This window comes from Streptomyces sp. NPDC001594 (genome assembly GCF_042893675.1).
Lineage (GTDB): Bacteria > Actinomycetota > Actinomycetes > Streptomycetales > Streptomycetaceae > Streptomyces.
This window is the reverse complement of record NZ_JBIAVB010000010.1, coordinates 1-114452: the sequence shown is the minus strand read 5'-3', so window position 1 is coordinate 114452 and position 114452 is coordinate 1. Positions and strand designations below refer to the sequence as shown.

General features: G+C 72.4%; 98 protein-coding genes, 1 tRNA gene, 1 pseudogene and 1 riboswitch. Of the genes and pseudogenes, 59 read left to right on the top strand and 41 right to left on the bottom strand.

Going from position 1 to position 114452, the window contains the following annotated elements:
• Positions 1–178: 178 nt before the first annotated feature.
• A complete protein-coding gene (gene mfd, locus ACFY0O_RS20850; protein WP_388948446.1) occupies positions 179–3715 on the top strand; it encodes a transcription-repair coupling factor in 3537 nt (1178 codons plus the stop codon).
• 73 nt (positions 3716–3788) lie between these two features.
• Positions 3789–4355, top strand: coding sequence for a GNAT family N-acetyltransferase (locus ACFY0O_RS20845; RefSeq protein WP_388948443.1), 567 nt, complete (start codon positions 3789–3791; stop codon positions 4353–4355).
• A 172-nt stretch (positions 4356–4527) separates the two neighbouring features.
• Here ACFY0O_RS20845 and ACFY0O_RS20840 read toward each other — a convergent pair whose 3' ends face one another.
• Positions 4528–4911 carry a hypothetical protein gene (locus tag ACFY0O_RS20840; protein ID WP_388948441.1) on the bottom strand — a complete coding sequence of 128 codons (384 nt, stop codon included), beginning with the start codon at positions 4909–4911 and terminating at the stop codon, positions 4528–4530.
• Between the two features lie 82 nt (positions 4912–4993).
• On the bottom strand, positions 4994–5155 hold the full coding sequence (locus tag ACFY0O_RS20835; RefSeq protein WP_388948439.1) for a hypothetical protein: 162 nt from the start codon (positions 5153–5155) through the stop codon (positions 4994–4996).
• 351 nt (positions 5156–5506) lie between these two features.
• Between ACFY0O_RS20835 and ACFY0O_RS20830 the strand changes: the two genes are divergently transcribed.
• Both ACFY0O_RS20830 and ACFY0O_RS20825 read left to right on the top strand, forming a co-directional pair.
• A complete protein-coding gene (locus ACFY0O_RS20830) occupies positions 5507–6487 on the top strand; it encodes an XRE family transcriptional regulator (RefSeq protein WP_388948436.1) in 981 nt (326 codons plus the stop codon).
• A 16-nt stretch (positions 6488–6503) separates the two neighbouring features.
• Positions 6504–7082 carry an HD family hydrolase gene (locus tag ACFY0O_RS20825; protein WP_388948433.1) on the top strand — a complete coding sequence of 193 codons (579 nt, stop codon included), beginning with the start codon at positions 6504–6506 and terminating at the stop codon, positions 7080–7082.
• Positions 7083–7103: 21 nt separating this feature from the next.
• Here the strand turns inward: ACFY0O_RS20825 and ACFY0O_RS20820 are convergent, their stop codons facing one another.
• Both ACFY0O_RS20820 and ACFY0O_RS20815 read right to left on the bottom strand, forming a co-directional pair.
• Positions 7104–7904, bottom strand: a complete 801-nt coding sequence (locus ACFY0O_RS20820; RefSeq protein ID WP_388948430.1) for a hypothetical protein — start codon at positions 7902–7904, stop codon at positions 7104–7106.
• Positions 7905–7974: 70 nt separating this feature from the next.
• Positions 7975–8679, bottom strand: coding sequence for a hypothetical protein (locus tag ACFY0O_RS20815; protein WP_388948427.1), 705 nt, complete (start codon positions 8677–8679; stop codon positions 7975–7977).
• Between the two features lie 214 nt (positions 8680–8893).
• Between ACFY0O_RS20815 and ACFY0O_RS20810 the strand changes: the two genes are divergently transcribed.
• Both ACFY0O_RS20810 and ACFY0O_RS20805 read left to right on the top strand, forming a co-directional pair.
• Positions 8894–9562 (top strand): hypothetical protein, encoded by a 669-nt coding sequence (locus tag ACFY0O_RS20810; RefSeq protein ID WP_388948425.1) that lies wholly within the window; start codon positions 8894–8896, stop codon positions 9560–9562.
• The gene (locus ACFY0O_RS20805) at positions 9559–11076 is read left to right on the top strand and encodes a serine/threonine-protein kinase (protein WP_388948422.1); all 1518 of its coding nucleotides are present in this window, start codon (positions 9559–9561) and stop codon (positions 11074–11076) included. The genes ACFY0O_RS20810 and ACFY0O_RS20805 overlap by 4 nt, the downstream gene beginning before the upstream one ends.
• A gap of 16 nt (positions 11077–11092) precedes the next feature.
• Here ACFY0O_RS20805 and ACFY0O_RS20800 read toward each other — a convergent pair whose 3' ends face one another.
• A complete protein-coding gene (locus ACFY0O_RS20800) occupies positions 11093–13519 on the bottom strand; it encodes a YfhO family protein (RefSeq protein WP_388948419.1) in 2427 nt (808 codons plus the stop codon).
• A 177-nt stretch (positions 13520–13696) separates the two neighbouring features.
• On the opposite strand from ACFY0O_RS20800, the gene ACFY0O_RS20795 reads away from it, so the two are divergent.
• Together ACFY0O_RS20795 and ACFY0O_RS20790 are read left to right on the top strand one after the other, a co-directional pair.
• The gene (locus ACFY0O_RS20795; protein ID WP_388948416.1) at positions 13697–14323 is read left to right on the top strand and encodes a SurA N-terminal domain-containing protein; all 627 of its coding nucleotides are present in this window, start codon (positions 13697–13699) and stop codon (positions 14321–14323) included.
• 28 nt (positions 14324–14351) lie between these two features.
• The gene (locus tag ACFY0O_RS20790) at positions 14352–15377 is read left to right on the top strand and encodes a nucleoside triphosphate pyrophosphohydrolase (protein ID WP_388948413.1); all 1026 of its coding nucleotides are present in this window, start codon (positions 14352–14354) and stop codon (positions 15375–15377) included.
• A 67-nt stretch (positions 15378–15444) separates the two neighbouring features.
• Here the strand turns inward: ACFY0O_RS20790 and ACFY0O_RS20785 are convergent, their stop codons facing one another.
• Positions 15445–16635, bottom strand: coding sequence for a globin domain-containing protein (locus ACFY0O_RS20785; RefSeq protein ID WP_388948411.1), 1191 nt, complete (start codon positions 16633–16635; stop codon positions 15445–15447).
• A gap of 121 nt (positions 16636–16756) precedes the next feature.
• On the opposite strand from ACFY0O_RS20785, the gene ACFY0O_RS20780 reads away from it, so the two are divergent.
• The 9 genes from ACFY0O_RS20780 to ACFY0O_RS20740 all read left to right on the top strand — a co-directional run bounded on the left by ACFY0O_RS20780 (position 16757) and on the right by ACFY0O_RS20740 (position 27730).
• Positions 16757–18049: a cytochrome P450 gene (locus ACFY0O_RS20780; protein ID WP_388948408.1), complete on the top strand. Its 1293-nt coding sequence runs from the start codon at positions 16757–16759 to the stop codon at positions 18047–18049.
• Positions 18050–18199: 150 nt separating this feature from the next.
• A complete protein-coding gene (locus tag ACFY0O_RS20775; RefSeq protein ID WP_388948405.1) occupies positions 18200–19282 on the top strand; it encodes a transglycosylase family protein in 1083 nt (360 codons plus the stop codon).
• Between the two features lie 274 nt (positions 19283–19556).
• A riboswitch (cyclic di-AMP (ydaO/yuaA leader) is annotated at positions 19557–19725 on the top strand.
• Between the two features lie 2 nt (positions 19726–19727).
• Positions 19728–20465, top strand: a complete 738-nt coding sequence (locus ACFY0O_RS20770; RefSeq protein ID WP_388948402.1) for a transglycosylase family protein — start codon at positions 19728–19730, stop codon at positions 20463–20465.
• Between the two features lie 305 nt (positions 20466–20770).
• A complete protein-coding gene (gene eno, locus ACFY0O_RS20765) occupies positions 20771–22057 on the top strand; it encodes a phosphopyruvate hydratase (protein ID WP_358894546.1) in 1287 nt (428 codons plus the stop codon).
• A 90-nt stretch (positions 22058–22147) separates the two neighbouring features.
• Positions 22148–22636: a septum formation initiator family protein gene (locus tag ACFY0O_RS20760; RefSeq protein ID WP_358894545.1), complete on the top strand. Its 489-nt coding sequence runs from the start codon at positions 22148–22150 to the stop codon at positions 22634–22636.
• Between the two features lie 91 nt (positions 22637–22727).
• On the top strand, positions 22728–23273 hold the full coding sequence (locus ACFY0O_RS20755) for a DUF501 domain-containing protein (RefSeq protein ID WP_388948400.1): 546 nt from the start codon (positions 22728–22730) through the stop codon (positions 23271–23273).
• Entirely contained in the window at positions 23270–24211 is a 942-nt protein-coding gene (locus ACFY0O_RS20750; protein WP_388948397.1) for an exopolyphosphatase, read from the top strand. Before ACFY0O_RS20755 ends, ACFY0O_RS20750 begins: the two co-directional genes overlap by 4 nt.
• A 572-nt stretch (positions 24212–24783) precedes the next feature.
• Positions 24784–26160, top strand: coding sequence for an NAD(P)/FAD-dependent oxidoreductase (locus ACFY0O_RS20745; protein ID WP_358894542.1), 1377 nt, complete (start codon positions 24784–24786; stop codon positions 26158–26160).
• Positions 26161–26347: 187 nt separating this feature from the next.
• Entirely contained in the window at positions 26348–27730 is a 1383-nt protein-coding gene (locus ACFY0O_RS20740) for a class I SAM-dependent methyltransferase (protein WP_388948395.1), read from the top strand.
• An 80-nt stretch (positions 27731–27810) separates the two neighbouring features.
• Here ACFY0O_RS20740 and ACFY0O_RS20735 read toward each other — a convergent pair whose 3' ends face one another.
• Both ACFY0O_RS20735 and ACFY0O_RS20730 read right to left on the bottom strand, forming a co-directional pair.
• Positions 27811–30360, bottom strand: coding sequence for an ABC transporter permease (locus ACFY0O_RS20735; RefSeq protein WP_388948392.1), 2550 nt, complete (start codon positions 30358–30360; stop codon positions 27811–27813).
• Between the two features lie 56 nt (positions 30361–30416).
• The gene (locus tag ACFY0O_RS20730) at positions 30417–31184 is read right to left on the bottom strand and encodes an ABC transporter ATP-binding protein (protein ID WP_358894625.1); all 768 of its coding nucleotides are present in this window, start codon (positions 31182–31184) and stop codon (positions 30417–30419) included.
• 409 nt (positions 31185–31593) lie between these two features.
• On the opposite strand from ACFY0O_RS20730, the gene ACFY0O_RS20725 reads away from it, so the two are divergent.
• Both ACFY0O_RS20725 and ACFY0O_RS20720 read left to right on the top strand, forming a co-directional pair.
• A tRNA-Leu gene (locus tag ACFY0O_RS20725) sits at positions 31594–31675 on the top strand.
• 168 nt (positions 31676–31843) lie between these two features.
• Positions 31844–32698 carry a Bax inhibitor-1/YccA family protein gene (locus ACFY0O_RS20720; RefSeq protein ID WP_358894539.1) on the top strand — a complete coding sequence of 285 codons (855 nt, stop codon included), beginning with the start codon at positions 31844–31846 and terminating at the stop codon, positions 32696–32698.
• 116 nt (positions 32699–32814) lie between these two features.
• Here ACFY0O_RS20720 and ACFY0O_RS20715 read toward each other — a convergent pair whose 3' ends face one another.
• On the bottom strand, positions 32815–33045 hold the full coding sequence (locus ACFY0O_RS20715) for a DUF4287 domain-containing protein (protein WP_365146204.1): 231 nt from the start codon (positions 33043–33045) through the stop codon (positions 32815–32817).
• A 111-nt stretch (positions 33046–33156) separates the two neighbouring features.
• Between ACFY0O_RS20715 and ACFY0O_RS20710 the strand changes: the two genes are divergently transcribed.
• Complete coding sequence (locus tag ACFY0O_RS20710; RefSeq protein WP_388948389.1) at positions 33157–33507, top strand: hypothetical protein; 351 nt, start codon at positions 33157–33159, stop codon at positions 33505–33507.
• On the opposite strand, the gene ACFY0O_RS20705 is transcribed toward ACFY0O_RS20710, so the two are convergent.
• The 3 genes from ACFY0O_RS20705 to ACFY0O_RS20695 form a co-directional block, all read right to left on the bottom strand.
• Positions 33491–34330: a hypothetical protein gene (locus ACFY0O_RS20705; RefSeq protein ID WP_358894624.1), complete on the bottom strand. Its 840-nt coding sequence runs from the start codon at positions 34328–34330 to the stop codon at positions 33491–33493. The genes ACFY0O_RS20710 and ACFY0O_RS20705 overlap by 17 nt on opposite strands.
• Positions 34331–34658: 328 nt before the next feature.
• On the bottom strand, positions 34659–35879 hold the full coding sequence (locus ACFY0O_RS20700; RefSeq protein ID WP_388948386.1) for an acetyl-CoA C-acetyltransferase: 1221 nt from the start codon (positions 35877–35879) through the stop codon (positions 34659–34661).
• Between the two features lie 1156 nt (positions 35880–37035).
• Positions 37036–38043, bottom strand: a complete 1008-nt coding sequence (locus ACFY0O_RS20695) for an SGNH/GDSL hydrolase family protein (RefSeq protein WP_388948383.1) — start codon at positions 38041–38043, stop codon at positions 37036–37038.
• Between the two features lie 125 nt (positions 38044–38168).
• Here ACFY0O_RS20695 and ACFY0O_RS20690 point away from each other — a divergent pair, with 125 nt between their 5' ends.
• Both ACFY0O_RS20690 and ACFY0O_RS20685 read left to right on the top strand, forming a co-directional pair.
• Positions 38169–39554, top strand: coding sequence for a cystathionine beta-synthase (locus ACFY0O_RS20690; RefSeq protein ID WP_358896581.1), 1386 nt, complete (start codon positions 38169–38171; stop codon positions 39552–39554).
• A gap of 746 nt (positions 39555–40300) precedes the next feature.
• Positions 40301–41143 (top strand): MurR/RpiR family transcriptional regulator, encoded by an 843-nt coding sequence (locus ACFY0O_RS20685; protein WP_079427568.1) that lies wholly within the window; start codon positions 40301–40303, stop codon positions 41141–41143.
• Between the two features lie 23 nt (positions 41144–41166).
• Here the strand turns inward: ACFY0O_RS20685 and ACFY0O_RS20680 are convergent, their stop codons facing one another.
• Positions 41167–42519 (bottom strand): diaminopimelate decarboxylase, encoded by a 1353-nt coding sequence (locus tag ACFY0O_RS20680; protein ID WP_388948381.1) that lies wholly within the window; start codon positions 42517–42519, stop codon positions 41167–41169.
• Between the two features lie 105 nt (positions 42520–42624).
• On the opposite strand from ACFY0O_RS20680, the gene hutU reads away from it, so the two are divergent.
• From hutU to ACFY0O_RS20635, 9 genes are all read left to right on the top strand, one after another.
• Positions 42625–44289, top strand: a complete 1665-nt coding sequence (hutU, locus tag ACFY0O_RS20675) for a urocanate hydratase (protein ID WP_388948379.1) — start codon at positions 42625–42627, stop codon at positions 44287–44289.
• Between the two features lie 119 nt (positions 44290–44408).
• The gene (locus ACFY0O_RS20670; RefSeq protein WP_388948875.1) at positions 44409–45623 is read left to right on the top strand and encodes an allantoate amidohydrolase; all 1215 of its coding nucleotides are present in this window, start codon (positions 44409–44411) and stop codon (positions 45621–45623) included.
• Entirely contained in the window at positions 45614–46963 is a 1350-nt protein-coding gene (locus ACFY0O_RS20665) for a formimidoylglutamate deiminase (protein ID WP_388948376.1), read from the top strand. Before ACFY0O_RS20670 ends, ACFY0O_RS20665 begins: the two co-directional genes overlap by 10 nt.
• 30 nt (positions 46964–46993) lie before the next feature.
• Positions 46994–48172 carry an imidazolonepropionase gene (gene hutI, locus ACFY0O_RS20660; protein WP_388948374.1) on the top strand — a complete coding sequence of 393 codons (1179 nt, stop codon included), beginning with the start codon at positions 46994–46996 and terminating at the stop codon, positions 48170–48172.
• A 167-nt stretch (positions 48173–48339) separates the two neighbouring features.
• Positions 48340–49020 carry an LPXTG cell wall anchor domain-containing protein gene (locus ACFY0O_RS20655; protein WP_388948372.1) on the top strand — a complete coding sequence of 227 codons (681 nt, stop codon included), beginning with the start codon at positions 48340–48342 and terminating at the stop codon, positions 49018–49020.
• Positions 49021–49035: 15 nt separating this feature from the next.
• Positions 49036–50037: a hypothetical protein gene (locus ACFY0O_RS20650; RefSeq protein ID WP_388948369.1), complete on the top strand. Its 1002-nt coding sequence runs from the start codon at positions 49036–49038 to the stop codon at positions 50035–50037.
• On the top strand, positions 50034–51113 hold the full coding sequence (locus tag ACFY0O_RS20645) for a hypothetical protein (protein ID WP_388948367.1): 1080 nt from the start codon (positions 50034–50036) through the stop codon (positions 51111–51113). The genes ACFY0O_RS20650 and ACFY0O_RS20645 overlap by 4 nt, the downstream gene beginning before the upstream one ends.
• On the top strand, positions 51110–52486 hold the full coding sequence (locus ACFY0O_RS20640) for a hypothetical protein (RefSeq protein WP_388948364.1): 1377 nt from the start codon (positions 51110–51112) through the stop codon (positions 52484–52486). Before ACFY0O_RS20645 ends, ACFY0O_RS20640 begins: the two co-directional genes overlap by 4 nt.
• Positions 52487–52560: 74 nt before the next feature.
• Positions 52561–52872 (top strand): hypothetical protein, encoded by a 312-nt coding sequence (locus ACFY0O_RS20635; protein WP_388948361.1) that lies wholly within the window; start codon positions 52561–52563, stop codon positions 52870–52872.
• Between the two features lie 62 nt (positions 52873–52934).
• On the opposite strand, the gene ACFY0O_RS20630 is transcribed toward ACFY0O_RS20635, so the two are convergent.
• Positions 52935–54461: a peptide MFS transporter gene (locus ACFY0O_RS20630; protein WP_388948358.1), complete on the bottom strand. Its 1527-nt coding sequence runs from the start codon at positions 54459–54461 to the stop codon at positions 52935–52937.
• A gap of 470 nt (positions 54462–54931) precedes the next feature.
• On the opposite strand from ACFY0O_RS20630, the gene ACFY0O_RS20625 reads away from it, so the two are divergent.
• Positions 54932–55609 (top strand): response regulator transcription factor, encoded by a 678-nt coding sequence (locus ACFY0O_RS20625; RefSeq protein ID WP_042812873.1) that lies wholly within the window; start codon positions 54932–54934, stop codon positions 55607–55609.
• A 54-nt stretch (positions 55610–55663) separates the two neighbouring features.
• Entirely contained in the window at positions 55664–56935 is a 1272-nt protein-coding gene (locus tag ACFY0O_RS20620; RefSeq protein ID WP_388948355.1) for an ATP-binding protein, read from the top strand.
• A 16-nt stretch (positions 56936–56951) separates the two neighbouring features.
• Here the strand turns inward: ACFY0O_RS20620 and ACFY0O_RS20615 are convergent, their stop codons facing one another.
• Complete coding sequence (locus ACFY0O_RS20615; protein WP_358896524.1) at positions 56952–57488, bottom strand: GtrA family protein; 537 nt, start codon at positions 57486–57488, stop codon at positions 56952–56954.
• Positions 57489–57743: 255 nt separating this feature from the next.
• On the opposite strand from ACFY0O_RS20615, the gene ACFY0O_RS20610 reads away from it, so the two are divergent.
• The 4 genes from ACFY0O_RS20610 (at position 57744) to ACFY0O_RS20595 (ending at position 61829) form a co-directional block, all read left to right on the top strand.
• A complete protein-coding gene (locus tag ACFY0O_RS20610; RefSeq protein WP_388948352.1) occupies positions 57744–58883 on the top strand; it encodes a 5-(carboxyamino)imidazole ribonucleotide synthase in 1140 nt (379 codons plus the stop codon).
• Positions 58880–59407 carry a 5-(carboxyamino)imidazole ribonucleotide mutase gene (gene purE / locus ACFY0O_RS20605; RefSeq protein ID WP_358896526.1) on the top strand — a complete coding sequence of 176 codons (528 nt, stop codon included), beginning with the start codon at positions 58880–58882 and terminating at the stop codon, positions 59405–59407. Before ACFY0O_RS20610 ends, purE begins: the two co-directional genes overlap by 4 nt.
• On the top strand, positions 59404–60582 hold the full coding sequence (locus ACFY0O_RS20600; protein WP_388948348.1) for a dipeptidase: 1179 nt from the start codon (positions 59404–59406) through the stop codon (positions 60580–60582). The genes purE and ACFY0O_RS20600 overlap by 4 nt, the downstream gene beginning before the upstream one ends.
• 170 nt (positions 60583–60752) lie before the next feature.
• Positions 60753–61829, top strand: a complete 1077-nt coding sequence (locus ACFY0O_RS20595) for a membrane dipeptidase (protein WP_388948345.1) — start codon at positions 60753–60755, stop codon at positions 61827–61829.
• Here ACFY0O_RS20595 and ACFY0O_RS20590 read toward each other — a convergent pair.
• Positions 61826–63127 (bottom strand): glycosyltransferase 87 family protein, encoded by a 1302-nt coding sequence (locus ACFY0O_RS20590; RefSeq protein ID WP_388948342.1) that lies wholly within the window; start codon positions 63125–63127, stop codon positions 61826–61828. The genes ACFY0O_RS20595 and ACFY0O_RS20590 overlap by 4 nt on opposite strands.
• 59 nt (positions 63128–63186) lie before the next feature.
• Positions 63187–64530, bottom strand: coding sequence for a UDP-glucose dehydrogenase family protein (locus ACFY0O_RS20585; protein ID WP_388948339.1), 1344 nt, complete (start codon positions 64528–64530; stop codon positions 63187–63189).
• A 240-nt stretch (positions 64531–64770) separates the two neighbouring features.
• Here ACFY0O_RS20585 and ACFY0O_RS20580 point away from each other — a divergent pair, with 240 nt between their 5' ends.
• Positions 64771–65928 (top strand): acyl-CoA dehydrogenase family protein, encoded by a 1158-nt coding sequence (locus ACFY0O_RS20580; protein ID WP_042812866.1) that lies wholly within the window; start codon positions 64771–64773, stop codon positions 65926–65928.
• Between the two features lie 15 nt (positions 65929–65943).
• Here the strand turns inward: ACFY0O_RS20580 and ACFY0O_RS20575 are convergent, their stop codons facing one another.
• From ACFY0O_RS20575 to ACFY0O_RS20540, 8 genes are all read right to left on the bottom strand, one after another.
• The gene (locus ACFY0O_RS20575) at positions 65944–66588 is read right to left on the bottom strand and encodes a tyrosine-type recombinase/integrase (RefSeq protein WP_388948336.1); all 645 of its coding nucleotides are present in this window, start codon (positions 66586–66588) and stop codon (positions 65944–65946) included.
• The gene (locus tag ACFY0O_RS20570; protein WP_388948333.1) at positions 66548–66673 is read right to left on the bottom strand and encodes a hypothetical protein; all 126 of its coding nucleotides are present in this window, start codon (positions 66671–66673) and stop codon (positions 66548–66550) included. Before ACFY0O_RS20570 ends, ACFY0O_RS20575 begins: the two co-directional genes overlap by 41 nt.
• 70 nt (positions 66674–66743) lie before the next feature.
• Positions 66744–67175, bottom strand: coding sequence for a hypothetical protein (locus ACFY0O_RS20565; RefSeq protein WP_388948873.1), 432 nt, complete (start codon positions 67173–67175; stop codon positions 66744–66746).
• Positions 67176–67340: 165 nt separating this feature from the next.
• The gene (locus ACFY0O_RS20560) at positions 67341–67562 is read right to left on the bottom strand and encodes a hypothetical protein (RefSeq protein WP_388948330.1); all 222 of its coding nucleotides are present in this window, start codon (positions 67560–67562) and stop codon (positions 67341–67343) included.
• Positions 67562–67762 carry a hypothetical protein gene (locus tag ACFY0O_RS20555; RefSeq protein WP_388948328.1) on the bottom strand — a complete coding sequence of 67 codons (201 nt, stop codon included), beginning with the start codon at positions 67760–67762 and terminating at the stop codon, positions 67562–67564. The genes ACFY0O_RS20560 and ACFY0O_RS20555 overlap by 1 nt, the downstream gene beginning before the upstream one ends.
• Positions 67763–67859: 97 nt before the next feature.
• Complete coding sequence (locus tag ACFY0O_RS20550; RefSeq protein ID WP_388948326.1) at positions 67860–68708, bottom strand: helix-turn-helix domain-containing protein; 849 nt, start codon at positions 68706–68708, stop codon at positions 67860–67862.
• 22 nt (positions 68709–68730) lie between these two features.
• On the bottom strand, positions 68731–69252 hold the full coding sequence (locus ACFY0O_RS20545) for a DUF6879 family protein (RefSeq protein WP_388948324.1): 522 nt from the start codon (positions 69250–69252) through the stop codon (positions 68731–68733).
• Positions 69218–69403: a hypothetical protein gene (locus ACFY0O_RS20540; RefSeq protein ID WP_388948321.1), complete on the bottom strand. Its 186-nt coding sequence runs from the start codon at positions 69401–69403 to the stop codon at positions 69218–69220. The genes ACFY0O_RS20545 and ACFY0O_RS20540 overlap by 35 nt, the downstream gene beginning before the upstream one ends.
• Positions 69404–69868: 465 nt before the next feature.
• Between ACFY0O_RS20540 and ACFY0O_RS20535 the strand changes: the two genes are divergently transcribed.
• Positions 69869–70951, top strand: a complete 1083-nt coding sequence (locus ACFY0O_RS20535; RefSeq protein ID WP_358896533.1) for an NDP-sugar synthase — start codon at positions 69869–69871, stop codon at positions 70949–70951.
• A gap of 23 nt (positions 70952–70974) precedes the next feature.
• The gene (locus ACFY0O_RS20530; RefSeq protein WP_358896535.1) at positions 70975–71781 is read left to right on the top strand and encodes a polyprenol monophosphomannose synthase; all 807 of its coding nucleotides are present in this window, start codon (positions 70975–70977) and stop codon (positions 71779–71781) included.
• Between the two features lie 70 nt (positions 71782–71851).
• Here ACFY0O_RS20530 and ACFY0O_RS20525 read toward each other — a convergent pair whose 3' ends face one another.
• Together ACFY0O_RS20525 and ACFY0O_RS20520 are read right to left on the bottom strand one after the other, a co-directional pair.
• Positions 71852–72997: an acyltransferase family protein gene (locus tag ACFY0O_RS20525; RefSeq protein ID WP_388948319.1), complete on the bottom strand. Its 1146-nt coding sequence runs from the start codon at positions 72995–72997 to the stop codon at positions 71852–71854.
• A gap of 115 nt (positions 72998–73112) precedes the next feature.
• The gene (locus ACFY0O_RS20520) at positions 73113–74522 is read right to left on the bottom strand and encodes an LCP family protein (RefSeq protein WP_388948316.1); all 1410 of its coding nucleotides are present in this window, start codon (positions 74520–74522) and stop codon (positions 73113–73115) included.
• A gap of 106 nt (positions 74523–74628) precedes the next feature.
• On the opposite strand from ACFY0O_RS20520, the gene ACFY0O_RS20515 reads away from it, so the two are divergent.
• Both ACFY0O_RS20515 and ACFY0O_RS20510 read left to right on the top strand, forming a co-directional pair.
• Positions 74629–75168 (top strand): acyl-CoA thioesterase, encoded by a 540-nt coding sequence (locus ACFY0O_RS20515; RefSeq protein WP_388948314.1) that lies wholly within the window; start codon positions 74629–74631, stop codon positions 75166–75168.
• Positions 75169–75321: 153 nt separating this feature from the next.
• Positions 75322–76818, top strand: coding sequence for a glycosyltransferase family 39 protein (locus ACFY0O_RS20510; RefSeq protein ID WP_388948312.1), 1497 nt, complete (start codon positions 75322–75324; stop codon positions 76816–76818).
• Positions 76819–76839: 21 nt separating this feature from the next.
• Here ACFY0O_RS20510 and ACFY0O_RS20505 read toward each other — a convergent pair whose 3' ends face one another.
• The 5 genes from ACFY0O_RS20505 to ACFY0O_RS20485 form a co-directional block, all read right to left on the bottom strand.
• Positions 76840–78258: an LCP family protein gene (locus ACFY0O_RS20505; protein ID WP_388948870.1), complete on the bottom strand. Its 1419-nt coding sequence runs from the start codon at positions 78256–78258 to the stop codon at positions 76840–76842.
• A 393-nt stretch (positions 78259–78651) separates the two neighbouring features.
• The gene (locus tag ACFY0O_RS20500; protein WP_388948867.1) at positions 78652–80364 is read right to left on the bottom strand and encodes an LCP family protein; all 1713 of its coding nucleotides are present in this window, start codon (positions 80362–80364) and stop codon (positions 78652–78654) included.
• Positions 80365–80521: 157 nt separating this feature from the next.
• On the bottom strand, positions 80522–82258 hold the full coding sequence (locus tag ACFY0O_RS20495; RefSeq protein ID WP_388948309.1) for an LCP family protein: 1737 nt from the start codon (positions 82256–82258) through the stop codon (positions 80522–80524).
• 222 nt (positions 82259–82480) lie between these two features.
• Complete coding sequence (locus ACFY0O_RS20490) at positions 82481–83800, bottom strand: LCP family protein (protein ID WP_388948307.1); 1320 nt, start codon at positions 83798–83800, stop codon at positions 82481–82483.
• A 257-nt stretch (positions 83801–84057) separates the two neighbouring features.
• The gene (locus ACFY0O_RS20485; RefSeq protein ID WP_388948305.1) at positions 84058–84807 is read right to left on the bottom strand and encodes a TIGR03089 family protein; all 750 of its coding nucleotides are present in this window, start codon (positions 84805–84807) and stop codon (positions 84058–84060) included.
• A gap of 140 nt (positions 84808–84947) precedes the next feature.
• On the opposite strand from ACFY0O_RS20485, the gene ACFY0O_RS20480 reads away from it, so the two are divergent.
• Positions 84948–86378 (top strand): peptidoglycan recognition protein, encoded by a 1431-nt coding sequence (locus ACFY0O_RS20480; RefSeq protein WP_388948302.1) that lies wholly within the window; start codon positions 84948–84950, stop codon positions 86376–86378.
• Between the two features lie 684 nt (positions 86379–87062).
• Here ACFY0O_RS20480 and ACFY0O_RS20475 read toward each other — a convergent pair.
• Positions 87063–87311 (bottom strand): hypothetical protein, encoded by a 249-nt coding sequence (locus tag ACFY0O_RS20475; protein ID WP_388948300.1) that lies wholly within the window; start codon positions 87309–87311, stop codon positions 87063–87065.
• A 293-nt stretch (positions 87312–87604) separates the two neighbouring features.
• Between ACFY0O_RS20475 and ACFY0O_RS20470 the strand changes: the two genes are divergently transcribed.
• The 4 genes and pseudogenes from ACFY0O_RS20470 to ACFY0O_RS20455 all read left to right on the top strand — a co-directional run bounded on the left by ACFY0O_RS20470 (position 87605) and on the right by ACFY0O_RS20455 (position 90952).
• Positions 87605–88450 (top strand): helix-turn-helix domain-containing protein, encoded by an 846-nt coding sequence (locus ACFY0O_RS20470; protein WP_388948297.1) that lies wholly within the window; start codon positions 87605–87607, stop codon positions 88448–88450.
• Between the two features lie 14 nt (positions 88451–88464).
• Positions 88465–89037 (top strand): class IV adenylate cyclase, encoded by a 573-nt coding sequence (gene cyaB / locus ACFY0O_RS20465; protein ID WP_388948294.1) that lies wholly within the window; start codon positions 88465–88467, stop codon positions 89035–89037.
• A pseudogene (locus tag ACFY0O_RS20460) lies at positions 89034–89406 on the top strand (NUDIX domain-containing protein). The gene cyaB and the pseudogene ACFY0O_RS20460 overlap by 4 nt, the downstream one beginning before the upstream one ends.
• A 547-nt stretch (positions 89407–89953) precedes the next feature.
• Entirely contained in the window at positions 89954–90952 is a 999-nt protein-coding gene (locus ACFY0O_RS20455; RefSeq protein ID WP_388948291.1) for a DNA-3-methyladenine glycosylase family protein, read from the top strand.
• Between the two features lie 24 nt (positions 90953–90976).
• Here ACFY0O_RS20455 and ACFY0O_RS20450 read toward each other — a convergent pair whose 3' ends face one another.
• From ACFY0O_RS20450 to ACFY0O_RS20440, 3 genes are read right to left on the bottom strand one after another with little or no spacing between them, the layout of a single operon-like run.
• The gene (locus ACFY0O_RS20450) at positions 90977–92272 is read right to left on the bottom strand and encodes a coenzyme F420-0:L-glutamate ligase (protein ID WP_388948290.1); all 1296 of its coding nucleotides are present in this window, start codon (positions 92270–92272) and stop codon (positions 90977–90979) included.
• Positions 92269–93228, bottom strand: a complete 960-nt coding sequence (cofD, locus tag ACFY0O_RS20445; RefSeq protein WP_388948288.1) for a 2-phospho-L-lactate transferase — start codon at positions 93226–93228, stop codon at positions 92269–92271. Before cofD ends, ACFY0O_RS20450 begins: the two co-directional genes overlap by 4 nt.
• Positions 93229–93241: 13 nt before the next feature.
• Entirely contained in the window at positions 93242–93859 is a 618-nt protein-coding gene (locus tag ACFY0O_RS20440; protein WP_388948285.1) for a cysteine dioxygenase, read from the bottom strand.
• A gap of 647 nt (positions 93860–94506) precedes the next feature.
• Here ACFY0O_RS20440 and ACFY0O_RS20435 point away from each other — a divergent pair.
• The 3 genes from ACFY0O_RS20435 (at position 94507) to ACFY0O_RS20425 (ending at position 100191) form a co-directional block, all read left to right on the top strand.
• Positions 94507–94770 (top strand): WhiB family transcriptional regulator, encoded by a 264-nt coding sequence (locus tag ACFY0O_RS20435; RefSeq protein WP_003983763.1) that lies wholly within the window; start codon positions 94507–94509, stop codon positions 94768–94770.
• Between the two features lie 241 nt (positions 94771–95011).
• On the top strand, positions 95012–98704 hold the full coding sequence (locus tag ACFY0O_RS20430) for a glycosyltransferase (protein WP_388948282.1): 3693 nt from the start codon (positions 95012–95014) through the stop codon (positions 98702–98704).
• Positions 98701–100191 carry a DUF5719 family protein gene (locus tag ACFY0O_RS20425; protein WP_388948281.1) on the top strand — a complete coding sequence of 497 codons (1491 nt, stop codon included), beginning with the start codon at positions 98701–98703 and terminating at the stop codon, positions 100189–100191. The genes ACFY0O_RS20430 and ACFY0O_RS20425 overlap by 4 nt, the downstream gene beginning before the upstream one ends.
• Positions 100192–100229: 38 nt before the next feature.
• Here ACFY0O_RS20425 and ACFY0O_RS20420 read toward each other — a convergent pair whose 3' ends face one another.
• Positions 100230–100706 (bottom strand): metallopeptidase family protein, encoded by a 477-nt coding sequence (locus ACFY0O_RS20420; RefSeq protein ID WP_388948278.1) that lies wholly within the window; start codon positions 100704–100706, stop codon positions 100230–100232.
• 217 nt (positions 100707–100923) lie between these two features.
• Between ACFY0O_RS20420 and ACFY0O_RS20415 the strand changes: the two genes are divergently transcribed.
• From ACFY0O_RS20415 to ACFY0O_RS20390, 6 genes are all read left to right on the top strand, one after another.
• Positions 100924–101298 (top strand): DUF3499 domain-containing protein, encoded by a 375-nt coding sequence (locus ACFY0O_RS20415; protein WP_358896570.1) that lies wholly within the window; start codon positions 100924–100926, stop codon positions 101296–101298.
• Between the two features lie 78 nt (positions 101299–101376).
• Positions 101377–102747 carry a phosphomannomutase/phosphoglucomutase gene (locus ACFY0O_RS20410; RefSeq protein ID WP_388948275.1) on the top strand — a complete coding sequence of 457 codons (1371 nt, stop codon included), beginning with the start codon at positions 101377–101379 and terminating at the stop codon, positions 102745–102747.
• Positions 102748–102953: 206 nt separating this feature from the next.
• Positions 102954–103139, top strand: coding sequence for a Trm112 family protein (locus tag ACFY0O_RS20405; protein WP_388948273.1), 186 nt, complete (start codon positions 102954–102956; stop codon positions 103137–103139).
• Between the two features lie 71 nt (positions 103140–103210).
• Positions 103211–104344, top strand: coding sequence for an SIS domain-containing protein (locus ACFY0O_RS20400; RefSeq protein WP_388948270.1), 1134 nt, complete (start codon positions 103211–103213; stop codon positions 104342–104344).
• Positions 104345–104392: 48 nt separating this feature from the next.
• Positions 104393–105565, top strand: coding sequence for a mannose-6-phosphate isomerase, class I (gene manA, locus ACFY0O_RS20395; protein ID WP_388948267.1), 1173 nt, complete (start codon positions 104393–104395; stop codon positions 105563–105565).
• 75 nt (positions 105566–105640) lie between these two features.
• On the top strand, positions 105641–106576 hold the full coding sequence (locus ACFY0O_RS20390; RefSeq protein ID WP_388948264.1) for a cation diffusion facilitator family transporter: 936 nt from the start codon (positions 105641–105643) through the stop codon (positions 106574–106576).
• 85 nt (positions 106577–106661) lie between these two features.
• Here the strand turns inward: ACFY0O_RS20390 and lepB are convergent, their stop codons facing one another.
• Positions 106662–107381 carry a signal peptidase I gene (lepB, locus tag ACFY0O_RS20385; protein WP_388948261.1) on the bottom strand — a complete coding sequence of 240 codons (720 nt, stop codon included), beginning with the start codon at positions 107379–107381 and terminating at the stop codon, positions 106662–106664.
• Positions 107382–107556: 175 nt separating this feature from the next.
• Positions 107557–109509, bottom strand: a complete 1953-nt coding sequence (locus tag ACFY0O_RS20380; RefSeq protein ID WP_388948259.1) for a fructose-specific PTS transporter subunit EIIC — start codon at positions 109507–109509, stop codon at positions 107557–107559.
• Between the two features lie 321 nt (positions 109510–109830).
• On the opposite strand from ACFY0O_RS20380, the gene ahcY reads away from it, so the two are divergent.
• Entirely contained in the window at positions 109831–111267 is a 1437-nt protein-coding gene (gene ahcY, locus ACFY0O_RS20375; RefSeq protein WP_388948256.1) for an adenosylhomocysteinase, read from the top strand.
• 118 nt (positions 111268–111385) lie between these two features.
• A complete protein-coding gene (locus ACFY0O_RS20370) occupies positions 111386–112030 on the top strand; it encodes a hypothetical protein (RefSeq protein WP_388948253.1) in 645 nt (214 codons plus the stop codon).
• Here ACFY0O_RS20370 and ACFY0O_RS20365 read toward each other — a convergent pair.
• On the bottom strand, positions 112027–112929 hold the full coding sequence (locus tag ACFY0O_RS20365; protein WP_388948251.1) for an RDD family protein: 903 nt from the start codon (positions 112927–112929) through the stop codon (positions 112027–112029). The two genes, ACFY0O_RS20370 and ACFY0O_RS20365, sit on opposite strands and share 4 nt — an antisense overlap.
• 112 nt (positions 112930–113041) lie before the next feature.
• On the opposite strand from ACFY0O_RS20365, the gene ACFY0O_RS20360 reads away from it, so the two are divergent.
• Positions 113042–114049 (top strand): stage II sporulation protein M, encoded by a 1008-nt coding sequence (locus ACFY0O_RS20360; RefSeq protein WP_388948248.1) that lies wholly within the window; start codon positions 113042–113044, stop codon positions 114047–114049.
• 189 nt (positions 114050–114238) lie between these two features.
• On the opposite strand, the gene ACFY0O_RS20355 is transcribed toward ACFY0O_RS20360, so the two are convergent.
• On the bottom strand, positions 114239–114452 hold a 214-nt coding region (locus ACFY0O_RS20355), incomplete at its 5' end, for a hypothetical protein (RefSeq protein WP_388948245.1).

Sequence of the window (114452 nt, the reverse complement as noted above, 5' to 3'; positions counted from 1 at the left end):
TACCGCAGCCGTACGCAGCGGTACCCGACCGCTACCGCGTCCGCCCGAACCCGTACGCGCCCCGAATCCCGCGCGCGGCCGTCACACCCGCGGCATAGGGTGGAACCCCCGGCCCGTTCACGTGTCGGGTGCTTCGCGTTGCCCCGCCCGCCCCTCCACCGGATGGAAAGCCGCCTTCATGAGCCTGCACGGACTGCTCGACGCCGTCACCCGGGACCCCGCCCTGGCCGAGGCGGTCACCGCGGCCGGGGACGGCAACCGCATGCACGTGGACCTCGTCGGCCCGCCCGCCGCCCGGCCCTTCGCGATCGCCGCACTGGCCCGCCGCACCGGGCGGACCGTGCTCGCCGTCACCGCCACCGGACGGGAGGCCGAGGACCTCGCCGCCGCGCTGCGCTCCCTTCTGCCCCCCGACGAGGTCGTGGACTACCCGTCCTGGGAGACCCTTCCGCACGAGCGCCTCAGCCCGCGCAGCGACACCGTCGGCCGCCGCATCGCCGTGCTGCGCCGCTTGGCCCACCCCCGCGCGGACGACCCGGCCGCCGGACCCGTCTCGGTGGTCGTCGCCCCGATCCGCTCCGTGCTCCAGCCGCAGGTCAAGGGGCTGGGCGACCTGGTGCCGGTGAGCCTGCGCCAGGGCGAGAGCGCCGACCTCGGCGCGGTCACCGAAGCCCTGGCGGCCGCCGCGTACGCGCGCGTCGAGCTGGTGGAGAAGCGCGGGGAGTTCGCCGTGCGCGGCGGCATCCTCGACGTGTTCCCGCCCACCGACGAACACCCGCTGCGCGTGGAGTTCTGGGGCGACGAGGTCGAGGAGATCCGTTACTTCAAGGTCGCCGACCAGCGCTCCCTGGAGATCGCCGAGCACGGCCTGTGGGCCCCGCCCTGCCGGGAGCTGCTGCTGACCGACCAGGTGCGCGAGCGCGCCGCCGCCCTCGCCGAGGCCCACCCCGAGCTCGGCGAACTCCTGAACAAGATCGCCGAGGGGATCGCCGTCGAGGGCATGGAATCCCTCGCCCCGGTCCTCGTGGACGACATGGAGCTGCTCCTCGACGTCCTGCCGGCCGGTGCCATGGCCGTGGTCTGCGACCCCGAGCGGGTCCGCACCCGGGCCGCCGACCTGGTGGCGACCAGCCAGGAGTTCCTGATGGCCTCCTGGGCGGCCACCGCCGGCGGCGGCCAGGCCCCCATCGACGTCGGCGCGGCCTCGCTGCGCGGGATCGCCGACGTCCGCGACCACGCCCGCGAACTCGGCATGATGTGGTGGTCGGTCTCCCCCTTCGCGGCCGATGACCCGGCGGCCCTGGGCTCCGACACCCTCAAGCTCGGCATGCACGCCCCCGAGGCCTACCGCGGCGACACCGCCCGCGCGCTCGCCGACACCAAGGGCTGGATCGCCGACGGCTGGCACACCGTCTACCTCACCGAGGGCCACGGCCCGGCCGCCCGTACCGTCGAGGTCCTCGGCGGCGAGGGCATCGCGGCCCGCCTGGAGGCCGACCTCGGGGCCCTGGAGCCCTCGATCGTCCACGTCTCCTGCGGCTCGATCGACAACGGCTTCGTCGACCCGGTCCTCAAACTGGCCGTCCTCACCGAGACCGACCTGACCGGCCAGCGCACCGCCACCAAGGACCTCGGCCGGATGCCCACCCGCCGCCGCAAGTCCATCGACCCCCTCACCCTGGAGGTCGGCGACTACATCGTGCACGAGCAGCACGGCGTGGGCCGCTACATCGAGATGGTGCAGCGCACCGTCCAGGGCGCCACCCGCGAGTACCTCCTCGTCGAGTACGCCCCCGCCAAGCGCGGCCAGCCCGGCGACCGCCTCTACATCCCCACCGACCAGCTGGAGCAGGTCACCAAGTACGTCGGCGGCGAGGCCCCCACCCTGCACCGGCTCGGCGGCGCCGACTGGACGAAGACCAAGGCGCGGGCGAAGAAGGCCGTCAAGGAGATCGCGGCCGACCTGATCAAGCTGTACAGCGCGCGCATGGCGGCCCCCGGCCACACCTTCGGCCCCGACACCCCCTGGCAGCGCGAGCTGGAGGACGCCTTCCCGTACGCGGAGACCCCCGACCAGCTCACCACCATCGCCGAGGTCAAGGAGGACATGGAGAAGTCCGTCCCCATGGACCGCCTGATCTGCGGCGACGTCGGCTACGGCAAGACCGAGATCGCGGTGCGGGCGGCCTTCAAGGCGGTGCAGGACGGCAAGCAGGTCGCGGTCCTCGTCCCCACCACCCTGCTGGTCCAGCAGCACTTCGGGACCTTCTCCGAGCGCTACAGCCAGTTCCCCGTCAATGTGAAGGCGCTCTCGCGCTTCCAGTCCGACACCGAGTCCAAGGCCACCCTGGAGGGCCTCAAGGAGGGCTCGGTGGACGTGGTCATCGGCACCCACCGCCTCTTCTCGCAGGAGACGAAGTTCAAGGACCTCGGCCTGGTCATCGTCGACGAGGAGCAGCGGTTCGGCGTCGAGCACAAGGAGCAGCTGAAGAAGCTCCGCGCCAACGTCGACGTCCTCACGATGTCCGCGACGCCCATCCCCCGCACCCTGGAGATGGCGGTCACCGGCATCCGCGAGATGTCGACGATCACCACTCCGCCGGAGGAGCGCCACCCGGTCCTCACCTTCGTCGGCCCGTACGAGGAGAAGCAGATCGGCGCCGCCATCCGGCGCGAGCTGCTGCGCGAGGGCCAGTGCTTCTACATCCACAACCGGGTCGAGTCGATCGACCGGGCGGCCGCGAAGCTCCGTGAGATCGTGCCCGAGGCGCGGATCGCGACGGCCCACGGCCAGATGTCCGAACAGGCCCTGGAGCAGGTCGTGGTCGACTTCTGGGAGAAGAAGTTCGACGTCCTGGTCTCCACGACGATCGTCGAGTCGGGCATCGACATCTCCAACGCCAACACCCTGATCGTGGAGCGCGGCGACAACTTCGGCCTCTCCCAGCTGCACCAGCTGCGCGGCCGCGTCGGCCGCGGCCGCGAGCGCGGCTACGCGTACTTCCTGTACCCGCCGGAGAAGCCGCTGACGGAAACCGCGCACGAGCGCCTGGCCACCATCGCCCAGCACACCGAGATGGGCGCCGGCATGTACGTGGCGATGAAGGACCTGGAGATCCGCGGCGCGGGCAACCTGCTCGGCGGCGAGCAGTCCGGCCACATCGCGGGCGTCGGCTTCGACCTCTACATCCGCATGGTCGGCGAGGCGGTCGCGGACTACCGGGCCGCCGTCGAGGGCGGGGCAGCGGAGGAGCCGCCGCTGGAGGTGAAGATCGAGCTGCCGGTCGACGCGCACGTCCCGCACGACTACGCGCCGGGCGAGCGGCTGCGCCTGCAGGCCTACCGGGCGATCGCCTCGGCCACCTCGGAGGCCGACATCAAGGCGGTCCGCGAGGAACTCACCGACCGCTACGGCAAGCTGCCGGAGCCGGTGGAGAACCTGCTGCTGGTGGCGGGCCTGCGGATGCTGGCCCGGGCCTGCGGGGTCGGGGACATCACCCTGCAGGGCCCCAACATCCGCTTCGGACCGGTGGAGCTGCGCGAGTCCCAGGAGCTGCGCCTCAAGCGCCTCTACCCCGGCACGGTCCTCAAGCCGGCCACCAGCCAGGTCCTGGTCCCCCGCCCGAAGACGGCCCGCGTCGGCGGCAAGCCGCTGGTCGGCCGCGAACTGCTGGCCTGGACGGGCGAGTTCCTCACCACGATCCTCGGCTCCTGACCCCCGCCCCGCGCCCGCCCGCCACCCGCACCCGCCCGCGGGCGGCGGCCGGGCGCGGACGTACCATCGCCCGATGACCCCTCCCGTCACCCTCCGCGCCGCCCCGGCGGCGGGCCTGCCCGCCCTGGTCCTGCGGCCCTGGCGGGAGGAGGACGTCCCCGCGCTGGTGGAGGCGTGCGCGGATCCCGCCATGCGGCAGTGGATCCACCACCGCGCCGACGACGAGGCCGAGGGCCTGCGCTGGCTCGCGGAGCAGCGGCGGGGCTGGGCCTCGGGCGTGCGCTTCGCCTTCGCGGTCCTGGAGGAGGACGCCCCCGCCCCGCGCCGCCTCCTGGGCAACGCCGTCCTCAAACTGCCGCGCCCGGGCGCCCCTTCGGGGGAGGTCGGCTACTGGACCGCCGCCCACGCCCGCGGCCGGGGAACGGCCGGCCGCGCCCTGGACACCCTCACGGCCTGGGCCGCCGAGACCTTCGCCCCCACGGGCCTGCGCCGCCTCGACCTCTTCCACCAGCTGGACAACGAAGCCTCCTGCCGCGTGGCCCGGAAGGCCGGCTACCCCACCCACACCACCCTCCCCGCCACCCCACCGACCCACCCCCTCCCGGGCCACCTCCACACCCGCCACCTCCACCACCCCTGACCCCCGACCGAGCGGCAGCCCGCCTCCTGCCGGTACCGGCTGGGGAACTACGTTCCGCCGAGGGCGGCCAGTTCCCCACCGTAGGCCTTTTCGGGGGCCCTCACCGATCGGGGAGCGAGGATACGCAGCGCCCCCGCCCACGAGGGCGAGGGCTCGTTGTGCGTGCTGCTGGTCACTCCGTGATCTCGGACGGCCGGCCGGTGAACTCGGGCCCGCAGTTCCACGAGGCCGTCACGGTGGCGGTCTCGCGGTAGACGGCCAGCATGGCCGTGTCCAGGCGGCCGTCGGCGTCGGTGAACCAGATCTCCGGCAGGGGGCCGTATGCCGCCTCGTACACGGAGATCCAGGTGATGGGGCCGTGGCCACCGGTCTCGGAGTGGCCGACGAGCTCGCCGGCCGTCCGGGCGCAGAGGGCCGGGTAGCCCTCGCCTTCCAGGGCGCTGTGCCAGGCGGCGTCCACGGCACCGGAGAACATCTGCGGTGCGGTCTCGCCCGCGCGGTGACGCAGGCCGGCGAGGGTGAGGAAGCGGCCGAGCTCAATCGTTGCGGTGGTCATGGTGGTGCTCCTCTCGATGGGGTGGTGCACTGCTGCGCTGTCCGGTCCGCCCGTTCGTTCCGGGCCGGTACCGGGGGGCGGGTCAGCCCCGTTCGAGGCTGGACGGGTCCTTGACGACCCACTCACGTCCGCCGCCCGCAGGCCGGACGAAAACGGCGTTCGTCATCAGGACGTGAGTGGAGGGGTCCGTCCATTCGCCGATGAACTGCACGATTCCGTTCCGCTGCTCCAGAGGGTCGTTCACCTTGACCCCCTCGGACACCCAACCGGGAACCGCCTGGCGCTGGCGTGGGCCGGTACATCGTGGGGACGACATGGGTCTCTCCTTCGTGCCGTGGGTGCGCGGCCTCGCGTCCACGGATCGCCCTTTCGGGTTCTGTCCGTTCACGCGTCATGAACGTACGGTCGTCGCGGACGCGGTAGGACTGACCGGCAGTACGTGTTGGCGGACGGCGACGCTCTCGGGGAGCTGGATATGGCGGCCACACCGCCCGCACGTGGACGTGCGGCCACAGGGGCAGTCACGGGGTTCGTGCTGCGGCTGGCGCGAGAGAGCATCCCGCGCACACAGGCGTCCACGGCTGAGACCTTGGGTGTGGACCTGGGTACGTTGCAGGGCTGGGAATCCGGTCGTAGGCCGCTGGGGAACATGAAGGCGGCGGCCTTGTTGCACCTGCGGCGCCGACTGGGGGCGATGGGGGCGGATCCCTTGACACTCGGCTTGCTCGACCCGGCCTTGGACGCCGACCAGATCATCGGAGCCGCCCTGGACCCGCCCGATGCGGCCGTCCTGCACCCACTCGCGGCATGGGTCCACAACCGCGAGACCGCCCACATGTTGGCGTGGGCACTGACAGGGGTGGCACCCCCTGCCCTGGCCGGACGGGTTCCCGCGCCGCGTCGGGGGCCGTCGCCCTCGGCGCCCCTGCTGGGGGCGGAGGACCGGGCCCAGTTGTTCGACCACCTCCGGGAAACGGCAGAGGCGGCTCGGCGCCCGGGTGGTGACGCCTTGCTGCACCGGCAGGCCCTCTACCTCGCCTCGTATGACCGCAGCTCCGAGGCGGCGTCCTGGACGGCACACGCGCTGCACGCCGGACGGGGGTACCTCGCACGCCGGGGCTGGTCAGAGCACTGGGCGCAGGCACGCTCCACCGCGACGGCACTGGCCAGGCTGGGAGACCCCCAACCCCTACTCGACTTCATCGAGCGATCGTTGGCGGATGATGACGCAGCCGAGGCGGCGAACCTCAACTACTGGGCCTACTGGCTCGGCGGTGTCCGTCTGCCGCAGTCCGACGACGGCTTCATGCGGGACCGCGAACTCACCGCCTGGGATCCGGTCACACTGCTGCGCGGGCTGACGTACGGGCTGCACGAGGCACCTGGCTATGTCGATCTGTACGCCCACACCCTGTGGTCTCTGCTGACGGCCAGGCCGTGGCTGCCGCAGGCTTCGGGGCAGCTGGTGCGGGACCTCTCGGAACGTACCCGGGCGCTCCTTGGTGGCGGAGGGATCTCGGAAAGGTCCCGCCGCGAGCTCTCCGCCGTGCATTACGTTCTTCTTGATCGGACTTGAGACCGGAGGTCAGCAGATGGCAGACGAGACGGTGAACGCGCAGGGCACGGCCGGATTCATCTTCGAGATGGGCGTCCTCAAGAACGCCAAGCGCACCGGGTGGTGGTTCACCGGCAACAACAACCCCGAGTCGATCGCCGAACACAGCTTCCGAGTCGGGGTCATCGGCGCCGTTCTGGCGATGATGGAGGGAGTGGACCCCGCGAAGGTCGCCTTGATGTGTCTCTTCCACGACACGCAGGAGACCCGGATCGGGGACATCCCCCACATCGGCCGCCGCTACATCGACGCCGCTGCCAACCAGGCCGTCACCGCCGACCAGGTCTCGGCCGCGCATCCGGCCGTGAAGGCCGGTGTGCAGCGTGTGGTGGAAGAGTACGAGGCCAACGACACCCCCGAGGCGATCGTCGCCAAGGACGCCGACAAGCTGGAGTGCCTCGTTCAGGCCGTCGAGTACAGGGCCCAGGGCAACACCCTCGTGCAGGACTGGATCGACTCCTCTCTGAACAGCCTGAAGACGGCATCCGCCCAGGCCCTCGCCGAGGCCGCGCTGACCATGTCGCCGCTGGAGTGGCGCAAGACCTTCCTCGGCTGAGTCGGTCCGGAGGGCGGGAGGTCAGATGGATTCGCCGGCCGGGCCGCCCAGTTTGGAGAGGTCCAGGACGTCGGTGTCCTTGGGGGCGGCCGTGTCCACCGGGGTGTCGAAGGCCGAGAAGAGGGCCTCGCCCGGTGAGTCGCCCATGAGCGTCGACTTCAGGACGTACGGCTTGCCCTGGGTGGCCACGTAGTCGGTCTGGGTGCCCTGCTTCGCCGGGGAGGTCACCGCTACGGTCGGCTTGCCGTCGACCGTGGCGGTCTCGCCCCTGCGGGCCAGGGGGCTGGGGTGGTCGAAGCCGCCGGTCAGCTTGGACAGGTCGCAGGTGCCCGTCATCGGGGCGGCGCGGGGGTCCGAGGCGGGTACGCGGACCCAGCGCTTGGCGAGCATGGCGACGATCTGATCCGTCTGCTTCTGCGGGGAGTGCTTCAGCTTCGCGACGGCCCGCCAGTAGGTCTCGTCGCCCCGGAAGTGGACGGACTCCGGGGACTTGATGACGTCGAGCCGGCCCATGCCGTCCATCCGGATCTCGCCCCTGCAGTTGCCCTTGCGGTCGAGGGAGAGGTCCACCTTCATCGGCTTGCCGTCCTGCTGGACGGTGGCCACCGCCCGCATCGACTCGGCCTTGCGGGTGGTCTCGTAGGCCTCGGTGAGGACCTCCTGGCCGGAACGGGCGGGGGAGGCGGAGGGGGTGGGGGAGGCCGTGGGGGAGGAGGGGGGCGCGGTGCGCGTCGCGGCCGGGCCGCAGGCCGTCGGGCCGGCCAGCAGGGCCGCGGCGGCTGCGACGGCCGCCGCCGCCCTGGACTTCGTACGGCTGCGCATTTCGGTGACCCCCGTGGTGACGACGTGCTCGTGGCTTCCTCGTCGAGGGTAGGGCGCCGCACCGACAGCGCTACCCGGTGGGGCCGGGAAGGGCCTGGTACTCGACGTGCCGGCCGTCGGGGCCGCTCTCCTCGTGCTTGAGGAGGTACGGCGCGGGGTCCAGGGAGACGTGGTCGGTGATCTCGACGCCGCCGGGACCCCGGGAGACCAGCACCGCGGCCGGCCTGCCGTTCAGGCGGGTGTCCGGGCCCCGGCGCAGGCCCGTGCGTTCGGCCGGGAAGGTGCGGGCGGGGGAGCCGTCCGCGCACAGGGCGACGAGGTGGGCGACGGCGGGGTCGGCCGGCCGCAGGTCGATCCAGCCGTCCTCCGTGTCGGGGGAGGTGGCGGACCGGTTCCTGAACGGGTCCTGGACGAAGCCGGCGTCGCCGCGCAGGGAGACCTTGGCGTCGTCCACGAGGATCTCGCCCGTTCCCGAGTGCTCGATGGTCACCTGCCCCCAGCAGCCTTCGTCGTCGCCGAAGTTCAGCTTCGCCGTGATCCCGCGCTCGCCGATCCGCCGCGAGACGACCGCGGCCTTCGTGGCCGCCCGCTCCGTCCGCTCGTACGCGGCACGCAGCACGGCCGCCGGATCCCGGCCCGCGAACGGATCGTGCGCCGCGGCGTCCGTGGGCGAGGGATCCGGTCCCGCGCCGGCGGACGCCGGGCCGCAGGCGGCCGCCGTCGCCGTCAGCAGCGCCGCGCAGGTGAGCGCGGCCACGGTCGTGGTTCTGGGCATGCGGGTGCGCACGACGGGTCCCCCCCCCCGGGATCGATCAGGAAGGGCGAGGCTAGCCGAAGGGGCAGGAGAGGCGGTGGAGGCGGACGGGGCCCGGGCCCGGGCGGGCGTGCTGCGACCCTGCAACGGTTGCGGCCATCCCCTCACCGGCGGCCGGAAACGCTGTATACGCTTCCAGCCGTCACCCTTTCCGCACGGCCCGTCAGGAGCAGCGATGCACGGCCCCGGCATCCCGCCGCAGCAAGGCCCCCACGGCCACCGGCCCCTGTCCGGGGCGGCGATGACGCTGCGCGTGCTGTTCACCGCGCTGCCCATCCTGAGCTGCGGGTTCTTCGCCTGGGGAGCGCTGCTGCGGATCGCCCTGCTGACCCGCAAGACCCGCGACTGGGTGCTGCTGGTGCTGGGCGGGGTGCTCTCGGTCGTCTGGATCACCTTCATCGAGCTCGACCCGACGGAGGAGACCAACGGCTGGCAGGGCAACCTCGGCGCCGGTGGCTCGATCTTCACCGGTTTCGCCATCTGCGTGTACTACCTCGTCGCCGACATCAAGCACCACGAGGCGAAGGCGGCCGCCGCCCCGGCGGTGGGGGCCGCGCCCTGGTACCCGGCGCGGCAGGCCCAGTCCCCGTACACCCCGCCGCAGCACCAGCCGCAGCCCCCGCAGCAGACCCGGCCCTCCTACGGCTACCCGCCCGTCCCGCCGCAGCGGCAGCAGACCCCGGCCCCCGTCCAGCCCCCGCGCATCGGCCAGGTCCGCGCCGAACTCGACGAGCTGAGCGAACTCCTGCGCAAGCAGACCCCGCACACCCCGCCCCGCCCCCCGCAGCCCGGCGGCCCCTACCAGGACCCGAACAGCACGGCGGTCCAGGACCCGCAGCCGTGACCGGCGGCGAACGGCTCATCGGCGAGCGCTACGAGCTCGCCACCATCCTCGGCCAGGGCGGCATGGGCCAGGTGTGGACGGCGTACGACAAGCGCCTCGACCGCCGCGTCGCCGTCAAACTGCTGCGCCCCGACAAGGTGGCCGGCCCCGGCACCGTCGCCGAGGAGCTGCGCCTCCGCTTCGTGCGCGAGTGCCGGGTCACCGCGCAGGTCGACCACCCCGGCCTGGTCACGGTGCACGACGCGGGCAGCGACGGCGACGAGCTGTACCTCGTCATGGGCTACGTCGAGGGCTCCGACCTCGCCGACCACCTCGCCGCGCACGACCCCTACCCCTGGCCGTGGGCGGTGGCGGTGGCCGCGCAGCTGTGCGGGGTGCTGTCCGCCGTGCACGCCGTGCCGATCGTCCACCGGGACCTCAAGCCCCGCAATGTGATGATCCGCCCGGACGGGACGGTCCTCGTCCTGGACCTCGGTGTCGCCTCCGTGATGGACACCGACACCACCCGCCTCACCAGCACCGGCACCCCCATCGGCAGTCCCGCCTACATGGCGCCCGAGCAGGCCATGAGCGGCGCGGTCGGCCCGTACACCGACCTGTACGCCCTCGGCGTGCTGCTGTACGAACTCCTCAGCGGCAACGTCCCCTTCGCCGGCTCCACCGCCCTCGGCGTGCTGCACCGGCACCTGTACGAGCCGCCCGCCCCCGTACGCGACCGCCGCCCCGAGATCCCCCAGGAGTTGGAGGCGCTGCTGATGCGCCTCCTCGCCAAGGACCCGCAGGACCGGCCCGGTTCGGCGCAGGAGGTCTACCAGGCCCTCGCGCCGCTGCTCCCGGCCCCCGGCAGCCGCGCCGTGGCCGGCCCCCTGGACCCGACCCGGCCCTTCCTGCGCCCGCACGCCCCCTGGCCCGACCGGGCCGCCGCCGGCATCCCGCCGATGCCCACCGTCGCCCCGGCCCCACCCCGGCCGGACATCCCCGGCGCGGTGGACGAGGCCCGCAAGCTGCTGGACGAGGGGCGGCTCACCCAGGCCGTGGACATCCTCGGCGGGATCCTCCCGGCGGCCGAGGCCGAGCACGGCGAGCACTCGCCCGTGGTGCGCAGCCTGCGCAAGCAGTACGCCGCCACGCTGATGGACGACGGCCAGTACCGGCGCGCCCTGCCCGAACTGCGCCGCCTCGCGGACGAGTTCCCGGCCGGGGATCCACAGGCGCTGCGCTTCCGCTACGAGGCCGCCCAGTGCCTGGAACAGCTCGGCGCGGCCGGGGCGGCCCTCGCCGAATACCGGTCGCTGCTCCCGCTGTTCGAGAACCACTACGCCAACCCGGACCCCGGCCTGCCGCTGGAGGTGCGCCGCCGCATAGCGCACCTGCTGCTCTCCCTCGGCGACCGCGCCGCCGCGCACGACACCCTGGTCCGGCTCCTGTACGACGCGGACCGGGTGCACGGGCCGGCGCATCCCCTCCCTGTGGAGATCCGCCGGACCCTGCAGTGGCTGGGCCAGGTGTACTGAACGGTGTACTGAACCCTCAGGCGCCGCCGCGCCCGCCCCGCGGCCCCGCCGACAGGCCCGAGCGGCGCCTGAGTACCGCCAGTGCGGCCACGGCCAGCGCCGAAGCCCCCGCCAGCCCCGCGCCCGGGAGCAGCCCCGGCGGGGTGAAGGAGCAGTGCACGGTGGTGGTGCGGCCGTCCAGGGGCACCGCCAGCAGCCCCAGCCGGGACCCGGCCGGGCGGCCCTCGCAGCTCCAGCCGGCGATCGCCGGTACCGCGACGACCGCCGTGCCCGTGCTGCCGGGCGGCAGGGTGGCGGTCAGGCCGGAGTCGCCGACCCGGACCGAGGTGGCGGCCGCACCGCGCAGCGCCGCCACCGCCGCGGTCAGCTTCGAGCGGTCCAGGCAGGCCAGCGCCCACTGCTCCGGGGCCGGCCGGTCGAAGGCCAGCACCGAGGAGGCACCGCGCGAGCGCCCCAGCGGCTGGAGCATCGCCCGGTTCTTCGGCGGGGTGCCGTTCAGCCGGGCCGGGCGCCCGTCCGCGAGGCGGGCCGTTCCGCTGTACTGCGGGGCCCACAGGAAGGCGTCCGTGCCCGCCCGGCAGGTCCCGGGCGCGACCGGGTCCTCGTACACCTTCGCCCCCAGCAGCAGCTCCTGGTTGGCGAACGGCGACTCGCCGAACTCCGGGACGGGCCCCGCGGGCCGGACGGTGACCAGCGGCAGCGCCTCCGCCCGGACGGCCTGCCCGTCCGTCTTGAGCCGGGCGCCGACCGAGAACAGGGCGTCCGTCACCGGGTTGTCCAGGCTCTGGACGCTGCGCCCGCGCGAGGTCCAGCCCGCGCCGAGCGCCGCCATGGTGCGGGTGAACACGTCCGGGGTGTGGCTGCTGTAGTACGAGCCGCCCTCGCCGCCCAGCAGCAGCGGGTCGTTGTTCGACAGTGCGGGCCGGCCCGCGTCGGTGCGGTACGCCGGCCAGCCGTCGGCCCGGGCCAGGGCCCGTTCGCGGACGGTGTTGGTCCGCCCCCAGGAGGGGTAGTCGTCCAGCCCGCCCAGCTTGCCCTTGTGCCCGTACGCCGTCGTCGCGGCCGCCTGCGCGACCAGGGCCGCCGCCAGCACGGCGGCGGCCGGCAGCAGCAGCCGCCGGTGGCGCAGGCCCCACCAGGCCCCCGCCGTCAGCGCCAGCCCGCCGCAGAACAGGGCGTACCCCCAGCCCGTGGCGAGCGCGCTGCCCGCCGCCCACGCGGCGGCCGCCGCCAGGACGCCGGCCCCGGCGGCCAGCGCCCGTACGCCGGGCAGCCCGGCCGCGAGCCCGGTCCAGGCGGCGATGACCACGATCCCGGCCAGCACGAACGTCTGCCGGTACGGGCTGCCGTTCGGGGTGGCGAAGACGTGCCAGGCCAGATGGGTCGGGGTCCACTGCAGGGACAGCAGCACGGCCGCCACCAGCCCCGCCCACCACAGCCGGGTGCGCAGCGGCACCGCCCGGTGGAAGGGCAGCGCCGTCACCAGCAGCAGGGTCCCGGTGCCGACGAACAGGGCGGGGGAGCCGAAGGAGTAGGTGGCCGGCATCAGCCGGGCGAACAGGTCGGACCAGGGGACCGGGGCGAACTCCTTGGACCACCCCGGGTAGGCCTGCTTCGAACTGAGGAAGACCGGCACCAGCAGCGGCGCCGTCAGCGCCATCCCCAGCACGGTCGTCACCGCCGCCCGCCCGACCACCCGGGCCCGCTCGCGGACCCCCTCGCGGGTCAGCACCACCCGCACCACCAGCACCAGGGCCGCGCCGATCGTGGCCATGTAGGCGGTGTAGAAGTTCGCCGCCCAGCAGACGGCCACCACCAGCACCCCCAGCAGCGGCCGCCGCCCGCGCAGCGCCCACTCACCGGTCAGACACAGCAGCGGGAAGGCGATCAGCCCGTCCAGCCACATCGGGTTGTACGAGGCCTCGATCACCGACCAGCCGCACAGCGCGTACGAGGCCCCCAGCAGCCCCGCCGCCCACCACGGCCCGGGCCGCTGGGTGCGCAGCAGCCAGGCCATCGCGGCGGCCGCGGCGGTCATCTTCAGGACGGTCACCACGTACACCGCGAGGTCGATGTCGTGCCGCGGGAACAGCCCGACCAGCAGGGCGAAGGGGCTCGTCAGGTACGTGCCGAGGTCGGGCAGGAAGCTGGTGCCGTACCCGGACTGCCAGTTGAACAGCAGCCCGCCGTGCGCCCGGCCGTGCAGCAGGTCCCACAGGTGGGCGTGGAAGGGCACGAACTGGTTGCCGAGGTCGTTGACGTTGCGGTGCCGGTGCCCGTACGGAAAGACCTGTGCGACGGCGTCTCCGGAACACACGGCGACGGCCGTGACCAGGGCGGCGAACGCCGACCCGAACAGTGCGGGCCGACGTCCGGAGGGGCGTACGGGGGCCGGAGCGGGGCGCTCCGGGGTGGGGTGCGGAGCGAGCTGCGAAGTCGACATGGTGAGCCGACCTTCGCAGGAACGTCCGGCTCCGCGGTAGCCGGGGGGTTAATTCGCACCTTCGACACCCTGGGAATCGTTGGTCGAACAGGTGGCTCGGGCCACTCCGACTGCATACCATCGATCACCGCACGGCCTTGTGCACCGACGCACAATCACCCGGCCCTGGAGGCTCCTTTGCACCGTCGCACAGCGCTCTCCGTATCTGCCGCCCTGCTCGCGGCGGCCCCCTTGCTGGCCGCCTGCTCGGGCGGGACCCGTCCCGGTACCGCGGCCGTCGTCGGCGGCGAGCGCATCACCACCTCGGCGCTCCAGGCACAGGTCAACGACGTGCGCACCGCGCAGAACCGCACCGATCAGGGGGCGCGGCTGATCGGTGCCACCGCCGGGCTGGAGCGGCTCAAGCTCAACAAGATGATCCAGACGGCGGTCCTGGAACGGGCGGCGGACGACGCCGGGCTGAGCGTGAGCCCCAAGGAGATCGAGGACGTCCGCAAGGCGCAGCTCCAGCAGGTCGGCGGGGAGAAGGCGCTGGCCGCGGCCGCCCTGGAGCAGGCGCAGCTGGCCCCGGACCAGATCGACGCCGACACCCGGTTCAAGCTGCTGCGCGACAAGCTGTTCGCGCACTACGGCAGCCAGGACAAGGCGCTGGTGAAGCTCGGGGAGGCGGCGAAGGAGCTGCACATCGAGGTCAACCCGCGGTACGGGCGCTGGGACGAGAAGCAGATCCTCCTCGGTGACCAGCAGACCCCGTGGATCACGCAGAAGACGATGCCCGAGCAGGCGGCCCCCGCCGGAGCCTGACACCGGGGGACGGAGGTAGGTTCGGAGGGTGACCGACCACACCGCCGAACCCGCCCCCGCCGCCGCCTCTTCCGATGAGTCCGCCGACTCCGGGCGGATCGTCCTGCTGACCGCCAGCCACCGGGTGGCCCCCGGGCTGCTGTCCTGGCCGGCCTGGCAGGCCCTGCACGCCGCGGACCGGGTGCTGTGCGCGGACCCGGGCCACCCGCAGCTCCCGTACCTGCGGGAAGCCGGGGTGGTCGTGGCGCACGAGGCCCCCGACGCACACGCTCTCGTCGATGCCTGCGCCGGGGGCCGCACCATCGTGGTGATCCCGTCCGGCGAGGGCGACCAGCGGCTGACGGACGGGCTGGCGCGGCTGGCCGGCTCGGGGCGGGTGGCCATGCCGGACCTGGAGCTGCTGCCGGGGTCGTACGACCTGCCGGGCGCGCGGCTGCTGGATCTCGTGCAGGTGATGGACCGGGTGCGCCGGGCGTGCCCGTGGACCTCGCGGCAGACCCATGAGGGGCTGGTGAAGTACGCCATCGAGGAGGCGTACGAGCTGGTCGAGGCGATCGAGGAGGGCGACCGGGAGGCGCTGCGCGAGGAACTCGGCGACGTGCTGCTCCAGGTGGTCTTCCACGCGCGCATCGCCGAGGAGGGCACGGGTGACGCGGAGGAGGGGGAGGCGTTCTCCATCGACGACGTCGCCGGTGATCTGGTCGACAAGCTGATCCGCCGCCACCCCCATGTCTTCGGGGACGCCACGGCCGAGTCCCCGGAGGACGTCAGCGCCCACTGGCAGGCCACCAAGGCGCTGGAGAAGCAGCGGGAGTCGGTCACCGACGGGATTCCGCTGGCCCAGCCCGGGCTCGCACTCGCGGCGAAGCTGGCCGGCCGGGCCCGCGCGGGCGGGGTCGCCGTGGAGCTGCCCCGGGGTGAGGGCATCGGCTACGAGCTGCTGGAGCTGGCGGCCCGCGCCGAAGCGGCGGGCACCGACCCCGAAACGGCCCTCCGCGCGGCGGCCCGCACCTACCGCGACGCGATCCGCGCGGCGGAGGGCGTCGGCGAGTAGCCCCCGGCCGCCGGGCCCGCTTCACCAGGCATGCCCCGCGCCGGAGCACCCGTAGTGCGCCGAAGCATCAGTCGCGCGGGGCTCGGGCCGACGGGTCGTGCCAGTGCGGGGGCGGGCGGTGCAGGAACCACTCGCCGAAGCCCAGGGGACGGCCGCCGGGGACGGGGACGGTGTCGTGGAAGAGGCGGTCCGGGCGGGCTCCGAGTTCCTCCAGGACGAGGGCGGTCTCCTCCATGAACACCGGCGGCCCGCTCAGGTAGACGTCCTGCTCGGGCCACAGGGCCCGGTTGCCGAGGGCGGTCGCCAGCCGGGCGGTGGCCTGGTCGCGGTGCTGCCCGGGGGCGGGGGTGATGTAGGTGACGGCGAGCCGGCGGCGGGCGGCGGCGTACGCGTCGATCCAGGGCCGGTCATAGAGGTGCGCGGCGTCCCGTGCGGCCAGGAAGAGCCGCACGTCCTGATCGGGAGGGTGCTGCGCGAGTTCTTCCAGCATGGCCCGGACGGGGGCCCAGCCGGTTCCGGCGGCGATGAGGGTGACGGGCCGGTCCGCGCGGCGCAGGGTGAGCCGCCCGCCCGGGGCGCTGAGCCGCAGCCGCTCGCCGGGCCCGGTCTCGCGGACCAGGGCGGTGCTGAGCCGGCCGCCCTCGATCCGGCTGACGTGCAGGTCGACGGTGTGGTCGGCGCGGGGGGCGTTGCCGAGGGAGTAGGTGCGCCACACGGACGGGACCCGCGCGCTGCTGACGCTGACGTACTGGCCGGGGAGGTACGGCAGCGGGGCGTGCGGCGCCAGGGTCAGGACGGCGACGTCCGGCCCGTAGCCGAGGTGGCGCACCACCTCGGCGTCCCACCAGGGCGGGTCCTCGCTCGCGGCGGCGCCGGCCGTCATCGCGTCGGCCATCAGCTGGTAGGCCTCGCTCCAGGCCTTCTCGGCGTCGGGGGTCCAGGCCGCGCCGGAGGTCGCGGCGAGGGCGGCGAGCAGGCTGGAGCCGACGGCGGCGTAGTGCTCGGGTCCGACCAGGAACTTGCGGTGGTCGCGGCCGAGGTCGTGGAGATAGGGGAGGAGGCCGTCGTCCTCCAGGCGGGAGACGATGTGGGTGAGGGCGGCGAACAGCCGGTCGCGCTGGCGCTCCAGGTCTTCGGCGGAGTCCGGGAACAGCCGGCGGATCCCGGGGTTGTGCCAGAAGAGGTGGGAGTAGAAGAACTTGACCGCGTGTTCGGCCCGTCTCTCCACCACCGCGAAACTGCTCTTCAAGATCCTCACGTCCACAGGACCGAAGTAGGAATGTCCGACAAGCCGCCGTCAAGGGAAGGGCGATCCACGGACAGCCGCGACGAACCGCCCATAACGGATGGCCGGTAGCGAGCCGGGATACCGTCGACGGGTGCACGAGCAGACCCCCGACACCCCGCCAGCCCCTTCCGTCCCCGAGGCGCCGACCCTCTTCGACTGGGAGTTCGCCACCGACCCCTACCCCGCCTACGCCTGGCTGCGCGAGCACGCGCCCGTGCACCGCGCCACGCTCCCCAGCGGGGTCGAGGCCTGGCTCGTGACCCGGTACGCGGACGCCCGCCAGGCCCTCGCCGACCAGCGGCTGAGCAAGAACCCGGCGCACCACGCCGAGCCGGCCCACGCCAAGGGCAAGACCGGGATCCCCGGTGAGCGCAAGGCGGAGCTGATGACCCACCTGCTCAACATCGACCCGCCGGACCACACCCGGCTGCGCCGGCTGGTGTCGAAGGCGTTCACCCCGCGCCGCGTCGCGGAGTTCACCCCGAGGGTGCAGGAGCTGACCGACCGCCTCATCGACGCCATGGTGGAGAAGGCCGGGGCCCAGGGAAGGGGGGAGGCGGACCTCATCCACGAGTTCGCGTTCCCGCTCCCCATCTACGCCATCTGCGAGATGCTCGGCGTACCGCGCGAGGACCAGGACGACTTCCGCGACTGGGCCGGGATGATGATCCGCCACGGCGGTGGCCCGCGCGGCGGGGTGGCCCGGTCGGTGAAGCGGATGCGCACCTATCTCGGGGAGCTGATCCACCGCAAGCGGGACGATCTGGGCAATGACCTCATCTCCGACCTGATCCGGGCGAGCGACCACGGCGACCACCTGACGGAGGCCGAGGCCACCGCGATGGCCTTCATCCTCCTCTTCGCCGGCTTCGAGACGACCGTCAACCTCATCGGCAACGGGGTCCACTCCCTCTTCATGAACCCCGGCCAGCGCGCCCGCCTCCAGGACTCCCTCGCCGCGGGCGAGACCGCCCTGCTGGAGACCGGCGTCGAGGAACTGCTGCGCTACGACGGCCCGGTGGAACTGGCCACCTGGCGGTTCGCCACCCGCCCGCTGGCCCTCGGCGGCCAGGACATCGCCGCCGGCGACCCCGTCCTGGTGGTCCTCGCGGCGGCCGACCGCGACCCCGCGCGCTTCGCCGATCCGGACACCCTCGACCTCTCCCGGAGTGACAATCAGCACCTCGGATACGGCCACGGGATCCACTACTGCCTCGGCGCCCCGCTCGCCCGCCTGGAGGGCCAGACGGCGCTCGCGACTTTGCTGAAGCGTCTGCCGGATCTGGAACTTGCCGTTCCCCCTGCGGACCTGCGCTGGCGCGGCGGACTCATCATGAGGGGCCTGCGCACCCTGCCCGTGCGCTTCACAGTCCCGAACGCCTGAGCCGCGCGCCGAGGCGCCGACGACGGCCCCGCACCGGCCCCCGGGGCGGCGGAACTGACCGGAATTCAGTCTTCGGCCGAACTTGTGACATCCGTTCGAAGGAGGCTAGGTTCTGCCGTTACCCCGCCGTTATACGAAAGGTGCAGGCTCATGCTTCCCGGGAACGGCCGCCACAGACGACCCCGTCAGGTCCCCGCCATCGTCGTCACCGCCGGAGTCACCGGCTCGGCGCTGGCCCTGCCGCTGCTCGCCGCCACCGGCGCGAGCGCGGCCGACACCGCGACGTGGGACAAGGTCGCCGACTGCGAGAGCGGCGGCACGTGGAGCGCCAACTTCGGCAGCGGGGCCTACGGCGGACTCCAGTTCACCCTGGAGCAGTGGAAGAACGCGGGCGGCCTCGAGTTCGCGGAGCGCCCCGACCTCGCCAGCCGCTCGCAGCAGATAGCCGTGGCCGAGCGGGTGCTGGACTCCCAGGGCCCCGAGGCGTGGCCGCTGTGCTCCGCCTCGGCGGGGCTGTCGAAGAACGGGCCGAAGCCCGACGTGGACACCGGCACCTCCAAGACCCCCGGCCCGGTCGGCCCCAGCCCGGCCCGGCCCGACTTCTCGGTGCCGTCCACCGGGAAGGACAAGCCCTCCACGGACTTCGGGGCGCCCACGCCGGCCCCCGGCACCCCGGGCCCCGGCGTGCTGCCGGACTACCCGCTGGGAGCCACCAGCGGACTGCCCGTCATGCCGGAGCCGGACTACTCCGTGCCGCCCACCCCGACCACGGGCCCCACCGCCCCGACCACCAACCCGGCCAACCCGGCCAACACGGGCAACACGGGCAACCAGGGCAACCAGAACGGTCAGGGCAACCCGGGCAACTCCAACAACCAGGGCACCCCGGCCACTCCGACGGCCCCCGGCACCCCGACCGCCCCGGTCGACCCGACGGCCCCGGCCACCCCGGGCGCCACGCCCGCTCCTTCGCCCTCCGCAGACGCCTCCGGGGGCAACGGCAAGCACCGCGGCCCGGCCGCCCTCGAGGTGCCCGCGGCCCCTGGCGCGGCGTCAGCCGCCGCCGCGGAGCCCGTGTACACGGTGAAGCCGGGCGACAGCCTGGCGGCCATCGCGGACGCCAACGGCCTCAAGGGCGGTTGGACCGCCCTCTACCAGGCCAACGAGCAGGTCATCGGCCAGGACGCGGACCTCATCAAGCCCGGCCAGAACCTGGATCTAACCAAGAAATAGGGGTAGTTCGGGCAGCCGTTACGGGCTGAATGTCCGTTATCGGCAAGTGAGACATGCATCTCTTCCGGACAACTGGCGTGTCTCATTCCGGAACTTCCGCAAACCCCGCCCCGACCTGCGCAAACGCGCCCTCCCGGAACGCAAGTAGGCCGGTTTCTCCCCAAAATCACACGTTGAACATCGGGGAGAGACCTGTCTACCTTCTGAGTCGCTCGCCACCGCGAGCTCCTTCGACCGCATCGCCGAATCCTGCCGGCGGCCGGAGGGAACAGTCGTCGCGCAAGCGCCGTTGGCAGGAGCGGGGGAACCAAGGTAGTTGCCGGGAAAGGCCGTTGAGAGACGGCCCGCGTACCGGCTTGGGGTGAAGACGCGCAACTGCGCGGCCGGGCAACTCATCCGCCCGAACCCGACAGCTCACCTCGAAGGCGTCGGTGAGGAGAACTCCATGCTGCTTTCCGGCAAGGGCAAGCACCGCCGCGGCTCCAAGGCCGTCCGTATCGTCACGCTCGCCGGTGTCGCCGGTGTCGCCGTCGCCGCCCCGCTGATGGCGGCCGGTTCCGCCAGCGCCGCGACCGTCTCGGAGTGGGACAAGGTCGCCTCGTGCGAGTCCGGCGGCAACTGGTCCATCAACACCGGCAACGGTTACTACGGCGGTCTCCAGTTCTCCGCCTCCACCTGGGCCGCGTACGGCGGCAAGGCGTACGCCGCGCAGGCCAACCAGGCCACCAAGTCGCAGCAGATAGCCATCGCCGAGAAGGTCCTCAAGGGCCAGGGCAAGGGCGCCTGGCCGTCCTGCGGCGTCGGCCTGTCCAACTCCGCCTACAACGGCGGCGGCTCGACCACCACCCCGGCCAAGCCGAAGCCGGAGACCAAGCCGGCCCCGGCCAAGCCCGCCCCGGCGAAGCCCTCCACCCCGAAGGCCGACACCGAGACCAAGAGCACCGGCTCCGGCTCCGGCAACTGGACCCCGTCCAAGCCGGCCCCGTCGAAGCCGTCGACCCCGAAGGCCGAGACCCCGGCCACCGGCAACGGCTCGTACACGGTCAAGGAGGGTGACACCCTCGGCACCATCGCCGACGCCAACGGCGTCAAGGGCGGCTGGGAGAAGCTGTTCGACCTGAACAAGGACACCGTCAAGGACGCCGACCTGATCTTCCCGGGTCAGAAGCTGAAGCTCAGCTGAACTCCGGCGTAACACCCTGAGCCGCATCCGTGCGGCATCCGGGCGGCACCCCCGCACGGCCCGTGGCACCGACGCCCGGCGCGCATCCCTTGCGCGCCGGGCGTCGTCGCGTCCGGGCCGCGCCGCCGCACGTCCGGCCCGATTTCCAGGGTCCTATGTCCTGGAAGGCGGGTATTCGGCCCCTTTTTCGTCCCAGGACCCGGGCGGTCGGCTGGCCGACCGCCCGGAGCCGGTTAGGCTCTAGTCGGCGAAGGCCGTCCCAGGCCCCACGCCACCGCACACCCAGCGTCACATCCCAGAAGGAGATGCTCGTGCCGTCCATCGACGTCGTCGTAGCCCGGGAAATCCTGGACTCCCGAGGCAACCCCACGGTCGAGGTCGAGGTGGGCCTCGACGACGGCAGCACCGGCCGTGCTGCAGTTCCGTCCGGTGCCTCCACCGGAGCGTTCGAAGCCGTAGAGCTCCGCGACGGTGACCCCAACCGCTACCTGGGCAAGGGCGTCGAGAAGGCCGTCCTGGCCGTCATCGAGCAGCTCGGCCCGGAGCTCGTCGGCTACGACGCCACCGAGCAGCGCCTGATCGACCAGGCGATGATCGACCTGGACGCCACCGAGAACAAGGGCTCCCTCGGCGCCAACGCCATCCTCGGCGTCTCCCTCGCCGTCGCGCACGCCGCGTCCGAGGCCTCCGACCTCCCGCTCTTCCGCTACCTCGGCGGCCCGAACGCGCACCTGCTGCCCGTTCCGATGATGAACATCCTCAACGGCGGTTCGCACGCGGACTCCAACGTCGACATCCAGGAGTTCATGATCGCGCCGATCGGCGCGGAGTCCTTCTCCGAGGCCCTGCGCTGGGGTGCCGAGGTCTACCACACCCTCAAGAAGGTCCTGCACACCAAGGGCCTCTCCACCGGCCTGGGCGACGAGGGCGGCTTCGCCCCGAACCTGGAGTCCAACCGCGCCGCGCTCGACCTCATCATCGAGGCCATCAAGCAGGCCGGCTACGTCCCGGGCAAGGACATCGCGCTCGCGCTCGACGTCGCCGCGTCCGAGTTCTACAAGGACGGCAAGTACGAGTTCGAGGGCCAGTCCCGCTCGGCCGCCGAGATGACCGAGTACTACGAGGAGCTCGTCTCCGCGTACCCGCTCGTCTCCATCGAGGACCCGCTGTTCGAGGACGACTGGGCCGGCTGGAAGACCGTCACCGACCGCCTGGGCTCCAAGGTCCAGATCGTCGGCGACGACCTCTTCGTCACCAACCCCGAGCGCCTGGCCCGCGGCATCGAGGAGGGCTCCGCGAACGCCCTGCTCGTCAAGGTCAACCAGATCGGTTCGCTGACCGAGACCCTCGACGCCGTCGAGATGGCCCAGCGCAACGGCTTCAAGTGCATGATGTCCCACCGCTCCGGCGAGACCGAGGACGTCACCATCGCCGACCTCGCCGTCGCGGTGAACTGCGGCCAGATCAAGACCGGCGCCCCGGCCCGCTCGGACCGCGTCGCCAAGTACAACCAGCTGCTGCGCATCGAGGAGATCCTCGACGACGCCGCGGTGTACGCCGGGCGCAGCGCCTTCCCGCGCTTCAAGGGCTGAGTCCTCGCCTAGCCTCCCTACGTCCCCGCACTCGGTCCCGTACCGTGTGCGGGGACGTATTGCGTAGCGCGTACAAGGGGAGGCGGATCAATGGCCGGGAACCGGGACCGGTTCTCCACCTTCTCCACGGCGACCAGGCTCCGGCAGCTCGGGGAGCGGACCGCGGCCCACGTCTACCGCTCGCAGTCCCGCCGGGTCGTGCGCCGCAGCCGGCTCACCGGCCGGGCGGCGCTACTGGTGCTCGTGCTCTGTACGCTGGTCGTCGCCCTCGCCTACCCGATGCGCCAGTACGTGTCCCAGCGCTCGGAGATCGCCGACCAGCAGCGGGCCGCCGCCACCGCGCGCAAGCGCCTGGAGCAGCTCCGCGACGAGAAGGCGCGCTGGCAGGACCCCGCCTACGCGGAGCAGCAGGCGCGCAGGCACCTGCACTTCGTGCGCCCGGGGGAGATCGGCTACATCATGACCGACCCCGGGGCCGCGGCCGCGGAGCACCGCCGCGGCGGCCAGAGCGGATCCGACCGCCCCTGGTACTCCAACGTCTGGGACGGCGTCGACAAGGCCGACCGCCCCGGCGACTGACCCACCCGTTGGCCCACCCATCACGACCGTCACGTACGGGCGACCGCAGGCGGCCGCCCCGTACGACCGAACGAAGAGACTTCCTCCAGGCATGCAGACGCCCCCGCCCCAGACCGACCGGACCGAGCCGACCGCCGCCGACATCGAGGCGTTCGAGCAGCAGCTCGGCCGCCCCCCGCGCGGGCTGCGCGCCATCGCGCACCGCTGCCCCTGCGGCCAGCCGGACGTCGTCGAGACCGCCCCGCGCCTCCCCGACGGCACCCCTTTCCCCACGCTGTACTACCTCACCTGCCCGCGCGCGGCCTCCGCGATCGGCACGCTGGAGGCCAACGGCGTGATGAAGGAGATGCAGGCCCGCCTCGCCGAGGACCCGGAGCTCGCCGCCGCGTACCGGAAGGCGCACGAGGACTACATCCAGCGCCGCGACGCCATCGAGGTGCTCCAGGGCTTCCCGAGCGCCGGGGGCATGCCGGACCGGGTGAAGTGCCTGCACGTGCTGGTCGGCCACTCGCTCGCGGCCGGCCCCGGGGTGAACCCGTTCGGCGACGAGGCCCTCGCGATGCTGCCGGAGTGGTGGGCCAAGGGCGCCTGCGTCACCCCCTGCTCCGACGGGGTGAAGGAAGAGGGGTCCGCATGACCCGGGTCGCCGGCATCGACTGCGGTACGAACTCCATCCGCCTCCTCGTCGCCGACTGCGACCCGGCCACCGGGGAGCTGGTCGAGCTCGACCGCCGGATGACCATCGTCCGGCTCGGCCAGGGCGTGGACAAGACCGGCCGGCTGGCCCCGGAGGCGCTCCAGCGCACCTTCGCGGCCTGCCGCGAGTACGCCGCGGTGATCAAGGAGCTGGGTGCCGAGCGGGTCCGCTTCGTGGCCACCTCGGCCTCGCGTGACGCCGAGAACCGCGAGGACTTCGTGCGGGGCGTCCTGGACATCCTGGGCGTGGAGCCCGAGGTGATCTCCGGGGACCAGGAGGCGGAGTTCTCCTTCACCGGCGCCACCAAGGAGCTCACCGGCGACACGGCCCTGGAGCGGCCCTTCCTGGTGGTGGACATCGGCGGCGGCTCGACCGAGTTCGTCGTCGGCGAGGAGCACGTGCGGGCGGCCCGCTCCGTCGACGTGGGCTGCGTCCGGATGACCGAGCGCCACCTGGTGGTGGACGGCGAGGTCACCGACCCGCCGACCGGGGCGCAGATCGCCGCCATGCGCGCCGACATCGAGGCGGCCCTGGACCTGGCCGCCGAGACCGTCCCGCTGGACGAGGCCCGCACCCTGGTGGGCCTGGCGGGCTCGGTGACCACGGTCGCCGCGATCGCCCTGGAGCTGCCGGAGTACCGCTCCGAGCGCATCCACCACTCCCGGATCTCCTACGAGCAGGTCCGCGAGATCAGCGGGCGCATGCTGACCGCCACCCACGCCGAGCGCGCGGCGATCCCCGTGATGCACCCGGGGCGGGTCGACGTGATCGGCGCGGGCGCCCTGGTCCTGCTCGCGATCATGGAGCGCACCGGTGCCGCCGAGGTCGTGGTCTCCGAGCACGACATCCTGGACGGCATCGCCTGGTCCGTGGCCTGACCGGTCCGCCGGTGCGGGTGCACGAGGGGGCGTCCGGATCCGGACGCCCCCTCGAGCCGTTCGAGGGCGTTCCTGAGGCGCCCGTCGTGCGGGGCTGTGGCGCGCGAATATCGCGTTCCGCCCGATGAGTGGCTGGTGGGGCGGGGGAGCACGCCCGGGGCGGGAGCTGTGTGGGGGCAGTGCGACGCCGGTGCGGGGCTCCCGGGAGGCCGAAAAGGCCCTCCCGCGAACCAAGTTCGTGAAGTTCTTCACAAGGAAAAAGCGTCCCTCGGGTCAACAAGAGGGTTGTTCGAGGGGTTCTTGAGGGTCGCAGGGTCGTTTCAGCACCTGTTTGTGCGATGCGCGGCCGCTACGGGTTTCGTATCAGAGGTAAGGACGAAACCCGGTGGTCCAGTCCGGTGGGGGGCCTGGAGGCCAGTTCAGGGCGGGTGAACAACGAATCCCGATACCCTCTGGTTCCCGTTGTGCGCCATGATCTGGGTCACGCGGGGCGCGCAGTGTAGCAGAGGTGTCCCAGCTCCTTGTGAAGGGGCTCACGAGCATCACCCCTTGGGGTGCTGGATACTCATCTCATGAGCACCACGGAGCGTCCCAGGATCCTCGTTGTAGGAGGTGGGTACGTAGGCCTGTACGCAGCCAAGCGCATCATGAAGAAGATGCGCTACGGCGAGGCGACCGTCACGGTCGTCGACCCGCGCTCGTACATGACCTACCAGCCCTTCCTCCCCGAAGTGGCCGCAGGCAGCATCTCGCCTCGGCACGTCGTCGTCCCGCTGCGACGCGTGCTGCCCAAGGCTGAGGTTCTCACCGGCCGGGTCACCACCATCGACCAGGACCGCAAGGTCGCCGTCGTCACGCCGCTGGTCGGCGAGGCGTACGAGCTGCCCTTCGACTACCTGGTGATCGCGCTCGGCGCCGTCTCGCGCACCTTCCCGATCCCCGGCCTGGCCGAACAGGGCATCGGTATGAAGGGCGTCGAGGAGGGCATCGGCCTGCGCAACCACGTCCTCGAGCAGCTGGACAAGGCGGAGTCCACGACGGACGAGAACGTCCGCCGCAAGGCCCTCACCTTCGTCTTCGTCGGCGGCGGCTTCGCCGGCGCCGAGACGATCGGCGAGGTCGAGGACATGGCCCGCGACGCCGCGAAGTACTACACCACGATCAAGCGCGAGGACATGCGCTTCGTCCTGGTCGACGCGGCCGACAAGATCCTCCCCGAGGTCGGGCCCAAGCTCGGCACCTGGGGCAAGGAGCACCTCGAGTCGCGCGGCATCGAGATCTACCTCAACACCTCCATGGACTCCTGCGTGGACGGCCACGTGGTGCTGAAGAACGGCCTCGAGGTCGACTCCAACACCATCGTGTGGACCGCGGGCGTCAAGCCGAACCCGGCGCTGGCCCGCTACGGCCTGCCGCTCGGCCCGCGCGGCCACGTGGACACCGCCCCGACCCTCCAGGTCCAGGGCACCGACTACATCTGGGCCGCCGGCGACAACGCCCAGGTCCCGGACGTCGCCGCCCGCAAGGCCGGCGTCGAGAACGCCTGGTGCCCGCCGAACGCCCAGCACGCGCTGCGCCAGGCCAAGGTCCTCGGCGACAACGTGGTCTCCGGCATGCGGGGCTTCCCGCAGAAGGAGTACGCGCACTCCAACAAGGGTGCGGTGGCCGGCCTCGGCCTCCACAAGGGCGTGGCGATGATCGTCATGGGCAAGATGAAGATCAAGCTCAAGGGCCGTCTCGCCTGGTACATGCACCGTGGCTACCACGGCATGGCCATGCCGACCTGGAACCGCAAGATCCGCGTCTTCGCGGACTGGACCCTCGGCATGTTCCTCAAGCGTGAGGTCGTCGCCCTCGGCGCCCTCGAAACCCCGCGCGAGGAGTTCTACGAGGCCGCCAAGCCGGCGCCGGCTCCGGCCGCCGCCCCGGCCGAGAAGGCCAAGGCCTGACCCCGGCGCTGACGCCGGTCTCCTGAGCACGACCCCGAAGGGGCCGCCCGCCATCCGTGGTGCGGGCGGCCCCTTCGGCGTGCCCCGGTCAAGGTGCGCTCAAGGTGCGGTCCAGGTGTGATTCGGCGGCGAATGGCGCTCCTCCGGAATGGGTAGCCGGTTGGTCTGACACCTTGGAGGTGCCTCGATGACCGACGCCGCGCCGCGGCTGGCAGCCCTTGCCGAAACCCTGCTGGGCGCCCCCCTGCCCGTCCGCATACGTGCCTGGGACGGCAGCGAGGCCGGCCCCGCCGCCGGACCCGCCCTGGTGCTCCACAACCGGCGCGCCCTGCGCCACATGCTGTGGAAGCCCGGCGAACTGGGCCTCGCTCGCGCCTGGGTGGCGGGCGACCTGACCGTCGACGGCGACCTGTTCGAGACGCTGGACAAGGTGGCCGGCCTGGTCTGGGAGCGCGAGCCCGCCGCCGCGCCCGTCCCCGCCCGCCGCCCCCGCAACGGCCTGGCCAAGCTCGCCGCGCTGCGCCCGCACCTCCCCGCGCGCGCCTCCGGCGCCGCGGGCACGGCCGCCCTGCTGCGCGACCCGGCGACCCGCGCCGCCGTACGGGAGCTCGTGACCCTGGCCCGCCCCTGGACCCGGCCCGCCCCGCCGCCGGAGGAGGCCGCCCGCCAGGGCGGGATCATCCACTCCAAGAGCCGCGACCGGCACGCCATCAGCCACCACTACGACGTCGGCAACGAGTTCTACGAGCACGTCCTCGGCCCCTCGATGGTGTACTCCTGCGCCTACTGGACCGATGGCGGCACCCTGGAGGAGGCCCAGCGGGACAAGCTGGACCTGGTCTGCCGCAAGCTGGCGCTCAAGCCCGGCCGGCGGCTGCTGGACGTCGGCTGCGGCTGGGGCTCGATGGCCCTGCACGCCGCCCGCGAGTACGGGGTCCGGGTCACCGGTGTCACCCTCTCCACCGAGCAGGCCGCCTACGCCCGCAAGCGGATCGCCGACGAGGGCCTGACCGACCGGATCGAGATCCGCGTCCAGGACTACCGGGACGTCAAGGACGGTCCGTACGACGCGATTTCCTCGATCGGCATGGCCGAGCACGTCGGCTCCGTGCGCTACCGCGAGTACGCCGGAATACTGCACGGCCTGCTGGCGCCGGGCGGCCGTCTGCTCAACCACCAGATCGGCCGGCCGCCGGAGCCCGACGAGGCCGCGTACGAGATCGACGAGTTCATAGACGCCTACGTCTTCCCCGACGGCGAGCTCTCCCCGGTCGGCTCCACCGTCGGCGAGTTGGAGAAGGCCGGCTTCGAGGTCCGCGACGTGGAGGCGCTGCGCGAGCACTACGCGCTGACCCTGCGGGCCTGGGTGGCCCGGCTGGAGGAGCACTGGGACGAGGCCGTACGGCTCACCTCGCCCGGCCGCGCCCGGGTCTGGCTGTTGTACATGGCGGCCTCGGCGCTGGGCTTCGAGCACGCCCGCCTGGGGGTCAACCAGATCCTGGCCGTGAAGCCGGGCGGCGGCGGCGCCTCGGGGATGCCGCTGCGCGCCCGGGTCTGGGGCGGCGCGTAGGCCCGTACGCCGCGAAGACGCGCGAGGGCCCCGGGGCAGGTCGCCCCGGGGCCCTCGCGCGTCCCTTTTCCCGCCCCGGACTATTCGGTCTTGATGGCGGTCAGCATGTTCAGCCGGGCGGCGCTGCGGGCCGGCCACATGGCGGCCAGCACACCGACGACGGCGGCCAGCAGGAGGAAGACGCCGAGCCGGCCGTAGGGCAGGACCAGCTCGTAGTTCGGCACCGACTTGGTGAGGGTGGAGCCCACGGCCCAGGCCAGGAAGAGGCCGATGCCCATGCCGAGGACCGCGCCGAAGAGCGAGATCACCACCGACTCCAGGCGGATCATGTTCTTGACCCGGGCGCGGTCGAGGCCGATCGCCCGCAGCATGCCGATCTCCTGGGTCCGCTCGAAGACCGACATGGCCAGGGTGTTGACCACGCCGAGCACCGAGATGATCAGCGCCATGCCGAGCAGGCCGTACATGATGTTCAGCATCGTGTTGATGATGCCGCCCATCTCGTTGCGCATGTCCTGCTGCGTGGCCACGGTCATCGCCGGGTTCTTGCCGAGGGCGTCGACGACGGCCTGCTGGCCGGCCTTGGAGTCGCCGGCGGTGGCGTTGACGTAGACCTCGCGGACGTACTGCTGGTCGGTGTGCGCGCTCAGGACCTTGTTGTCCATCACGTACGGGGACAGCAGGCCTTCCAGCTCCTTGTAGACGGCGCCGATCTTCAGGGCGCCCTTCTGGCCGTCCTCGAACTGCACCTGGAGGGTGGAGCCGACGGCCAGGTTCTGCTTCTTGGCGGTGGTGTCGGCGACGGCGACCTCGCCCTTGCCGAGGGCGGCCAGGGAGCCGGAGGTGACGTCGATGTTGAGCAGCTCGCCGATGGTGGCCGGGTTGACGCCGGACACCGAGCGGAAGCTGTCGCCGACCTTGAAGTAGCCGTCGGCCTGCGGGGAGACCGCCTTGATGCCGGGGGCCTTGGCGAGGGTGTCGGCCACGGACTTGTCCAGGCCGCCGATGCCGCCGGCCATGGAGACCTTGTAGTCGGCCTTCAGCTTGTCGGTGCTCATCCGGTCGACGGCGGCGCCCATGGTGACGCCGAGGACGGACAGGGTGGTGACCAGGGTGAGGCCGATGGCCAGGGAGGCGGCCGTCACGGCGGTGCGGCGCGGGTTGCGCACGGCGTTCTGCGCGGCCAGCTTGCCGGGGACGCCGAAGACCTTCTGCAGGAGCGGTCGGGCGGCGCCGATGACCGGCCGGGACAGCAGCGGCAGCAGGACGATCATGCCGATGAGCATCAGGCCGGCGCCGGCGCCGATGACCATGCGGCCGTCGCCGCCCATGGACACGCCGAGGAAGACGGTGCCGATGCCGGCGAGGCTGATGAGCGAACCGAGGACGTTGCGCACGACCAGGGACTTCGCGGTGGCCGGGAGGTGGGCGCTGCCCATGGCGGCGACCGGGGCGATCCGGCCGGTGCGCCAGGCCGGCAGCAGGGCGGCGACGGTGGTGACGACGACGCCGATGAGCAGGGCGGCGACGACCGTGCCCGGGGCGATGACCAGCGCGCCGTCGGGGATCTTGGCACCGATGGAGTCCATCAGGGAGCGCATGCCGACCGCCAGGCCGATGCCGGCGGCCAGGCCGATCGCGGCGGAGGTGGCGCCGATGACCAGGGCCTCGGCGAGCACGGAGCGCACCACCTGGCCGCGCTTGGCGCCGACGGCGCGCAGCAGGGCCAGTTCCTTGGTGCGCTGGGCGACCAGCATGGTGAAGGTGTTGTAGATGAGGAAGACGCCGACGAAGAGGGAGATGCCGGCGAAGGCGAGCAGCATGGTGCTGAAGCTGCTCATCTGCTTCTCGATGTCCTTGGCCTGCTGGGCGGCGAGCGCCTTGCCGGTCTGGGCCTTGGTGTGCTTGCCGTCGAGCACCGGCTTGATGTCGGTGAGCAGCTGGTCGGCGGAGGTGCCGGCCTTGGCGGCGACGGCGAGCTCGTCGTAGAAGCCGGGCTGGAGGTAGAGCTCCTGGGCGACCTTGGTGTCGAACAGGACGAGGCTGCCGCCCGCGTTGACGGCGCCGTCCTCGGTGGTGAAGACGCCGGTGAGGGTGAACTCCCTGACCGGGCCGTTGGTGGCGACGCGGACCTTGTCGCCGGTCTTGTAGCCGCCCTTGGCCGCGGACTCCTTGTCGAGGGCGATCTGGTCGTCCTTGGCGGGTCCGGTGCCGTCCGTGAAGGTGTAGCGGGGGTCCTTGCCGTCCTTGACGGGGGCGTAGTTGGAGCCCTTGTTGGCCCAACCGGAGCCGATCAGCTTGCCGTTCTCGTCGCCGACGCCGGCGAAGCCGGAGACCCGGCCGGAGACGGAGTCGACGCCCTTCACGGCCTTGACCTTGTCGAGGGTCTGCTGGCTGATGCCGGGCTCGCCCTCCTTGCGGCCGTCCTCGTCGCGGGAGGGGCCCCAGGAGGTGACGGAGACGGCTATGCCGTCGTAGCTCTTGGCGGACTGGCCCGAGAGGGCCTTGCTCATGGTGTCGGTGAAGACGAGGGTGCCGGAGACGAAGGCGACGCCGAGGGTGACGGCGAGGACCGTCATCAGGAGCCTGGCCTTGTGCGCGAGGACGTTGCGCAGGGCGGTACGGAACATGGGGTTATCAGTCCTGGGCTGGAAGTCTGTTCGTGGCTTCGGTGATCAGCGACCGATCAGCTGGTGCGGCCCTTGGCGTCGAAGGCCTTCATCCGGTCGAGCACGCCGTCCGCGGTGGGGGCGTACATCTCGTCGACGATGCGGCCGTCGGCGAGGAAGATGACGCGGTCCGCGTAGGAGGCGGCGACCGCGTCGTGGGTGACCATCACGACGGTCTGGCCGAGCTCGCGCACCGAGTTGCGCAGGAAGCCGAGGACCTCGGCGCCGGAGCGGGAGTCGAGGTTTCCGGTGGGCTCGTCGCCGAAGATGATCTCGGGGCGGGCGGCCAGGGCACGGGCGACGGCCACGCGCTGCTGCTGGCCGCCGGAGAGCTGCGTGGGGCGGTGGGAGAGGCGGCCGGAGAGGCCGACCATGTCCACCACGGTCTCCAGCCACTGCTTGTCGGCCTTGCGGCCGGCGATGTCCATGGGGAGGGTGATGTTCTCCAGGGCGGTCAGGGTCGGCAGCAGGTTGAACGCCTGGAAGATGAAGCCGATCTTGTCCCGGCGCAGCTGGGTCAGCTGCTTGTCCTTGAGGGTGCCGAGCTCGGTGTCGCCGATGCGGACCGAGCCGCCGGAGAAGGTGTCCAGGCCGGCGACGCAGTGCATCAGGGTCGACTTGCCGGAGCCGGAGGGGCCCATGATCGCGGTGAACTGGCCGCGGCCGAAGTCCACGGAGACGTTGTCCAGCGCGACCACCTGCGTCTCGCCCTGGCCGTACACCTTCGAGAGCTGCGTGGCACGGGCGGCCACGGCCTGGGCGGTGTGCTGCGGGGCGTAGTTCATGGCGGTCACGGGGGGACTCCTGTCGAGCGGGTCTGCTGCGCGGTGGCGGGACCCTTCCATCCTCACCGCGGCCCCACCCCCGGGGGATCAGCCGAGGTGCCCGTTCGACGGTCCACTCGAGTCTGACCGGGGGAGCGGTCGTCTCCTCCTCTGGTATGACGGGGGCCCCGATGAGGGTCCCGTACGGAGGGGTGGCCCGGGGTGGCGCGGGGCGGCGAAATCACGTCATTTGCGAGGCGGTGCGGAGCGTCCGCCTCAGCGCTGCCGACCGTGACTTATCGGTCCTGACGCCCACTCAATCGCCAATAAAATCAGACAACATCGGATAGAGGCGCCCCTGCCGGGCGGGGTGTTCCGGATAGGCTCACCGCAGCGTTCAAGGCTTTTACCACGGGGCCCGCTGCGCCCTGCCCGGATGGTGGAATGCAGACACGGCGAGCTTAAACCTCGCTGGCCCTCGGGCCGTGCCGGTTCAAGTCCGGCTCCGGGCACTTCCGCGCCTCCGCCACGGCCCCGCACACCGACCCCCGGGGCCCTTCCTTTGTCCCCGGCGGTCCGCCGCGTCTTCTCCTAAGATCCTCCTCCAGCAGTAGGGTGCTTTCTTTGCGAGCGCATTACCCTTGACGCAAGGCCGCGCACCGTGGCCATGGAGGAGTGAGATGAGGAGCAGTAACCCGGTCTTCTCGCGACGGGGGTTCAGCCGCGACAACGGCGGCTACGCGGGCTTCGACGCGCAGTACGCGCAGGCCGGGACCGCGACCAACCCGTACGCGACGAATCCTTACGCCGTCGACCCGACCACGGGCATGCCGGCCGCGCCGGCCCGCGGCGCCGCCATGACCATCGACGACGTCGTGAGCCGTACGGCCATGACGCTCGGCACCCTGATCGTCACCGCCGCCGTCGCCTGGGTCGCCCTGCCGGTCGACCCGGCCAACCTCAACAAGTCGTACTTCATCGCCGCCGGCGCGGCGATCGTCGCCTTCGTCCTGGCGATGGTCCAGAGCTTCAAGCGCAAGCCGTCCCCGGGCATCATCCTGGCCTACGCGGCCTTCGAGGGCTTCTTCCTCGGCGTGGTCTCCGCGGCCACCAGCTACTACCTCAGCCCCGGCGTGGTCATCCAGGCCGTGCTGGGCACGATGTGCGTCTTCGCCGCCGTGTTGGTGGCGTACAAGATGCGCTGGATCCGGGTCACGCGCAGGTTCACCGGCTTCGTGATGGCCGCGGCCCTGGGCTTCGTCCTGCTGATGCTCGCCAACTCGCTGTTCATGCTGTTCGGCGGCGGTGACGGCCTCGGCTTCCGCAGCGGCCCGCTCGGCATCGTCTTCGGCATCGTCGGCGTGGTCCTCGGCGCCTGCTTCCTCGCCCTGGACTTCAAGCAGGTCGAGGACGGGGTCACCTACGGCGCCCCGCGCGAGGAGGCCTGGCTGGCCGCCTTCGGCCTCACCATGACCCTGGTGTGGATCTACCTGGAGCTGCTGCGCCTGTTCCAGATCCTCTCCGGCGACGACTAGACGCCCCCGTCCCCGTCGTACCCGGTAGCCGTCAGAGGCACGGGGAAGGCCCCGCGAGCCACGCTCGCGGGGCCTTCCCGCATCTCGGGGGCGTACGGGGGCAGGGTGGCCCGGGCTCAGCCGAACCGGCGGGCCGCTCTGCGCAGCCCGTACTCGTGGACGATGGCCTTCGCCTGGCCGTGCGACAGCTCGTGCGCGCCGAGCAGCCAGCTGACCTTCTCCTCGAACCGGAGGAGGGACGGGCCCTCGTCGACGGTCCGCAGCCAGTCGGAGATCTCACGACCGGTGGTCTGGGGGATTCTGTCGATCATGTTGCGGTGGGTCTGCTCGGAGAACTCAACGGACATGGGCGCCTCCGGGGGTATCGCCGTGCTGTTCTCTTCACTCCTCTTCACTGCACCGTGCCGCAGAGTTCGCCCGTTGGCAATGGGGCCCGGGCGGCGCGTAAGGTCGGCCGGGTGCTCGATACCTCGCCCCTGACCGCCGCCGTGGAACGTTTCGCCGACCGGCTGCGGTCCGCCCCGCAGAGCCGGCTCCAGCGCGGAGCCGCCGCGGAGGCCCTGGAGCTGGCCCGTGAGCTGGCCGCGGCGGCGCAGCGGCTGGAGGACCCCTCGGGGGCGGCTCCGGCGCGCGTGATGCCCGACGAGGGGGTCTTCGTCGTCGGAGACCAGCTGGCGGTGGCCGGACTGGACCTGGCCGAGGCGCTGCGCGCCGCCGGCACGGCCCCCGGAAACGCGAAGGCCCCGTCCGAGGTGCTGGACGAGGCCGTGGCGCTGGTGGAGCGGGTGGAAGTCAGAGCGATGCGATGACGCGGTCCGCGAGGATGTAGACGTTGCTGTCCGGATCCTCGCCGTCCCCGCAGGAGAAGGTCAGCGCGTAGGCGCCGGAGATGCCCGAGCCGCCCAGCAGGACCGGGGCCGAGCCCGAACGCAGGGCCTCGGCCAGGCGCTCCGCCGTCTCCCGGTGGCCCGGGGTCATGCACAGGGTGGTGCCGTCCGTGAACACGTACACGTCGAGGGTGCCCAGCGGGCCGGGGCGGACGTCCGCGAGGGCCGTACGGGCCTCCGCGAGCTCCTCCAGGCGGCTGACCGTGCGCTCGTGGTCGGCGCCGGGGTGCGGCTGGACCGGAACGAAGTCGGGGTGCGAGGGGTGGCGCCGGCGGGCCGCGGCCAGCTCGGCGGAATCCTCGGCGTATTCCGGGTACTCTCCCCCAGTCTCCGACAGGGAGGTGCCCCCAGCGAGGTCGTCGCCCAGCACGGGCTCCAGGCCGACCAGGTCCGCCTGCCGGGGCAGGAAGACGGGGCCGTCCTCGCCCAGGCCGGGCAGCCCGCCCAGCAGGGAGGGGGCGTCGGCGGCGTCGCGGGCCTCCTGCGCGGCCCAGAAGGCCCGCGCCTCGGCCAGCTCGCGCTCGCGCTCCTCGGCGAGGGCGGCGGCCACGGCGGCTCGTATCTCGGCGGCGGGGGACTCGACGGCGCTGCGGGCGTGCGGGACGCTCGCGCCGCGGGCGTGGGCCGGCAGGGCGAGCTCATCGCGCAGGGCCGACACCTGCTTGCGCAGTCCGTGTACGGCGTGCAGCGCAGCAGCGCCCACGGCCGTGGCAGCGGCCGTGGTCAGCAGCAGGGCAAGAGGCATGGCGCTCACTGACTAACTCCTGGTTGATTCGATCCCCCGACTTCCTACATCAGCTTGTCCTGTGCTGGGAATGGCGTGCAGTGCATTACGTCATGAAATGGACAGGTCTTTCGTCCTGGAGGCCCTAGGGGGATGACGTCTGACCTGGGCAAACACCGATCCCCCAGGACAAAGGTCACATCCTGGGGGAGATTCGGTCACAGGTCGGCCGCGACGGGATTAGACCTGATGTCAGTACACCGTATGGATCTAGAGGATCCCTTGCGGGAGCTGGGGGCCCGGCTGGAGCGGTATCGGACCCCTCACTCTGCGCGCTGTGGCCCGCGTCTCAGCTGAGGCGCTCGATGACCATCGCCATGCCCTGGCCGCCGCCGACGCACATGGTCTCCAGACCGAACTGCTTGTCGTGGAACTGGAGGCTGTTGATCAGCGTGCCGGTGATCCGGGCACCGGTCATCCCGAACGGGTGACCGACGGCGATGGCCCCGCCGTTGACGTTCAGCTTCTCCAGGGGGATCTCCAGGTCCCGGTAGGACGGGATGACCTGCGCGGCGAACGCCTCGTTGATCTCGAACAGGTCGATGTCGCCGACCGTCAGCCCGGCCCGCTTCAGCGCCTGCTTCGACGCCTCGACCGGACCCAGGCCCATGATCTCGGGCGACAGGGCCGTCACACCGGTCGACACGATCCGGGCCAGCGGAGTCAGGCCCAGCTCCCGCGCCTTGGTGTCGCTCATGATGACGAGCGCCGCGGCGCCGTCGTTGAGCGGGCAGCAGTTGGCGGCGGTGACCAGGCCGTCGGGGCGGAAGACCGGCTTGAGGCCCTCCACGCCCTCCAGCGTGACCCCGGCGCGCGGGCCGTCGTCCTTGCTGACGACCGTGCCGTCCGGGGTGGTCACCGGGGTGATCTCGCGGGCCCAGAAGCCGTTCTTGATGGCCTCCTCGGCGAGGTTCTGCGAACGCACGCCGAACTCGTCCATGTCCCGGCGGGTCACGCCCTTGAGGCGGGCCAGGTTCTCGGCGGTCTGGCCCATCGCGATGTAGGCGTCCGGGACCAGGCCGTCCTCGCGCGGGTCGTGCCAGTCGCTGCCCTCGCTCTGCGCGACGGCGACCGTACGGGCCTCGGCGTCGGCGAACAGCGGGTTGTGCGTGCCGGGCATGCCGTCGGAGGAGCCGTTGACGAACCGCGACACCGTCTCGACACCGGCCGAGATGAAGACGTCGCCCTCGCCGGCCTTGATGGCGTGCAGCGCCATGCGGGAGGTCTGGAGGGAGGAGGAGCAGTAACGGGTGATCGTGGTGCCGGGCAGGTAGTCCATGCCCATCTGCACCGCGACGATCCGGGCCAGGTTGTGGCCCTGCTCCCCGCCGGGCAGGCCGCAGCCGAGCATCAGGTCGTCGATCTGGCGCGGGTCCAGCTCGGGGACCTTGGCGAGGGCGGCCTGGATGATCGTGGCGGTCAGGTCGTCCGGCCGGACGTCCTTCAGCGACCCCTTGCCGGCGCGCCCGATGGGGGAGCGGGCGGTGGAAACGATGACGGCTTCGGGCATCGGGACTCCAAGGGGTGTGCGCAGGGGTCTGCGTGCGTCGTTGCGGGACCGCAAGCGAAGTTACCGCCCCGTACGGTCGAGGTCACCGGGGCGGTGATGTGATGCCCGTCGCTCCGGGGGGTGACGGGGTTCCGGCGGGGCGGTCTCAGGGAGGGGTTGGGGGTTTCCCGTCAGTCTCATCGTCCTTCCGCGTCGGGCCGGCCTGTCAAGGGCGCTCCTTCGTCGCGTCGCTTCGCGATGGCCTCCGGCCACCCTTGACAGCCCGTCCCGCCCCGGAAAAACGAAGACTGCCGGGAAACCCCCAAAGGAACGGGACGGTGGATTGATGGACATGCGGCCGTATCAGCGACCCTTCGGGGTCGTCGGGGGCCGGCAGCCCGGGCATCCGGCCCCCATGGAGGCCGTTCGGAGCCGCCCTCCGCGCCAGATCGCTACGCGCTGCCGACATTTCGGCGTCGGGCGGCCGTCTGGGGCTGGTGGCGGCACAAAGACCAATCCGCAGAGCATCCCGGCCCAAGACGGCCGCCGGACGCCCAGAAAAGGGGAGTGCGTAGCGATCTGGCGCGCCTGAGGGTGGCTGATGGTCCTTCCGTCGGCATCTGGCTACAGCAGCGGCCCAAGACGGCCGCCGGACGCTGAGATGGGAGGAGCGCGTAGCGATCTGTCGCGCCCACCGGCCCCGGACGACGATTCCGTCGTCCTTCCCTGCGGGCAGCGGCCCCAGACGGGCGGCTGACGCCGAGACCAGAGAAGCGCGTAGCGATCTGGCGCGGAGGGCGGCCCCGCATGGCATCCATGTCGGCCCGGATGGGAGTCTGCCGACCCCCGACCACCTCGTTTGCTCGCTGAGGGAGCCGATTGTCTGACTCTGGACCGGCCCGTTCTTCTGGGGGCTTCCCGGCAGTCCTTGTCTTTCCGGGGCGGGACGGGCTGTCAAGGGTGGAGCGCAGCGACATCGCGAAGCGACGCGACCGAAGGGAGCGCCCTTGACTGACCGGCCCGAACCGGAAGGACAGTGGGACTGACGGGAAACCCCCAGACCGGCTCTGAGACCGCCCAGGTCACACCCCGCCCCCACAGGTCCCGCCCGACCCTCCACCCCCGCCCGCCGGAACCCCGCCGAGCGGCCGACCCCGCCGCCCCCCACCCCGCCCCCTCACGACGCCGTCGGCGCCGCCGGCTCCGCCACGGGTTCCGTCGGGAGGCGCCGGCGACGGCGGTGTTTGAGGAGGGCCCACGGGCCGCGGGCCGCCGTGACCTCCGTGCCCGGTTCGCCCGCCGCCGCCGAGGCGGCCTGGGCCACCGGGAGCATGTCCTCGTTGCGGGAGACGTCCAGGCGGTCCGACTCGGGCCACACGCCCAGCGCCGCGCACAGGGTCGGCAGGACGGCCATCGCCGCCGTCGCGTAGCCCTCCGCCGAGGGGTGGTAGGAGTCCGGGCCGAACATCTCCCGGGGGTTCGCCGCGAACTCCGGACCCAGCATGTCCCCCATCGAGACCGTCCGCGCGCCCAGCGCGACCACCCCGATGGTCTGCGCGGCCGCCAGCTGGCGCGACACCCGCCGGGCCATCCACCGCAGCGGCTGGTAGACCGGTTCGATCGTGCCCAGGTCGGGGCAGGTGCCGACCACCACCTCCGACCCCGCCAGCCGCAGCCTGCGCACGGCGGCCGTCAGCAGCCGCACCGACTGCGTCAGCGGCATCCGCCGGGTCACGTCGTTCGCCCCGATGATGACCACGGACACGTCCGGCGCCGGTCCGTCCCCGTCCAGCAGCAGCGACACCTGGCGGTCCAGGTCGTCCGACATCGCCCCCGACAGCGCCACGTTCCGCAGCTCCACCGGCCGCTCCGCCACCGCTGCCAGCCCCGCGGCGAGCAGCGCCCCCGGCGTCTGGCGGGCGCGCCGTACGCCCAGGCCCGCCGCCGTCGAGTCGCCCAGCATCGCCATCCGCAGCGGCCCCGGGCTCAGCTCCGGCCCGCCGAACTCGCCGCCGTACAGACCGTCCGCGCGCGGCGGGTCCGGCAGGCCCGTGCCCACCGTCCGCTTGGCGAACTGCACCTCCGCCAGCACCAGCCCCACCGCGGCCACACCGACCAGCCCGAGTCCGCCCCCGCCGTACGCTGCCCCCGCCGCGATCCGGCGGGCCGTTCTCGCTCTGGACACCTCTCAGGCCACCTCCTCGGTCGTGTTGACCTTCCTGCCCCGTACTGCCGGTCGGCCAATCCCTTTCCGCATACTCTGGCCGGACCTCCCGGAGAACCCGTGGAGTCCCCTTCTTGGAGAACATGGTGCAATTCCACGACTCGATGATCAGCCTCGTCGGCAACACCCCGCTGGTGAAGCTCAACCGCGTGACCGAAGGCCTGCAGGCCACCGTGCTGGCCAAGGTCGAGTACTTCAACCCCGGCGGTTCCGTGAAGGACCGGATCGCCGTCCGGATGATCGAGGCCGCCGAGCAGAGCGGTGCCCTCAAGCCGGGTGGCACCATCGTGGAGCCGACCAGCGGCAACACGGGGGTAGGACTCGCCATCGTGGCCCAGCAGAAGGGCTACAAGTGCATCTTCGTCTGCCCTGACAAGGTCTCCCTCGACAAGATCAACGTGCTGCGCGCGTACGGCGCCGAGGTCGTGGTGTGCCCGACCGCCGTCGACCCCGAGCACCCGGACTCGTACTACAACGTTTCCGACCGCCTGGTCCGGGAGACCCCGGGCGCCTGGAAGCCGGACCAGTACAGCAACCCGAACAACCCCCGTTCGCACTACGAGACCACCGGTCCCGAGCTGTGGGAGCAGACGGACGGGAAGATCACGCACTTCGTGGCGGGCGTCGGCACCGGCGGCACGATTTCCGGTACCGGCAACTACCTCAAGGAGGTGTCCGGTGGGAAGGTCAAGGTCATCGGCGCCGACCCGGAGGGCTCGGTCTACTCCGGCGGCAGCGGCCGTCCGTACCTCGTCGAGGGTGTCGGCGAGGACTTCTGGCCCACCGCCTACGACCCGAACGTGACCGACGAGATCATCGCGGTGTCCGACAAGGACTCCTTCCAGATGACCCGCCGCCTCGCCAAGGAGGAGGGCCTGCTGGTCGGCGGCTCCTGCGGCATGGCGGTCGTCGCCGCGCTGCGCGCCGCCGAGGGCCTGGGGCCGGACGACGTGGTCGTCGTGCTGCTGCCGGACAGCGGGCGCGGTTACATGAGCAAGATCTTCTCGGACGAGTGGATGGCCGGTCACGGCTTCCTCGAGGAGGCCGGTCCGGCCGCGCGCATCGGCGCCGTCCTCGCCGACAAGGAGGGCGGCATCCCGTCGCTCGTCCACATGCACCCGGAGGAGACGGTCGGTCAGGCGATCGAGGTGCTGCGGGAGTACGGCGTCTCGCAGATGCCGATCGTCAAGCCGGGCGCGGGCCACCCGGACGTGATGGCCGCCGAGGTCATCGGGTCGGTCGTGGAGAAGGAGCTGCTGGGTTCCCTCTTCGCCGGGCGCGCCTCGCTGGGCGACCCGCTGGAGAAGCACATGAGCGCGCCGCTGCCGCAGGTGGGTTCGGGTGAGCCGGTGTCCGAGCTGATGTCCGTGCTCGGTGAGGCGGACGCGGCGATCGTGCTGGTCGAGGGCAAGCCGACCGGTGTGGTGAGCCGTCAGGACCTGCTGGCGTTCCTGGCGAAGACCGCGAAGTAGCCCTCGCGCGGGGCCGCGGGCCGGGTCCGTTCCCGGCCCTTGGCGCAAACGGTACGGTCCCGACACGTGACGGCAGCACGGGTTTAACACGGCACCGGCACATTGGTGTCGTCGGCGGGGCCGTCCGGGGGTCCGGGTGGTCCGGTCGGCGCCATGTGCGGTGCCGACGTGCCTCCGGAGCGGCTCCCGGAGGGGCGGGGTGCCTCAGGACGCGGACGGCCCTGACCCGGCCCGTGTCCCCGGCGGGGCCGCCGTCGTCCCGCCCTCCGGGCCTGGCCCGGGGGTACGGCGGCCCCAGCCGGTCCCTCCGGGGGGTGCTGGGGTTCCGCTGCGCGGAGCCGACTCCCCGCCCCGCCCTTTCTCCGTTTCCCGGGGGCTCCGCCCCCAGACCCTCCCCCAGCTACCGCTGGGAGGTGCCCCCAGGCGAGGCTGGATTCGGCGCGCCTGGTCCTTTGCCTGCGGGCATGCCCACCGCGGCTGGATTTCGCGGAGCGAAATTTCAGCCCGCGCGGCGTTTGAGCGCACCGGGCGCGGAGCGCACGGTATCGGGGTCAGGGGCGGAGCCCCTGGGAACGGTGGAAGGGCGGGTAGGGGACCTTCCCCCGCGCAGCGGCACCGTCGGCCCCGCGGCATGCGGAAGGGTGCGGCCCCGCCCGGATCGCGGGCATCGGGTTGCCGTGTTGCATAAGCGCATGCAGAGTGCACCCTGACTGAATATCTCACTCGGACGGACGGAGGGGCCCGCGGTGAGCGACAACCCGGCCGCGCGGTTGCAGAAGCTCTTCGAGGGGCACCGGCTGACGCCGACCCAGCGGCGGATCGCGCACTGCATGGTGCGCGGCGCGGCCGAGGTGCCCTTCCTGTCGAGCGTGGAGCTCGCCGAGCTGGCCGGGGTGAGCCAGCCGTCGGTGACCCGGTTCGCGGTGGCCCTCGGCTTCGACGGGTACCCCGCCCTGCGCCGGCACCTGCGCGAGGTGGCTCCGGCGGAGCCGCCGCGGGCCGCGCGCGAGGAGTCGTACAACGAGTACCAGCAGGCCGTCGAGGGTGAGATCGAGAACCTGCGCCGGCTGGCGACGATGCTCGCGGACCCGGCGCCGGTGGAGGAGGCGGGCCGGCTGCTCGCCGGGTCGTCCCCGCTGCCGGTGCTCGGGCTGCGGGCGGCGTCCTCGCAGGCGCGCGGGTTCGCGTACTTCGCGGCCAAGGTGCACCCGGACGTGCGGCTCCTCGACGAGGGCGGCTCGATGCTCGCCGACCGGATCGACGCGGCGGCCGGCGCCGGGGCCTCGGCGCTGCTGTGCTTCGCGCTGCCCCGCCATCCGCGCGAGGTGGTGGAGGCCCTGGAGCACGCGCGCGGGGCCGGACTGACGACGGTGACGGTGGCCGATTCGGCGTTCGCGCCCGTCGCCCGGTACTCGGACCTGCTGATCCCGGCGCCGGTCGGCACCGGGCTGGCCTTCGACACGGCGTGCGCGCCGATGCTGCTGGGCCGGGTGCTGCTGGAGGCCATGGCGGACGCCCTGCCGGACGCGCAGGCGCGGCTGGAGGCCTTCGACGCCCGGGCCGCGGCGCGCGGGCTGTTCGTGGACTGACGCCCCGGGGCGCGGACCGACCGCTACAGCAGCGCGTCCCCGAAGCCCCCGCCCGCCTCCGCCACCAGTTCGGCCGTCGTCTGCGCCGGGCGGGCCAGGGTGAAGCGGACGGTGTCCGAGGGGTCGGCGGTGAAGCCGTGGACGGAGGGGCGCGGGAGGCTGTTGTAGCCGTAGTGGGCGGTGAAGAAGTACGCCCCGGTGTCCGGTACCGCGATGAGGTCGCCCGGGGCCAGCTCGGGCAGTTCGCGGGCGGTGGCCAGGAGGTCGCCGGCGAAGCAGGCGGGGCCCGCGACGTCCTGGGCGACCAGCGGGCCGGTCTTCGGGGTGCCCTTGGCGTCGTAGGGGAGGATCCGCAGGGGCCAGGCCGCAGGGGCGTAGACCGTACGGGTGGCCACCTGCACCCCGGCGTGGGTGAGGGCGACGGGGCGGCCGCCGGCGGACTTGGTGTACTCGACGCGGGCGAGGACCGTGCCGTGCTTGGCCAGCAGGGACCGGCCGAACTCCGTGACGAGCCCGTACGAGCCGTCGAACAGGGCCGGGACGGCTTCGCGCAGCGCGGCCGCGTACTGCGCCCAGGTCGGGGTCCGCTCGTCGGAGGTGAAGTTCACCGGCAGGCCCCCGCCGATGTCGAGGGTGTCGATCCGGCGGTGTCCCGCGGCCGCGTTGATCTCCTCGGCCAGCGCGTGCAGCTCCCGTACGCCCTGGGCGATCAGGGGCAGGGGCAGGCCCTGGGAGCCCGAGTGGGCGTGCAGCCTCGTGATCCAGGGCCGGTCCAGGCAGGCCCGTACGAGCCGTTCGCGGGCGCCGGGGTCGCGCAGGCCGATGCCGAACTTCGAGGTGGCGGTGGCGGTGGAGAGGGCGTCGATGGTGCCGGCGCCGGTCTGGGGGTTGACCCGTACGCCGACGGGCGAGCGGGTCGGGGTCGCCGCGATCAGGGCGTCGAGCCGTTCCAGTTCCTGGTGGTTGTCGGCGTTGACGGCGATCCCGAGGGCCAGGGCCTCGCGCAGCTCACCGGTGGTCTTGGCGGGGGAGTCCAGCACGATCCGCCCGGCCGGGATCCCGGCGGCCCGGGCCAGGGCAAGCTCGCCGGGGCTGGCCGCCTCGCAGCCCAGGCCGCAGTCGGCGAGCAGCCGCAGGACGGGGACCAGGGGGGCGGCCTTGGCGGCGAAGGCGTGCAGGACGGGCGTCCCGGGGGCGGTGGCGGCGGCGAAGGCCCCGGTGAGGGCGGCGGCGCCGGCGCGGATCCCGGCGGTGTCGAGCAGGCAGACCAGCGGCTCGGCGTCCAGCAGCCCCTGCTCCACGGCGGCCCGTACGGCCAGGTCCCGGCGCCGGGCGGCGTCGGCCGCGTCCTGTAAGGCGTCCCCTGAGGCGTCCATGTCCGCCATCCCATCATCCCGGGGACCCGCGCGCAGCTGTTGACTGGATCTATTCAAGGCGACAGGATGTGAATGGATTGCTCAACATTCGGAGGAGGCACCGCCATGTCAGGACCCCGCCCCGTACGGGCCGCGCGAGGCACCGAGCTCAGCACCCTGGGATGGCAGCAGGAGGCCGCCCTCCGGATGCTGCAGAACAACCTCGACCCCGAGGTCGCGGAGCACCCCGACAAGCTCGTCGTCTACGGCGGCACCGGCAAGGCGGCGCGCGACTGGCGCTCGTTCGACGCGATGGTCCGCACCCTGCGGACCCTCAAGCAGGACGAGACCATGCTCGTCCAGTCCGGCCGGCCGGTCGGCGTGATGCAGACCCACGAGTGGGCGCCGCGCGTCCTGCTCGCCAACTCCAACCTGGTCGGCGACTGGGCCAACTGGGAGGAGTTCCGCCGCCTGGAGCACCTCGGCCTGACCATGTACGGCCAGATGACCGCCGGCTCCTGGATCTACATCGGCACCCAGGGCATCCTCCAGGGCACCTACGAGACCTTCGCCGCCGTCGCCGCCAAGAAGTTCGGCGGGACCCTCGCCGGCACCATCACCCTCACCGCCGGCCTCGGCGGCATGGGCGGCGCCCAGCCGCTGGCCGTGACGATGAACGACGGCGTCGCGATCTGCATCGACGTCGACCCGCGCGCCATCGAGCGCCGCATCGAGCACCGCTACCTGGACGTCAAGGCCGACGACCTGCGCCACGCCCTCCAGCTCGCCGTCGAGGCCCGCGACGCCCGCAAGCCGCTGTCCATCGGCCTCCTCGGCAACGCCGCCGAGCTGCTCCCGCAGATGCTCGCCGAGGGCGCCCCGATCGACATCGTGACGGACCAGACCTCCGCCCACGACCCGCTCGCCTACCTCCCCGTGGGCGTCGACTTCGACGACATGGCGGCCTACGCGGCCAAGGACCCGGCCGGCTTCACCACCCGCGCCCGCGAGTCCATGGCCAAGCACGTCGAGGCCATGGTCGGCTTCATGGACGCCGGCGCCGAGGTCTTCGACTACGGCAACTCCATCCGCGGCGAGGCCCAGCTGGCCGGCTACGACCGCGCGTTCGACTTCCCCGGCTTCGTCCCCGCCTACATCCGCCCCCTCTTCTGCGAGGGCAAGGGCCCCTTCCGCTGGGCGGCCCTGTCCGGCGAGGCCTCGGACATCCACAAGACCGACAAGGCGATGCTGGAGCTGTTCCCGGAGAACGAGTCCCTGCACCGCTGGATCAAGATGGCCGGCGAGCGCGTCCACTTCCAGGGCCTGCCCGCCCGCATCTGCTGGCTCGGCTACGGCGAGCGCGACAAGGCCGGCGAGCGCTTCAACGAGATGGTCGCCGACGGCACCCTCGCCGCCCCGCTGGCCATCGGCCGCGACCACCTCGACTGCGGCTCGGTGGCCTCCCCGTACCGCGAGACCGAGGCCATGCTCGACGGCTCCGACGCCATCGCCGACTGGCCGCTGCTCAACGCCATGGTCAACGTGGCCTCCGGCGCGTCCTGGGTCTCGATCCACCACGGCGGCGGCGTCGGCATGGGCCGCTCGATCCACGCGGGCCAGGTCACCGTCGCCGACGGCACCAAGCTCGCGGGCGAGAAGATCCGCCGCGTCCTCACCAACGACCCGGGCATGGGCGTCATCCGCCACGTCGACGCCGGCTACGACATCGCCGAGTCCGTCGCCGACGAGCGCGGCGTCCGCGTCCCGATGCGCGAGGGTGACTCCGCGTGACCCGCTCCGACGGCACCGGCGCGGGCGAGGCGCACGGGGGCTCCGCCCCGGGCGCCCGCCCCGCCACCTCCGCCCCCGCCGCCCCGCGCGGCGGGGGCGGCCCCGCCTCCTTCCACACCATGTGGGACGAGCTCCGCCCCATCGGCCGGCACGCCGACAGCGGCGGCTACCGCCGCTTCGCCTGGACCGGGGCCGACGCCGACTGCCGGGACTGGTTCCGCGCCCAGGCCGAGGCGCGCGGCCTCGCCTACGAGGTCGACCGCAACGGCAACCAGTGGGCCTGGCTCGGCGACCCCCTCGCCGGCGACGCCGTCGTCACCGGCTCCCACCTGGACTCCGTCCCCGACGGCGGCGCCTTCGACGGCCCCCTCGGCGTGGTCTCCTCCTTCGCCGCGCTGGACGAGCTCCGCGCCCGCGGCGCGGCCCTCACCCGCCCCCTGGCCATCACCAACTTCGGCGACGAGGAGGGCGCCCGCTTCGGGCTCGCCTGCGTCGGCTCCCGGCTCTCCGCCGGACAGCTGACGAAGGAGAAGGCGTACGAGCTCCGCGACGCCGACGGGACCACCCTCCCGCAGGCGATGGAGCGCGCCGGATACGACCCCGACGCCATCGGCGCCGACCCCGAGCGGCTCGCCCGCATCGGAGCCTTCGTCGAGCTGCACGTGGAACAGGGCCGCGCCCTGGCTGTGTCCGACAGCGGCTCCGCCGCGGGGTCCGGCTCCCCGGTCGGCATCGCCTCCGCGATCTGGCCGCACGGCCGCTGGCGCTTCGACTTCCACGGCGAGGCCAACCACGCCGGCACCACCCGCCTGGTCGACCGCCGCGACCCGATGCTCACCTACGCCGAGACCGTCCTGGCCGCCCGCCGCGAGGCCGCCCTCGCGGGGGCCGTCGCCACCTTCGGGAAGATCGCCGTCGAGCCCAACGGGGTCAACGCCATCCCCTCCCTCGTCCGCGGCTGGCTCGACTCGCGGGCCGCCGACCAGGCCACCCTCGACACGGTCGTCACCGCCGTCGAGAAGGCCGCCCGCGAGCAGGCCGAGCGCGACGGCATCGACCTCGCCGTGGTCCGGGAGTCCTTCACCCCGGTCGTCGAGTTCGAGCACGCCCTGCGCGACGAGCTGAACCGGATCCTGGGCGGGGCCGTCCCCGTCCTCGGCACCGGGGCGGGACACGACGCCGGAATCCTCTCCGCCGCCGTCCCGACCGCGATGCTGTTCGTACGCAACCCCACCGGTGTCTCCCACTCCCCGCGGGAGTTCGCCGCCGAGGACGACTGCGTGGCCGGAGTCCTCGCCCTCGCCGACGTACTGGAAGGTCTCACGTGTCGCTGACCGTGCGAAAGACGTACTGGCTGGAGCACGCCTGGCTCGGCGACCTCGTCGAGCCGGGCGTCGCCCTCGGCGTGGGCGCCGACGGCCGCATCGCCGAGGTCCGCACCGGTGCGGACACCCCGCCCCCCGGCGCCGAGGTGCTGCGCGGGCTGACCGTCCCGGGCCTGGCCAACGCGCACTCCCACGCCTTCCACCGGGCGCTGCGCTCCACCGTCCAGGTCGGCTCGGGGACGTTCTGGACCTGGCGCGAGGTCATGTACGGGGTCGCCCAGAACCTCACCCCGGACCGCTACTTCGCCCTCGCCCGCGCCGTGTACGCGGAGATGGCGCTGGCCGGCATCACCAACGTCGGCGAGTTCCACTACGTCCACCACGCCCCCGGCGGCACCCCGTACGCCGACCCCAACGCGATGGGCGAGGCCCTGATCGAGGCGGCCGCGGAGGCCGGCATCCGCATCACCCTCCTCGACACCGCGTACCTGGCCGCCGGCTTCGGCGAGGCCCCCAACGCCCACCAGCGGCGCTTCTCCGACGGCACCGCCGAGGCGTGGGCCGAGCGGGTCTCGGCCCTCAAGCCCCGCGAGCACGCCCTGATCGGCGCTGCCGTCCACTCCGTACGCGCCGTCCCGGCCGACCAGCTGGCCACCGTCGCGGCCTGGGCGCAGGAGCGGCGGGCCCCGCTGCACGTGCACCTGTCGGAGCAGACGGCGGAGAACGAGGCCTGCCTCGCGGCGCACGGCCGCACCCCGACGCAGCTCCTCGCCGACCACGGCGTGCTGGGCCCGCACACCACCGGCGTCCACAACACGCACCTGACGGACGAGGACATCGCCCTGCTCGGCGGCACCACCACCGGCACCTGCATGTGCCCGACCACCGAACGCGACCTCGCCGACGGCATCGGGCCGGCCGGCCGGCTCCAGCGCGCGGGCAGCCCGCTGTCCCTGGGCAGCGACAGCCACGCGGTGATCGACCTGCTGGAGGAGGCGCGGGCGATGGAGCTCAACGAGCGCCTGCGCAGCCGGACGCGCGGCCACTGGACGGCGAACGCCCTGCTGACGGCCGCCACCGCCGAAGGCCACGCCTCCCTGGGCCGCCCGGACGCGGGCCGGCTGGAGGCCGGGGCCCTCGCGGACTTCACGACCATCGCCCTGGACACCGTCCGCACCGCCGGGCCGCTGCCGCGGCTCGGCGCGGAGACGGCCGTCTTCGCGGCCTCGGCCGCCGACGTCCGCCACACGGTGGTGGGCGGCCGCCACGTGGTCCGCGACGGCGCCCACACCCTGGTGGGGGACGTGGCCGGAGCCCTGGCCGAGTCCATCGCAGCCGTCCGGGGCTGAGCCGGGAATCGAACCTCCCGAGAGGAACCCATGACCACCACCGCCATCACCAACATCGGCAGCCTCGTCACCAACGACCCCGCCCTCGGCGACGGCACCCCCCTCGGCCTGATCGAGAACGCCGCCCTCGTCCTCGACGGCGACCGCATCGCCTGGGTCGGCGAAGCCGCCGCGGCCCCCGCCGCCGACACCGCGTTCGACGCGAAGGGCCGGGCCGTCATCCCCGGCTTCGTCGACTCCCACTCCCACCTCGTCTTCGCCGGCGACCGCACCGCCGAGTTCAACGCCCGCATGTCCGGCCGCGCCTACTCCGCCGGCGGCATCCGCACCACCGTCGCCGCCACCCGCGCCGCCACCGACGCCGAGCTGGAAGCCAACCTCGTCCGCCACCTCGACGAGGCCCTCCGCCAGGGCACCACCACCTTCGAGACCAAGTCCGGCTACGGCCTCACCGTCGCCGACGAGGCCCGCGCCCTGCGCATCGCCTCAGCCCACACCGACGAGGTCACCTACCTCGGCGCGCACATCGTCTCCCCCGACTACGCCGACGACCCGGCCGGCTACGTCGACCTCGTCACCGGCGAGATGCTCGCGGCCTGCGCCCCGTACGCCCGCTGGGTGGACGTCTTCTGCGAGAAGGGCGCCTTCGACGGCGACCAGGCCCGCGCCGTCCTCACCGCCGGCGCCGCCGCCGGGCTGATCCCGCGGGTCCACGCCAACCAGCTGTCCTACGGCCCCGGGGTGCAGCTGGCCGTGGAGCTGGAGGCCGCCTCCGCCGACCACTGCACCCACCTCACCGACGCCGACGTGGACGCCCTCGCCCAGGCGTCCGCCACCACCGTCGCGACGCTCCTGCCCGGCGCCGAGTTCTCCACCCGCGCCCAGTGGCCCGACGCGCGCCGCCTGATCGACGCGGGTGCCACCGTCGCCCTGTCCACGGACTGCAACCCCGGTTCTTCGTACACGAGTTCCATGCCGTTCTGTATCGCCCTCGCCGTCCGGGACATGCGCATGACCCCCGACGAGGCCCTGTGGTCGGCCACCGCCGGCGGCGCCCGCGCCCTGCGCCGTACCGACATCGGCCGCCTGACCCCCGGCGCCCGCGCCGACCTGGCCCTCCTCGAGGCCCCCAGCCACGTCCACCTCGCCTACCGGCCGGGCGTGCCGCTGGTGTCGGCGGTCTGGAACCGCGGGGTGCGCGCGGCCTGACCCTTACGCGACGGCCCGGCGGCGGGCGGCCCTTCGGGGCCGTTCACGCCGGGCCGTCCTTTGTCTTCCCTCCACAAGGTCCCGGGCGTACCTTGAGCCACCAATCTGACATGGCGTCAGTAACAAGGCGCCGGCAACCCGTCCCGTGGCCCGAGGGGAAGACGAAGGTGTCCGACCGGAAACGCTCCACCGCGCTCGCGCTGGCCTCCGCGCTGGCCGGATCCGCCGTACTGCTCGCCGCCCCCGCGGCCCACGCCGACGTGGTCGACGTCGAGTACAAGTGCCAGACCCCGATCGGGGACAAGTCGGCGGTCTCGCCCATCGACATCAAGGCCGTCAAGGAGGGCGACGGCTACAAGCTGACGATGTCCTTCCAGAAGGGCGTCTCCTCCAGCCCCATCGAGCTCGGCAAGGGCGCCATGAACCCCAGCGCCGTCATCATGGCCGGGGGCGCCGAACAGGCCTCGATACCGGTCTCCGGGGCCCCGAACGCCGAGGCCGCGCCCGCCAACACCCCGATCAAGATCAGTGACCTGTCGGGGACCTACACCCCGAAGAAGAGCGGCAAGGTCACCTTCACCGCAGGGGTCCTGACCATCAAGGCCATGGGGACCACCACCACCTGCACCCCCGGCAACAGCCCCAAGCCCTCCCTGGAACTCGACGTGACCGCGGCCGCGGGCGCCCCCGCCTCCGACGCGGCCCCCGACGCCACGCTCCCGCAGACCGGACCCGCCGACTCCGCCCTGGCCTTCGGCACCCTCGGTGCCACCGTGGCCCTCTCCGGCGCCGCCGGCATGCTCTGGCTGACCCGGCGCGGCCGGCGGGTCCGGCACACCCCGTCCTGAACGGAGCGCCCGCCCGTGCTCCGCACCCTCACGCCCCGCACCCCCGTGCGGCCCGCCCTCCGGCGCCTCGCCGCCCTGCTCCTGCTGGCCGCCGCCACCCTCCAGGGGACCCCGGCGGCCGCCGCCGACGGCGGCGACCCCGGCTGGACCGCCGAACCGGCCTCCGGGAGCGCCGCCACCGCCCGACGCCCCTCCTTCTACCTCGCGGGCCCCGCCGGCGCCGTGCTGGAGGACCACCTCGCCCTCACCAACACCGGCGACCGGCAGCGGGTCGTCACCCTGCGCGGGGCCGACGCCTACAACGCCCCCGACGGCGCCTTCGCCGTCCGCCCGGCCGGCGGGTCACGGGGCGCCGGCTCCTGGATCAGCTTCGGCGCCGCCGCCACCGTCACCCTCCCGCCGCACACCCGCGCGGTGGTCCCCTTCACCGTCACCGTCCCGCCCGCCTCCCCGCCCGGCGACCACCCCGCCGCGGTCGTCGCCGCCGAGGGCGGCCACGAGGCGGGCGTACGGGTCGACCTGCGCGTCGGCGGCCCGGCCCTGGCCGCCCTCACCGTCGAGGACGTCTCCGTACGCGGCCGCGGCGCGGCCACCACCGTCGCCTACACCCTGGTCAACCGGGGCAACGTCACCCTCACCCCCGCGCTCGCCCTGCACGTCGAACGCGGCCTCGGCGGGGCCTCCGACCCCCGTACCGCCCGCGCCCTGCCGGTGGAGCTGCTGCCGGGCCGGCGCGTCACCCTCACCGAGCCCTGGCCGGACGCCCCCGCCCTCGACCGGGTCTCCCTCAGGCTCACCGTCACCGCCCCCGGCGCAGCCCCGGCCACCGCCACCGCCACGGCCTGGCTGGCGCCCCGGGGGAGCGCGGCCTGCGCCGGGGGCGGCCTCGTCGCGCTGGGCACCGCCGCGCTGGTCCTCGTACGGGCCCGGCGGCGCGGGCCGCCCGGGGAGCCGGCCGGGCCGCCGCGGGCGCCGGCACCGCGATCCGAACCCGAGCTGACGGGAGCGTCCACGTGAGCCGCACGCCCGGCCCGAGGGCCGTATCCCGCGCCGGTGCGGCACTGGCCGCCCTGGCCCTGGCGCTCCTGCCCGCGGCCCCCGCCCCCGCCGCCGCCGAGGGCAAGCCGGCCGTGGCGCTCTCGCAGCAGGAGGCGGCCAAGGGCGCCGAGCTCACCGCCACCGGCACCGGCTGGCCCGCCCGGACCCTGGTCATGCTGCTGGTCTGCGGCCAGAACATGATCGGCGGTACCAACAGCTGCGCCAACGCCGACGGGGTGGCCGTCTCGGTCGCCGCCGACGGCCGATTCACGGCCCGGCTGCCGGTCGCGGAGCCGCCGAAGCCCTGCCCGTGCGTGGTGAACGTGGCCTCGGTCAACGGCGACGGGTCGACCGTCGCCGTCCCGCTGAAGATCACCGGCCATCCGGTGGCCGACCTGCCCGCCGAGTCGGGGACCGCCCGGCTCGCGATGCTCACGGGAGCCCGCCTCAAGGGCGAGGACGGGGTGCTCACCTGGTTCGGGGCACCGCCGTCGCGGAGGTTCACCGCCACCGTCGGCAACCTCGGCTCGGCGCCGGTCAAGGACCCGGTGTTCCAGCTGGGCACCGGGCACGGGGTGTTCGCCCCGCAGTGGGAGGAGGCCCGCTGGAAGGGCACCATCCCGCCCGGCGGCAAGGCGGAGGTGGGCCTGGACGTCGAACTGCCGGCGGGCGCGCACGGGGACTACACCGTCTCGCTCAAGTACGGGGAGACCGTCCTCGCCACCCAGCCGTGGGGCGTGGACCGGCCGTACGGGGTGCTGCTGTTCTGGGCCCTGCTGCTGGTGGTGATCCCGACGGCGCTGTTCCGGCTGGGCATGGCCCTCGTGGACCGCTTCCGCCCCCGCCCCGGGGCACCGGGCCGCCACCGGGACGCCGGGCCGGCCCCGGGGGGCGCCGCGGCGGTCACCGCCCGGCTCCCGAAGGTCCCGCCGGCCGGGGCCCCGCAGGACGCGCCGCCGGCCCTCCCGTGGTTCACCCCCGACCCCGGGCCGCCGCGGCCCCCACAGCCATCCGCACCGTCCGATCACAGTCCGACGACGAAGGGACCCCTGTGAAAACCCAACGGAGGGCGAGTGCGGCGCTGGTCGCGCTGCTGCTCAGCGGCGCGGGTGTCGCCGTGGCGGCTTCCCCCGCCCAGGCCGCCGAGACCACGTTCAAGGTCCGGTGCGTGCCGCCGGCCGGCGGCGGCGACCCGGTGGAGGGCGAGACCACCGCCCGGATCACCGCACCCGCCACGGCCAAGGTCGGCGACGAGGTCGACGTCTCGTGGGAGACGGTGAAGCCGGCCTCGAACAACACCGACCTGATGGTGATCCCGAAGGACTCGGTCCAGCCCACCGGCTGGCTCACCACCGGCGACGGCGGGGGCGAGGTCAAGGTCGTCGGGGAGAAGAAGAACCCGGAGATCCCCAAGAAGGCCCCGATGGTCATGTCCGTGATGAAAGGCAAGCTGAAGCTGACCAAGGCCGGCAAGATCACCGTCACGCCGGGCAGGTACGAGGTGGCGGTGACCTTCCCCTTCGGGACCTTCGTCACCAAGTGCGCCCCGGTGGGCGCGGTGACGGGCGGTGCCGTCATCGACGTCTCGGGCGGCGGCACCGGCGACACGACGGGCGGCACGACCGGCTCGACGACCACCGGCGGCACCACGGGGGGCTCCACGACAGGCGGCGGCACCACCGGCGGCAGCACCACCGGGGGTTCCACGACCGGCTCCACCACCGGTTCGACCACCGGTTCGACCACCGGTTCCACCACCGGCGGATCCGGCGGCCAGACCGACTTCCCCGGCAAGGCGGTGGAGGTCAGCTACGACTGCGGCGCCGTGGTGCCCAACGGAATCAAAACGCCGGTGACCATCAGCGCGAAGCGGAACGGCGGCGACTTCGCCCTCACCGTCAAGACCGCCAAGGGCGCGATGGCCAGCCCCATGCAGCTCCCGGCCGGAGCCCTCAAGCCCTCGATGGACATCAAGCTCGGCGGCGCCGACAGCGGCACCGTCAAGGTCACCGGCCCGGCCAACGCCGAGCCGATCCCCAACGGGGCGCCCGTGAGCCTGACCGACATGACCGGCACCTACAAGCCCGGCAAGTCGGGCAAGGTGACCCTGACCCCCGACCAGCTGACCATCGACGTCACGATGGCCCCGGGCTCCACCCCGATCAACGTGCCCTGCAAGGCCACCGCCAGCGGGGTCTCCCTGGAACTGGACACCACCGCCCAGCCCGGCGGCTCCGGCTCCACCACCGCCGGCCCCTCCACCGCAGGCTCCTCGACCGCCGCCGCCGCCGGCGGCCTCGCCGAGACCGGCGCCCAGGACGACGGCGGGATCAAGGCCCTGGCCCTGGTCGCCGGCACGGTCATCCTGCTCGGCGGCGCCGTCTTCACCTTCACCCCCTGGCGCCGCCTGCGGGGCGGCGCGCGCTAGTCGGCCATCGCGAGAGGCGGGGCGCGCACCCATTCCTTTCCGGGTGCGCGCCCCGCCCCTTGTCAGAAATCGCGGTGACCGCCGCGTCCGCGATGGCCGTGCTCGGGGCGCCCGCCGCGTCCGCCGCCCCGGCAGGGGGCGTGGACGGAGGCTGCAAGGCCACCGCCGACATGGACAAGCTCGGCCGCCCGAACGCCACGTCCCGCTGCGGCGGCCGGTTCCCCTCGGGTGCCGCCCATCGCGCCGTGATCACGTGTGACCTCGTGCAGGGTGCGCGTGAGCACGTCGTCCGGCGGACCTTCCGCAGCGACTGGGCCCCCACGGGCTCGCCGGCCACCGTCCGCTGCGGATTCAAGGCGTTCCTGGTCGGATTCAACTCCGGGTAAGCCGAAAGGGGCGGCCCCGCACACCCGAAGGTGTGCGGGGCCGCCCCCGTGGAGCCGGTGCGTCAGTGCACCTCGCCCATCTGCTCCTTGACCTTCTTGCGGTACTTGAAGACCGCGAAGGCCGCCAGGCAGGCGAGCGTCGCCTCGATGGCGACGGCGCCGGTGCCGTTCAGGTCCACCCCGAACACGGCCGGGTCGGACAGCAGGCTGGTGATGGAGTCGCCGGCGGTGACCGCCAGGAACCACACGCCCATCATCTGCGAGGCGTACTTGGCGGGGGCCATCTTCGTGGTCACCGACAGGCCGACCGGGGAGAGGCACAGCTCGCCGACGGTCTGGATCAGGTAGATCCCGACGAGCCACATCGGGGACACCGACTGGCCGTTCGAGGCCAGACCGATCGGGAGCAGGAAGAAGAAGAACGAGACGCCGACGAAGAACAGACCCGCGGCGAACTTGCCGACGGTCGACGGCTCCTTGCTCTTGCGGTTCAGCCACACCCAGATCCAGGCGAAGACCGGGGCCAGCGCCATGATGAAGACCGGGTTCAGCGACTGGTACCAGGACGAGGGGAACTCGAAGCCGAGCAGCGAGCCGGAGGCCTTGGTCTCACCGAAGGACTGGACGGTCGAGGCGCCCTGGTCGTAGATCATCCAGAAGACGGCCGCGGCGACGAAGAACCAGATGTAGCCGGTCATCTTCGACTGCTCGCCCTGGCTCAGCTCCTTGTCGCGCTTGATGCGGACCAGGACGCCGGTCGGGACGATCAGGCCGATCAGGGTCAGCGGGATGGTCGCCCAGGCCTGGGTGAACATGCCGGACATGCCGACGGCGGTGTAGAACACGGCCACGACCGCGACCACGGCGAGGATCTTGCGGATCCAGGCGGAGCGCTCCTCGGCCGACAGCGGCTTGGGGACGACGGAGCTGACCGGGTTCAGGTTCTTCGTGCCCAGCAGGAAGGCGACGAGGCCGATGCCCATGCCGATGGCGGCGAGCGCGAAGCCCAGGTGCCAGTTGACCTTCTGGCCGACGGTGCCGATCACCAGCGGGGCGAAGAAGGCGCCCGCGTTGATGCCCATGTAGAAGATGGTGAAGCCGCCGTCACGACGCGGGTCGTTCGCGTCCTTGTACAGCTGGCCGACCATCGTCGAGATGTTGGCCTTCAGCAGACCGGAACCGAGCGCCACCAGAGCCAGGCCGACGAAGAAGGTCGGGCCGCCGGGGAGCGCGAGGATGATGTGACCGGACATGATCGTCACGGCCGCGATCGTCACGGTCTTGCGGGGACCCCAGACGCGGTCGCCCAGCCACCCGCCCGGAAGGGCGAGGAGGTAGACCATGGAGACATAGATGGAGAACACGGTGATCGCCGTGCCCTCGTCCATCCCGATGCCGCCGGTCAGGCTGCCCTTCTTGGCGTCAGGGCCGCCCGAGAGCAGGTAGACGAGGAGAAGGGCCTTCATGCCGTAGAAGCTGAAGCGCTCCCACATCTCGGTCATGAAGAGAGTGGCCAGGCCACGGGGGTGTCCGAAGAAGGTCTTCTCCGGCGCCGGAGACGCCGCGTCCTTCGTCAGGCTGGAAGCCATGGTCGATCCTTGCTTGCTCGGGACGCTTGGCTTCGTGAGCTGTTCAGCGCCCGGTGGGGGGCGGCCGGCACCGGCGACGGATGCCCCACCCACGCCCTGGGGTGTCGTTCCCCGCTGTGACGGGGTGACGGAGCAGCCGTAACCGGGATCCACGCCCTGCGCGCCTCCTCGCGCGCCGGGCCCGGCCCATAGGTCATTCACTGTCATCTGGGCCGGACGAGACCGACCAGAGCAGAATTTGAGGTTCTTGGCTCAGATTTGAGCGCAGATGTCCCCTCGATAGTGCATCGGGCGTTCCGCCACCATACGACAGGGCACCGATGCATATGGAAGGGCTTGAGATATGGATCACAGGCAACCTGGGAACCGATACGTCAAGTTCGAAGGCCGATAGTAGTCAATAACCCCAGTTCGAGAGGGGTACGCGGGCAGGCGCCTCCTTTGACCCGCCGCGGACTACCATCACCCACATGACGCGTGTACTGCTCGCCGAGGACGACGCATCCATCTCGGAACCCCTGGCCCGCGCCCTGCGCCGGGAGGGCTACGAGGTCGAGGTCCGGGAGGACGGCCCCACCGCCCTGGAGGCCGGACTGCAGGGCGGCGTCGATCTCGTCGTCCTCGACCTGGGACTGCCCGGCATGGACGGCCTGGAGGTGGCCCGGCGGCTGCGGGCCGAGGGCCACGGTTTCCCCATCCTGGTCCTGACCGCCCGGGCCGACGAGGTCGACACGGTGGTCGGCCTGGACGCCGGCGCCGACGACTACGTGACCAAGCCCTTCCGCCTCGCCGAGCTGCTGGCCCGCGTCCGGGCCCTGCTGCGGCGCGGCGCCAACGACGCCGCCCAGGCCCCCGCCACCCACGGCGTGCGCATCGACGTCGAGTCCCACCGCGCCTGGATGGGCGAGGAGGAGCTCCAGCTCACCGCCAAGGAGTTCGACCTGCTGCGCGTCCTGGTCCGCGACGCCGGCCGCGTCGTCACCCGCGACCAGCTGATGCGCGAGGTCTGGGACACCACCTGGTGGTCCTCCACCAAGACCCTCGACATGCACATCTCCTGGCTGCGCAAGAAGCTGGGCGACGACGCCGCCAACCCCCGCTACATCGCCACCGTCCGCGGGGTCGGCTTCCGCTTCGAGAAGAGCTGACACCGGGGGCCGGGGGGCCGGGGCGCGTTCGTCCGTTGGGGCATGCTCTAGGGCATGCGCCGCCGTCTGATCAACTCCACCCTCGCCGTGGTCCTCGTCGTGATCGCCGTGTTCGGGGTCTCCCTCGTCATCGTGGAGACCCGGACCATCACCAGCAGCGCCCAGGACCGCATCGGGTCCGAGGCGCTGCGCCTGCTGGGCGTGGTCGAGGCCGACGCCCTGGAACACCGGCGGGTGGAGGCCGGCGCCCTGTCCGAACAGCTGGACCTCGGCACGTACGCCCGTATCTCCGTCCCCGGTCAGCCGACCGTCGAGGTCGGCGACCCCATCGAGGACAACGTCATCCGGGGCACCGCACGCGGTGAACAGGGCGAGCTCGTCGTCGTGGAGGAATCCCGCTCCACCGTCACCCGCGAGGTCGGGCGCACCCTGGCCGTGGTCGGCGCCGTGGCCCTGCTGGCCGTCGTCGCCGCCGTGCTCCTCGCCGTCCGCCAGGCCAACCGACTCGCCTCCCCCCTGACCGACCTCGCCGAGACCGCCGAACGCCTCGGCTCCGGCGACCCCCGGCCCCGCCACAAGCGCTACGGGGTCCCCGAGCTCGACCGGGTCGCCGACGTCCTGGACGCCAGCGCCGAACGCATCGGCCGGATGCTCACCGCCGAACGCCGCCTCGCCGCCGACGCCTCCCACCAGCTGCGCACCCCGCTGACCGCCCTGTCGATGCGGCTGGAGGAGATCACCGTCACCGACGACCTGGAGACCGTCCGCGAGGAGGCGAGCATCGCCCTCACCCAGGTGGAACGGCTCACGGACGTGGTCGAACGGCTGCTGACGAACTCGCGCGACCCCCGCACCGGCTCCGCCGTCCCCTTCGACCTCGACGAGGTCGTCAAGCAGCAGCTGGAGGAGTGGCGCCCGGCCTACCGCAGCGCCGGCCGGGCCATCGTCCGCTCCGGCAAGACCGGCATGCGGGCCGTCGGCACCCCCGGCGCGGTCTCCCAGGTCCTGGCCACCCTCGTGGAGAACGCCCTCATGCACGGCGGCGGCACCGTCGCCCTGCGCACCCGCGTCACCGGCAACCAGGCCGTCATCGAGGTCACCGACGAGGGCCCCGGCGTCCCGCCCGACCTCGGAAACCGGATCTTCGAGCGGGCCATCAGCGGCCGCAACTCCACCGGCATCGGCCTCGCCGTCGCCCGGGACCTCGCGGAAGCGGACGGCGGCCGCCTGGAGCTCCTCCAGAGTCAGCCGCCGGTGTTCGCGCTCTTCCTCAGCCGCACCGCCCCCGCCCCCGCCCGCACCGAGCCGGAGCGGCCGGTCAGGTAGGACGAGGGGGCGGGCCTCAGCCCTGGTTGCCCGCAGGCTCCGGGGTCCGGGCGGCCACGGGCGCGGCTTCGTGCCCGTCGCGCTGCTCCACGACCAGCGAGGGAGCCGCGTCCGTCGGCAGGGCCTTGAACACCCACGTCCGGTACGACCAGAACCGGAAGACCGTCGCCACGCCCATGCCCAAGAACTTGAAGACGTTGTTCTGCAGCGAGCTGTCCAGCCCCAGGCCGTAGGTGGCGACGTAGAGCACACCGCTCTCGATGACCATGCCGATCACGCTGAACAGCACGAACAGGATCATCTCGCGACGGCGGCTGCCCAGGTCGCGGTCACGGTAGGTGAAGTAGCGGAACCCCACGTAGTTCGTGATGATGGCGACCACGATGGCTATCACGTTCGCGCGGACCGTCTGCAGGTCCGTGGTGGCGCGCAGCAGGTTGAAGACGCCGAAGTTCACCAGGACGCCCGCGCCGCCGACCGCGCCGAACTTGACGACCTCCCGGGCGATGCCTCGGAAGCGCTCGGACAGCGGTACAGCGTTCGGCGTGCTCATGTGATGGTTCAGTCCTGTCAGTCGTCGTGTGAGTCCCGGGCGGGCCGCGGGCCGGTCCCGCGGGGCGGGCTTTCGGCACCCGCCGGGCGTGTCACCCGATCTCGTCAACCCCACCATGTTAAGTGTCGCCCCGGGCGGCCCGGCGCGCCTCGCCACCCCTTGGGACACAACGCGCACAAGGCATCCGGGCCCCACCGGCGAGTCCGCGCCAGGCCTGCGTCCGTATGGCGGAATACCGGCGGATACCCTGGAGAGGTGACGTTCCCGGTAGTCGGCATGGTCGGCGGCGGTCAGCTCGCCCGCATGACCCACGAGGCGGGCATCCCCCTCGGCATCAGATTCAAGATCCTCAGTGACACCCCCCAGGACTCGGCGGCCCTGGTCGTGAACGACGTCGTCATCGGCGACTATCGCGACCTGGACACGCTGCGCGCCTTCGCGCGCGGCTGCGACGTGATCACCTTCGATCACGAGCACGTACCCACCGAGCACCTCCGGGCCCTGGAGTCGGACGGCATCCCCGTCCGGCCGGGGCCCGACGCGTTGGTGCACGCCCAGGACAAGGGGGTGATGCGCGCCCGGCTCGACGAGATCGGCGCGCCCAGCCCCCGCCACCGGATCGTGAGCGATCCGGCGGACGCGGCGGCCTTCGCACAAGAGGTCGGCGGTTTCCCCGTCATCCTCAAGACGGTGCGCGGCGGGTACGACGGCAAGGGCGTGTGGTTCGTCCGCACCCCCGAGGACGCGGAAGCCCCGTTCAAGGCGGGCGTCCCGGTCCTCGCGGAGGAGAAGGTCGATTACGTCCGCGAGCTCGCGGCCAACATCGTCCGCTCCCCGCACGGCCAGGCCGTGGCCTACCCCGTCGTGGAGTCCATCCAGGTCGACGGCGTGTGCGACACGGTGATCGCCCCCGCCCCCAACCTCTCCGAAGCCCTCGCGGGCGAGGCCCAGGCCCTGGCCCTGCGCATCGCCAAGGAACTCGACGTGACCGGCCACCTGGCCGTGGAGCTGTTCGAGACCACCGACGGCCGCATCCTCGTCAACGAACTGGCCATGCGCCCGCACAACAGCGGCCACTGGACCCAGGACGGCGCGGTCACCTCCCAGTTCGCCAACCACGTCCGCGCGGTCCTGGACCTCCCCCTGGGCGACCCGCGCCCCCGGGCCCGCTGGACCGTGATGGCCAACGTCCTCGGCGGGGACTACCCCGACATGTACGCGGCGTACCTGCACTGCATGGCCCACGACCCGCAGGTGAAGATCCACATGTACGGCAAGGACGTGAAGCACGGCCGCAAGGTCGGCCACGTCAACACCTACGGCGACGACCTGGACGATGTGCTGGAACGCGCACGCCACGCAGCCGGCTACCTCAGAGGGACGATCACCGAATGAACACTCCTCCCGTCGTGGGCATCGTCATGGGCTCGGACTCCGACTGGCCGGTCATGGAGGCCGCCGCCCAGGCCCTGGACGAGTTCGAGATCCCCTACGAGGTCGACGTCGTCTCCGCCCACCGGATGCCGCGCGAGATGGTCGCCTACGGCGAGCACGCCGCCGAGCGCGGGCTCAAGGCGATCATCGCCGGTGCGGGCGGGGCCGCCCACCTGCCCGGCATGCTCGCCTCCGTCACCCCGCTGCCCGTCATCGGCGTGCCGGTCCCGCTGAAGTACCTCGACGGCATGGACTCGCTCCTGTCGATCGTCCAGATGCCCGCCGGGGTTCCCGTCGCCACCGTCTCCGTCGCCGGCGCCCGCAACGCCGGCCTGCTCGCCGTGCGCATGCTCGCCGCGCACGACCCCGAGCTCCTCGGCCGGATGCGCGACTTCCAGCAGGAGCTCAACGACCAGGCCACCGAGAAGGGCAAGCGCCTGCGCGCCAAGGTGGCCGGAGCCGAATCCTTCGGGTTCGGCAAGTGAGCGCGGCGGACCTGCTCGGCGAGGCCCGCGAGCTCCTCGCCGGGCACCCCGTCGTCGACGGCCACAACGACCTGCCCTGGGCCCTGCGCGAGCAGGTCCGCTACGACCTCGCCGGCCGCGACATCGCCGGCGACCAGTCCGCCCACCTGCACACCGACATCCCCCGGCTGCGCGCCGGCGGCGTAGGCGCGCAGTTCTGGTCGGTCTACGTCCGCTCCGACTTCGCGGGCGACGAGGCGGTCAGCGCCACCCTGGAGCAGATCGACGCGGTCGGCCAGCTGATCGCCCGTTACCCCGGTGACCTGGTGCGGGCCCTGACGGCGGACGACATGGAGGCGGCCCGCGCCGACGGCCGGATCGCCTCCCTGATGGGTGCCGAGGGCGGCCACTCCATCAACAACTCGCTCGCCACCCTGCGCGCCCTGCACCACCTGGGCGTGCGCTACATGACGCTCACCCACAACGACACCATCGACTGGGCGGACTCGGCGACCGACGCACCCCGCCACGGCGGCCTCGCGGACTTCGGCCGCGAGGTGGTCCGCGAGATGAACCGCATCGGCATGCTCGTCGACCTCTCGCACGTCGCCGACACCACCATGCGCGACGCGATCGCCGTCTCGGCCGCGCCGGTGATCTTCTCGCACTCCTCGGCCCGGGCGGTCTGCGACCACCCGCGCAACGTCCCCGACGACGTGCTGGCCCTGCTGCCCGCCAACGGCGGCGTCGCCATGGCCACCTTCGTGCCGAAGTTCATCCTCCCGGCCGCCGTCGAGTGGACCCTCGCCGCGGACGAGAACCTGCGCGCCCACGGCTTCCACCACCTCGACACCACCCCCGAGGCGATGGCCCTCCACCGGGCCTTCGAAGCCGGCCGCCCCCGCCCCGTGGCCACCGCCGCCACCGTCGCCGACCACCTCGACCACATGCGCGAGGTCGCCGGCGTCGACCACATCGGCATCGGCGGCGACTTCGACGGCACGGCCTTCACTCCGGCCGGGCTCGACGACGTCTCCGGCTACCCGAACCTGATCGCGGAGCTCCTGCACCGCGGCTGGTCCCGCGCCGACCTCGCCAAGCTGACCTGGTCCAACGCCGTACGGGCGCTGCGCGACGCCGAAGCCGTCGCCCGGGACCTCTCGGCCACCCGCGGCCCCTCCAACGCGGTGCTCTAGCCGCACCCGCAGGGCAGACCGCGCACAGGGGCGGGACCGGGATCGCCCGGTCCCGCCCCTGTCCCGTACCGCCGTACACCCGAACGCCACATTCGCCGGGCGGCACCCTCATCCCCCATGTCACGGTGGCCCCATATCTCCCTGCTGCCGCCGAGACCGGAGCGAATGCCATGGCCGACCTGCAGGATGAACCCCACTCCGTGGGTGTCGGAGCCGAAGACGTCCCCGTCACCGCCCCCCTGGTGGCGGGCGGATCCCTGGACCGCGCGGCCGCGCTGCTCGCCGTCCATCCCGTGGCCGACGGCTGCAACACCCTCGTCTGGACCCTGCGCCAGAGCCCGTACCACGACATCGACACCCCGGACCTCGAGGTGGACACGGACATCCCCCGGCTGCGCGCCGGGGGAGTGGGCGCCCAGTTCTGGACCCTCCTCGTACCCCCCGGCCCGCCCCGCGCGGAGTCCTGCGCGCAGGCGGTGTGCGAGACCCTCGAACAGATCGACGCGGCACTCGCCCTGATGCGCCGCTACTCCGACAGCCTGTACCTCGCGCTGACCGCCGACGACATGGCCGACGCCCGCAACCGCGGCCGGATCGCCTCGTTCCTCGGCCCCGTCCCCGGCAGCACCCTCACCGGGTCGCTCGGCGCCCTGCGCGCCTTCCACGCCCTCGGCGTACGCCTGCTCGCGCCCGCCGGGGCCCCCTGGTCCGACGAGGGACTGACGGCCTTCGGCCACGAGGTGGTCAAGGAGGCGAACCGGCTCGCGATCCTGCTCGACCTGACGGGCTGCCCGCCCGCCGCGGCCTGCCAGCTCGCGGCCGCCTCCAAGGCACCCGTGATCATCTCGAACACCGGCGCCGCCTCCCTCACCCCGCACCCGGACAACGCCACCGACGAGGTCCTCCTCGCCCTGCGCGCGGCCGGCGGCCTGGCCATGGTCACCTTCGACACCGAACGCACCGGCGACTCCCTGCACGCCGTCGCCGACCACGTCGAACACGTGCGCGCCCTCGCCGGACCCGAAGGCGTGGGCCTCGGCGCCGCCTTCGGCTCCGAAGGCGGAAGCCCTAGGCCGGCCGGACTCACCGACCCCTCGGGCTACCCGCGACTGATCGCGGAACTACTGGAACGCGGCTGGTCGGAATCCGAGCTCACCCTCCTGACCTGGGGCAACGCCCAGCGGGTGCTGCGCGAGGCAGAGTTCACCGCCCGCGCCGCCCAGCACAGGGGAACGACTCCCGGCTAGGCCGCCTCAACCCGCAGCGCCGCCTTCGGCAGCACGGTCGCCTTCCACAGCCGGACGCCCGACCACACCGTCGCGAAGAGCAGCAGCGCGTTGCGGGAGCAGAGCAGCACCGTGCCCAGCGTGCTGGTGGTGAGGACCTCCGCGTCGTAGAAGACCGGGAAGACCAGCGTGGTCAGCCCGGTCGTGACGACCAGCAGCCACGCCACCGGCCGCTGGGTGGTGTGCTTCGAGGTCAGGCAGACGGCCCCGAGACCCAGCAGCCAGATCATGTACTGCGGGCTGATGACCCGGCTGGTGACCGTGAAGACCAGGATCGCGCAGAGCGCGGCGTCGAACGGCGTCGCGCTCGACCAGCGGTTGGCCTTCACCCGCCACAGCAGGAGCATCAGGAAGCCGATCACCGTCAGGCCCACCGAGGCCTGCGCGATGCTCGACACGTACGGGCCGACGTACTCGAACGCCCCGAACTGGAAGTTGGTCTTGCCGGGCCACAGGTGCACCAGCTTCGCCGCCATCAACGCCGAACCGCCCAGCGACTCGACCTGCACACCGCGGTTGCCCTGGTTGCCCAGGAAGCCCAGCGTGTCCTTGAACAGCAGCGCGAACACACCCAGCAGCGCCACGCAGGACAGCGCCGCCGCGACGATCGCGTCGCGCGTGGACTTGCCCCGGGGCACGCCGAGCAGCGTCAGCAGCGGCCACACCTTCACCATCGCCCCGATCCCGGCGATGACCCCGCCGAGCCGGGGACGACCGCGCATGCAGAGCAGCGCGAAGACCGCGAACAGGGTGACGTGGATGTCGTAGCGGGCGAACGGGGTCGCCATCATCAGCGGCAGCGCCACCAGCCACATCACCGCACCGGCCATGCTGCCGTCGTCGCGCCGCGCCACCCGCAGGAGGCCGAGCAGGATGACGGCGTCGCAGAGGACCGTCAGGCCGACGAAGGCCTGGAAGTAGGTGAGGAACGGCAGCAGGTCGGGGGAGAGGAAGACCGCCGCGGCCGCCGGCGGGTACTGCCACATGACGTCGTCGTGCGGCATCGTCCAGTGGACCAGCACGTTGTACCAGTTGTGGTAGGTCACGGAGACCTCCACACGGGTGTTGGTGGAGTGCCCGACGTCGTGCACGAGCATCCAGAGCATCGCCGCCCTGGTGGCCAGCCAGAAGAGCGCGATGCCCAGCAGGGTGCCGCGTCCTCGCAGGGCCGTTTCGAAGGATCCCCGCCGGTCAGGTGTGGCGGGCGCCGTCTTCGAGGGCGCCGTGGGCTGGACTGCGGTGCTGCTGGTGCTGGTCATCGGCCCGAAGTCTACCCAGTCGTCCCTTCGCCCTTTTTGACTGAGAACCTTCAAAGGCGCTACGCCTGCGGGCGTCCCATGGCCCGGTAGGTCCACCCCGCGCCCCGCCAGCGCAGCGGGTCGAGGGCGTTGCGCCCGTCGAGGACCAGCCGGTCGGTGACGACGGATCCCAGCTCGGCCGGGTCGAGCTCGCGGAACTCGCGCCACTCGGTGAGGTGCAGCACGACCTCCGCCCCGCGGGCCGCCTCCAGCGCGGAGCCGGCGTAGCCGAGGGTGGGGAAGACGCGGCGGGCGTTGTCCATGCCCTTGGGGTCGTAGACGGTGACCTGCCCGCCCTGGAGGTGGATCTGACCGGCGACGTTCAGCGCGGGGGAGTCGCGCACGTCGTCCGAGTCCGGCTTGAACGTGGCGCCGAGCACCGCGACCCGCTTGCCCAGGAACGACCCGCCGACCGCCTCGCGCGCCAGCTCGACCATGTGGCCGCGGCGGCGCATGTTGATGGAGTCGACCTCCCTGAGGAAGGTCAGCGCCTGGTCGGCGCCCAGCTCGCCCGCCCGGGCCATGAAGGCGCGGATGTCCTTGGGCAGGCAGCCGCCGCCGAAGCCGATGCCGGCGCGCAGGAACTTGGCGCCGATCCGGTCGTCGTAGCCGATGGCCTCGGCGAGCTTGACCACGTCACCGCCGGCGGCCTCGCAGACCTCGGCCATGGCGTTGATGAAGGAGATCTTGGTGGCGAGGAAGGAGTTGGCGGCGGTCTTGACCAGCTCGGCCGTCGGGAAGTCGGTCACCACCAGCGGGGTGCCTTCCGCCATCGGCGTGGCGTAGACCTCCCGCAGCAGCTTCTCCCCGCGCTCGCCCCGCACGCCCACGACGATCCGGTCGGGGTGCAGGGTGTCCTGCACGGCGAAGCCCTCGCGCAGGAACTCCGGGTTCCACGCCAGCTCCACGTCCGCGCCCGCCGGGGCCAGCGCGGCGAGCTTGGCGGCGAGCCGCTCGGCCGACCCCACCGGCACGGTGGACTTGCCCACCACCAGCGCGGGCCGCGTCAGGTGCCGGGCCAGCGACTCGACGGCCGAGTCCACATACGACATGTCACACGCGTACTCGCCGTGCTTCTGCGGGGTGTTCACGCACACGAAGTGCACGTCGCCGAACTCCCCGACCTCCTCCCACGACTGCGTGAACCGCAGCCGCCCGGTGGCCCCCGGCAGCCCCGCGACGTGCCGGGCGAGCAGCTCCTCCAGCCCCGGCTCGTACATCGGGACCCGGCCCGAGGCCAGCATCTCGATCTTCTCCGGCACCACGTCCAGCCCCAGCACCTCGAAGCCGAGCTCCGCCATGGCCGCGGCGTGCGTGGCGCCCAAGTAGCCGGTGCCGATCACGGTGATCTTGAGGGGGGCCATGGATGCTCCAGAGGTGCGGGGCCGTTTGCGGCCCCCGAGCATAGTCGGGCCGGTCGCGGGGGACGTTCCCAGGAGCATCCGGCTGTCACGCAGCTCACGTACGCGGCACATATCGCTGCACCGGCGCCGGGAACTAGAATTTGGGTTACTTAACGGTAGTTAGCATCCCGCGCCGCGCGCATGCCAGCGACACACGGCTGTCAGCGCCCTACGGCGCGTCATCCTGGGGAGTGACTGATCTTGGCGGGTTCTGCCGACTTCGACCTGTACCGCCCGGCCGAGGAGCACGACATGCTCCGCGAGTCCGTCCGCGCGCTCTGCGAGGCGAAGATCCTCCCGTTCGCGGCCGCCGTCGACGAGGAGGCCCGCTTCCCGCAGGAGGCCCTCGACGCCCTCGTCGCCAACGACCTGCACGCCGTCCACGTGCCCGAGACCTACGGCGGCGCCGGCGCCGACGCCCTCGCCACCGTCATCGTGATCGAGGAGGTGGCCCGCGTCTGCGCCTCCTCCTCCCTGATCCCGGCCGTGAACAAGCTCGGCTCCCTCCCGGTGATCCTCTCCGGCTCGGAGGAGCTCAAGGCCAAGTACCTCGGCCCGCTGGCCAAGGGCGACGCGATGTTCTCCTACTGCCTCTCCGAGCCCGACGCGGGCTCCGACGCGGCCGGCATGAAGACCCGCGCGGTCCGCGACGGCGACTTCTGGGTGCTCAACGGCGTCAAGCGCTGGATCACCAACGCGGGCGTCTCCGACTACTACACGGTCATGGCCGTCACCGACCCGGAGAAGCGCTCCAAGGGCATCTCGGCCTTCGTCGTCGAGAAGTCGGACGAGGGCGTCTCCTTCGGCGCCCCGGAGAAGAAGCTCGGCATCAAGGGCTCCCCGACGCGCGAGGTCTACCTCGACAACGTCCGCATCCCCGCCGACCGCATGATCGGCGCCGAGGGCACCGGCTTCGCCACCGCGATGAAGACCCTCGACCACACCCGCATCACCATCGCCGCCCAGGCCCTCGGCATCGCCCAGGGCGCCCTGGACTACGCCAAGGGCTACGTCCAGGAGCGCAAGCAGTTCGGCAAGCCGATCGGCGACTTCCAGGGCGTCCAGTTCATGCTCGCGGACATGGCCATGAAGATCGAGGCCGCCCGCCAGCTGACCTACGCGGCCGCCGCCAAGTCCGAGCGCGTCGACTCCGACCTCACCTTCTTCGGCGCCGCGGCCAAGTGCTTCGCCTCCGACGTCGCGATGGAGGTCACCACGGACGCCGTTCAGCTCCTCGGCGGCTACGGCTACACCCGCGACTACCCGGTCGAGCGCATGATGCGCGACGCCAAGATCACCCAGATTTATGAAGGCACGAATCAGGTCCAGCGGATCGTCATGGCGAGGAACCTGCCGTAGCAGGGTTTTCGCAGGTCAGCCGCCCTCTCGGGTGATCAGGGAGCGGCGATCGGTTTCCGGTCCGTTCGGGCCCGTTCCGGGCCATTCCTGGGCGTCATGCTGGGGGAATCCTGGGCGGGCACTGGGCGGAGAACGGGTCCTGACCTGCATAAACAAGAAGGCCCCCGGCATCATGCCGGGGGCCTTTCGTGTGGGCTGAATCAGGCGACTTCGTCTCGCTCGGTGGGGTCGTCCGCACCGGCGGTCAGCATGGTTGCGATGGCAGCGCGCCCGCGCTGCTCGGCCCCTTCGAAGATGTAGTGATAGTGCTCGCCGGAGCACGTCCGTGCTGCTGTGCCCCATCCAATCGGCCACGTCGTTCTCAGGAACGCCCGCGTACAGCAGCCGGGAGCCGTAGTAGTGCCGCATGGAATGCGGCTTGCAGTAGGACACCTCGCCCTTGGTCAGGGCGGCCAACCAGATCTGCCGGTAGAAGTACGAGGCGTACAGGTACCCGGTCCGGGTCACGTTCGGGAACAACAGGCGCTCCGTTCCCCACACCCCGTGGTTCTTGATGTGCCTGCGCAGCTCGAACGCCACGTTCGGCGGAAGGGGCACGACCCGCCCCGGCTCCTCCTCGTCACGGGCCTTGATGTGCCGCCGCTGAAGCGCGCTGTTCATGTGTGGCGTAGCCGAAGACCGTGCCGAACATCGCGAATACCGTGACCCGACTTCGTTCGATCAGGCCCTCGTCACTGCTGCTCATCTTTGGAACCCTTGGCTGTGGCGGTCCGGGCGCCTTAGCCACGCCCGGACCGCTTCCGTTCAGTGGTGGCTCAGCAGCCGTCGCCGTCACCGCAGCAGGCCGGCGGGTTGCACTCCTTCGCGGCACCCCACAGCTGCTCGTCGACGTAGAACCCGGCAGCCTTCACGCGGTCGACCACGGAGCCGATGAGCGGACGGGTGCGGACGGTGGCCTTGGGCTCGTGTCCGAGGAAGAACCCGAACTGCTCGTCGCACCAGGTGGCGTATGCCTGGGTGTGGAGCACGAACGAGTGCCATCCGGGGTCGACGGCGTCGGACGGGGTCATGTCGAACGCGCGGGTGTCGCCCATGACCTTGAGGAAGGCAAGGGCCTGGTCCACGATCCGGCGGGCGGTGGACAGTTCGTGTCCGTATTCCTCCGCGCAGAACTCCGACACCTTCTCGAACAGCTCGGGACTGACGAGGTCCCGCCCGTGCCGTAAGGCGACGGGGGATTCCAGCATGGTCGTCACAGTGAGATTCCCTCTCTCTCGACGGTTGGGGACTGGTTACGCGGCGGGCGGTGGCGGGAACTGCTCGCCGCCCTCCTTGTCTCCGGGATCGGTCATCTCTGCACCTCCTCTCGGTGCGTGAGCCGGCCGAGGGCCCACCCCCGCAAGGGGCGGGAGTCAGAAGGGAGCTGCGGGCAGCCGAAGAGCTTCAGCGATCTGCTCAACCACATCGGCCGGGAGCTTGCCGAAGTCCACGTAGGCCCCTCCGTTGTGGGTCACCGTGGGCCGAAGGCTGTTCCCCACCGTCTCGGGAACGCCGAGGGCGGCCAGGGCCGTGCGTATGGACTCCAAGGCGTTGTCGGCTCGGTCCCAAGAATCCCGCCACGTCTGCATGTCCATCAGTGACCGGTCCTGTGCATCCGCAGCAGGACGTTGCAGTCGGCCACCGTGGTGCCGTCGCCTTCGAGTCCCGCCGCCTTCCGAAGCTGGCCCAGCCGCGTGCACTCGGCGCATCCCGCCACGGGCCGAGGCTGAGGCCGTTCCAGCCGCACCGGCAGCTCCACCGGCTTTTCCTGCCACCGATTCGGTTCCGTCTTCATCGCGCCGCGCCCTCCCGATCGCCTCCGAGGTCGATGAGACTTCGGTAGGAACCCATGAATCCGCGGGTCCACGTTGTTGCAGGTTGTTGCAGTCCAATTACCCGAGCGAGTCGATTGCCCTGCTGATCAAAGAACGGGCCCGAGGTCCGTAAACAGCCATCTCCGCGAGTCGCGTGTGTGCGCGCAAGTAGATGTCGACCTCGGTGGGGGTGGTGACGGTGACCTTGGCCGCCAGCAACTCGACGTGTACCCGCTTGTCGTCGAAGACGGTGAACGTCTCAGGCCCCCACATGACCCGGGATGCAGCCCGGGGGATGATCCCGAGTGAGACGGCGGGATAGGACATGGCTGTGAGCAGGTAGCCCAGCTGGCCCGCCATCACGGCGTCGTCCCCGATCCGGTGCGTCAGGACGTCTTCCTCCACGAGCAGGACGACACGGTGGTGCCCGTCACGGATGATGTGCGATCGGTCCACGCGAGCCGCCGCAGCTTCGCTGACATCGTTCGGCAGGTTCCGGAAGTCTGCGATCAACGACAGCAGGGCGTGTGCGTATCCCTCGGTCTGGAGGAGGCCGGGCATGACCCGCGAGCAGTAGACGCGGAACAGCTTCGTTCGCTCGTAGAGCGGGGCGCTGGCCTCTTGGAGTCCGCGCAGACCGGTGCGCTGGATCCGCCGCCACTCGACGTACATGGAGTCTGCCGAGCGGGAGGCGGCGATCAGGTCGGCGGCTCGTTCACCGGCGCCGCAGGCCGCACACCAGGCGCGGATGTCCGTGTCGGAGGGGGCGGTCTTGCTTGCCTCGATGCGGGAGGTCTTCGCCTTGTTCCAGTTGCACCGATCGGCCAGCCCTTCCATCGTCAGACCGGCATCCAGGCAAAGCTCCCTGAGCCGCGCGGCGACAGAATCGCGGGCGGCCTGGGCACTGGAGAACGGCGACGATGGCATGGGCTGACAGATGGATGGTGGATCAGACCACGTAGTCCTCGTGCGTGATGCCGCGCTCCCACGCGGTCTCGAAGGAGGCAGCGAACAGCTTCAGGACGGCCGGCTCGGTGGAGAACTCATCCTCGACGAGAGAACCGTCCCCCGCGAAGTGGTGAATCCGGGCGAGCCGGTCATCGAACAGCCAGTAGTCGTTGCACGGCAGCACCAAATCCGAGGACAACCGTCGGGGCACCCATCGGACCTCCTCGCCCGCAGCGAGGTTGGCCCGGGTCATGTAGTGCTCCCAGCGAATGTATGCGGAAACCGGTTCGCTGATGATGCGCACCCGGCGAATGGAAACTCCGCGTGCGACCGCAGCGGCGATCTGGTCATGGAAGGGCCGCCACCACGAGGAACGGTCGTCCCAGGCGATCCTGCTCCCACCCCGCCAGGCTGCGAACCGCTCGTTGTCGCCGTAGTCGTCGCGCATCTCCAGATGAACCGCCGAGCGGGCGGTGTCCCGGAGGCACTCAGCGAAGCTCGGCTGCTGAGCGTTCAGCGGCATCGCACGCCTTCCTGATCTGGTCCACCATGCGGGCCGGGATGCGGATCACGGCTTCCGTGTCCGGGATCGGGCCGAATGTGAGGCACTTCTCTTCGGTCGTCTGATCTGTCTTCCACCCTTGGAGGACAAGATCAGCGGTCTCGTCGTCCACCCAGACGGTGGGACAGTGGTCCTCGTCGGTGTCGGGGTCCTTGCCGAAGAACAGTAGAGACCGTCAAGAGGGTATGCGGAGGGGCTACGGCTACCCCATGGCCGTGGGACCGGCCTGACCAGGGCGGAGACCCTGGCGATCATGGGGAAATCCTGGGGAGGCCCCCACTGCAATGGGTATTCGGGCAGGTAGAGGGCGTATGGGCTGTAGAGCACCCAGATCTACGAGGGCACCAACCAGGTCCAGGCGCCCGACCCCGGTCCCTTTGTAACGATTCCGATCCAGCGGGCCGGGCCGCCCCTATGAAGGGGACAGGCCCGGGCGGCGGGGCCGCAGTGGGCGGAACGCACCGTAACCGGAACGTTGCCGGAGGCGGGTCGGGCGGGGATCCACCGGGAATCGCACTGTGCCGGATGGGCTAACTTTGAAGCTTCGTACGCCTGAACCGGTTGGGGAGAGAACAAAATGACGGAAGCGATCCTGCTCGTCGGCGGGCAGGGGACGCGACTGCGCCCCGTGACGGTGAACACCCCCAAGCCGATGGTTCCGGCAGCGGGCGTCCCGTTCCTCGCCCACCAGATCGCCAGGGCCGCTGCCGCCGGTGTCACCCACATCGTGATGGCCACCTGCTACCTCGCCGAGGTCTTCGAGCCCTACTTCGGCGACGGATCCGACTTCGGCATCACCCTCGAGTACGTCGTCGAGGACGAGCCCCTCGGCACCGGCGGCGCCATCCGCAACGCCGCCCAGCGCCTGACCGGCGGCCCGGACTCCCCGGTCCTCGTCTTCAACGGCGACATCCTGACCGGCCTCGACATCGCCGGTCTGGTCGAGTCCCACCGGGCGGCGGACGCCGACGTCTCCCTCCACCTCGTGCGCGTCGAGGACCCCCGGGCCTTCGGCCTGGTCCCCACCGACCCCGACGGGCGGGTGCTGGCGTTCACCGAGAAGCCCGAGACCCCCGAAGAGATCATCACGGACCAGATCAACGCCGGCTGCTACGTCTTCCGCCGCAGCGTGATCGACTCCATCCCGGCCGGCCGTCCGGTGTCCGTCGAGCGCGAGACCTTCCCCGGCCTCCTCGCCTCCGGTGCCAAGCTGCACGGCGTGACCGAGGACACCTACTGGCTGGACCTCGGCAAGCCCGAGTCCTTCGTGCAGGCCTCCGCCGACCTCGTGCGCGGCGTCGTCTCCTCCCCGGCCGTCCCCGGCCCCCGCGGCGAGGCCCTCGTCCTGCCGGGCGCCCAGGTGGCGGAAGGCGCCAAGCTGACGGGCGGTACCGTGGTGGGCGCCGGCGCCCGGATCGAATCGGGCGCTGTCGTCCAGGGGTCCATCGTGCTGGACGGCGCGGTCCTCGGCGCGGACACGGTGGTGAACGCCAGCCTCATCGGCGCCGGCGCCTCGGTGGGTTCGCGCACGGTCGTGACCGGTGCCGTCATCGGTGACGGCGCCGTCGTGGGGGCCGACAACGAACTCCGTGCAGGGGTGCGGGTGTGGTGCGAGGCGGAACTGCCCGACGCAGCCGTCCGTTTCTCCTCCGACCGGTGATCAACTCAGTGAGGCATAACCCTGTGATAGGCGAGCAGCAGACTCCCCGCAAGACCGACGTTGCCACCACCAAGCTCCCCGACACCTGGGCGCACACCCCCCTCACCGTGGTCATGCCGACCTACAACGAGGCGGGCAACCTCCCGGGCATGGTGGAACTGCTGATGGGTCTCGACCAGCCGGGCCTGCGCCTGCTGATCGTCGACGACTCCTCGCCCGACGGCACCGGCAAGATCGCCGACGAGCTCGCGGAGGGCTTCCTCACGGAGGACGGCAAGCCGCGCATGTCGGTCCTGCACCGCACCGCGAAGGACGGCCTCGGCCGCGCCTACGCGGCGGGCATGGCCCAGGCCGTCGAGGAGGGCGCCGAGTACGTGCTCCAGATGGACGCGGACGGCTCCCACCCGGCCGGGAAGATCGCCGAGATGCTGGGCGTGGCCCGCTCCACCGGCGCCGGCCTGGTCGTGGGCTCCCGCTACGTGCCGGGCGGCACCCTGTCCGACGCCTGGGGCGCGCACCGCAAGCTGCTCTCCCGCTGGGCCAACGCGTACGCGAGCACCATCCTGGGCACCCGCGTCCGCGACATCACGGGCGGCTTCAACCTGTGGAGCGCGGGCGCGCTGAAGGCGATCGACCTCGCGTCGATCGGCAGCGCCGGCTACAGCTTCCAGGTGGAGATGAAGTACAAGGCCCTGCGCCGCGGCTTCCAGGTGATGGAGGTCCCGATCCACTTCGAGGACCGCACCGTCGGCGAGTCGAAGATGAACCTGGCCGTGCAGCTGGAGTCCATCGCGATGCCGTGGAAGCTCCGCGCCCGCGCCGGGCGCTGATCCGGTACCGGAACAGTACGGAGAAGGGGCACCCCCTCGGGGGTGCCCCTTCTCCGTGCTCCGGCGGACCTCAGGCCCTGACCGGGCGCCGTTCCAGCATGCGCTTGAGTGCCGCCGAGCCGGGCCGTTCGACGAACCGCACGATCAGCCAGGACAGCAGCAGCATCGAGCCGGTCATCGACAGGACCAGCACGTACGGGTCGACGTCGCGCTCCCAGCGCTCCATCAGCGTCACGCCCACCTGCTGGTGCAGCAGGTACAGGGGGTAGGACATCGCGCCCGCCACCGACAGCCAGCGCCAGTCGATCCGGTCCAGCCAGCCCAGGGCGACCGCGGCCATCACGACGTAGCAGCACGTGACCACGATGACGGGGACCTCCCAGGAGAGCCTGTCTCCGGCACGGGTGTTCCAGCCGGGGATGTCGGTCATGTAGCGCTGCATCAGCAGCCAGGACAGGCCCAGCAGGATCCAGGGCTCGCCCACCCGGGCGCCCTCACGGCGGATCAGGTAGAAGCAGATGCCCGAGATGAACAGCGGCGAGTACGTCTGGTTCGCCACCAGCGCCAGCAGCGGCAGGCCGGAGGCCGGGGCGAGGATCGAGGCCACGGTCCAGATCCAGCAGAAGTTCATGACCCGGCGGTACGTCAGGCCCTTCCAGGCGACGATCGCGAAGATCAGGTAGAACCGGGCCTCCGACCACAGGGTCCAGTAGGAGGGGTCGAGCGAGGGGCTGTTCAGCGGCATCTGCACCATCGTCAGGTTGGTCAGGACCTGACTGATCGTGGGGCCCCGCATGCCGTAGACCGCCGCGCAGATCCCCATGACGGTGCCGGTCACCAGGGCGCAGAACCAGTAGGCCGGACCGAGCCGGACGACGCGGCTGCGCAGGTAGGCGCCGAGCGGCCGGCCCCAGGCGGACATGCAGATGACGAAGCCGCTGATCATGAAGAACAGCTCGACGCCGAGCCAGCCGTAGCGCGCGACCTCGGCGAGCGGGCCGAACAGCTCCTTGTTCTGGCGCTTGCCCCAGATCGCGGGATGGACGTAGTGGGCGCTGAGCACCACCACGGCCGCCACGATGCGCAGTCCGTCCAGAACCCGCAGCCGGGGCCTGGGCACGGGGGCCGGGGCCGGCCGCAGCTCCACCGGGGCCGACGCCGTGGCGCCGCCCTGCCTGGGGTCGTCGAGTTCGCGCGGGGCGGCCGACAAAGACATCTACGCTCCAGGGCAGGCGTGCAAAGGCGGACCAGTCTTGCGAAGGGCCGCCCTGACTGTCCAGCGCGTAGCGGAATGAGTGCTTCAATTCACTGCCGGCCCATTGCCGACCGGTTCACTGCCCCTTGACGGTGACCTTCTGGTCGTTCTGGATCTCCTTGACCAGCTGCTGCACCTTCGGCTTGTCCCACAGGAGGTTGCCGCCCCGCTCACCGGCGATCGGCATGTTCATCGAGACGCCCTCGCCGCTGTTGATGCCCTTCATGGCGAAGAACATCTGGCCCATGTCCCACAGGGACATGTCCTTGTCGACGATGAGGGTGTCCAGCCCGGCGCCCAGCACCGGGTAGAGGGAGAAGGGGTTGAGGACGGTGCCCGGGGTGGCGGCCTGGCTGGCGAGGGCGGCCAGGAACTTCTGCTGGTTCTTGGTCCGTTGCAGGTCCGACTCGGCGAAGGCGTAGCGGGTGCGGACGAAGGCCAGGGACTGCTCGCCGTTGAGGGTCTGCCTGCCCGCCTTGAAGTCGGCGCCGGACTTCTCGTCCTTGAAGCCCTTCTCGATGTCCAGCTCCACGCCGCCGAGCGCGTCGACGATGTTCGCGAAGCCGGCGAAGCCGATCTCGGCGTAGTGGTCGATGCGCAGGCCGGTGTTGAACTCGATCGTGCGGACCAGCAGCTCCGGGCCGTCGTCGGCGTACGCGGCGTTGAGCTTGGTGTGCTTGCCGGTGCCGGCGTACTTCTTGCCCGACTGCGAGCCGACGAAGGAGGGGATCTCCACGTCGGAGTCGCGCGGCAGGGAGACCATGGTGTTCCCGCTGGAGCACTTGGCCAGGACCATCATCGAGTCGGTGCGCTTGCCCTCGGCGGAGCCCGTGTGGAGCTTCTTCTTCTCCTCGTCGGACATGCCCTCGCGGCTGTCGGAGCCCACGATCAGGTAGGTGGTGCAGTCGCCTTCCTTGGGCCGCTCGATGACCTTGGACAGGTCGACCTCGCGGCGGACCTTGGAGTCGGCCCAGAAGTAGGTGCCGACCGTGGTCACGAGGAGGACGGAGACGATCGCGATCGAACCGATCTTGATCCGCTTGCGCCAGTCCGGCGCGGGTCCGGCCGGCCGCGCCGGACGGCCGCCGGGGCCGCCCGGTCCGCCGGGACCGCCGGGACGCCCGGGACCGCCGGGGCCCGAGGGGCGGCCGGGGGCGGCGGGGCGCCCGTAGACCTGGCCGGTGTTGTAGCCGCTGTCGTACGCGGCGTCGGGGCCCTGCTGCGGCGGCACGCCGTAGCCGGGGCCGGGCCGGGCGCCGGGCCGCCCGCCGGGCGGCGGAGCCTGCGGCGGAACGGGGGGCCGGGCGGGGCGCTGGGCGGGACGGGGCTGCGGGGACCGGGGAGGCTGCGGGGCCTGCGGCTGCCGCTGGACGTGCCGCATCCGCTGCGGCCCATCCGGCTGCGCCTGCCCGCTGCCGCGTCCGTACCCGTCATCACGCCGGCCGCGCGCGTCGCGCTCGCCGCCGAAGCCGTCCCAGTCACTCATGCGCACAAGGATGCCCGCCCGCCGGGGGGCCGGGACACCCCGGTGGGGACTTCGTACCGGTGCTGTTGCAGAGCTGATGCCGGAGCCGCGCACTTAAAGTGGCTGCATGACACAGATAACGGAGGCACCGGAGGGCAAGCCGATCTCGGCGTCCCGGACCACCCTCAGCCACATCATGACCGCGTCCGACACCAACCTCCTCGGCACCGTGCACGGCGGCGTGATCATGAAGCTGGTGGACGACGCGGCCGGCGCCGTGGCCGGACGCCACTCCGGCGGCCCGGCCGTCACCGCCTCCATGGACGAGATGGCCTTCCTCGCCCCCGTCCGCGTCGGCGACCTGGTCCACGTCCGGGCGCAGGTCAACTGGACCGGCCGCTCCTCGATGGAGATCGGCGTACGGGTGCTGGCGGAGCGGTGGAACGAGTCCACGCCCGCCACCCAGGTCGGCAGCGCCTACCTCGTCTTCACCGCGGTCGACTCCGACGGCAAGCCCCGCCAGGTCCCGGCCGTGATCCCGGAGACCGAGCAGGACGAGCGCCGCTACCAGGAGGCGCAGATCCGCCGCACCCACCGGCTGGCCCGCCGCCAGGCGATCAAGGAGCTGCGCGAGCGCCGTATCGCCGAGGGGCTGGACGAGGACTGACCCCCGGCCCCGCCCGGCCGGAGGGGGCCCCGGCCATACGGGAGCCTTACCGCGCGCCCCCGTATGCTGATACGTCGACGTCCGGCTCCCACGCGAGGGACGGCCGTGCACCCACGACCGGCCCACGACCGGCTCTGCCGCGGAGACCTCTTGATGCCGACTGCCACCCAGACCGCTCCCGCGCCCGCCGCTCCCGCCCGTGCGGGCCGGCGGCGGCTGTCCGGGCCCGACTGGCTGTGGGCTGCGCTGCTGACCCTGGCGGTGACCACCTTCGGCGCCGGGAACCCGCAGCTGTGGCGCGACGAGCTGGCCAGCTGGAACGCCGCCTCCCGCAGCACCGGCGAGCTGTGGGGGATGCTGGGGCACGTCGACGCCGTCTCCGGCCTCTACTACCTGCTGCTGCACTTCTGGGTCGCCCTTTTCGGTGATTCCGCGGCGCTGCTCCGGCTGCCTTCGGCGCTGGCCATGGCCGGTACCGCCGCTCTGGTGGTGGTGATCGCCCGGGCCCTCTTCGACCGCCGGACGGCCGTGTTCGCGGGGCTGCTGTTCGCGCTGCTGCCCGTCGTGACCCGGTACGGCACCGAGGCCCGGTCGTACGCCTTCGCGGTCCTCGCCGTGACCGCCGCGACATGGCTGCTGCTGCGGGCGCTGGAGCGGCCGACGGCGGGACGCTGGGCCGCGTACTCGGCGCTGGTCGCCGTGGCGGGCCTGCTGCACATGGTGTCCCTGCTGGTGCTCCTGCCGCACGCGATGATCGTCGCCCTGCGGTGGTGGCGCGTCCGCCGCACCCGCACCGTGCTGTCCTTCGCCGTGGCGGCCGGAGTGGGGCTGGTGCCGGTGGTTCCGCTGGTGCTGCTGGGGCGACGGCAGGTGGGCCGGCAGATCAACTGGATCGAGACCCCGCACCTGCGGGACGTCTCCGGGCTCTGGGACAACCTGTTCGCCTCCCCGCTGGTGGGTCTGGGCATCGCCGCGCTGGCGCTGCTGCCGCTCGCGTGGCCGCGGGGGCGGCGCCACGCCGTCGAGGTGATGCTGCTGGGGGCCGTGCCGATCGCCGCCTGCTTCGTGGCCTCGCAGGGCAGTTCCTCGTACTTCATCGACCGCTACGTGCTGTTCACCGTCCCCGCCTGGGCGATCCTCGCCGCCGCCGGGCTGGCCGCGCTGCGGCCCCGGGCGGCCGGTGCGGCCGGGCTGGCGGCGCTGGTCCTGCTGGGTGCCCCCGACCAGCGCCAGCTGCGCACGGAGCACGCGAAGGAGCCCTCCGACGGCATCGCGGCGGCACGGGTGATCGCCCAGGGCTACCGGCCCGGCGACGGCTTCGTGTCCCCCCGGACCAAGACGGAGCGGGTCTTCATGGTCGACTACCAGATCGAGTACTACCTGCCCGAGCGGGTCCGGCTGCGCGACGTCTTCGTCGAGCGGTCGGCGGTGGCCTCCGACGACCTGTTCCCCGTCGAGTGCCGGCAGCCCGAGCGCTGCCTGGGCGACACGAAGCGGATCTGGCTGGTGACCCGGGACAGCGGCGCGGACCACGACCCGTACAACTGGCTCTCCGCGGCCGACAAGAAGGCCCTCACGGACCACTACCGGATCGCGCGGACCACGGACGTGCCCGGTCTGCACGTCTCCCTGCTGGAACGGGTGAGGTGACCGCCCCTGCGCGGGCGCGGGCTACTTCCCGCAGACCACCTGATCGCCGGTGACCACGCCGAACTCGCCCTGGTAGGGGTCCTCGGCCCGTACCGGTACGACCTTGGTGTAGTCCGAGCCGGCGATGACCAGCACCGTCCTGCCCTGCCCGGCCACCGCGCGCAGCTCGCTGCCGGGCAGCGCCGCCGCCACCGTATGGGCGGAACGGTCCCAGCGCGGGTCGTACGAGACCACCGTGCGCCGCACGTCGCGGCCCGCGCCGTTGCCCGGGGTGCCGGTGGTGTCGAAGCCGGTCGCGCGCAGCGCGGCGTCCACCCGGCCGCCGAGCCCGTCGATCCGGGTGCCGTTCTCCACCTGGACCCGGACCTGCTGCGGAGGCACGTCCACCGGGACGGCCGTCGGCGGGGCGGCGGCCGCGGGCCGTGCGGCGGCGGGGTGCCCGGGCTGCCCGGGCTGCCCGGGGCGGGCCACGGCCAGGGGGCGGTCCTCGCGCAGGGACTCGAACAGCTGGGCGGCCTTGGGCTCGTCCCACTTCACGGTCGAGCCGATGCCCTTGACCGGGTACGAGGCGTCCCCGATCGGGACGGAGGCGAACTCGGACGAGGAGGGGGTGAAGCCGCGCATGGCCTGGCCGAGCGCCAGCATCTGCTCGGAGCCGAAGTCCTTGTCGGCGCGCACCGAGCCCAGCAGGGTGGAGCTGACCTCCTTGAACTTCACCGGGTTGAGCAGCACCCCGCCGCCGGTGGCCTGCTTGATCAGGGCGGCGACGAACCGCTGCTGGCGCTGCATCCGGCCCAGGTCGGCGGCCCCGTCCACATGGCGGGAGCGGACGTACTGGAGGGCCTGACCGCCGGTGAGGCGGTGGCTGCCGGGCAGCAGGTGCAGGCCGGTGTTCTGGTCGTGGAGGGCCTTGGCGGTGCAGACCTCGACCCCGCCCATCGCATCGACGGTCCGCATGAAGCTGGTGAAGTCGACCTCCAGGTAGTGGTCGATCTTGACCCGGGTCATGTCCTCGACGGTGCGCACGGTCAGGTTCGGACCGCCCTCGGCGTAGGCGGCGTTGAGCTTCACCGGGTGGGGGCGGTGGGGTTGGCCGGTGACCGGGTCCTGGTGGGCGGGGAGCTCGGCGTAGCTGTCGCGGGGGAGGCTGACGACGCTGGCCCGCTGCCGGTCGGCGGACAGGTGCACCAGCATGATCGTGTCGGTGCAGTGGCAGGGTTCCCCGCCGAGGCGGTACTCGCGCTTCTCCTCCGGGGTGATCTTGTCGCGGCCGTCGGTGCCGACCAGCAGGAAGTTCATCCCGTGCCCGGCCTGGGGGCGGTTCTTCATGTCCTTGAAGGGGTCCACCCGTTCGATGCCGGTGTCCAGGCCGGTCATCACGGCGTGCCCGACGGCGCCGGAGCCCAGGACCACGAGGGAGAACCCGGCCGCGATCCGCACGCCCCAGCGGGGCCGGTCGCGCCGGCCGCGGGCCGTTCCGCCGCGTCCGCCGCCCTTGCGTGCGCGCTGCGGCTGGGCCGGCGCGGCGGGCCGGTGGGGACGGTGCGGCTGGGGCACGGGGGACACCTCCCGGTACGTCGGGCAGATTCATCGGAACAGTAGGCCCATACGATCAGCGTCTGTCCGTACCGCTCGTCCGCCGCGCACCCGTTTCCCCCGTACGCGGTAACGAGACACCGATACCCGACCCCGAAGGACGACATGCCCGCCCACCAGCCGGTGCAAGGGGTTCCCGCCGCGGGCGCGGGCACCACGTGAAGGGGTGACCCGGTCCGTACGGGACCGGGTCACCCCTTTCGCGGTCGGCGGAGCCGCTTCAGCGCCGCCGCCGGGTCACCAGCGGTACGGCTTGTAGACGTCCATGCAGGCGCCGGTGTCCGAGCCGTTGATCGCGTCGGCGGAATCCGGGATCGACCCGGCCGGCGGCGGGGTCTGCGCCGGGAAGGCGTTGCCCTCGCGCCAGTCCGCGCCCACGATCAGGGTGATCTTCGAGACCTCGGCCGCCTGCTGCACCGCCGTGTCCGGGATGCCCAGGGAGGCCGCCACGTTCTTCGCCTCGTCCGCCAGGTCCGGCGTCGGGTAGCGCACCACGGTGGTCTTCTCCGGGGTCAGCGCGGTGTCCGCCCTGGCCCCGGTGAAGCCCTTGGAGACCAGGACGTCCGCGATCGCGTTCGCCCGGTGGGGCGCCAGCGGCTGGTCGACGGCGGTGCCGTTGACCACGTTCACGGCGATCTTGTCCGGGGCCGTGCCCGGCAGCTTCGAGGGCACCTGCCCGGCCGGTGCGGCGGGCTGCGAGCCGGCCGGCGCGGGCTGCGAGGCGCCGGGGGCGGGCTGGCTGGCCGACGGGCTCGGCGCCCCCTGCGGCGCGCCGTTCTTGTCGAACGCGATGTCCTTGCGGAGCATCGTCCACAGCTTCTCGGCGTCCGGCTGGTTCACGATGAGCCGGTCCTCGTCCCGGGGGTCCTGGAACGTCGGCATCGTCGTCATCGTGATGCGGTTGGTCGGGACGTCCTTGAGCTGCATGGCCAGGTTGTAGAGCTTCTTGACCGAGCCGATCTCCTCGGAGACCTCCAGGGCCTTGGTGCCCGCCTCCGCCAGGTCCGTGATCCGGCCGACGTCGGTGAAGGCGTTCTGGCTCTTGAGCTCGCGCATCATCGAGTTCATGTACATGTGCTGGGCCTGCGCCCGGCCCAGGTCGCTGCTGAACGCGTGCCGGGTGCGCAGCCACTGGAGCGCCTGCTCGCCCTTGACGCGGGTGGTGCCCTTCTGGAGCTTGAGGCCCGACCCGCCCCCGGAGGTGGGCAGCGGCCGGTCCCAGACGTTGTCCTTGACGCAGACCGGGACGCCGCCGACCGCGTCGGCCATCTTCACCACACCGGAGAAGTCGATCATCATCCAGTGGTCGATGTAGACGTTGGTCAGCTTCTCCCACGTCGCCAGGGTGCAGCCGGGGCCGCCGCGGCCGAGCGACTCGTTGATCATCGCGTTGGTCTTCTTGAACTTCTCACCGGTCTTGGGGTCCGTGCACTCGGGTATGTCGACCCGGGTGTCGCGCGGGATGCTCACGACCGAGGCGTTCTCGCGGTCGGCCGACACGTGCAGCAGCATCTGCACGTCCGCGAGCGGGGGGTTCCCCACGGTGTCGCGGCTGCCGCCGAGTTCCACGTTCTCCGGCTTGTTGCGGCTGTCGGAGCCGATCAGCAGGATGTTCAGCGGCCGCTGGCCCTTGGCGTTGGCATGGGTCTTCTCCACGCCGCTGTCACCGCTCAGGCGCTGTCCGCTGCGGATGTTGTTGTTGAGGTGGTTGTAGTAGAGGTACCCGGCCGCCGAGGTCCCCAGGATCAGGAACGCCAGGACGGACGCCACCCAGAACAGCACCCGCCGGCGGCGCCGGCGGGCGGGGATGCCACTGCCCGGGGGCCGGGCGCTGCCGCCCGAACCCTCCCGGGGTGGGGGCACCGTGCCGGACGCCTTCTTCTCGCCGCCTTCGGATATGCCGTCGGTGGCCTTGTCGGGCGCCCCCTCCCCCCGCACGCTGCTGTGCATCACGCGTACCCCCCTCGAGTTCTTCACCGGTCGGTATTGTGCCGGTCCTGCCGGCTACCGCCCATCGGCGGTCTGTGGACTGTCGACGGGCGGCCCGATCGCCGCCCGGTACTGCTCCGCCGCGCCGTGGCGGCGCGGCGCCCGCCGGAGCGGCCGGTCACTTGGCGCAGACCGCCTTGTCCGCCTCGACCCGCTGGACCCCCTCCGGGGCCTGCTGCGGTGCCGCCGCTCCGAGCGGAGTGCCGGGCTCCTTGAAATCGGAGCCCAGGGTCAGCTTCATCGGGGTCTTCGGCGCCGCGTCCACCGCGCCCGGCTTCAGGGCCGAGGCCGGCAGGCCCATCATGTCCGCCAGCGCCCGGGCCTGGTCGGCCTGGTTGGGGGCGTACTCCAGCTGCGTGGCCGCCAGCCGCGCCGAGGCGTTGCCGTGGTTGCCCGCCTTGTAGACGCCCTTGCTGTTCTGCAGCCAGGTCAGGGTGGTCGATGCCGATCCCGGGGGGCCGCCGCCGTTGTACACGTCCACCCGGACGTCCCCGGCGGGGGCGCGGTTCCCCTGGAGCAGCGCGTCCTGCTTGTTCTTGGCGTCGGCCTGGGCCGCGTCCTTGGCGGCCTGCTCCTTCTTCTCGACCTCCGTCAGTGACACGTCCTGGCGGATCATCTGCAGGAGCGGGTCCGCCTGGGAGGGGTTCAGGACCACGGTCGCCTTGCGGTTCGCGGGCTCGTTCGGGTTGTCGACCACCGGGAGCGTCGTGAACGTGACGTTCTTGGGGTTGATGTCCTTCAACTCGCCCGCGAGGGCGGTGAGCTTGCCGATCGAGCCCAGTCCCTGGTCCACGGTCAGCGACTTGGTCGCCGCCTCCGCCAGGGAGAAGAACTTCTTCGGACTGGTCAGCGTCTCCTTGGACTTCATCTCGCGCATCATCGAACCCAGGAACTGCTGCTGGGTCTTGATCCGGTCCAGGTCGCTCTCGTTGCCGAAGGAGTGCCGCGTCCGCACGAAGGCCAGCGCCTGCTCGCCCTCCAGCCGGTGCTCGCCCGCCTTCAGGTTCAGCTTCGAATCGCGGTCGTCGACGTCCTTCGCCAGGCAGACGGGCACCCCGCCCACGGCCGTGCTCAGGTTCTTCACCGCGTTGAAGTCGACCATCATGAAGTTGTCGACGTCGATGCCGGTCAGCTGTTTGACCGTGCGCATCGTGCAGCCCGGGTCCCGGCCCTCCTGGCCCAGGCTGTTGTTGAAGCGGGTGCCCCGGGTGCCGGGGATCTCCTTGACCGAGCCGTCGATCTTCGTCGGGCAGGACGGGACGTCGGTGATCAGGTCGCGCGGGATGGACAGCGCGGTCGCGTTGGTGCGGTCCTTGGAGACGTGGAAGAGGATCGTGGTGTCGGCGTGGCCGACGCTTTCCGCGTCCCCGTAGCCCTCGTTGCCCTTGCCGCTGCGCTTGTCCGTACCGATCACCAGGACGTTGATCGGCTGGTCCTTCTTGAAGCCGCCGCCCGCGCCGCCGGTGTCGATGACGTTCAGGTTGTCGTTCAGGTGCTGGTAGTACAGGTACCCGCCGACCCCGCCGCCGACCAGCAGGAAGGCCAGGGTGCCGCCGGTGACCTTGAGCAGCCGCTTGCGGCGGTCCGGGGCGCCGCCGCCCTTGCGGGAGCGGCCGCCGCCGCGCCGCCCGCCGGGCGGGCCCTCACCGCGGCGGGGCTTGGGCACTGCGGGGGAGGGGGCGGCCGGAGCCGGCGCCGCCGTGGACGATCTGCGGGTTCTGCGGGGGGCGGAGACGAGGCGCTGCTGCGCAGCGGAACGGCCCAGTTGCAGTTCGTAGTTGCCAGTGCGGGGATTGAGGACCCACTGGTCAGCGGGGTCGATCTCGTCCGCCCGCCCACGGCTTTGCGCATCCACGGTTGCTCGAATCCTCCGTCGGTGCTTCGCGACGCGCCTCCCCCCAGGCGCGCGGTCAACGATCCGGCTGCTGGTGCACGGCCTCTTCGCAGCCGGTGCACCGGATCGCTCACCTTATCCGGCCAGGTCAGCCGCAAACCATGCCGGTGACAAAACCCACTCCCCCCATAACGGGCCAAAGCGCTCATCCGGCTCGGTTGAGCGGGCGGCTTTTGGATTGCTTTACCGGCAGTCGGCCGTGCCTGCCGTGGTTCCTGTGAAAGCAGGGGCGGGTGTGGGTGCCGAGGAGGTTCCGTTTCCCGTCGGCGAAGGACCGCCCGAACCGTCACCGGAAGCCTCGCCCGAACCGTCACCGGAGGCCTCGCCCGAGCTCTCCGCGGATTCACGGAGATCGCGGAGATCGCGGCGCGCGGACCCCGACGGCTCCGGATCCGGGCTCGGCGACGCCTCGGGCGCGGTCACCGACACCGGCCGGTCCGCCCGCAGCTGCTCGAACAGCCGGGAGGCGTCCGGCTCCACCAGCTCGTCCCGGTTCGGGTCGGCCGCGTACGGGCGACGGGGCACGGTCAGGAACTTGACCTGGTCGGCCGGTATGTCCCGTACGCCCCGTACGAGTTCGTACAACCCCCGCAACGAGGCCAGCGCCGGGTCCGTGGTCACCGACGAGGTCGCCGCGTCCAACACGGGATACAGCTTGGCCGGGTTGAGCAGCACGCCGTTGCTGCTCACCTTCTCCCACAGGGAGCCGAGGAACTGCTGCTGGCGCTCCATCCGTTCCGTGTCACTGCCGTTGCCCAGGCTGTGGCGGGCCCGGACGAACCCCAGCGCCTGCTCCCCGCCCAGCACCTGGCGGCCCGCCGGCAGCCGCAGGTGCGCCTCGGCGTCGTCCATCGGCCGCTTCAGGCAGACCTCCACGCCGCCGACCGCGTCGACCATCTTCTTGAACCCGCCGAAGTCCACCACCATGTGGTGGTCGACCCGGATCCCGGTCATCTTCTCGACCGTACGGATCGTGCACGCGGCCCCGCCCCACTGGAAGGCCCAGTTGAACTGCGCGAACCGGTCCCCGGTGCGCGAGCCGTCCGTCCCCAGGCACTCCGGCACCTGCGCCATCAGGTCCCGGGGGATCGACACCGCCGTCGCACTGCGCCGGTCCGCCGCCAGGTGCAGCAGGATCGTGGTGTCCGAACGCTGCGTACCCCCGTCCTGCCCGTAGCCCGCGTTCGCCGACCCGGCGCGCGAGTCCGAACCGATCAGCAGGATGTTCTGGGCCCCCGAAGCGAAGTGCGCCGGCCGCTCGCGCTCGTAGCGGCGCAGCTCGGCCGCGGCGGAGGTGTCCTCCGTGATGTTCCCGTCGAGCATCGCGTACAGCCACCAGCCCGCCGCCGCCCCCGCGAGCACCAGCAGGACGGCACCGAGCCCGACCCAGCGCAGCAGCCGGCGCCGCCGACGGCCGCGCGGGGGCGTTCCCGCGCCCGCGCCCCCGCCTGCGCCCGCCGCCGTGCCGGCGTCGTCGTCCGGTATGCCCGCGCCGTCCCTCACTCGCGCACCGTCCCCTCGCCACGCCGGCACGGCTCCGCCGCACCGGCTTGGGGGCCGTGCGGGTGAGCACGGCCTGCAGCGATCCTCACCCGTGGGGAGGCGGGCGGCCTGGGGGCGGGGGGCTGTCTAGACCCATGCGGGTGACAAATGGGCCTTGGGGGTGCCGATGGGTGCGGGTGGGTCCCGGTGGGTGCCGATGGGTGCGGGTGGGTGCCGTGGATGCCTGTGGGTGCCTCCGACCGGTCCGGGCCGTCGGATCAGACGGTGTGCGTGACCCGTTCGCTCTCCACCCGCTGCGCCAGCGCCTCCGGCCCCAGCCGGTCCAGGTTGCGGCACAGCACCACCGAGCCGCCCGCGGCCAGCGGCCCGTACAGACCGGCCGACAGCCCCTCCCAGCTGTCGAAGTCCAGCCCCGACAGCACCCGGGCCCCCGCGCCCAGCCCGCGCTTCGCCGCGTCCTCCCGGGCCCGCTCGACCAGCGCCGCGTTCGACAGCTCCGCGCCGCCGACCACCAGCCCCGGCCCGTCCGCGTCCACCGGAACGAACGGGGCGAACCGGTCACCCTGCCCCGGCACCTCCACCGCGTAGTCCGCGAACCCGGCCGGCGGCTGCGGGAACCGCCCGCCCAGCGGCCGCAGCGCCAGCGCGACCCGCTCACCGGAGCAGGCACGGGCCTCCTCCAGCGTGTCGGGCCCGCTCACCACCAGGTCGGCGTCGGCGGGGTCCCCGCCGATCTCGGCCACGACCCCGACGGAGGCGCAGGCGAGCAGCCAGACGGCACTCTGCCAGTGCGCGGGCAGCAGCAGCGCCAGCCGGTCGCCCGGCTCGGCGCCCAGGTCGCCCTGGAGCAGATTGGCGGTCTTGGCCACCCAATTGGCGAAGGTGGCGACGGACAATTCGACCCGCTCGCCCGTGGCGTCGTCGTAGAAGGTGACGAGGGGGCGGCCCGGATCGGCGGCGAGCGCGGATCGCAGCAGGTCGGCAGGGGTGCGGTCAATGGCGTTCACCCGCCCCAGCGTACGCGGGCCCCTCCCCCGTACGGGGGGCGGACGCTCGCCCGTCCAGGGGAGGCCCGCCCGGCGCGCCGTCGGACGGGCCGTCAGTTCTCCGATGGCGCCTCGTGGTGGCTGTGCCCAGCATCGCTTGCATGCGCGGATTCCTTGCTTCCTCGATCGGTGTCGTGACGGCCGCAGCCCTGGCCGTGCCGCTCACGCTCTCCACTCCGGCCCTGGCCGAGGCGGTCCCCGTCGCCCCGGGGACCACCCAGTCACTGCCCCTCGTCCCCCTCGGCCCCTCCACCACCGCCCGGATCCCCGGCGTCCCCGGCATGAGCGCCACCCCGGACCTGGCCGAGACCCGGGGCCTGACCCCGCGCGACGTCAAGACGTTCTCGCTCGTCGGGGTCGTCTGGGACGACGCCGCCGCCGAACTCGGCGGCCGGGTCCAGGTCCGCACCCGCTCCGTCGCCACCGGCGCCTGGTCCGACTGGCAGGACGTGGACACCCACAACGGCGAACACGCCCCCGACCCCGACACCGCCGAACGCGGCACCGGCCGCGCGCGCGGCGCCACCGCCCCCCTGTGGGTCGGCCCGTCCAACGGCGTGGAGGTCCGCGTCGAGGCGGACGACGCCACCGCCACCCGTGCGGCCGCCCGCCCGGGGCGCCTCCCGTCGGGCCTGCGCCTCGAACTCGTCGACCCGGGCGCGGCCGCGCGGCCGCCGGCCGCCCCGGACGACAAGAACGGCGGGCCCCCGTCGTCCGCCCCCGCCGCCCCCGCCGCCCCCGCGGACGACGACAAGCCCGACGCGCCCGCCCTCCCCGAGATGTCCATGGAGGCGGCGGAGTCCTCCTCCGCCAACGTCCCGCACGCCCCGCTCGGCGCACTGGAGGTCAGCGCCCTCGACAAGGCCGACTCCGCCGCCGACGCGGTCCTCGCGAGCGACAGCGAACTCACCGCGGCCGCCCGCCCCTACATCGGCCCCCGCCCGCGGATCGTCACCCGGCGGGGATGGGGCGCAGACGAGTCCCTGCGCGAGCCGGGCTTCGTCTACACCAGCACGGTCAAGGCGGCCTTCGTCCACCACACCGCCTCCGGCAACAACTACGCCTGCAAGGACGCCCCGGCGGTGCTGCGCAGCCTGTACCGGTACCACGTGGTCAGCGAGGGATGGCGGGACTTCGGCTACAACTTCGCCGTCGACAAGTGCGGAACGGTCTACGAGGGCCGGGCGGGCGGAGTCGCCAAGGCGGTCCTCGGCGCCCACACCATGGGGTTCAACGCCGACAGCATGGGCGTCGCGGTGATCGGCACCTACTCGTCCGCGGCCCCGCCGAAGGCGGCGGTCGCCGCGGTCGCCGGCCTCACGGCATGGAAGCTCGGCCTGTTCGGCGCCGACCCCCGGGCCAAGACCACGCTGAGGTCGGGCGGGGGGAACCGCTACAAGAAGGGCACCAACGTCAAGCTGAACGTCATCTCGGGCCACCGCGACGGCTTCGCCACAGAATGCCCGGGCCGCCTCCTGTACAACCAGCTCCCCCCGACCCGCACGGCCTCGGCCAAGCTCCAGGGCCGGTAGCCGCGAAGCGCGGGCCCCGAACGCCGCCGGGGGCGCGGGCCCGGACGCCGTCAGGGGCGCGGGCCCGCCATCTCCCCCTCGAGGGGCCCCGGCCGACCGGTGTCTGCCCACCCGCCTCCCCGGATGCGGGGCGGTGGGTGGGGGACGGTCCCCCGGCGGGCGGTGGCGAGCGGCTGACCGGGACCGGGCGATGGTCGGGGCCCGAGCCGACCGGTCTCAGAGCTGCCTTGGGGCTTTCCCGTCAGTCCCACTGTCCTTCCGGTTCGGGCCGCCCTGTCAAGGGCGCTCCCTCCGGTCGCGTCGCTTCGCGATGTCGCTGCGCTCCACCCTTGACAGCCCGTCCCGCCCCGGAAAGACAAGGACTGCCGGGAAACCCCCAAAAGGACGGCACGGTCCTACCTGAGACATCCGGCTCCCTCAACGATGAGCCGGGGACGCCGGGGGCTGGCAGACCGGGCATCCGGGCCCCATCGATGCCTTTCGGGGCCGCCCTCCGCGCCAGATCGCTACGCGCTCCTCCCGTCTCAGCGTCTGCGGCCCGTCTGGGCTCGCTGCTGTCGCCCAAGACGACGGAATCGGCATCCGGGGCCGACGGGCGCGTCAGATCGCTACGCGCTCCCGTCAGCTCGGCGTCCGGCGGTCGTCGTGGGTCGGTGTGACGGGGGTCAACGGATGGCTGGTGCGCTAGGCAGTGTCCCCGTGCCTGCGAGCGGGCTGCTGGTCGTAGGCGGGGACGACGTTTGCGACTGCGGTGGTGAATTCGCGGCCGGATGCTCCCCGGATGTAGGCGAGTTCCATCCAGCGCTCGTAGGTGAGGCAGTCCGAGACGTTTTCGTTGATGACGGCCATCAGCTCACCCTCGGCGCCGGAGGCGATGTCCCGGACACGGCGGTGGAGGAGGCAGTGGGGGATGTATTCGTATCGCTCAGTCATCGGACGGCTCCTCCAGCGAGGCGATGAAGCGCTCCCAGCCGGACCAGGCGCGGGCGAGGAGCTGGGGGCTGAGTGCAGGCATGTCCTCCAGGCTCGGCAAGGGACTGTCCGGTGAGTGGTTGCTGTCAGAAGGCATGGTCGGGTCCTCCGGATACACGGGGACATGGAGTTGAGTCCCTCGGGCGAGTGGCATGCATGGAGGATCCGGTGACACTGCGTGCAAGTTCGATATCCGAGCGGTAATCTCACTGTGGGATGGCCATCTCGCGCGCAGATGACGGGAGTAGTCGGCCGTGGTCACACCACTCCTCCCGGTCTCCCTGCCCGACTGGGCCTGGGAGGGGGCGGACGTACGTCAGGCGCTTCGTGGGCGCGATATGGGAGCTGTGTTCCGGTACGTGCAGCAGTACGGCGGAGCCAGTCAGGCTCGCATTGCGTCCGCAGTCGGGATGACACAGGCACGGGTGAACGAGATCATCAATCGCCGCCGAGAGGTATCGCGTCTCGACGTGTACGAACGGATCGCCGACGGACTGAACATGCCGGACGACGCCCGGCATCTCCTAGGGCTCGCAGCCGGGCGAGAGCGGCGTTCCGGTGGCGCCGCCTTCGATCTCGCGGCATTCCCCGAAGTGGTCCGGGTCTACTCGGCGCAAGCTTCGGCCAGCGAAGAGATTCAACAACAGGTTCGGACTGCCAAGGAGCTGGACGTTCTTGCTGTGCGCGGCCTCGGCCTCGTCGGCTTGAAGGACTCGATGTTGCGCCCTCACCTCGTCCGGCAGGACGGTGGCCTGCGTGTGCGGGTGCTGCTGCTGGACCCGGAGGCGCCGGCCGTCGCGTTGCGTGCCGCCGAGATCGGCGAGTCGGCGGAATCGCTCGCCAGTGGTGTGCGGCTGGCCGAGGCCAGACTGCGTGAGCTTGCCGAGATCTGCGATATCGAGGTGTACAGGTACGGAATGCTGCCGACATGGCGGTTGATCCGTGCCGATTCCACCATGTTCGTCGGGGCTTTCGACGCGGGCTGGGAAGGGCATGAGTCCGCCACCTACAAGGTGATGCGGACCCCGCACGGACCGTTGTTCAGGGGGTTTCAGCGCATGTTCGAGGCTATCGCCGTGGGTGCGGAACGCACGGTTTGAGAGGGGGAGGGCCAGTGATCGAAGCGGAGTTGAAGGCGCGCGTTCACGCACCGCAAGAGATCCTGCGGCGGCTGGGTGAACGGGCCGACGGCCGGGTCGAGGTGTACCAGGACACCTATTACGACACTGTGGACGGGTCACTCGAGGCGCGGGACGAGGAGCTGCGGGTCCGAACCGTGCACGGTCCCGACGACACCCGCACGGTCCTCACCTACAAGGGGGCCCGCGTCGACCAGGATTCCGGGTCCAAGCCGGAGCACGAGACCCGCGTGGAGGACGCCGAAGCGGTCCACGCCACGCTGCGCGGTCTGGGGTATGTACCGGCCATCGCGTTCGAGAAGAGGTGCAGGAACTACGCGTTCCAGGCCCGAGGCCGACAGATGCTGGCGACCCTGGTCCGCGTCCCCGAACTCGACGGCACCTTCCTCGAACTGGAGGCCCAGGTAGAGGAGAAGGACCTCCCTACGGCCCTCGACGACATCAGGGCCGTCCTGGCCGAACTGGGCATCGCCCAAGACGACCTCACGACCGAGCTGTACACCACGTCCGTTAAGGCCCAGCGCCTGAGCGAACAGAAGGAGGCATGACCGCCAGCGCCTCGGTGTCGGTAGCCGGGGTCGTGGTGGGCGAGGACGGTCGGCTGTTGGCCATCCGCCGAGCTGACAATGGGACCTGGGAGCTGCCCGGCGGGGTTCTGGAGCTGGTGGAAACGCCGGAGGACGGCGTGCGCCGGGAAGTGCAACATCACGGCTGGCGTGGTCGCTCTGGTTTTCCGCTGCAAGGCCTCCGGCGGGACGGAACGGGTCTCCGGTGAGAGCACGGAGGTGCGGTGGCTCACCAGGGAAGAGGGCGTGGACCGGATGTCCGAGGTCTACGCCGTCCGCCTCCTGGACGCACTGGACGGGAACGGTCCCCACGTCCGCAGCCACGACGGACGACAGCTACTCACGAGCTGACGCAGGGTTCGTCATTTGGTGCAGGTACCAGCCCCGGACGGCTGGTAGGCGCCGAGACGAGAGGAGCGCGTAGCGATCTGATGCGCCCACCGGCCCCGGATGACGATTCGGTTGGCCTTGGGTGTGGGCAGCGGCTCCAGACGGTCGTCGGACGCCGAGACGAGAGGAGCGCGTAGCGATCTGGTGCGGACGATGGCCCCGGAGGGCATCGACAGGGGCCGGATGCCCGGCGCGGCGGCCCCCGGCGACCCCGAAGGGTCGCTGAGTCCGCCGCATGTCCAGGGAACATCCGTCCCGTTCCTTTGGGGGTTTCCCGGCAGTCTTCGTTTTTCCGGGGCGGGACGGGCTGTCAAGGGTGGAGCGCAGCGACATCGCGAAGCGACGCGACCGAAGGACGCGGAAGGACGATGAGACTGACGGGAAAGCCCCAACCGATCTCTGAGACCGCTGAGTGTGGTCCGGCAATTCCCGGTACCGCTCGTCCTTCGTGGTCCGCCGAGCCGCCGGACCCGTCCGCCCTGTCACCCCCCGCCGCTACCCTCGAAGGATGGCCGGCCGCTTCGATCCTCCTCCCCTGACCCGTACCGACCTGCGGGCCGGGCGGACGCCTGTGCCCGCGGGGCGCGGGGCGGCCGTCGGTGGCGGGGCCAGGCGGCGGGCATGGAAGCCTGACGGGCCCCTCGACCTGGGGCTGGTCCTCGGGCCCCTCCGCCGGGGTCCCGGTGACCCGACGTTCCGCACCACCCCCGACGGCTCCGTCTGGCGGGCCACCCGGACGCCCGCCGGGCCCGCCACCCTCCGGGTGGCGTCCACCCCGGACGGGGTGGAGGCCGAGGCGTGGGGGCCGGGGGCCGACTGGGTGCTCGACGGGCTGCCCGCGCTGCTCGGGGCCGGGGACGACCCCGGCGCCTTCGTCCCCCGGCACCGGCTCGTGCACGCCAGCCACCGCCGCCGCCCCGGCCTGCGCCTCACCCGCACCGGACTGGTCCTGGAGTCGCTGATCCCGACCGTCCTGGAGCAGAAGGTCACCTCGGACGAGGCCTACCGCTCCTGGCGCCGCCTGGTCAGCCGGCACGGCGAGCCGGCACCCGGTCCCGGCGGGCTGTACGTGATGCCCTCCGCCCGGGCCTGGGCGCTGATCCCCTCCTGGGACTGGCACCGTGCCGGGGTGGACCTGAAGCGGTCCGACACCATCGTGCGGGCCGCCCGGGTGGCGGCCCGGCTGGAGGAGGCCGCCGCGATGGAGCTGCCGCAGGCGGCCGCCCGGCTGGAGGCCGTCCCCGGGATCGGCCCGTGGACCTCCGCCGAGACCCTCCAGCGCAGCAACGGCGCGGCGGACGCCGTCACCACCGGCGACCTGCACCTGCCCGGCATCATCGGCTACGCCCTGACGGGCGACCGGGACGCCGACGACGCGCAGATGCTGGAGCTCCTGGCCCCCTACGCCGGCCAGCGCCACCGCGCGGCCCGCCTGATCCTCCTGGCGGGCCACACCCCGCCCCGCCGCGCGCCCCGCATGTACCGCAGCGACATCAGCCGCATCTGAGAGGTGAGAGGGGGGACCAAGCCCCTACCGCACCTCGACGAAGTCCTCCACCGCCCGCGCCCCCCGCTCCGGCGGTGCCCCGGCCGGGTGGCCCACGGCGACGGCGCCCATCGGCTCCCAGTCCTCCGGCAGCCCCAGCACCTTGCGCACCACGTCCCGGCAGAACATCGTCGAGGACACCCACGCCGAGCCCAGCCGCTCCCCGGCCAGCGCGACCAGGAAGTTCTGGACGCCCGCACCCGTGGCGACGACGAACATCTCCCGCTCGGCCGCGTCCCGCCGGGCGTGCCCGTAGTCGTGGGCGCCGTCCATGACCATGCACGGCACCACCAGCAACGGGGCATTGCGCAGCACGTCCCCGCGCCGGACCCGCTTGGCGATGGACTCCTCGGACTTCCCGTCGGCCCGCAGGTCCGCGATCCACGCGTCGCGCATCGCGTCCAGCAGCTCCCGCCGTGCGTCCGCCGACTCCAGCAGGACGAACCGCCACGGCGTCGTGTGGTGCGGTGCCGGGGCCGTCAGGGCCGCCGCCACGGCGCGCCGTACCGCGCCCGGGTCGACCGGTTCGCCGGTGAAGGAGCGGACGGTGCGGCGCTGGGTGACGGCTTCCCGTACGGCCTCCGACGTGCCCAGCCGGAACATGTCGTCGGCCGGGGGACGCACCAGGTCGCGGGCCGACGAGGCGCCGCCCACGACGTGTCCCAGCCCCCGGACGAGGGCCACCGGCAGTCCGGCGGCCTTGCCCTTGACGAGGTCGCCGGCGGCGGCGAGTTCGTCCGCCGTGGCCACTATCGTCGCGCTCAGCGGGTTGCCCCGGTCGTCGGTGCCGCCGCGCAGGTCGTCCAGGACCCGTACCCCGGCCGCGCCGATGGCGACGTCGGTGAGCCCGGCGCGCCAGGGCCGGCCGAAGGTGTCGGTGACGACCACGCCCACGTCGACGGAGAGCAGCGTCCGCAGCCCGTCCCGGAGGGCGGCCGCCGAGGCGTCGGGGTCCTCGGGCAGCAGCAGGACGGTGCCGGGTTCGGTGTTGGAGGCGTCGACGCCGGCCGCCGCCATGACCAGCCCCTGCCGGTTCTCGACGATCCGCAGGGTGCCCCGGCGCGCGACGACCCGTACGGTCTCGGCGTCGATGGCCTCCTCGCGGGAGTCCGCCCGTACGATCCGCCCCTCCGCCTTCGAGACGATCTTCGAGGTGACCAGCAGGACGTCGCCGTCGCGCAGGTCGGGCGCCGCGTCGGCGATCAGCCGGGCCAGGTCGTCGCCGGGCCGGACCTCGGGGATCCCGGGGAGGGCGCGCACCTCGTACGAGGGTGTGCTCACCGGGCCTGCCCGGCGAGTTCCAGCGCCGCGCGGGCCATGGCGGCGGTGGCGTCGGTGTCGGTCATCATCAGCGGCACGGCCCGGCAGGCGATCCCGGCGGCGGTGACCGCCTCGACGGCGTCGGCGTCCGAGGTGTCCACGAGCCAGCCGTCCAGGAGTCCGGACCCGTAGTGCAGGGCGACGGCGGAGGCCGTGGACTCGACGCCGACGGCGGCGAGGACCTTGTCGGCCATGCCGCGCACGGGGGATCCGCCGACGATGGGGGAGAGGCCGACGACGGGGGCCGCGGCCTCGGCCACGGCCTCGCGGATGCCGGGGACGGCGAGGATGGTGCCGATGGAGACGACGGGGTTGGACGGCGGGAAGAGGATGACGTCGGCGGCGGCGATGGCCTCCAGCACGCCGGGGGCGGGCTTGGCCTGCTCGGCGCCGACGGGGACGACGGCCTCGGCGTCGAGGGAGGCGCGCAGCTTGACCCAATACTCCTGGAAGTGGATGACGCGGCGTTCGCCGGTCTCGGGGTCGTTGACGGCGACGTGCGTCTCGACGCGGTCGTCGGACATGGGCAGCAGGCGGACGCCGGGCTGCCAGCGGTCGCAGAGGGCCTCGGTGACGGCGCTGAGCGGGTAGCCGGCGTCGATCATCTGGGTGCGGACGATGTGGGTGGCGAAGTCGCGGTCGCCGAGGCCGAACCAGGAGGGTCCGACCCCGTACGCCGCGAGTTCTTCCTTGACGGTGAAGGACTCGTCGGTGCGGCCCCAGCCCTGGTCCTCGTTGATGCCACCGCCGAGGGTGTACATCACGGTGTCCAGGTCGGGGCAGACCTTCAGCCCGAACAGGTGAATGTCGTCACCGGTGTTGCCGATGACGGTGATCTCCGCGTCGGGGACCGCCGACAGCAGTCCGCGGAGGAAACGGGCGCCGCCGATACCGCCGGCCAGAACAACAATGCGCATGCATCGAAGTGTGTCAGGCGGGTACGTGCTCCGCGTGGGCCGGGGAGCAGTGGTGCATCGGCATCTCGGTCAGGCCGGGGAAGTAGACGTGGAGGCTGACGGCTCCTTCGAGGGTGTCGTTGACGACCTCGTGGGCGTAGCCGGGGGCGAAGACGCGCTGGGCGCCGGCGCGGTGGGTGAGGCGGCCGCGGGGGGTGTGCTCGGTGAGCTCGCCGTCGAGGACGGTCAGTACGCCGGAGGAGGCGCCGTGGTCGTGGAGGCCGCTGCCCTGCCCGGGGACCCAGCTGAGCAGCCAGACCTCGTAGCCGATGGGGGCGCCCCCTGCTCGAGCGGAGTCGAGAGCTTGGGGGACCGTGCGCAGGCGGTGGTACCAGCGGGTGGTGGCGTCGTAGCGGACCAGGTGCTCCCAGCTCGCGCGGTCCTCGGCGATGGAGCGGGCGAGGCCGGCGAACTCGGCGACGGTGGCCGGGTGTTCGCGGGCGGGCTGGAGGAGGTGCTGGACGGCCAGGATGTCGCCGGCGATCTGCAGGTCGCTCTCGACGACGGCGGGAGCGGGGGCCTCGGTGCGGGCGGGGGTGACGGCGGCGGTGACGGCGGGGGCGGCGACGGTGGAAGCGGGGGCGCTGTTCATCGTGGGGGTGTCCTCGACGTGTGTCAGTCGTGCGGGGCGGTTGCTGTGGGGGATGGCTGGAGCTCAGGGGAGCCGGGGCTCCGGGGGCATCAACAGCTGCAACAGCAACAGCGAACCTGGGCAGCGCACAGGAACCCACGAATGGGGGTCCGGGTGGTGGCTGCGGGCGCTGACATGAGGACAAGGAGACCGGGCCGAGGGCCTGACTGTCAACCCAATGTCCGGTTTAGTCGGAAAGTTTCACCTCATCCGGTTACTGTCCGCGGAGAAAGGTTTGTGCAGTCCTGGCCAGGGCATGTGCCGGTCCACGCAGACCCGCGGGCCCCGCTCTCAAACCTGCCGACGCCAAGTCGTGACCGGAATGTGATCCGCGCCGCATCTTCGGCCGGATTGCAACCCCTCCACGGAGTGACGCGTCGCCCAGGAGGGAGGGCGCCACCCGCGGGACGCCAGTGCCTTCTGTCACGATTTTTGGCGATATGAACACTTTCTGTATAGGCTTGGTTCCGCAGAGTGAATAAGGGGCCCAATAGCAGATCTCGGCTTGACTGGGCAGAAGACACACACTTGTAATTTCACTCGTGTCGTTACCCGGCGATCGGTAACGGCAACACCACGGGGACGCACAGACAGAGCGAGGGGCGCACATGACCGAGCTGTTTCAGGAACTGCTGGTCGAGGAGGCGGACGAGGAGCTCGGATGGCAGGAGCGCGCACTGTGCGCCCAGACCGACCCCGAGTCCTTCTTTCCCGAGAAGGGCGGCTCCACCCGCGAAGCCAAGAAGGTCTGCCTCGCCTGCGAGGTCCGGTCCGAATGCCTTGAGTACGCCCTCGCCAACGACGAGCGATTCGGCATCTGGGGCGGCCTCAGCGAAAGAGAGCGCCGCCGCCTGAAGAAGGCAGCGGTCTGACCCGCCGCACAGCCCGCGACGACCCCCGGTCAACCGCGCTCCACCGAGCGCCGCACACCACCGCAGACAGAGCAAACGGTCCGCCTCCCGCACCTTCCCCGCAGGAGGCGGACCGTCGCGTTCAGGCCCTTCCCCAGAGGAGGCGGAACAGCCCCTTCCCAGCCGTTAGTGTGGGGCGCTGTCCAGCAGCCTCCGAGGGCACCCCACCCCCGGATCCCCAGGCCGGAGGGCCCGTACCGCGATGTCCCCGCACAGCAACTCGCCGGTCTCCCACCAGGCGGCCGCCACCCCCGAGTTCCCCCGGCACGTCGTCACCGCAGTCCTCGTCGCCCACGACGGAGCCCGCTGGCTGCCCCAGACCCTCGCCGGACTCCTCGCCCAGGAACGCCCCGCGCAGGCCCACGTCGCCGCCGACACCGGCAGCTCCGACGCCTCCGCCCGCCTCCTCGCCGAGGCCCTCGGCGACGAGCACGTCCTGCACCTCGCCCGCCGCACCGGCTTCGGCGCCGCCGTCGACGAGGCCGCCCGCACCGCCGGCACCCTCACCCCCGAGGACCTCCCCTACCTCAAGCGCCCCAGCGGCTGGGACCCCGTCAGCCGCACCTGGCGCGACGACACCTACGACCTCCCCGACCTCCCCCACGGCGAACCCGTCCAGTGGCTCTGGCTCCTCCACGACGACAGCGCCCCCGAACCCGACGCCCTCACCGAACTCCTGCGCGTCGCCGACGGCAACCCCGAAGCCGCCGTCATCGGCCCCAAGCTCCGCGGCTGGTACGACACCAAGCAGCTCCTCGAAGCCGGCGTCACCATCGCCCGCAGCGGCCGCCGCTGGACCGGCCTCGACCGCCGCGAACAGGACCAGGGCCAGCACGACCAGGTCCGCCCCGTCCTCGCCGTCTCCACCGCCGGCATGCTCGTGCGCCGCGACGTCTACGACGCCCTCGGCGGCTTCGACCGCCGCCTGCCCCTCATGCGCGACGACATCGACCTCTGCTGGCGCGCCCACCGCGCCGGCCACACCGTCCTCGTCGCCCCCGACGCCGTCCTGCGCCACGCCGAAGCCGCCTCCCGCGAACGCCGCACCGTCGACTGCGCCGGCCGCTCCTCGGTCGACCCCCACCGCGTCGACAAGGCCGGCGCCGTCCACACCCTGCTGGCCAACACCCCCGGCCGAGCCCTGCCCTACGTCCTCCTGCGCCTGCTCCTCGGCACCCTCCTGCGCACCCTCGGCTACCTCGTCGGCAAGGCCCCCGGCCAGGCCGCCGCCGAGTTCACCGGCCTGCTCGCCACCCTCCTGCGCCCCGGCCGGATCCTCGCCGCCCGCAGGGCCCGCAGCCGCCCCGCCGTCCCCGCCGCCGAACTGCGCCCCCTCTTCCCCCCGCCCGGCGCCACCCTCCGCGCGAGCGCCGAACAGCTCGCCGCCTACCTCGGCTCCGGCCAGGGCGCCGAGACCGCCCCCACCGGCCGGCACGGCGGCTCCGTCGAATCCGGACCCGGCGGCGACGACGCCGACTACCTGGAGATCGAGCAGTTCTCCCGGCTCAAGCGGATCGCCCGCAAGCCCGCCCCCGTCCTCTTCGCCCTGCTGCTGCTCGTCTCCCTCGCCGCCTGCCGCGCCCTGATCGGCGGCGGCAGCCTCATGGGCGGCGCCCTGCTCCCCGCCCCCGCGAGCGCCCTCGACCTGTGGCACCGCTACACCGCCGACTGGCAGCCCGCCGGCACCGGCACCACCGCCGGAGCACCCCCCTACCTCGCCGTCCTGGCCGCCGTCTCCGTCCTGCTGTTCGGTTCCACCAAGGCCGCGCTGACCCTCCTGCTCGTCTGCTCGGTCCCGCTCGCCGGCCTCACCGCCTACTTCGCCTCCCGGCCGCTCGTCGAATCCCGGCTGCTGCGCGCCTGGGCCGCCGTCGCCTACGCCTTCCTGCCCGCCGTCACCGGAGCCCTCGCCGGCGGCCGCCTGGGCACGGCCGTCCTCGCGATCCTCCTGCCCCTCATCGCCCGCTCCGCCGTCGCCGCCTTCGGCTTCGCCGACCGCGACACCCCCGGCACCTGGCGCGCGACGTGGACCTACACCCTGCTGCTCAGCCTGGCCACCGCCTTCACCCCGGTCGTCTGGCCGCTCGCCGCCGCCCTCGGCGCCGCCGCGCTCCTGGTACGCCGCGCGCACCTCACCACGTACGCCCCGCGGCTGCTCGCCACCCTCGCCGTCCCCCTCCTCGTCCTCGCGCCCTGGTCCCTCGGCCTGTTCACCCACCCCGGCCGCCTCCTGCACGAGGCCGGACTGCCCTACGGCAGCGGCACCGCCACCCCCCTCGGCCTGCTCACCGCCAACCCCGGCGGCCCCGGCACCGGCGGCGGACTCCTCCTCGCCGGCACCCTCCTCGCCGCCCTCGCCGCCCTGCTCCGCGCCGACCGCCGGCTGGCCGTCGCCACCGCCTGGAGCGCCGCCCTCGCCGGGCTGCTCCTCGCCGTGCTCCTGAACCGCACCGGCTGGGCCGGCCCCGCCACCCTGCTGTACGGGCTCGCGCTGATCGCCGCCGCCGTGCTCGGCGCGGACGGCGCCAAGGAGCGCGTCGCCGCCCGCAGCTTCGGCTGGCGCCAGCCGCTGGCCGCCCTCCTCGCCCTCGCCGCGGCCGTGGGGCCGCTGCTCGCGGCGGCCGTCTGGACGGTCGCCGGTGCCGACGGACCGCTCCGCCGCCACGACCCCGTACAGGTGCCCGCGTTCGTCGCCGCCCAGTCCGACGACAGCAACCGCACCCGCACCCTCGTCCTCGGCGGAGACTCGCCCGCCACCGTCTCCTACACCCTGGTCCGCGGCGGCGGCGTCGGCCTCGGCGACGCCGAGGTCCTCGCGGAGGCAGGCGCCCAGCCCCGCCTCGACCAGGCCGTCTCCAGCCTGGTCTCAGGCTCCGGCGCCGACCAGTCCGAGCAGCTCGGCGCCTTCGCCGTGCGCTACGTGATGATGCCGCCCGGCGGCCCCACCGCCCTGCGGCAGGTCCTCGACGGCACCCCCGGCCTCAAGCAGCACCACCAGGAGGACGGCACCGCCGTCTGGGAGGTCCAGCGGCTCCCCGCCCGCGTCGCGATCGTCCCCGCCAAGCGGGGCCAGGCCCCCGTCGCCGTCGACGCCGGACCCGTCGAGGCGCACGCGAAGCTCCCGGCCGGCGAGGAGGGCCGCACCCTGCGCCTCGCCGACCGCGCCGACCCGGGCTGGAAGGCCACCCTCGACGGCAAGCCCCTCACCCCCGTCACCCTCGACGGCTGGGCGCAGGGCTTCCGGCTGCCCCCGGGCGGCGGCCGCCTCGACCTGGTCCACCAGGACTCCGCCACCCGCGACGCCTGGCACTGGGCGCAGGGCCTGCTCGCCCTGGTGCTGCTGGTGATGGCCCTGCCCGGCCGTCGCGCCCGCCTCGACGACGACCTGCCCGAGGAGGCCACCGCCGGCTCCGGCGCGGCGGACGGCGAGAGCGGCCAGGGTCGCCGCGCCCGCCGCCGGGGCGCGGCCGCCGACGGGGCCGAACCGGCCGCGGCGCAGGCGGTGGCCGACCCGTACGCGCAGATCCCCGCGCAGCAGGTGTACGGGGAGGAGTCGTACGCGTACCAGGAGCCCTACGCCTACGAACCCGCGTACGAGACCCCGTACGAACCCGGGTACGAAGCCGGGTACGAGCCGGGGTACGGGGCCGGTCACCACCCGCAGCAGCCCGGCCCGGCCCCCTACCCGCAGCAGCAGCCACAGCAGCAGCCGCAGTACCCCGAGTACGGCGGGGCCTACGCCCAGCCCGGGCAGCAGCCCGTGTTCCCGCACCAGCAGCAGCCCCAGCCCCAGCCCCAGCCCTACGAGTACGAGTACGAGTACGAGTACGAGCCCCAGCAGTACGACACCTACGGACAGCACCACCCGCGTCCGGACGGGAGCCCCCAGCCGTGAAGCAGCGCGCCCCCCTGACGCTCGCGGCCGTGACGGCCGCGCTCGCCGCCTCCTGCGGCCTGGCCTTCCTCACCGCCCCCGCCGCGGCCCCGGCCGCCGGGGCCCGCGGTGCGGCCGCCGCCCGGATGCCCGTGGAGCGGTCGGTGCTCGTCTGCCCGGCCCCCAGCTCCTCGGACATCGCCGAAACCACCTACACCTCCCTCAGCCCGGCCACCCCCGGCCAGGCCGCGGGCAAGGGCGCGGCCGCCCGGCTGGCCACCACGGAGGGCAAGGCCGTCCTGGAGCCCAAGGAGCCCGGCAAGCCGGTCGCGGCCACCGTGTCCGGCGCGGAGGCGCCCGCGCTGACGGGCACCGCCCAGGGCGCCCTCGCCCCCGGCTGGACCGCCCAGCAGACCACCAAGGTCGCGGTCGGCCAGGCGCGCGGCCTGCTCGGGCTCGCCTGCACCGCGCCCGGCACCGACTTCTGGTTCCCCGGCGTCAGCACCGCCAAGGGCCGCCAGGACTACGTGCACCTCACCAACCCCGACGACACCGTCGCCGAGGTGGACATCAAGCTGTACGGCCCCGACGGCCTGCTCAAGGCCAAGCCGGGCACCCCCGACCTGGTCACCGAGGTGAAGCCGCACTCCACCACCAAGGTGTGGCTGGCCACCCTCGCCGCCGACGCCCAGCTCCCGGACGTCACCGCGCACGTGACGACCCGTTCGGGCCGGGTCGGGGCGGCCACGCAGATCGCCGAGGACGGGGTCGGCTCCGACTGGCTGCCGGCCTCGGACGGCCCGGCGGGCTCCCTGGTCCTGCCCGGCATCCCCGCCGACGCCACCTCGGTGCGGCTGGTCGCGTTCGCGCCGGGCGAGGACGACGCCGACCTGAAACTGAAACTGTCCGGACCGAACGGTTCCATCAGCCCGGCCGGCAAGGAGCAGCTGCACGTCAAGGCCGGGATGACGGCCTCCCTGGACCTGGGCGACCTCACCCGCGGCGAGGCCGGCTCCCTCCTCCTGGCGCCCGCCGACCCGAAGAAGCCCGTACCGGTGGTGGCCGCGCTGCGGGTGGTCCGCGGCACCGGCGCCAAGCAGGAGGTGGCCTTCATCCCGGCGAGCCCGCCGGCCGGCGAGCGGGCCACCGTCGCCGACAACCGCCTCGACGACAAGGCCACCACCCTCACGCTCACGGCCTCCGGCGCCGACGCCAAGGTCCGCGTCACCGCCTCCCCGGGCACCGAGGGCGGCACCCCGGCCGTCCAGGAACTCACCCTCAAGGCGGGCACCACCCGCGCGGTGACCCCGACGCCCGCCTCCGCGGGCGGCAAGGGCCCCTACGCGCTGACCGTCGAGACGCTCTCCGGCGGGCCCGTCCACGCGGCCCGCACGCTGGCCCTGCCGACGGACGGGATCCCGATGTTCACCGTCCAGACGTTCGCGGACGACCGCTCCCGGGTCTCCGTCCCCCGCGCCGTCGAGGACCCGTCGATCCTGGTCCGCTGAGCCGGCAACCGCCCCGGAGCGGCCCCGGTACGGCGGGCTCAGTCCTGCCCGTACCGGGGGTCGACGGTCTCCGGCGAGAGCCCCAGCAGCTCCGCCACCTGCTCCACGACGATCTCGTGCACCAGCAGCGCCCGCTCGTCGCGCGTCTTCGCCCGGATCTCCACCGGCCGCCGGAACACCACGATCCGGGCCGGCCGCCCGTCGCGGGCCTCCACCAGGCCGCCCAGCGGCACCGCCTCGTCGTTCCAGCCGCCGTCCGGGCCGCCCGGCGGCCCCGGCACGTCCGCGATCACGAACTCCACCTCGTCCAGCTGCGGCCAGCGCCGCTCCAGCCGCTCCACGGAATCCCGCACGAGGTCGCCGAACAGCTCCGCCCGGCTCGCCGACAGCGGCACCTGGGGCGGGGCCAGCGGCCCGCGCATCCCGCGGCCGTGGCGGTCGCGCCGCCGGGGCCGGGGCTCCTGGGGGGCCTGCGCGTCGGATGCGGGGCGGGGAGGAAGCGAACTGTCCGTCACCCCGGCAGGGTAGCTCCCGCGCGGCACCGCCCCACGGCCTCGATCCGGTCACGACCTGGTGTCGCCCCGGTGTCGCCCCCCGAACGATCCGGCCGGGATGACGCACCATTACGGACTCGCTGCCCCTGTTCGTCACCGCCCGCCGGAGACGACACGGGGGAGTGGCCGGGGGGCGAGTCGTCGCGGCCCGGTCAAGAGTGCGGTACCGTCCAACGTCGTGAGCCTTGTACGTCGCTGTTCGCGCACCGCGTGCGGCCGCCCTGCCGTCGCCACACTGACGTACGTCTACGCCGACTCGACCGCAGTTCTCGGCCCGCTCGCCACCTACGCCGAACCCCACTGCTATGACCTGTGCGCCGAGCACTCCGAGCGCCTGACCGCCCCGCGCGGCTGGGAGGTCGTCCGCCTGTCGGACGGCTCCGGCCCGTCCGCGCGCTCCGGCGACGACCTCGAAGCCTTGGCCAACGCCGTCCGTGAGGCGGCCCGCCCGCCCGAGCGCGCCGCCGAGGCCGGAGGCTCCGCGGGGAGCCGGCCGACGTCCGGCGAGACGCGTCGCGGACACCTGCGCGTCCTGCGCTCGCCCGACTCCTGACGCTCACATCGTCTGAAGAGCCACTGTCCGTACAGGGTAGGTTTGCCCCACCGCACGGATTCCTCAGGAGGGCAGGCAGTGGCCGCAGATCTTTCGAACATCGTCAAGGCATACGACGTCCGCGGCGTCGTACCGGACGAGTGGGACGAGCCGCTGGCCGAACTGTTCGGTGCGGCGTTCGTCCAGGTCACCGGTGCGCGCGCGATCGTCGTCGGCCACGACATGCGGCCCTCCTCGCCCGGCCTGTCGGCCGCCTTCGCCCGCGGCGCGGCCGCCCGCGGCGTAGACGTCACCCTCATCGGGCTGTGCTCCACCGACCAGCTGTACTACGCCTCCGGCAAGCTGGACCTGCCCGGCGCGATGTTCACGGCCTCCCACAACCCGGCCCAGTACAACGGCATCAAGCTCTGCCGGGCCGGCGCCGCCCCGGTCGGCCAGGACACCGGCCTCGCCACCATCCGCGAGCTCGCCGAGCGGTGGACCGACGAGGGCGCCCCCGAGATCCCCGCCGGCACCGTCCCGGGCACCATCACGGAGCAGGACACCCTCGCCGGCTACGCGGAGCACCTGAAGTCCCTCGTGGACCTCACCGCGATCCGCCCGCTGAAGGTCGTGGTCGACGCGGGCAACGGCATGGGCGGCCACACCGTCCCCACCGTCTTCGAGGGCCTGCCGCTGGACCTCGTCCCGATGTACTTCGAGCTGGACGGCACCTTCCCGAACCACGAGGCCAACCCCCTCGACCCGAAGAACATCGTCGACCTCCAGGCGCGCGTGAAGGCCGAGGGCGCCGACCTCGGCCTCGCCTTCGACGGCGACGCCGACCGCTGCTTCGTCGTCGACGAGCGCGGTGAGGGCGTCTCCCCGTCCGCCATCACCGCCCTGGTCGCGGCCCGCGAGCTGGCCCGCAACGGCGGCACCGGCACGATCATCCACAACCTGATCACCTCCTGGTCGGTCCCCGAGGTCGTCCGCGAGAACGGCGGCACCCCCGTCCGCACCCGCGTCGGCCACTCCTTCATCAAGGCCGAGATGGCCGCCTCCGGCGCGATCTTCGGCGGCGAGCACTCCGCGCACTACTACTTCAAGGACTTCTGGAACGCGGACACCGGCATGCTCGCCGCGCTCCACGTCCTCGCCGCGCTCGGCGGCCAGGAGGGCCCGCTCTCCGAGCTGGTCTCCTCCTACGACCGCTACGTCGGCTCCGGCGAGATCAACTCCACCGTCGCCGACCAGGCCGCCCGCACCGCCGAGGTCAAGGCCGCCTACACCGGCCGGGACGGCGTCACCTTCGACGAGCTGGACGGCCTCACGGTCTCCGCCGCCGACTGGTGGTTCAACCTCCGCCCCTCCAACACCGAGCCGCTCCTGCGCCTCAACGTCGAGGCCCGCGACGAAGCCACCCTCACCAAGCTCCGCGACGAGGTCCTGGCCCTGGTCCGCGCCTGACGGGGCAATGTCAGCCTCGCCGGCGTTTGAGGCGCGGGGGTCCGGGGGCAGAGCCCCCGGCAACGGCGCCGCATCCGAACAACGCGTGACCCTGGCGGGCGGGACCACACCGCCCGCCGGGCGCTGCCCGACCCGCCGAGCCGCACGCCCAGTGACTCGGTACGCTGACCACGCCCAATCCGCACCCCCCGAAGGGACACCGCCCCATGCCGCTCGAAGCCGGCCTGCTCGAGATCCTCGCCTGCCCCGCCTGCCACGCCCCCTTCCAGGACAACTCGGCGGACGAGACCACCCCCGAGCTGATCTGCACCGGCCAGGACTGCGGCCTCGCGTACCCGGTCCGCGACGGCATCCCGGTCCTCCTCGTCGACGAGGCCCGCCACCCCGCCTGACCCCGCCCGGCCGGCCCCGCGCCGTCCCCGCTCGACCAGCCTGGATCCGTCAACCCCGCCGGGAGGCCCCCATGCTCGACGAGTCACTCCTCGACGCACCGGACGATCTCGCCCGTGCCGACCGCCGCGGCCTGCTCCGCGGCGCCGCCGAGGCCGGGGCCAGGGTGCGCACCGCAGCCCGGCACGCCACCGAGGCCGGCCTCGCGGACCTGCGCCCCGACGGGCGCCCCCGCGCGGTGCTCATCGCCGGCCCCGGCACCGCCGCCACCGGGGTCGCCGACCTCCTCGGCGCCCTCGCCGGAGCCTCCGCCCCGGTCACCCGCCTGCACCCCACCGGCGTCGCGCCCGCCGCCGGGGCGCTGCGCTGGACCCTGCCCGGCTGGGCGGGCCCCGTGGACCTGCTCCTCATCGCCACCATCGACGGCACCGAACCCGGCCTCGGCGTCCTCGCCGAACAGGCCTACCGGCGCGGCTGCACCGTCGTCGCCGTCGCCCCCGAGCGCTCCCCGCTCGGCGAGAGCGTCGACGGCGCGCACGGTCTCCTCGTTCCGATGGCCAAGGCCCCGTACCAGGAGTACGACGAGTCGGCCGCCGCCGGACCCGGCGCCCTGTGGGCCCTGCTCACCCCGCTGCTGGTGCTCCTCGACAAGGTCGGGCTGATCTCGGCCGCCCCTGACGCCCTCCAGCGCGTCGCCGACCGCCTCGACCGCACCGCCGAACGCTGCGGCCCGGCCATCGCGACGTACTCCAACCCGGCCAAGACCCTCGCCGCCGAGCTCGCCGACTCGCTGCCCCTCATCTGGAGCGAGGGCACCGGCGCCGGACCGGCCGGCCGCCGCTTCGCCGCCACCCTCGCCGAGCTCGCCGGCCGCCCCGCGCTCGCCGCCGACCTCCCCGAGGCCCTCCCCGCGCACGGGGTCCTGCTCTCCGGGGCCTTCGCCGCCGGGGCCGACCCCGACGACTTCTTCCGCGACCGCGTCGAGGAGCCCCAGGCCCTGCGCGCCCGCGTCGTACTGCTGCGCGACCGGCCCACCGGCGGACTCACCGCCGCACCGGCCGCGCGCGAGCTCGCCCTCAGCCACGACACGGCCGTCAGCGAGCTCGAACCGGAGGAGGGCGGCGAGCTGGAACAGCTCGCCGAACTCCTCGCCGTCACGGACTTCGCCACCGCCTACCTGGCGCTGGCGGGCCGGGGACACAGCTGAGGCACCCACCCGTGCCCGCACCGCACCAGAAGATCCAGGAAGACGCCGATGGACCGCCTGACGAACACGATCCGCCCCTACGCGTGGGGTTCCACCACCGCGATCCCGGCCCTCCTCGGGGTCGAGCCCACCGGTGAACCCCAGGCCGAGATGTGGATGGGCGCCCACCCCGGCGCCCCCTCCCGCCTCGACCGCGGAGCCGGCGAGACCACCCTGTCGGCCGTCGTCGCCGCCGACCCGGAGGGCGAGCTCGGGGCCGCGGCCGTCGCCAAGTTCGGCCCCGCCCTGCCGTTCCTCCTCAAGATCCTCGCCGCCGGCGCCCCCCTCTCCCTCCAGGTCCACCCCGACCTCGCCCAGGCGAAGGCCGGCTTCGAGGACGAGGAGCGCCGCGGCGTCCCGATCGACGCGGGCCACCGCAACTACAAGGACGCCAACCACAAGCCCGAACTGATCTGCGCCCTCACCCCCTTCGACGGCCTGTGCGGCTTCCGCCCGCCCACCGAGGCCGCCGACCTCCTCGAAGGCCTCGGCGTCGACTCCCTGAAGCCGTACGTCGACCTGCTGCGCGCCCACCCCGAGGAGGCGGCCCTGCGCGAGGTCCTCACCGCCGTCCTCACCGCGGACCGGGCGGAGATGGCCCACACCGTCGCCGAGACCGCGGCCGCCGCGGAGCGCCTGGGCGGCCCGTACGCCCCGTACGCGGGCCTCGTCCACGACTACCCGGGCGACCCGGGCGTCATCGCCGCCCTGCTCCTCAACCACGTCCGGCTCCAGCCCGGCGAGGCCATGTTCCTCGGCGCCGGCATCCCGCACGCCTACCTCGACGGCCTCGGCGTCGAACTCATGGCCAACTCCGACAACGTGCTGCGCTGCGGGCTCACCCCCAAGCACGTCGACGTCCCCGAGCTGCTGAAGGTCGTCGTCTTCGAGCCCAGCCTCCCCGGCATCCTGCGCCCGGAGGGCGACGGCGAGGAGGTCTACGAGACCCCCGTCGACGAGTTCCGCCTCTCCCGCTTCGCCCTGGCCCCCGGCGGCGCCCCCCGCACCCTCCCGGACACCGCCCCGCAGATCCTGCTCTGCACCGCCGGGCAGTGCACGGCGCGTTCGGCGCGGGCCGGCGAACTGGCCCTCGTGCCCGGCGAGTCGGTATTCGTCCCCGCGGGCGAAAAGGTCGAACTGTCCGGAAGCGGCACCATTTTCCGGGCCACCGTGCTCCTCTGACGTGACGTCGGCCCCACGGGCAGCTGCAACAATGTGCGGCCGTAGCCAGTGGCCAGGAAAGGACACCCAGCACCCATGAGCGCGTCGGGCGGCACCAAGGCGATCGTGGCGGCACTCGCCGCCAACCTGGCCATCGCTGTGGCCAAGTTCGTGGCATTCCTCTTCAGCGGCTCCTCGTCGATGCTCGCGGAGAGCGTCCACTCGGTCGCCGACTCCGGCAACCAGGGCCTGCTCCTCCTCGGCGGCAAGAAGGCCCAGCGCGAGGCCACCCCGCAGCACCCCTTCGGATACGGGCGCGAGCGCTACATCTACGCCTTCCTCGTCTCCATCGTCCTGTTCACCGTCGGTGGCATGTTCGCCATCTACGAGGGCTACGAGAAGATCCACGACCCGCACCCCATCGAGTCCTGGTACTGGCCCGTCGGCGTCCTCGTCTTCGCCGTCGTCGCCGAGGGCTTCTCCTTCCGCACCGCGATCAAGGAGTCCAACGAGACCCGCGGCAGCCAGTCCTGGCGCCAGTTCATCAAGAGCGCCAAGGCCCCCGAGCTGCCCGTGGTCCTGCTCGAGGACCTCGGTGCCCTCGTCGGCCTCGTCCTCGCCCTCCTCGGCGTCGGCCTCGCCCTCATCACCGGCGACGGCGTGTGGGACGGCATCGGCACCCTCTGCATCGGCACCCTGCTGATCGCCATCGCCGTGATCCTCGCCCTGGAGACCAAGTCCCTGCTGCTGGGCGAGTCCGCCGGCACGGCCGAGGTCGAGAAGATCAAGGCCGCCCTCGTCGACGGGGACACCGTCACCGGCGTCATCCACATGCGCACCCTGCACCTCGGACCCGAGGAGCTCCTGGTCGCCGCCAAGATCGCGGTCCAGCACGACGACACCGCGACCGAGGTGGCCAACGCCATCAACGCCGCCGAGGCCCGGATCCGCGCTTCCGTCCCGATCGCCCGCGTGATCTACCTGGAGCCGGACATCTACAACCCCGAGGCCGCCAAGGCCGACGGCCGCTGACCCGCCCGCCCGGCACCGGACGTACGGAGGCCCCCGCTGCTCGTCACGAGCCGCGGGGGCCTTCGCCCGTACGGGGAGGGGGAGGCTACGGCTGGGCGACCGCGTGCTCACCGGCCGCACCCGCCGCGACCGGCTCGGCCGGGGCGGCGTCGGCGGCCACCGGGGCGCCGGCCCGACGGCGCGCCCGCCGGGACACGAACGCCAGCACCGCGCCGGCCACCAGCACCAGCCCGCCGGCCACCTGCCCCCACACGGCCAGCTTCGCCATCGGGTACATCACGACCTTGGCGGAGACGTTCTCCGCCGGCACCGGCCCGTTGTTCGCGTACTGCGAGCCGTCCGAGTTCATCCGGTTGTCGGCCATCAGGAACACGGACCCCTCGGGCACCTTCACGTCGAAGGCCACCGCCGACGGGTTCTTCCACTGCTCCAGGTACGGCTCGTCCAGCGGATCACCGTTGAGAACCAGCCGGTACTGGCCGCTGGTCTTGCTGCTCGGCCGGTACCGGACGTGGTCCCCGCCCACCGCGATGACCCGGTTCATCTGCGTCTTCTCCAGGGACCACGGAACGGAGGCGAGGACGACGTCCCCCCGCCGCAGCTTCTCCGGGTCCACCGGCTCCAGGTAGATGCTCTCCCCGTCGGTGTAGGTCGGGGCCATCTGCCAGCCGGCCGCCCTGCCCTCCGAGTAGCGCGCCGGAGGGTTCACGGACTTCGCCATCGTCACCCCTCCCAGGATGACCGCTCCGAGCACCAGCAGGACGATCGCCGCGATCCCGCGCCTGCGTCCTGGCCTGTGTGTCATTTCGTCCCTTCCGATGTACCTGCCCTGCATCGTAGGTCGACGGCGACGCGCCGAACGCCGCCGGGGCCCCGGTGCACCAAGTCCGTACATACCGATTCGGACACTGCCCACAGGCCGCCGGGCCCCGCACCAGGAAGGTGCGGGGCCCGGCGGAAGGAACGCGGCGGAGCGGCGGCTACCGGATCTCGCGCAGCAGCTCCAGGACGGCCGGACCGTCGGGCGCGGACCGCAGCCGGTCCCGGAAACCGCCGTCCATCAGCTTGCGCGACAGCAGCGCCAGGATCCTCAGGTGCTCGTCCCCGGCCGCCGCCTCCGGCACCGCGATCATGAAGAGGAGGCGGGCCTTCGTACCGTCCAGCGCACCCCACTCGATGCCCTCGCCCGACCGGGCGAAGCTCACCGTGGGGCGGGAGACGGCGTCCGTCTTGGCGTGCGGTATGGCGATCGACTCGCCGAGCCCGGTCGTGCCCTGCGCCTCCCGGGCGAGCGCGACCCGCACCAGCTCCGCCACGTCACGGACGTTGCCGGTGGTGGCGAGCATCTCGGCCATCTCCCGGATCGCCTCCTCCTTGGTGCCGGCCGCCAGCTCGGTCCTGACGGTCCGCTCCGTCAGATAGCCGGACAGCACCTCCGCCTCCTCGGCCGGCGCGGCCACGGCGCCCGGCGCGCCGGCGGAGGCCACGGCCCGGCCGGCCTTGCGGCCCTTGAGCTCGATCAGCGCGTTGGTGGTCAGCGCGGTCACCACCGTGCCGACGGCGATCGCCACGAAGAACATCGCCACCCCGCTGATCGCACCGAACAGCGAGACCACCGGACCACCGTGCGGCACCGAGTTCCCGACCCCAGCCGCACCGGCCACCGCACCGGCCACCGCGCCGCCCAGCATGTTCGCGGGGATGACCTGCGCCGGCCGCGCCGCGGCGAAGGGGATCGCCCCCTCCGAGATGCCGAAGAAGCCCATGAACAGGGCCGCCATCCCGGCCTCCCGCTCCTGGTCGGTGTAGAACCTGCGGCGCAGCAGCGTCGCCAGGCCCTGGCCGAGCGGCATGACCGGGATGGCGGCGGCGGCCATGCCCATGACCGCGTTGTTGGTGCCGATGAGGCCCACGGCCACCAGGAACGCCGTCTTGTTGACCGGGCCGCCCATGTCGAAGGCGATCATCAGGCCGATCAGGGCGCCGAGGACGACGGCACTGGAGCCGGTCATCCCGTTCAGCCAGTCGGTCAGGTGCGTGAACACCCAGGAGATCGGCTGACCGATGACGTAGATGTAGAACAGCCCGAGCGCCAGCGTCGACACGATCGGGATCACGATGATCGGCATGATCGGCCGGACGAACCGCGGGACCCTGACCTTCTTGATCCACACGACCAGGTAGCCGGCCAGGAAACCGGTCGCGATGGCGCCCAGGAAGCCGGCGTTGGCGTCCGCCCCGTAGATGTTCACGGCGTCGGCGGCGAGGAACCCGCCGATCATGCCCGGCACCAGCGCCGGCCGGTCGCCGAGCGCGTGGGCGATGTAGCCGGAGAAGATCGGCAGCATCAGCTTGAAGCCGAGGCCGCCCAGCTGGTTGACGTAGAACCAGAACGAGTCCTTGTCGAACTCGATGCCCTTGGGCGTCGTGTGGCCGCCCAGTGCGATTGAGACGGCGAGCAGCAGACCGCCCACGACGACGAACGGGATCATGTGGGAGACGCCGTTCATCAGCGCCTTGTACGCGACGCTGCGTTCCCGGCCGCCGCCCCGGGCCGTCACGGCCGCGCCTTCCTGCACCGGCGCCGTCCCCACCCGCTCGATCAGCTCCTTTGGGCGGTGGATGCCGTCCGCGACACCGGTGGACAGGACCCGCTTGCCGGCGAACCGCGCCCGGTCGACCTCCTTGTCGGCGGCGATGATGATCCCGTCCGCCTCTCTGACATCGTTGTCAGAGAGCACGTTCTCGGCCCCGATGGACCCCTGCGTCTCCACCTTCATGTCCACGCCGAGCTCCGCGGCGGCCTGCTGGAGCTTCTCGGCGGCCATGTAGGTGTGCGCGATCCCCGTGGGGCACGCGGTGACGGCGAGCAGCTTCCGCCGCTTCGCGCCGTCCCCGCCCCCGCCACCGGGAGAGCCGGCCGTAGTACTCACGTGGAATCTCCTTCGCGCCAGGGGTCGATCCAACGGCATCCTCCCCCACACGAGGAGTGGATCAAAAGTCCGAAAGGCCCCGAACACTCCGCCGGACGGCCCGGAAACGCGACATGACTTCTCCCCCGGCGGGCTGGGGCCCGCTGCGCCGACCGGTGTAGATTCGTCATCAGTGTCAGGCGTCGCTGCTGATGGCAGTCGGGCGGTCCTCGCGACCGGCCGAGGGGAGAGAGGGCCCCGCGACGGACTGTGCTCGGCGCACCGGCCCGCCCGTGCGCGGCTCAGCCGTACCCACCTCTCGAACCATGAGGAGCAGCACCCATGGACTTCAAGGTCGCCGACCTTTCCCTTGCCGCCTTCGGCCGCAAGGAGATCACCCTGGCCGAGCACGAGATGCCGGGTCTGATGTCGATCCGCCGGGAGTACGCCGAGGCGCAGCCGCTGGCCGGCGCCCGGATCACCGGCTCCCTGCACATGACCGTGCAGACCGCCGTCCTGATCGAGACCCTCGTCGCCCTCGGCGCCGACGTCCGCTGGGCCTCCTGCAACATCTTCTCCACCCAGGACCACGCGGCCGCCGCCATCGCCGTCGGCCCGAACGGCACCCCGGAGAACCCGCAGGGCGTCCCGGTCTTCGCCTGGAAGGGCGAGACCCTGGAGGAGTACTGGTGGTGCACGGAGCAGGCGCTGACCTGGCCGAACACCCCCACCGGCGGCCCGAACATGATCCTCGACGACGGTGGTGACGCCACCCTCCTCGTCCACAAGGGCGTCGAGTTCGAGAAGGCCGGCGCGGCCCCGGACCCGTCCACGGCGGACTCCGAGGAGTACGGCCACATCCTGACCCTCCTCAACCGCACCCTCGGCGAGACCCCGCAGAAGTGGACCCAGCTCGCGTCCGAGATCCGTGGTGTGACGGAGGAGACCACGACGGGTGTCCACCGTCTCTACGAGATGATGGCCTCGGGTGACCTGCTCTTCCCGGCGATCAACGTGAACGACGCGGTGACGAAGTCGAAGTTCGACAACAAGTACGGCTGCCGCCACTCGCTGATCGACGGCATCAACCGTGCCACCGACGTGCTGATCGGCGGCAAGGTCGCGGTCGTCTGCGGTTACGGCGACGTGGGCAAGGGCTGCGCGGAGTCGCTGCGCGGCCAGGGCGCCCGTGTCATCGTCACGGAGATCGACCCGATCTGCGCGCTGCAGGCGGCGATGGACGGCTACCAGGTCGCGACGCTGGACGATGTCGTGGAGACCGCGGACATCTTCATCACGACGACGGGCAACAAGGACATCATCATGGCCGCGGACATGGCCAAGATGAAGCACCAGGCGATCGTGGGCAACATCGGCCACTTCGACAACGAGATCGACATGGCCGGTCTGGCGAAGATCGACGGCATCGTCAAGGACGAGGTCAAGCCGCAGGTCCACACCTGGACGTTCCCCGACGGCAAGGTGCTGATCGTCCTGTCCGAGGGCCGTCTGCTGAACCTGGGCAACGCGACGGGCCACCCGTCGTTCGTGATGTCGAACTCCTTCGCGGACCAGACCCTGGCGCAGATCGAGCTGTTCACCAAGCCCGAGGAGTACCCGACCGACGTCTACGTGCTGCCCAAGCACCTGGACGAGAAGGTCGCCCGCCTCCACCTCGACGCCCTCGGCGTCAAGCTGACCACCCTGCGCCCGGAGCAGGCGGAGTACATCGGCGTCAAGGTCGAGGGACCGTACAAGCCCGACCACTACCGCTACTGATCCCACGGATCCCCACGGATCCCCGCGCATCGCGCACACTGAAGCAGGCCCCCGGCACCCTCGTGCCGGGGGCCTGCCCCGTACGCACCCCCGCAACGCCAGCCAAGGACCACGCCCCATGCCCCGCGGCCGCTACTCGCTCCACGACCCGCACGACCACACCCCCCTCGGCGAGGAGCACTTCCACTGCGCCCCCGGCCCCTCCGGCTGGCGGTACGTCTCCCAGACCACCGCCCCCGGCGGCGACCACCGGGGCTCCCTCGACCTGGCCGTCGACGCCCTCGGCCGCCCCATCCGCCTGGAGGTCAACGCAGCGAGCTGGCAGGTCCGCGGCGCCGCCATCGACGGAGTCACCTGGGTCCGCACCGACCCCACCGGCACCGAGGCCACCGAGGGCAACGTCGCCGCCCCCGGCTTCACCGGCACCTCGCCGGCCTTCCTCATCGCCACGGCCCGCCTGCTGCGCCTGACCCCCGGCGCCCCCGCGACCCGGATCCGGCTCGTCGCCCTCACCGACCCGGTCCTCGCCCCCCGCACCGTCGACCAGGCCTGGGCCCTGCGCTCCCGCGCCGAGCACCCCACCGACAGCGGACCGCTGGTCGTGGACGAGTACCAGGTCACCGCCCTCGACACGGGCGAGGTCCACACCGTCCACATCGCCGGGGACGTGGTCCTCTCCGCTCCCGGCATCGAACTCGAACACCTGGAAACCCCGCCGTCCACCTTCACGGACGCCGACACCCCTGAGGACTTCGAGGACTAGGCGGGCGGCGCGAACCCGGACGCGGGCGGCGGAGGCTCCACGGGCTCCGCCGGCCGTACGGGCGCCGCCACTGGCGGAACCGGCCCGGCCCCGGGCACCACCGGCGTCCCCCCGTACGCCACGGGCGCGGGCGCGGGAGCGGAGACGCGCGCGGCGGCGAAGGCCCGGGCGGCGTCGCGCGACTGCCGCTCGTGCACCACGGCCATCAGGAACGCGGCCGCCGGCACCCCGGCCGGAGCCGGCGCCCCCGTCCGCGCCACCACGTCGTCCGCGAGCCGCACCGCCATCACCTCGGCCGTCTGCGGGTCCAGCTGGTGCGTCCGCGACAGGTACTGCCGGATCGCCAGCCACAGCCCGTCGGGCACGGCCGACAGGTCCAGCCCCGAGAACCGACCGGCCAGCCACGGCGGCGGCGGGGGCACGGGCAGCAGCCGGTTCCCCGGCACCCGCTCCCGCACCACCAGCGTCCCCCCGAACACGTCCCCGAGCCGCCGCCCCCGCTCCGACACCAGCGACGCGATGCACGCCACCGTCCCGAAGACCATCAGCAGCTCCACGACCCCCATCGCCCCGCGTACCAGCGCGTGCCGGAACCGGATCGGCCCGCCGTCCTCCCGCACCACCCGCAGCCCGCACGCCAGCTTCCCCAGCGAACGCCCGTGGCTCAGCGTCTCCACCGCGATCGGCACCCCGACCAACACCAGCAGCAGACTCGCCACCGACACGGCCGCCTGCGCCGCCAGATCGAGCCCGGAGGTCGCCAGGAGCAGCACGAAGAACACCAGCACGTACCCGGTGAAGTACACGACCAGATCCAACAGGTAGGCCAGCGCCCGGCTCGGCAGCCGCGCGGGCCTCAGCCCCAGGACCACCGCGTCCCCCGTCACCAGACCGCTCACCGGACACACCTTTCCCCGACCTGACCCGCCCCTGTGGAACACCAGTCTGCCAAGCTGACCGCAGGACAGACAGCCGTATCGGGCGGGGCAGGGGCAGGGGAGCGACAACCGGATGGATCTCGACGTCTTCGTGGCCGCGCACCAGGCGCAGTGGGCCCGCCTCGAACAGCTCCTCGGCCGCGGCCGCCGGCTCACCGGAGCGGAGGCCGACGAACTCGTCACCCTCTACCAGCGGACCGCCACCCACCTCTCCCTGATCCAGTCGAGCGCTCCGGACCCGCTGCTCACGGGCCGCCTCACCCAGCTGGTGGCCCGCGCCCGCTCCACCGTCACCGGAACCCGCCGTGCGAGCTGGCGCGACGCCGCCCGCTTCTTCACCGCCGGTTTTCCGGCAGCCGTCTACCGCAGCCGCCGCTGGTGGATACCAGCGGCGCTGCTCTCGACCGCTGTCGGCGTGCTCATCGGCTGGTGGATCGCCACGCACCCGGAGGTCCAGGCCGCGGTCGCCGCTCCGGAACAGCTCAAGCAGCTGACGCGTCCGGGCGGCGAGTACGAGACGTACTACTCCAGCCACCCGGCGGCTTCCTTCGCCGCGAAGGTGTGGACGAACAACGCCCAGGCCGCCGCCGTCTGCCTGGTCCTGGGCGCCTTCCTCGGCCTGCCGGTGCTCTGGATCCTCTTCCTCAACATGGCCAACCTCGGAGTGGGCCTGGGCCTGATGGCCTCGGCGGGCCGCCTCGACGTCTTCCTGGGCCTGATCCTCCCGCACGGCCTGCTCGAACTGACCGCCGTCTTCGTCGCCGCGGGTACGGGACTGCGCCTGGGCTGGACGGTCGTCGACCCGGGCCCGCGCACCCGCCGCGTGGCCCTGGCGGAACAGGGCCGGGCCGCCCTGGGCATGGCCATCGGCCTGGCGGTGGTCCTGTTCGTCTCCGGCCTGATCGAGGGCTTCGTGACCCCCTCGGGCCTCCCCACCTGGGCCCGCATCTCCATCGGCGTCGTCGCCGAGGCCGCGTTCCTGGCGTACGTCTTCGTCCTGGGCGGCCGCGCGTCGCGGGCCGGCGAGGCGGGCGACGTGGAGGAGGCGGACCGCACGGCGCTGCTGCCGACAGCGGCGTGATGTGCGTACGAGCCCGTTCAGCTGCTAGTCTCCTCGTCGTCCCGCGAAGGGTGTTGACACACTCGGAGCGGGGAGGTAGATTCGAACGGTTGCCTCGAACTGGACAAGTTCGGCAGTGATGGTTTAAAATCTTCTTCGCCCCCAAGAATCCAAGAAATTGCATTCCACTGGGGCACGTCCAGCTCTGAATCAGGAACTGAAGCCGGGAAATCCGGTGGAAAACTTCTGATAGAGTCGGAACCGCCGGAAAGGGAAAGCGCGAAAGCGCAGAACCTGGAAAGCGCCGAGGAAATCAGGCCCCGAAAGAGTCTGATAGAGTCGGAAACGAAGAAAGAACGAAAGCCCGGAGGAAAGCCCGCGAGGGTGAGTACAAAGGAAGCGTCCGTTCCTTGAGAACTCAACA

Excerpts from the sequence above, each read along its gene's own strand:
- mfd (WP_388948446.1), top strand. The coding sequence starts at position 179 with ATGAGCCTGCACGGACTGCTCGACGCCGTCACCCGGGACCCCGCCCTG.
- ACFY0O_RS20845 (WP_388948443.1), top strand. The coding sequence starts at position 3,789 with ATGACCCCTCCCGTCACCCTCCGCGCCGCCCCGGCGGCGGGCCTGCCC.
- ACFY0O_RS20840 (WP_388948441.1), bottom strand. The coding sequence starts at position 4,911 with ATGACCACCGCAACGATTGAGCTCGGCCGCTTCCTCACCCTCGCCGGC.
- ACFY0O_RS20825 (WP_388948433.1), top strand. The coding sequence starts at position 6,504 with ATGGCAGACGAGACGGTGAACGCGCAGGGCACGGCCGGATTCATCTTC.
- ACFY0O_RS20820 (WP_388948430.1), bottom strand. The coding sequence starts at position 7,904 with ATGCGCAGCCGTACGAAGTCCAGGGCGGCGGCGGCCGTCGCAGCCGCC.
- ACFY0O_RS20815 (WP_388948427.1), bottom strand. The coding sequence starts at position 8,679 with ATGCCCAGAACCACGACCGTGGCCGCGCTCACCTGCGCGGCGCTGCTG.
- ACFY0O_RS20810 (WP_388948425.1), top strand. The coding sequence starts at position 8,894 with ATGCACGGCCCCGGCATCCCGCCGCAGCAAGGCCCCCACGGCCACCGG.
- ACFY0O_RS20800 (WP_388948419.1), bottom strand. The coding sequence starts at position 13,519 with ATGTCGACTTCGCAGCTCGCTCCGCACCCCACCCCGGAGCGCCCCGCT.
- ACFY0O_RS20775 (WP_388948405.1), top strand. The coding sequence starts at position 18,200 with ATGCTTCCCGGGAACGGCCGCCACAGACGACCCCGTCAGGTCCCCGCC.
- ACFY0O_RS20770 (WP_388948402.1), top strand. The coding sequence starts at position 19,728 with ATGCTGCTTTCCGGCAAGGGCAAGCACCGCCGCGGCTCCAAGGCCGTC.
- eno (WP_358894546.1), top strand. The coding sequence starts at position 20,771 with ATGCTCGTGCCGTCCATCGACGTCGTCGTAGCCCGGGAAATCCTGGAC.
- ACFY0O_RS20760 (WP_358894545.1), top strand. The coding sequence starts at position 22,148 with ATGGCCGGGAACCGGGACCGGTTCTCCACCTTCTCCACGGCGACCAGG.
- ACFY0O_RS20755 (WP_388948400.1), top strand. The coding sequence starts at position 22,728 with ATGCAGACGCCCCCGCCCCAGACCGACCGGACCGAGCCGACCGCCGCC.
- ACFY0O_RS20750 (WP_388948397.1), top strand. The coding sequence starts at position 23,270 with ATGACCCGGGTCGCCGGCATCGACTGCGGTACGAACTCCATCCGCCTC.
- ACFY0O_RS20745 (WP_358894542.1), top strand. The coding sequence starts at position 24,784 with ATGAGCACCACGGAGCGTCCCAGGATCCTCGTTGTAGGAGGTGGGTAC.
- ACFY0O_RS20740 (WP_388948395.1), top strand. The coding sequence starts at position 26,348 with ATGACCGACGCCGCGCCGCGGCTGGCAGCCCTTGCCGAAACCCTGCTG.
- ACFY0O_RS20735 (WP_388948392.1), bottom strand. The coding sequence starts at position 30,360 with ATGTTCCGTACCGCCCTGCGCAACGTCCTCGCGCACAAGGCCAGGCTC.
- ACFY0O_RS20730 (WP_358894625.1), bottom strand. The coding sequence starts at position 31,184 with ATGAACTACGCCCCGCAGCACACCGCCCAGGCCGTGGCCGCCCGTGCC.
- ACFY0O_RS20720 (WP_358894539.1), top strand. The coding sequence starts at position 31,844 with ATGAGGAGCAGTAACCCGGTCTTCTCGCGACGGGGGTTCAGCCGCGAC.
- ACFY0O_RS20715 (WP_365146204.1), bottom strand. The coding sequence starts at position 33,045 with ATGTCCGTTGAGTTCTCCGAGCAGACCCACCGCAACATGATCGACAGA.
- ACFY0O_RS20705 (WP_358894624.1), bottom strand. The coding sequence starts at position 34,330 with ATGCCTCTTGCCCTGCTGCTGACCACGGCCGCTGCCACGGCCGTGGGC.
- ACFY0O_RS20700 (WP_388948386.1), bottom strand. The coding sequence starts at position 35,879 with ATGCCCGAAGCCGTCATCGTTTCCACCGCCCGCTCCCCCATCGGGCGC.
- ACFY0O_RS20680 (WP_388948381.1), bottom strand. The coding sequence starts at position 42,519 with ATGGACGCCTCAGGGGACGCCTTACAGGACGCGGCCGACGCCGCCCGG.
- hutU (WP_388948379.1), top strand. The coding sequence starts at position 42,625 with ATGTCAGGACCCCGCCCCGTACGGGCCGCGCGAGGCACCGAGCTCAGC.
- ACFY0O_RS20670 (WP_388948875.1), top strand. The coding sequence starts at position 44,409 with ATGTGGGACGAGCTCCGCCCCATCGGCCGGCACGCCGACAGCGGCGGC.
- hutI (WP_388948374.1), top strand. The coding sequence starts at position 46,994 with ATGACCACCACCGCCATCACCAACATCGGCAGCCTCGTCACCAACGAC.
- ACFY0O_RS20630 (WP_388948358.1), bottom strand. The coding sequence starts at position 54,461 with ATGGCTTCCAGCCTGACGAAGGACGCGGCGTCTCCGGCGCCGGAGAAG.
- ACFY0O_RS20625 (WP_042812873.1), top strand. The coding sequence starts at position 54,932 with ATGACGCGTGTACTGCTCGCCGAGGACGACGCATCCATCTCGGAACCC.
- ACFY0O_RS20620 (WP_388948355.1), top strand. The coding sequence starts at position 55,664 with ATGCGCCGCCGTCTGATCAACTCCACCCTCGCCGTGGTCCTCGTCGTG.
- ACFY0O_RS20615 (WP_358896524.1), bottom strand. The coding sequence starts at position 57,488 with ATGAGCACGCCGAACGCTGTACCGCTGTCCGAGCGCTTCCGAGGCATC.
- purE (WP_358896526.1), top strand. The coding sequence starts at position 58,880 with ATGAACACTCCTCCCGTCGTGGGCATCGTCATGGGCTCGGACTCCGAC.
- ACFY0O_RS20595 (WP_388948345.1), top strand. The coding sequence starts at position 60,753 with ATGGCCGACCTGCAGGATGAACCCCACTCCGTGGGTGTCGGAGCCGAA.
- ACFY0O_RS20590 (WP_388948342.1), bottom strand. The coding sequence starts at position 63,127 with ATGACCAGCACCAGCAGCACCGCAGTCCAGCCCACGGCGCCCTCGAAG.
- ACFY0O_RS20585 (WP_388948339.1), bottom strand. The coding sequence starts at position 64,530 with ATGGCCCCCCTCAAGATCACCGTGATCGGCACCGGCTACTTGGGCGCC.
- ACFY0O_RS20575 (WP_388948336.1), bottom strand. The coding sequence starts at position 66,588 with ATGAACAGCGCGCTTCAGCGGCGGCACATCAAGGCCCGTGACGAGGAG.
- ACFY0O_RS20570 (WP_388948333.1), bottom strand. The coding sequence starts at position 66,673 with ATGAGCAGCAGTGACGAGGGCCTGATCGAACGAAGTCGGGTCACGGTA.
- ACFY0O_RS20565 (WP_388948873.1), bottom strand. The coding sequence starts at position 67,175 with ATGCTGGAATCCCCCGTCGCCTTACGGCACGGGCGGGACCTCGTCAGT.
- ACFY0O_RS20560 (WP_388948330.1), bottom strand. The coding sequence starts at position 67,562 with ATGGACATGCAGACGTGGCGGGATTCTTGGGACCGAGCCGACAACGCC.
- ACFY0O_RS20555 (WP_388948328.1), bottom strand. The coding sequence starts at position 67,762 with ATGAAGACGGAACCGAATCGGTGGCAGGAAAAGCCGGTGGAGCTGCCG.
- ACFY0O_RS20550 (WP_388948326.1), bottom strand. The coding sequence starts at position 68,708 with ATGCCATCGTCGCCGTTCTCCAGTGCCCAGGCCGCCCGCGATTCTGTC.
- ACFY0O_RS20545 (WP_388948324.1), bottom strand. The coding sequence starts at position 69,252 with ATGCCGCTGAACGCTCAGCAGCCGAGCTTCGCTGAGTGCCTCCGGGAC.
- ACFY0O_RS20535 (WP_358896533.1), top strand. The coding sequence starts at position 69,869 with ATGACGGAAGCGATCCTGCTCGTCGGCGGGCAGGGGACGCGACTGCGC.
- ACFY0O_RS20525 (WP_388948319.1), bottom strand. The coding sequence starts at position 72,997 with ATGTCTTTGTCGGCCGCCCCGCGCGAACTCGACGACCCCAGGCAGGGC.
- ACFY0O_RS20520 (WP_388948316.1), bottom strand. The coding sequence starts at position 74,522 with ATGAGTGACTGGGACGGCTTCGGCGGCGAGCGCGACGCGCGCGGCCGG.
- ACFY0O_RS20515 (WP_388948314.1), top strand. The coding sequence starts at position 74,629 with ATGACACAGATAACGGAGGCACCGGAGGGCAAGCCGATCTCGGCGTCC.
- ACFY0O_RS20510 (WP_388948312.1), top strand. The coding sequence starts at position 75,322 with ATGCCGACTGCCACCCAGACCGCTCCCGCGCCCGCCGCTCCCGCCCGT.
- ACFY0O_RS20500 (WP_388948867.1), bottom strand. The coding sequence starts at position 80,364 with ATGCACAGCAGCGTGCGGGGGGAGGGGGCGCCCGACAAGGCCACCGAC.
- ACFY0O_RS20480 (WP_388948302.1), top strand. The coding sequence starts at position 84,948 with ATGCGCGGATTCCTTGCTTCCTCGATCGGTGTCGTGACGGCCGCAGCC.
- ACFY0O_RS20475 (WP_388948300.1), bottom strand. The coding sequence starts at position 87,311 with ATGACTGAGCGATACGAATACATCCCCCACTGCCTCCTCCACCGCCGT.
- ACFY0O_RS20455 (WP_388948291.1), top strand. The coding sequence starts at position 89,954 with ATGGCCGGCCGCTTCGATCCTCCTCCCCTGACCCGTACCGACCTGCGG.
- cofD (WP_388948288.1), bottom strand. The coding sequence starts at position 93,228 with ATGCGCATTGTTGTTCTGGCCGGCGGTATCGGCGGCGCCCGTTTCCTC.
- ACFY0O_RS20440 (WP_388948285.1), bottom strand. The coding sequence starts at position 93,859 with ATGAACAGCGCCCCCGCTTCCACCGTCGCCGCCCCCGCCGTCACCGCC.
- ACFY0O_RS20435 (WP_003983763.1), top strand. The coding sequence starts at position 94,507 with ATGACCGAGCTGTTTCAGGAACTGCTGGTCGAGGAGGCGGACGAGGAG.
- ACFY0O_RS20430 (WP_388948282.1), top strand. The coding sequence starts at position 95,012 with ATGTCCCCGCACAGCAACTCGCCGGTCTCCCACCAGGCGGCCGCCACC.
- ACFY0O_RS20405 (WP_388948273.1), top strand. The coding sequence starts at position 102,954 with ATGCCGCTCGAAGCCGGCCTGCTCGAGATCCTCGCCTGCCCCGCCTGC.
- ACFY0O_RS20400 (WP_388948270.1), top strand. The coding sequence starts at position 103,211 with ATGCTCGACGAGTCACTCCTCGACGCACCGGACGATCTCGCCCGTGCC.
- manA (WP_388948267.1), top strand. The coding sequence starts at position 104,393 with ATGGACCGCCTGACGAACACGATCCGCCCCTACGCGTGGGGTTCCACC.
- ACFY0O_RS20390 (WP_388948264.1), top strand. The coding sequence starts at position 105,641 with ATGAGCGCGTCGGGCGGCACCAAGGCGATCGTGGCGGCACTCGCCGCC.
- lepB (WP_388948261.1), bottom strand. The coding sequence starts at position 107,381 with ATGACACACAGGCCAGGACGCAGGCGCGGGATCGCGGCGATCGTCCTG.
- ahcY (WP_388948256.1), top strand. The coding sequence starts at position 109,831 with ATGGACTTCAAGGTCGCCGACCTTTCCCTTGCCGCCTTCGGCCGCAAG.
- ACFY0O_RS20370 (WP_388948253.1), top strand. The coding sequence starts at position 111,386 with ATGCCCCGCGGCCGCTACTCGCTCCACGACCCGCACGACCACACCCCC.
- ACFY0O_RS20360 (WP_388948248.1), top strand. The coding sequence starts at position 113,042 with ATGGATCTCGACGTCTTCGTGGCCGCGCACCAGGCGCAGTGGGCCCGC.